General features: G+C 62.7%; 89 protein-coding genes. 45 read left to right on the top strand and 44 right to left on the bottom strand.

What is annotated here, in order from left to right:
* Nucleotides 1-189 precede the first annotated feature (189 nt).
* Complete coding sequence (locus IAE58_RS01985; RefSeq protein WP_199932200.1) at nucleotides 190-2,283, bottom strand: M13 family metallopeptidase; 2,094 nt, start codon at nucleotides 2,281-2,283, stop codon at nucleotides 190-192.
* A 104-nt stretch (nucleotides 2,284-2,387) separates the two neighbouring features.
* On the opposite strand from IAE58_RS01985, the gene IAE58_RS01980 reads away from it, so the two are divergent.
* Nucleotides 2,388-2,810 carry a hypothetical protein gene (locus tag IAE58_RS01980; protein WP_199932199.1) on the top strand — a complete coding sequence of 141 codons (423 nt, stop codon included), beginning with the start codon at nucleotides 2,388-2,390 and terminating at the stop codon, nucleotides 2,808-2,810.
* 126 nt (nucleotides 2,811-2,936) lie between these two features.
* Here IAE58_RS01980 and gpmA read toward each other — a convergent pair whose 3' ends face one another.
* Nucleotides 2,937-3,686 carry a 2,3-diphosphoglycerate-dependent phosphoglycerate mutase gene (gene gpmA, locus IAE58_RS01975; RefSeq protein ID WP_108749003.1) on the bottom strand — a complete coding sequence of 250 codons (750 nt, stop codon included), beginning with the start codon at nucleotides 3,684-3,686 and terminating at the stop codon, nucleotides 2,937-2,939.
* A 207-nt stretch (nucleotides 3,687-3,893) separates the two neighbouring features.
* Nucleotides 3,894-4,859 carry a cation diffusion facilitator family transporter gene (locus IAE58_RS01970; RefSeq protein WP_199932198.1) on the bottom strand — a complete coding sequence of 322 codons (966 nt, stop codon included), beginning with the start codon at nucleotides 4,857-4,859 and terminating at the stop codon, nucleotides 3,894-3,896.
* Nucleotides 4,860-5,060: 201 nt separating this feature from the next.
* Here IAE58_RS01970 and IAE58_RS01965 point away from each other — a divergent pair, with 201 nt between their 5' ends.
* Entirely contained in the window at nucleotides 5,061-6,476 is a 1,416-nt protein-coding gene (locus IAE58_RS01965; protein WP_199932197.1) for a GGDEF domain-containing protein, read from the top strand.
* 24 nt (nucleotides 6,477-6,500) lie between these two features.
* Here IAE58_RS01965 and IAE58_RS01960 read toward each other — a convergent pair whose 3' ends face one another.
* A complete protein-coding gene (locus IAE58_RS01960; protein ID WP_199932196.1) occupies nucleotides 6,501-7,688 on the bottom strand; it encodes an MFS transporter in 1,188 nt (395 codons plus the stop codon).
* 77 nt (nucleotides 7,689-7,765) lie between these two features.
* Between IAE58_RS01960 and IAE58_RS01955 the strand changes: the two genes are divergently transcribed.
* From IAE58_RS01955 to IAE58_RS01930, 6 genes are all read left to right on the top strand, one after another.
* Nucleotides 7,766-8,194: a helix-turn-helix domain-containing protein gene (locus tag IAE58_RS01955; RefSeq protein WP_199932195.1), complete on the top strand. Its 429-nt coding sequence runs from the start codon at nucleotides 7,766-7,768 to the stop codon at nucleotides 8,192-8,194.
* 93 nt (nucleotides 8,195-8,287) lie between these two features.
* A complete protein-coding gene (locus IAE58_RS01950) occupies nucleotides 8,288-8,623 on the top strand; it encodes a DUF3649 domain-containing protein (protein ID WP_199932194.1) in 336 nt (111 codons plus the stop codon).
* On the top strand, nucleotides 8,620-10,209 hold the full coding sequence (locus IAE58_RS01945; protein ID WP_199932193.1) for a PepSY-associated TM helix domain-containing protein: 1,590 nt from the start codon (nucleotides 8,620-8,622) through the stop codon (nucleotides 10,207-10,209). The genes IAE58_RS01950 and IAE58_RS01945 overlap by 4 nt, the downstream gene beginning before the upstream one ends.
* Nucleotides 10,206-10,505: a DUF3325 domain-containing protein gene (locus tag IAE58_RS01940; protein WP_199932192.1), complete on the top strand. Its 300-nt coding sequence runs from the start codon at nucleotides 10,206-10,208 to the stop codon at nucleotides 10,503-10,505. The genes IAE58_RS01945 and IAE58_RS01940 overlap by 4 nt, the downstream gene beginning before the upstream one ends.
* A gap of 17 nt (nucleotides 10,506-10,522) precedes the next feature.
* A complete protein-coding gene (locus IAE58_RS01935) occupies nucleotides 10,523-12,730 on the top strand; it encodes a TonB-dependent siderophore receptor (RefSeq protein ID WP_199932191.1) in 2,208 nt (735 codons plus the stop codon).
* A 67-nt stretch (nucleotides 12,731-12,797) separates the two neighbouring features.
* Nucleotides 12,798-13,928: a metallophosphoesterase gene (locus IAE58_RS01930; RefSeq protein WP_199932190.1), complete on the top strand. Its 1,131-nt coding sequence runs from the start codon at nucleotides 12,798-12,800 to the stop codon at nucleotides 13,926-13,928.
* Between the two features lie 94 nt (nucleotides 13,929-14,022).
* Here IAE58_RS01930 and IAE58_RS01925 read toward each other — a convergent pair whose 3' ends face one another.
* Nucleotides 14,023-14,691 (bottom strand): hypothetical protein, encoded by a 669-nt coding sequence (locus tag IAE58_RS01925; protein WP_199932189.1) that lies wholly within the window; start codon nucleotides 14,689-14,691, stop codon nucleotides 14,023-14,025.
* A 176-nt stretch (nucleotides 14,692-14,867) separates the two neighbouring features.
* Nucleotides 14,868-15,488, bottom strand: coding sequence for a LysE/ArgO family amino acid transporter (locus IAE58_RS01920; protein WP_199932188.1), 621 nt, complete (start codon nucleotides 15,486-15,488; stop codon nucleotides 14,868-14,870).
* 105 nt (nucleotides 15,489-15,593) lie between these two features.
* Here IAE58_RS01920 and IAE58_RS01915 point away from each other — a divergent pair, with 105 nt between their 5' ends.
* The gene (locus IAE58_RS01915; RefSeq protein ID WP_199932187.1) at nucleotides 15,594-16,487 is read left to right on the top strand and encodes a LysR family transcriptional regulator ArgP; all 894 of its coding nucleotides are present in this window, start codon (nucleotides 15,594-15,596) and stop codon (nucleotides 16,485-16,487) included.
* Nucleotides 16,488-16,511: 24 nt separating this feature from the next.
* Here the strand turns inward: IAE58_RS01915 and IAE58_RS01910 are convergent, their stop codons facing one another.
* Nucleotides 16,512-17,063: a hypothetical protein gene (locus IAE58_RS01910; RefSeq protein WP_199932186.1), complete on the bottom strand. Its 552-nt coding sequence runs from the start codon at nucleotides 17,061-17,063 to the stop codon at nucleotides 16,512-16,514.
* A 170-nt stretch (nucleotides 17,064-17,233) separates the two neighbouring features.
* Here IAE58_RS01910 and IAE58_RS01905 point away from each other — a divergent pair, with 170 nt between their 5' ends.
* From IAE58_RS01905 to IAE58_RS01890, 4 genes are read left to right on the top strand one after another with little or no spacing between them, the layout of a single operon-like run.
* Nucleotides 17,234-18,583: a TolC family protein gene (locus tag IAE58_RS01905; protein WP_233614482.1), complete on the top strand. Its 1,350-nt coding sequence runs from the start codon at nucleotides 17,234-17,236 to the stop codon at nucleotides 18,581-18,583.
* A complete protein-coding gene (locus tag IAE58_RS01900; protein ID WP_108771342.1) occupies nucleotides 18,576-19,589 on the top strand; it encodes an efflux RND transporter periplasmic adaptor subunit in 1,014 nt (337 codons plus the stop codon). The genes IAE58_RS01905 and IAE58_RS01900 overlap by 8 nt, the downstream gene beginning before the upstream one ends.
* Entirely contained in the window at nucleotides 19,574-20,761 is a 1,188-nt protein-coding gene (locus IAE58_RS01895) for an ABC transporter permease (protein ID WP_199932185.1), read from the top strand. Before IAE58_RS01900 ends, IAE58_RS01895 begins: the two co-directional genes overlap by 16 nt.
* Nucleotides 20,758-21,879 (top strand): ABC transporter permease, encoded by a 1,122-nt coding sequence (locus tag IAE58_RS01890; RefSeq protein WP_199932184.1) that lies wholly within the window; start codon nucleotides 20,758-20,760, stop codon nucleotides 21,877-21,879. Before IAE58_RS01895 ends, IAE58_RS01890 begins: the two co-directional genes overlap by 4 nt.
* Here IAE58_RS01890 and IAE58_RS01885 read toward each other — a convergent pair.
* Nucleotides 21,876-23,261: a hypothetical protein gene (locus tag IAE58_RS01885; RefSeq protein WP_199932183.1), complete on the bottom strand. Its 1,386-nt coding sequence runs from the start codon at nucleotides 23,259-23,261 to the stop codon at nucleotides 21,876-21,878. The genes IAE58_RS01890 and IAE58_RS01885 overlap by 4 nt on opposite strands.
* Nucleotides 23,262-23,390: 129 nt before the next feature.
* Complete coding sequence (locus tag IAE58_RS01880; RefSeq protein ID WP_108752523.1) at nucleotides 23,391-23,753, bottom strand: glycine zipper 2TM domain-containing protein; 363 nt, start codon at nucleotides 23,751-23,753, stop codon at nucleotides 23,391-23,393.
* Nucleotides 23,754-23,889: 136 nt separating this feature from the next.
* Here IAE58_RS01880 and IAE58_RS01875 point away from each other — a divergent pair, with 136 nt between their 5' ends.
* A complete protein-coding gene (locus tag IAE58_RS01875; RefSeq protein ID WP_233614476.1) occupies nucleotides 23,890-24,312 on the top strand; it encodes a barstar family protein in 423 nt (140 codons plus the stop codon).
* A 735-nt stretch (nucleotides 24,313-25,047) separates the two neighbouring features.
* Nucleotides 25,048-25,839, top strand: a complete 792-nt coding sequence (locus tag IAE58_RS01870) for an NYN domain-containing protein (protein WP_199932182.1) — start codon at nucleotides 25,048-25,050, stop codon at nucleotides 25,837-25,839.
* Nucleotides 25,840-26,168: 329 nt separating this feature from the next.
* On the opposite strand, the gene IAE58_RS01865 is transcribed toward IAE58_RS01870, so the two are convergent.
* The gene (locus IAE58_RS01865; protein WP_199932180.1) at nucleotides 26,169-26,876 is read right to left on the bottom strand and encodes a hypothetical protein; all 708 of its coding nucleotides are present in this window, start codon (nucleotides 26,874-26,876) and stop codon (nucleotides 26,169-26,171) included.
* A 743-nt stretch (nucleotides 26,877-27,619) separates the two neighbouring features.
* Nucleotides 27,620-29,143: a MobQ family relaxase gene (gene mobQ, locus IAE58_RS01860; RefSeq protein WP_199932179.1), complete on the bottom strand. Its 1,524-nt coding sequence runs from the start codon at nucleotides 29,141-29,143 to the stop codon at nucleotides 27,620-27,622.
* Between the two features lie 259 nt (nucleotides 29,144-29,402).
* On the opposite strand from mobQ, the gene IAE58_RS01855 reads away from it, so the two are divergent.
* From IAE58_RS01855 to IAE58_RS01840, 4 genes are all read left to right on the top strand, one after another.
* A complete protein-coding gene (locus IAE58_RS01855; protein ID WP_199932178.1) occupies nucleotides 29,403-29,669 on the top strand; it encodes a hypothetical protein in 267 nt (88 codons plus the stop codon).
* A gap of 184 nt (nucleotides 29,670-29,853) precedes the next feature.
* Entirely contained in the window at nucleotides 29,854-32,823 is a 2,970-nt protein-coding gene (locus IAE58_RS01850) for a TerB N-terminal domain-containing protein (RefSeq protein ID WP_199932177.1), read from the top strand.
* Nucleotides 32,820-34,118 (top strand): ATP-binding protein, encoded by a 1,299-nt coding sequence (locus IAE58_RS01845; RefSeq protein ID WP_199932176.1) that lies wholly within the window; start codon nucleotides 32,820-32,822, stop codon nucleotides 34,116-34,118. The genes IAE58_RS01850 and IAE58_RS01845 overlap by 4 nt, the downstream gene beginning before the upstream one ends.
* A gap of 2 nt (nucleotides 34,119-34,120) precedes the next feature.
* A complete protein-coding gene (locus IAE58_RS01840) occupies nucleotides 34,121-36,298 on the top strand; it encodes a DEAD/DEAH box helicase (protein WP_199932175.1) in 2,178 nt (725 codons plus the stop codon).
* A 19-nt stretch (nucleotides 36,299-36,317) separates the two neighbouring features.
* Here IAE58_RS01840 and IAE58_RS01835 read toward each other — a convergent pair whose 3' ends face one another.
* The 7 genes from IAE58_RS01835 to IAE58_RS01805 all read right to left on the bottom strand — a co-directional run bounded on the left by IAE58_RS01835 (nucleotide 36,318) and on the right by IAE58_RS01805 (nucleotide 45,038).
* Entirely contained in the window at nucleotides 36,318-36,830 is a 513-nt protein-coding gene (locus tag IAE58_RS01835; protein ID WP_125899048.1) for a hypothetical protein, read from the bottom strand.
* Nucleotides 36,831-36,857: 27 nt separating this feature from the next.
* Nucleotides 36,858-37,172 carry a hypothetical protein gene (locus IAE58_RS01830; protein WP_199932174.1) on the bottom strand — a complete coding sequence of 105 codons (315 nt, stop codon included), beginning with the start codon at nucleotides 37,170-37,172 and terminating at the stop codon, nucleotides 36,858-36,860.
* Nucleotides 37,173-37,966: 794 nt separating this feature from the next.
* Nucleotides 37,967-38,701 (bottom strand): hypothetical protein, encoded by a 735-nt coding sequence (locus IAE58_RS01825; protein ID WP_199932173.1) that lies wholly within the window; start codon nucleotides 38,699-38,701, stop codon nucleotides 37,967-37,969.
* 65 nt (nucleotides 38,702-38,766) lie between these two features.
* Complete coding sequence (locus tag IAE58_RS01820) at nucleotides 38,767-40,410, bottom strand: DUF6119 family protein (protein WP_199932172.1); 1,644 nt, start codon at nucleotides 40,408-40,410, stop codon at nucleotides 38,767-38,769.
* Between the two features lie 170 nt (nucleotides 40,411-40,580).
* Complete coding sequence (locus IAE58_RS01815; RefSeq protein WP_199932171.1) at nucleotides 40,581-43,463, bottom strand: pitrilysin family protein; 2,883 nt, start codon at nucleotides 43,461-43,463, stop codon at nucleotides 40,581-40,583.
* Nucleotides 43,464-43,615: 152 nt separating this feature from the next.
* On the bottom strand, nucleotides 43,616-44,116 hold the full coding sequence (locus IAE58_RS01810; RefSeq protein WP_199932170.1) for a DUF6624 domain-containing protein: 501 nt from the start codon (nucleotides 44,114-44,116) through the stop codon (nucleotides 43,616-43,618).
* A gap of 640 nt (nucleotides 44,117-44,756) precedes the next feature.
* Complete coding sequence (locus IAE58_RS01805) at nucleotides 44,757-45,038, bottom strand: hypothetical protein (protein ID WP_199932169.1); 282 nt, start codon at nucleotides 45,036-45,038, stop codon at nucleotides 44,757-44,759.
* A gap of 436 nt (nucleotides 45,039-45,474) precedes the next feature.
* Here IAE58_RS01805 and IAE58_RS01800 point away from each other — a divergent pair, with 436 nt between their 5' ends.
* Together IAE58_RS01800 and IAE58_RS01795 are read left to right on the top strand one after the other, a co-directional pair.
* Nucleotides 45,475-46,872: a tyrosine-type recombinase/integrase gene (locus tag IAE58_RS01800; protein ID WP_199932168.1), complete on the top strand. Its 1,398-nt coding sequence runs from the start codon at nucleotides 45,475-45,477 to the stop codon at nucleotides 46,870-46,872.
* 129 nt (nucleotides 46,873-47,001) lie between these two features.
* Nucleotides 47,002-47,280 carry a hypothetical protein gene (locus IAE58_RS01795; RefSeq protein ID WP_233614473.1) on the top strand — a complete coding sequence of 93 codons (279 nt, stop codon included), beginning with the start codon at nucleotides 47,002-47,004 and terminating at the stop codon, nucleotides 47,278-47,280.
* 682 nt (nucleotides 47,281-47,962) lie between these two features.
* On the opposite strand, the gene IAE58_RS01785 is transcribed toward IAE58_RS01795, so the two are convergent.
* The gene (locus IAE58_RS01785) at nucleotides 47,963-48,316 is read right to left on the bottom strand and encodes a hypothetical protein (protein WP_199932165.1); all 354 of its coding nucleotides are present in this window, start codon (nucleotides 48,314-48,316) and stop codon (nucleotides 47,963-47,965) included.
* A 330-nt stretch (nucleotides 48,317-48,646) separates the two neighbouring features.
* Here IAE58_RS01785 and IAE58_RS01780 point away from each other — a divergent pair, with 330 nt between their 5' ends.
* The 3 genes from IAE58_RS01780 (at nucleotide 48,647) to IAE58_RS01770 (ending at nucleotide 52,165) form a co-directional block, all read left to right on the top strand.
* Nucleotides 48,647-49,042, top strand: a complete 396-nt coding sequence (locus tag IAE58_RS01780; protein ID WP_199932164.1) for a hypothetical protein — start codon at nucleotides 48,647-48,649, stop codon at nucleotides 49,040-49,042.
* Nucleotides 49,043-49,476: 434 nt separating this feature from the next.
* Nucleotides 49,477-50,922, top strand: coding sequence for an EAL domain-containing protein (locus tag IAE58_RS01775; RefSeq protein WP_199932163.1), 1,446 nt, complete (start codon nucleotides 49,477-49,479; stop codon nucleotides 50,920-50,922).
* A gap of 955 nt (nucleotides 50,923-51,877) precedes the next feature.
* Nucleotides 51,878-52,165, top strand: coding sequence for a hypothetical protein (locus IAE58_RS01770; RefSeq protein WP_199932162.1), 288 nt, complete (start codon nucleotides 51,878-51,880; stop codon nucleotides 52,163-52,165).
* A gap of 3 nt (nucleotides 52,166-52,168) precedes the next feature.
* On the opposite strand, the gene IAE58_RS01765 is transcribed toward IAE58_RS01770, so the two are convergent.
* Nucleotides 52,169-52,783, bottom strand: a complete 615-nt coding sequence (locus tag IAE58_RS01765; protein ID WP_199932161.1) for a hypothetical protein — start codon at nucleotides 52,781-52,783, stop codon at nucleotides 52,169-52,171.
* Nucleotides 52,784-54,150: 1,367 nt separating this feature from the next.
* Between IAE58_RS01765 and IAE58_RS01760 the strand changes: the two genes are divergently transcribed.
* A complete protein-coding gene (locus tag IAE58_RS01760) occupies nucleotides 54,151-54,522 on the top strand; it encodes a response regulator (RefSeq protein WP_325166817.1) in 372 nt (123 codons plus the stop codon).
* Here IAE58_RS01760 and IAE58_RS01755 read toward each other — a convergent pair.
* Nucleotides 54,479-57,241, bottom strand: coding sequence for a PAS domain S-box protein (locus IAE58_RS01755; RefSeq protein ID WP_199932209.1), 2,763 nt, complete (start codon nucleotides 57,239-57,241; stop codon nucleotides 54,479-54,481). The two genes, IAE58_RS01760 and IAE58_RS01755, sit on opposite strands and share 44 nt — an antisense overlap.
* A 452-nt stretch (nucleotides 57,242-57,693) precedes the next feature.
* Here IAE58_RS01755 and IAE58_RS01750 point away from each other — a divergent pair, with 452 nt between their 5' ends.
* From IAE58_RS01750 to IAE58_RS01735, 4 genes are all read left to right on the top strand, one after another.
* A complete protein-coding gene (locus IAE58_RS01750; protein ID WP_199932160.1) occupies nucleotides 57,694-58,122 on the top strand; it encodes a BLUF domain-containing protein in 429 nt (142 codons plus the stop codon).
* Between the two features lie 101 nt (nucleotides 58,123-58,223).
* On the top strand, nucleotides 58,224-58,601 hold the full coding sequence (locus IAE58_RS01745) for a hypothetical protein (protein WP_199932159.1): 378 nt from the start codon (nucleotides 58,224-58,226) through the stop codon (nucleotides 58,599-58,601).
* 199 nt (nucleotides 58,602-58,800) lie between these two features.
* Entirely contained in the window at nucleotides 58,801-60,348 is a 1,548-nt protein-coding gene (locus IAE58_RS01740) for a sensor domain-containing diguanylate cyclase (protein ID WP_233614471.1), read from the top strand.
* Nucleotides 60,349-60,408: 60 nt separating this feature from the next.
* On the top strand, nucleotides 60,409-61,089 hold the full coding sequence (locus IAE58_RS01735; protein WP_325166816.1) for a YoaK family protein: 681 nt from the start codon (nucleotides 60,409-60,411) through the stop codon (nucleotides 61,087-61,089).
* A gap of 27 nt (nucleotides 61,090-61,116) precedes the next feature.
* Here IAE58_RS01735 and IAE58_RS01730 read toward each other — a convergent pair whose 3' ends face one another.
* Both IAE58_RS01730 and IAE58_RS01725 read right to left on the bottom strand, forming a co-directional pair.
* The gene (locus tag IAE58_RS01730) at nucleotides 61,117-61,386 is read right to left on the bottom strand and encodes a hypothetical protein (RefSeq protein ID WP_199932208.1); all 270 of its coding nucleotides are present in this window, start codon (nucleotides 61,384-61,386) and stop codon (nucleotides 61,117-61,119) included.
* Between the two features lie 179 nt (nucleotides 61,387-61,565).
* Nucleotides 61,566-61,754 carry a hypothetical protein gene (locus tag IAE58_RS01725; RefSeq protein ID WP_199932156.1) on the bottom strand — a complete coding sequence of 63 codons (189 nt, stop codon included), beginning with the start codon at nucleotides 61,752-61,754 and terminating at the stop codon, nucleotides 61,566-61,568.
* Nucleotides 61,755-61,980: 226 nt separating this feature from the next.
* Between IAE58_RS01725 and IAE58_RS01720 the strand changes: the two genes are divergently transcribed.
* A complete protein-coding gene (locus IAE58_RS01720) occupies nucleotides 61,981-62,625 on the top strand; it encodes a response regulator transcription factor (RefSeq protein WP_199932155.1) in 645 nt (214 codons plus the stop codon).
* On the opposite strand, the gene IAE58_RS01715 is transcribed toward IAE58_RS01720, so the two are convergent.
* The 3 genes from IAE58_RS01715 to IAE58_RS01705 all read right to left on the bottom strand — a co-directional run bounded on the left by IAE58_RS01715 (nucleotide 62,565) and on the right by IAE58_RS01705 (nucleotide 65,323).
* Nucleotides 62,565-63,146, bottom strand: a complete 582-nt coding sequence (locus tag IAE58_RS01715) for a hypothetical protein (protein WP_199932154.1) — start codon at nucleotides 63,144-63,146, stop codon at nucleotides 62,565-62,567. The two genes, IAE58_RS01720 and IAE58_RS01715, sit on opposite strands and share 61 nt — an antisense overlap.
* Nucleotides 63,147-63,756: 610 nt before the next feature.
* On the bottom strand, nucleotides 63,757-64,368 hold the full coding sequence (locus tag IAE58_RS01710; RefSeq protein ID WP_199932153.1) for a hypothetical protein: 612 nt from the start codon (nucleotides 64,366-64,368) through the stop codon (nucleotides 63,757-63,759).
* Between the two features lie 502 nt (nucleotides 64,369-64,870).
* Entirely contained in the window at nucleotides 64,871-65,323 is a 453-nt protein-coding gene (locus IAE58_RS01705; RefSeq protein ID WP_199932152.1) for a BLUF domain-containing protein, read from the bottom strand.
* Between the two features lie 271 nt (nucleotides 65,324-65,594).
* Here IAE58_RS01705 and IAE58_RS01700 point away from each other — a divergent pair, with 271 nt between their 5' ends.
* The 4 genes from IAE58_RS01700 to IAE58_RS01685 all read left to right on the top strand — a co-directional run bounded on the left by IAE58_RS01700 (nucleotide 65,595) and on the right by IAE58_RS01685 (nucleotide 69,066).
* Nucleotides 65,595-67,346 carry a sensor domain-containing phosphodiesterase gene (locus tag IAE58_RS01700; protein ID WP_233614470.1) on the top strand — a complete coding sequence of 584 codons (1,752 nt, stop codon included), beginning with the start codon at nucleotides 65,595-65,597 and terminating at the stop codon, nucleotides 67,344-67,346.
* A gap of 574 nt (nucleotides 67,347-67,920) precedes the next feature.
* Nucleotides 67,921-68,397, top strand: coding sequence for a chemotaxis protein CheW (locus IAE58_RS01695; RefSeq protein WP_199932151.1), 477 nt, complete (start codon nucleotides 67,921-67,923; stop codon nucleotides 68,395-68,397).
* A 117-nt stretch (nucleotides 68,398-68,514) separates the two neighbouring features.
* Nucleotides 68,515-68,748, top strand: a complete 234-nt coding sequence (locus IAE58_RS01690; protein ID WP_199932150.1) for a hypothetical protein — start codon at nucleotides 68,515-68,517, stop codon at nucleotides 68,746-68,748.
* Between the two features lie 39 nt (nucleotides 68,749-68,787).
* The gene (locus IAE58_RS01685; RefSeq protein ID WP_125892001.1) at nucleotides 68,788-69,066 is read left to right on the top strand and encodes a hypothetical protein; all 279 of its coding nucleotides are present in this window, start codon (nucleotides 68,788-68,790) and stop codon (nucleotides 69,064-69,066) included.
* A gap of 212 nt (nucleotides 69,067-69,278) precedes the next feature.
* Here IAE58_RS01685 and IAE58_RS01680 read toward each other — a convergent pair whose 3' ends face one another.
* The 6 genes from IAE58_RS01680 to IAE58_RS01655 all read right to left on the bottom strand — a co-directional run bounded on the left by IAE58_RS01680 (nucleotide 69,279) and on the right by IAE58_RS01655 (nucleotide 74,628).
* The gene (locus IAE58_RS01680; protein WP_325166815.1) at nucleotides 69,279-71,645 is read right to left on the bottom strand and encodes a methyl-accepting chemotaxis protein; all 2,367 of its coding nucleotides are present in this window, start codon (nucleotides 71,643-71,645) and stop codon (nucleotides 69,279-69,281) included.
* A gap of 609 nt (nucleotides 71,646-72,254) precedes the next feature.
* Entirely contained in the window at nucleotides 72,255-72,608 is a 354-nt protein-coding gene (locus IAE58_RS01675) for a hypothetical protein (RefSeq protein WP_199932149.1), read from the bottom strand.
* 114 nt (nucleotides 72,609-72,722) lie between these two features.
* A complete protein-coding gene (locus IAE58_RS01670) occupies nucleotides 72,723-73,106 on the bottom strand; it encodes a hypothetical protein (RefSeq protein WP_199932148.1) in 384 nt (127 codons plus the stop codon).
* A 183-nt stretch (nucleotides 73,107-73,289) separates the two neighbouring features.
* Nucleotides 73,290-73,763, bottom strand: a complete 474-nt coding sequence (locus IAE58_RS01665) for a BLUF domain-containing protein (RefSeq protein WP_199932147.1) — start codon at nucleotides 73,761-73,763, stop codon at nucleotides 73,290-73,292.
* A 61-nt stretch (nucleotides 73,764-73,824) separates the two neighbouring features.
* Entirely contained in the window at nucleotides 73,825-74,100 is a 276-nt protein-coding gene (locus tag IAE58_RS01660) for a hypothetical protein (protein WP_199932146.1), read from the bottom strand.
* A gap of 93 nt (nucleotides 74,101-74,193) precedes the next feature.
* Entirely contained in the window at nucleotides 74,194-74,628 is a 435-nt protein-coding gene (locus IAE58_RS01655) for a BLUF domain-containing protein (protein ID WP_199932145.1), read from the bottom strand.
* Nucleotides 74,629-76,794: 2,166 nt separating this feature from the next.
* Here IAE58_RS01655 and IAE58_RS01650 point away from each other — a divergent pair.
* Nucleotides 76,795-77,202: a BLUF domain-containing protein gene (locus IAE58_RS01650; protein ID WP_199932144.1), complete on the top strand. Its 408-nt coding sequence runs from the start codon at nucleotides 76,795-76,797 to the stop codon at nucleotides 77,200-77,202.
* Between the two features lie 113 nt (nucleotides 77,203-77,315).
* On the opposite strand, the gene IAE58_RS01645 is transcribed toward IAE58_RS01650, so the two are convergent.
* A complete protein-coding gene (locus IAE58_RS01645) occupies nucleotides 77,316-77,567 on the bottom strand; it encodes a hypothetical protein (RefSeq protein WP_199932143.1) in 252 nt (83 codons plus the stop codon).
* Between the two features lie 131 nt (nucleotides 77,568-77,698).
* Nucleotides 77,699-77,914 carry a hypothetical protein gene (locus IAE58_RS01640; protein WP_199932142.1) on the bottom strand — a complete coding sequence of 72 codons (216 nt, stop codon included), beginning with the start codon at nucleotides 77,912-77,914 and terminating at the stop codon, nucleotides 77,699-77,701.
* A gap of 294 nt (nucleotides 77,915-78,208) precedes the next feature.
* Here IAE58_RS01640 and IAE58_RS01635 point away from each other — a divergent pair, with 294 nt between their 5' ends.
* From IAE58_RS01635 to IAE58_RS01625, 3 genes are all read left to right on the top strand, one after another.
* Entirely contained in the window at nucleotides 78,209-78,577 is a 369-nt protein-coding gene (locus IAE58_RS01635; protein WP_199932141.1) for an H-NS histone family protein, read from the top strand.
* A 158-nt stretch (nucleotides 78,578-78,735) separates the two neighbouring features.
* Nucleotides 78,736-79,692, top strand: a complete 957-nt coding sequence (locus tag IAE58_RS01630) for a hypothetical protein (RefSeq protein ID WP_199932140.1) — start codon at nucleotides 78,736-78,738, stop codon at nucleotides 79,690-79,692.
* A gap of 85 nt (nucleotides 79,693-79,777) precedes the next feature.
* Nucleotides 79,778-80,551 (top strand): hypothetical protein, encoded by a 774-nt coding sequence (locus tag IAE58_RS01625; RefSeq protein WP_199932139.1) that lies wholly within the window; start codon nucleotides 79,778-79,780, stop codon nucleotides 80,549-80,551.
* 139 nt (nucleotides 80,552-80,690) lie between these two features.
* Here the strand turns inward: IAE58_RS01625 and IAE58_RS01620 are convergent, their stop codons facing one another.
* Nucleotides 80,691-81,305: a hypothetical protein gene (locus tag IAE58_RS01620; protein ID WP_199932138.1), complete on the bottom strand. Its 615-nt coding sequence runs from the start codon at nucleotides 81,303-81,305 to the stop codon at nucleotides 80,691-80,693.
* 64 nt (nucleotides 81,306-81,369) lie between these two features.
* Here IAE58_RS01620 and IAE58_RS01615 point away from each other — a divergent pair, with 64 nt between their 5' ends.
* Nucleotides 81,370-81,633 (top strand): hypothetical protein, encoded by a 264-nt coding sequence (locus IAE58_RS01615; protein WP_199932137.1) that lies wholly within the window; start codon nucleotides 81,370-81,372, stop codon nucleotides 81,631-81,633.
* 298 nt (nucleotides 81,634-81,931) lie between these two features.
* Here IAE58_RS01615 and IAE58_RS01610 read toward each other — a convergent pair whose 3' ends face one another.
* Complete coding sequence (locus IAE58_RS01610) at nucleotides 81,932-82,942, bottom strand: hypothetical protein (protein WP_199932136.1); 1,011 nt, start codon at nucleotides 82,940-82,942, stop codon at nucleotides 81,932-81,934.
* A gap of 69 nt (nucleotides 82,943-83,011) precedes the next feature.
* Entirely contained in the window at nucleotides 83,012-83,617 is a 606-nt protein-coding gene (locus tag IAE58_RS01605; RefSeq protein WP_199932135.1) for a hypothetical protein, read from the bottom strand.
* A 521-nt stretch (nucleotides 83,618-84,138) separates the two neighbouring features.
* Between IAE58_RS01605 and IAE58_RS01600 the strand changes: the two genes are divergently transcribed.
* Nucleotides 84,139-84,282, top strand: coding sequence for a hypothetical protein (locus tag IAE58_RS01600; RefSeq protein ID WP_199932213.1), 144 nt, complete (start codon nucleotides 84,139-84,141; stop codon nucleotides 84,280-84,282).
* Nucleotides 84,283-84,368: 86 nt separating this feature from the next.
* Here the strand turns inward: IAE58_RS01600 and IAE58_RS01595 are convergent, their stop codons facing one another.
* From IAE58_RS01595 to IAE58_RS01585, 3 genes are read right to left on the bottom strand one after another with little or no spacing between them, the layout of a single operon-like run.
* The gene (locus IAE58_RS01595; protein WP_233614468.1) at nucleotides 84,369-84,863 is read right to left on the bottom strand and encodes an ABC transporter permease; all 495 of its coding nucleotides are present in this window, start codon (nucleotides 84,861-84,863) and stop codon (nucleotides 84,369-84,371) included.
* 45 nt (nucleotides 84,864-84,908) lie between these two features.
* Nucleotides 84,909-85,271 (bottom strand): hypothetical protein, encoded by a 363-nt coding sequence (locus tag IAE58_RS01590; RefSeq protein WP_182068190.1) that lies wholly within the window; start codon nucleotides 85,269-85,271, stop codon nucleotides 84,909-84,911.
* Complete coding sequence (locus IAE58_RS01585) at nucleotides 85,268-86,131, bottom strand: hypothetical protein (protein WP_199932134.1); 864 nt, start codon at nucleotides 86,129-86,131, stop codon at nucleotides 85,268-85,270. The genes IAE58_RS01590 and IAE58_RS01585 overlap by 4 nt, the downstream gene beginning before the upstream one ends.
* Nucleotides 86,132-86,218: 87 nt before the next feature.
* On the opposite strand from IAE58_RS01585, the gene IAE58_RS01580 reads away from it, so the two are divergent.
* Both IAE58_RS01580 and IAE58_RS01575 read left to right on the top strand, forming a co-directional pair.
* Entirely contained in the window at nucleotides 86,219-86,626 is a 408-nt protein-coding gene (locus IAE58_RS01580) for a helix-turn-helix transcriptional regulator (RefSeq protein WP_325166814.1), read from the top strand.
* Between the two features lie 88 nt (nucleotides 86,627-86,714).
* Nucleotides 86,715-87,482 (top strand): hypothetical protein, encoded by a 768-nt coding sequence (locus IAE58_RS01575; protein WP_199932132.1) that lies wholly within the window; start codon nucleotides 86,715-86,717, stop codon nucleotides 87,480-87,482.
* Nucleotides 87,483-87,598: 116 nt separating this feature from the next.
* Here the strand turns inward: IAE58_RS01575 and IAE58_RS01570 are convergent, their stop codons facing one another.
* The 4 genes from IAE58_RS01570 to IAE58_RS01555 all read right to left on the bottom strand — a co-directional run bounded on the left by IAE58_RS01570 (nucleotide 87,599) and on the right by IAE58_RS01555 (nucleotide 93,332).
* Nucleotides 87,599-89,950, bottom strand: a complete 2,352-nt coding sequence (locus IAE58_RS01570) for a KAP family NTPase (protein WP_199932131.1) — start codon at nucleotides 89,948-89,950, stop codon at nucleotides 87,599-87,601.
* A 119-nt stretch (nucleotides 89,951-90,069) separates the two neighbouring features.
* Nucleotides 90,070-90,501, bottom strand: coding sequence for a hypothetical protein (locus IAE58_RS01565; RefSeq protein ID WP_199932130.1), 432 nt, complete (start codon nucleotides 90,499-90,501; stop codon nucleotides 90,070-90,072).
* A 156-nt stretch (nucleotides 90,502-90,657) separates the two neighbouring features.
* Nucleotides 90,658-91,425, bottom strand: a complete 768-nt coding sequence (locus IAE58_RS01560; protein ID WP_199932129.1) for a nucleotide-binding protein — start codon at nucleotides 91,423-91,425, stop codon at nucleotides 90,658-90,660.
* An 11-nt stretch (nucleotides 91,426-91,436) separates the two neighbouring features.
* Nucleotides 91,437-93,332: an integrase gene (locus IAE58_RS01555; protein ID WP_233614466.1), complete on the bottom strand. Its 1,896-nt coding sequence runs from the start codon at nucleotides 93,330-93,332 to the stop codon at nucleotides 91,437-91,439.
* Between the two features lie 202 nt (nucleotides 93,333-93,534).
* On the opposite strand from IAE58_RS01555, the gene mutS reads away from it, so the two are divergent.
* The 3 genes from mutS to katG all read left to right on the top strand — a co-directional run bounded on the left by mutS (nucleotide 93,535) and on the right by katG (nucleotide 99,206).
* The gene (gene mutS / locus IAE58_RS01550; RefSeq protein WP_233614462.1) at nucleotides 93,535-96,090 is read left to right on the top strand and encodes a DNA mismatch repair protein MutS; all 2,556 of its coding nucleotides are present in this window, start codon (nucleotides 93,535-93,537) and stop codon (nucleotides 96,088-96,090) included.
* Nucleotides 96,091-96,222: 132 nt separating this feature from the next.
* Complete coding sequence (locus tag IAE58_RS01545; protein ID WP_199932126.1) at nucleotides 96,223-96,822, top strand: DUF937 domain-containing protein; 600 nt, start codon at nucleotides 96,223-96,225, stop codon at nucleotides 96,820-96,822.
* A gap of 143 nt (nucleotides 96,823-96,965) precedes the next feature.
* Nucleotides 96,966-99,206 carry a catalase/peroxidase HPI gene (katG, locus tag IAE58_RS01540; protein WP_199932125.1) on the top strand — a complete coding sequence of 747 codons (2,241 nt, stop codon included), beginning with the start codon at nucleotides 96,966-96,968 and terminating at the stop codon, nucleotides 99,204-99,206.
* Nucleotides 99,207-99,287: the final 81 nt, after the last annotated feature.

Below are 99,287 nucleotides of genomic sequence, written 5' to 3'. Positions count from 1 at the left end.
CCCGCGCTGCGCGCGATAGCCGACTGGGTAGAGTCGACTGTCAGTCGACTGCTCTTCCCACAGGCCGCGAAAAAACCCGCGCTGCGCGCGATAGTCGACTGACAGTCGACTCTACCGGGTCTGCGCCCTGCCAAACAAAAGGCCCGGCGTTCGCCGGGCCTTTCTGCAACTACGCCACTGCGGTGGGAATTACCAGATCACCACGCGCTTGTCGTCGGCGCGCACCATCGCATCGCCGGCCTTGCACTGGAACGCCGCGGCGAACGAAGGCATGTTCGACGGCGCGCCGTTGGCACGGAAGTTGGCCGGTGCGTGCGGATCGGTGTTCAGGCGCACGCGCAGCTCGCCATCGGTGAAGTTGCGGCGCCACACCGTGGCCCAGTTCATGAAGAAGCGCTGGTCCTGGCTGTGGCCATCGACTTCGACATTCGCCTTCGGGTCTTCCTTCAGCGCCATCTGCAGCGCGTCGTAAGCCACGGTCAGGCCGCCCAGGTCGCCGATGTTCTCGCCCAGGGTCAGCTTGCCCTTCACGAACACGCCCGGCACCGACTCGTAGCCGTCGAACTGCGCCACCAGCTGGTCGGTGCGTTCGGTGAAGGCCTTGCGGTCAGCGTCGGTCCACCAGTTGTCGAAGTTGCCGTTGGCGGCAAACTGGCTGCCCGAGTCGTCGTAGCCGTGCATCATTTCGTGGCCGATGACCGCACCGATGCCGCCGTAGTTCAGCGCCGGGTCGGCCTTGGCGTCGAAGAACGGCGCCTGCAGGATCGCCGCCGGGAACACGATCTCGTTCTTGGTGGCGTTGTAGTAGGCGTTCACCGTCTGCGGGGTCATGCCCCACTCGGTCTTGTCCACCGGCTTGCCGATCTTGTCCAGCATGTAGCGGTAGTTGAACGCGCGTGCCGCCTGCATGTTGCCCAGGTAGCTGTCGCCGTTGGTCTGCAGGCCCGCCCAGTCACGCCACTTGTCCGGGTAACCGATCTTCGGGGTGAAGCTGGCCCACTTCTCCAGCGCCTTCTTCTTGGTTTCCTCGCCCATCCACGGCAGCTGCTCCAGGCGTGCCTTCAGCGCCTGCGACAGGTTTTCCACCAGGTGCTGCATGGCCACCTTCGATTCGGCCGGGAACACCGCATCGACGTACAGCTGGCCCAGGGCTTCACCCATGCCACCGTTGACCGATTCCAGCACGCGCTTCCAGCGCGGCTGCATTTCCTTCTGGCCACGCAGGGTGGTGCCGTAGAAATCGAAGTTGGCCTTCTCGAAGGTGCTGCTCAGGTACGGCGAGGCATCGTCGATGGTGTGGAAGCGCAGGTAGGCCTGCCAGGTGCTGGCCGGCACATCGGCCAGCATCTTGTCCATTTCACCGAAGAAGCCCGGCTGGGCCAGCGAGAACTTCTGCGCAGCCGGCACCTTCAGGGTGTCAAACAGCGCGGTCCAGCTGAAGTTCGGGGTCAGCTTGTCGGCGTCGGCGGCGCTGAGCGGGTTGTAGCGCTTGGCCGGGTCACGCATTTCGATGCGCGACATTGACGCCTTGGCCAGGCGGGTTTCGAAGGCCATCACGGCCTTGGCCTGCTCGGCAGCCTGCGCAGCGTCCACGCCGGACAGGGTCAGCACCTGGGCGATGTAGGCCACGTAGGCATCACGGATTTTGGCCTGCGCCTCGTCGAAGTAGTAGCCCTTTTCCGGCAGGCCCAGACCGCCCTGGCCGACGTAGGCGATCACGTTGGCCGAATCCTTGTAATCGGCATTGGCGAACAGCGAGAACAGTACGCCCTTGCCCTCGCCCTGGCTGTCGCGCAGGTACTGGGTGATGGCGGCGGTGTCGTTCAGCGCGGCGATCTTGTCCAACTGCGGCTGCAGCGGCGCCAGGCCGGCGGCTTCGATCTTGGCTTCGTCGTTGCCGGTCTTCCAGATATCACCGATCTTGGCTTCCACCGAACCGGCCTTGGCCTGGCTGGCCGCGGCCTGCTGCACCAGCGCGTGCTGCACTTCCAGCGAACGCTCGCGCAGGATCTCGAAGCTGCCCCAGGTGGTCTGGTCGCCCGGCACCGGGTTTGCGGTCAGCCACTTGCTGTTGACGAAGCCGTTGAGGTCGGTACAGGCGGCGATCGACGGGTCCAGGTCGGCGCTGTTGAGCGAGATCAGCGGGGTCTTGATCTGCGACAGATCGAAGGCCGGCTTGGCATCGGCGGTGGCCGCCGGAGCGGTTTCATGCTTGCCACAGGCGGCCAGCGAGGCAGCGATGGCGATGGTCAGGCCCAGCGGGACCAGGTTGCGGACGTTCATGGAGTCTCTCTCCGACGGCGAATCCTCAAGCCTAGCCGGGCCGCGTGTGCGGGGGACCGGCCAAAGGTCACAGAGCGTATGCCGGGCCGTTACCATCGTCGGCCATGAAGACCCTGACCCTAGCCACACGCCTGGACGCGCCGCTGCGACTCCATCCCAACAATCCCCAGCTGGTGGGTGTTGAACACCTGCCAGGCGCCATTGCCGCGCAGATGGCCGAAGCGCCACGCGGGCACCTGTTGGCATGGTCCGCGGTGGAAGCCGGGATCGCAGGGTTCAGCCAGGACGGTCGCCATCTGCTGCTGCCGCTGCCGATACTCGGCGCCGGCATTGGCAGCATGCGGCCGGCCAAGGGGGGTGGCTTCATCACCCTGTTCGTGCGCACCGACAACGCCCAGATGCTCGATGTGCTGGGGAGCGATACGTTCGATCAGGCGGCGCTGGATGGATTGCTTGGACAGCGCGCGCCGTTGGGGGAGCTGCTGGGGTGTGCGCTGGATGTGGAAGACTGGGGGTATGACTGCTGAGGGCGCAGCCATCCAGGAGCAGTCGAGCAAGCTCGACTCTACGGATCGCACGGTAGAGTCGAGCTTGCTCGACTACTCCTTCCCAATCGCAAAAGGAAAGGCCGGCTTGCGCCGGCCTTCTGTTTCTTATTTCGCCTTGCCCTGGTTGGCCACGGCTTCGGCGGCCTTGCGCGCCGCTTCCGGGTCGCCCAGGTAGCGGAACGACTTCACGGTCAGATCGTCGTTCAGTTCAAACAGCAGCGGGATGCCGGTCGGGATGTTCAGCTCGAGGATTTCCTCGCGCGACACGTTGTTGAGGTACTTGTACAGCGCGCGCAGCGAGTTGCCGTGGGCGGTGACCAGCACGGTCTTGCCGTCCTTCAGCTGCGGCGCGATGGCGTCGTGCCAGTACGGCAGCACACGGTCCAGGGTGGTGGCCAGCGATTCGGTGCCCGGCAGGGCGTTGCGGTCCAGGCCGGCGTAGCGGCGGTCGTGGATCGGGTGGCCCGGGTCGTCCAGCTCCATCGGCGGCGGCGGGATGTCGTAGGAACGGCGCCACACCTTGACCTGGTCTTCGCCGTGCTTGGCGGCGGTCTCAGCCTTGTCCAGGCCCTGCAGGCCGCCGTAGTGGCGCTCGTTCAGGCGCCAGGACTTGTTCACCGGCAGCCAGTCCTGGCCCAGTTCGGCCAGCGCACCCTGCAGGGTGTGAATGGCGCGCTTCAGCACCGACGTGTGGGCGACGTCGAACTGCAGGCCTTCCTCGCGCATCAGGCGGCCCGCGTTGGCGGCTTCGCTGCGGCCCTGGTCGGTCAGGTCGACATCGACCCAGCCGGTGAAGCGGTTGTCCAGGTTCCACTGGCTCTGGCCATGGCGCAACAGTACGAGTTTACGGGTCACTGCAGGGTCTCCAACGCGAGGAAAGGCAGGCGGGCATTGTAGCCCCGCCGGGCGCAGCAGGGTCAGTTGGCCGGCTAGGTCGCGAGGAAGGCAACGCCGACCGGTAGAGTCGACTGTCAGTCGACTGCTCTTCCCTCGGCCATCGAAAACCCCGCGCTGCGCGCGATAGTCGACTGACAGTCGACTCTACCGCCGGTATCCCGGTCGCTAGCGGTGTACGTGGCCATGATGGCCCTGCGCATCATGGTCATGGCCATCGTCATGGTCGTGCGGGTGCTTCGCCGGCTGCCCGCAGGCTTCGCCGCAATGGTCGGCCTCGATCTGCAGGGTCACGTGATCGATACCGAACTCCTCGTGCAAGCGAGTACTCAGCGTGCGGCGCAGGGCGTCGGCATCGCTGCCTTCGCGCATCACCACATGCGCGGTGAGCGCCGGCGTGCTCGAGGCCAGCGCCCAGATGTGCAGGTCGTGTACATCCAGCACCGCTTCGTGGTCGCCCAGCCGTTCGCGTACCCGCGCCACATCGGTACCCTTGGGCACGCCTTCCAGCAGCACATTGATCGCCTCGCGCATCAGCACCCAGGTGCGCGGCAGCACCCATAGGCCGATCAGCACGGCCAGGATCGGGTCGATCGGCTTCCAGCCGGTCCAGCGGATCAGCAGCGCGCCCACGATCACCGCCACCGAACCGAGCATGTCGGCCCACACTTCCAGGTAGGCGCCCTTCACGTTCAGGCTTTCGCCGCTGCCGGCCTGCAGCAGGCGCATGGAAATCAGGTTGATCACCAACCCGATCGCGGCGATCACCAGCATGCCGGTCGAGGCGATCTCCTGCGGCTGGCGGAAGCGCTCGATCGCTTCCCACAGAATGTAGGCGGCCACCACGAACAGCATGGCGCCGTTGATCATCGCGCCCAACGCTTCCAGCCGCGCATAGCCATAGGTGCGCCGCGCATCGGGTGGCCGCCGGCTCAAGCGCACCGCCACCAGCGCGATCATCAGCGCCAGCGTATCGGTGGCCATGTGCGCCGCGTCGGACAGCAGCGCCAGGCTGTTGGTCCAGAACGCGCCCACCACTTCCACCAGCAGGAAGGTGGTGGTCAGCCCCAGCGCCCACCACAGCGGCTTTTCATGGCGGATTTCGGACGGCAGGTGATCGTGGTCGTGGCCCATGGCGAAGTTCCCGTGCAATGCGGTCAGGCTACGCCGCGCAGGCGCGGGAGACTATTACGCTGTTTATAACATTGCAGTGCGGGTCAGCCCTCACGCGCGCCGCGCAGGCTGCACCGCACGTAAACTGGCTGCGCAAATGCGCTCAACCGCGCACGCCCGCAGCCGATACCGCTACGCCGCCTTACACCGCACGAGAACACCGTGGACACACCCCATCTGGACGATGCCAGCCAACCGCTGGCCGAGGCCTGGCAGCACAGCCTGCAGCAGGCCGGCCCGGCTGCCACCGCACTGCTGCATCGCGTGGCCAGCGATGCCCCGCCGCTGCTGGCGCAGCGCTTCTATGAAGTCTTGCTGGACGATGCGCGCGCCCGTCGCTTCCTGTCCCACGAACAGGTGAAGCATCGCCTGCAGCCGGCCATGCAGCGCTGGCTGGTGCAACTGCTCACCACGGACATCGGCGCGGTCGCCAGCGGCGTTGCGGCGCAGCGGGTGATCGGCGATGTGCACGCGCGCGTGGGTATTCCGGTGGACCTGGTCACCCGCGGCGCACGGGTACTGAAACACGATCTGTTCGCACGGCTGCAAGCGCAGGCCAGCGACAGTGCCAGCGCATTTGCTGCCATCACCTGCCTGAGCACGGTGATGGACATTGCCATGGAAGGCATGACCCTGGCCTACACCCATGCCCGCGAGCGTTCATCGCGTACCGATGCGGCCTATCGCCTGTTCTCGCTGGTGCAGAACGTGAGCACCGAACGCGAGCGCCAGCGCGCCCTGCTGCTGGATTGGGAAAACGCTCTGCTGTACACGCTGGCCGGCCATGCCAGCAGCAGCGGCAGCGCCAGCCTGGCCACCTCCGAATTCGGCCTGTGGTTCACCCACAAGGGCATTCCCAGCTTTGGTGAAAGCAGCGAAACCCAGCAGGTGGGGAAGCTGATCGCCCGCATCGACAGCGGGCTGCAGCACGCCATCGCAGACACTCCCGCACAGCGCCTTGCGCAGCTGCCGGCCATCCGCGAGGACCTGGCCAGCATCCGCACGCTGATGACCCTGTTGTTCGAGCGCATCGGTGAACTGGACGCCGGCAGTGACACGCTGACCAACCTGCTCAACCGCCGCTTCCTGCCCACCGTGCTGCGCCGCGAGATCGAACTGGCCACCCGCCACCAGACCCCGTTCTCGCTCCTGCTGCTGGACCTGGACCACTTCAAGGCCATCAACGATGGCCACGGCCACGATGCCGGTGACCGCGCCCTGCAGCACGTGGCAACGCTGCTCAGCCAATCCACCCGGGGCAGCGACTACCTGTTCCGCTACGGCGGCGAAGAGTTCGTGGTGGTGCTGGTGGCCGCCAGCCAGTCGCAGGCGGCGGTCATTGCCGAGGGCCTGCGCCGGCAGATTGCGCAATCGCCGGTCGCGCTGGCCGATGGCACGGTGCTGTCTTTGAGCGCCAGCATCGGCGTGGCCGGCCACGATGGACACCCCGATTACGAACGCCTGATGGAACGTGCGGACGCGGCGATGTATGCGGCCAAACGGGGCGGCCGCAACCGGGTGGTGGTGGCCGATGCCGCGCTGCCCGAACCACCGGGACGGCGCGCACAACCGCGCTGAATCAGGCGCGGCGGCGAACGCGCGTCACTGCGCGATGCTTCGACCTTCGGCGCGCCGCCAGAACGCCCACCAGCCCAGCGCCAGCAGGGCAATGGCCGCGCCGGCCGCGCACACCGCGGCCCAGCCCCAGCGCATCTGCAACCAGGGGCCCAGCGCCCCGCCCACGCCGCTGCCCAGCGCATAGAACAGCATGTACAGCGCCACCAGGCGCCCATGCTGCTGTGGCGGCGCGCGCAGCAGCAGGGACTGGTTGGATACGTGCAGCGCCTGCCCGCCAAGATCCAGCACCACCACGCCCAGCAGCAGCACTGCCACCGACTGCGGCAGGCCCAGCAGCGGCCACCACGCCAACAGCATCAGCGCCAACGCCGCCAGGCTGACGCGGTGGGCGAACCCGCGGTCCATCCACTGCCCCACGCGTGCGGCCAGCGCGGCACCGAATGCGCCGGCCAGACCCAGCGCACCGATGGCGGCGGTGGACCAGCCCAGCGCCGGGGCCGACAACGGGAGCGGCACCGCGGCCCAGAACACGTTCAGCCCCGCGAACAGCAGCAGCGCCAACGGACCGCGTTCGCGCAGCGCCGGGTTGCCGCGCAGCATGGCGAACATGCCGGCATACAACGCACGTACGGACGGCAGCACCGCCGGTGCGGGCATGGCCGGCAGCCGTCGCCACAGCAGCAGTCCCACCGTCGCCACCATCACGGCAGACAGCAGGTACACCGCGCGCCAGCCGGCCAGCGCGGCCACGCTGCCCGACACCACGCGCGCCAGCAGCAGGCCGATGAACACTCCGCCCTGCACCATGCCCACAGCGCGCCCCCGTTCGTGCTCGGCGGCCAGGCCGGCCGTGCAGGCAATCAGCCCCTGGGTGAGCGCGGTACCGAGCAGCCCCACCAGCACCATGCCCAGCAGCAGCCCTGCAGGGCTCTTCGCCGCTGCCAGGCCCAGCAGCGCCAGCACCAGCGCGACCATCTGTAGTCGCAGCAATCGCCGGCGATCCAGCCGATCGGCCAGCGGCAGCAGCCCCAGCAAGGCCATCACGCTGCCGGCCTGGGTGGCCGCCACCACCCACCCAGCCAGCGCAGGCGCCAGCGCGAACGCATGGGCCAGCTCGGCCAGCAAGGGCTGCGCGTAATAGACATTGGCCACGCTGGCGCCCGCGGCAATGGCCAACAGCCCCCGCAGCGGTGAAGAAAGAGACGAAGGCATGATTGTGGTTTCATTTTGCAACCAGATGCACGGTAGCGATTCCGGTTTTAAACTGCAACCAGAATCCGGAGTCGCCCATGCACGCTGACAGCCCCTGCCCCGTTGCCCGCACCGTCGATCTGCTCGGCGACCGCTGGGCCCTGCTGATCCTGCGCGATGCCTTCGACGGCGTGGCCCGCTTCAGCGATTTCCAGCGCAGCCTGGGCGCGGCCCGCAACATCCTCAGCGACCGCCTGCGGCGCCTGCTCGACGCCGGGCTGCTGCAGCAGCAGCCCGCCGCCGATGGCAGCGCCTACCACGAGTACGTGCTGACGGCCGCCGGCCAGGACCTGTTTCCGGTGCTGGTGGCGCTGCGCCAGTGGGGCGAACGCCACTGCTTCGCGGCCGGCGAAGCACATTCGCTGCTGACCGAGCGCAGCAGCGGCCACGCCCTGCCCTACATGCAGCCGCGGGATCACACCGGCCAGCCGCTGCCCGCGCATGCCACCATGGTGCGCAAGCTGTAGGCGGTGGCATCCCCCGAATGGGGGACTCGACAGGGTCACCGGTGTCAAATAGCATTCAATTGCAATTGCATACGGTTCTCATTGACATCGGCGATGGCCGCTCCTACCTCTCCTTCTGCTGCCGGCACTGCGCCGGCCAAGCGCGTGGCGCGCGGTAACGGTCATACCCTGCTGTGGGCACGCGGGCTACTGGCGCTGCTGGGCGGTTACGCCGTGGCCGCCTGCTGGGCCGCCGCGCTGGCACGTCTGCTGCCCGGCGCGAAGGCCGATGCCACCCTGGTGGCCACCATGGCCGCATTCGTGGTCTACGCACTGGCCGCCATCTGGGCCTACGCCGCGCGCAGCACCCTGCGTGCCGCCGTGGGTCTGCTGGCCGGGGGCATAGTCGCTGTGCTGATCGCCTGGCTGCTGCGCGGGAACATCGCATGAGCAGCGCCGACAACCTGGGCGGCATCCGCCAATCGCAATCGGTGCTGCACACCTGGTCGGGCCTGGTGGTCGGCTGGGTGCTGTTCCTGATCTTCATTGCCGGCACCGCCTCGTACTGGAAGGAAGAACTGACCCGCTGGATGCAGCCGGAAATCGGCCTGCCCGCTGATGCCAGCACCGCCGTGAACCAGGCCCAGCAGTTCCTGGCGCGCACCGCACCGGACGCGCAGCGCTGGAGCATCGAACTGCCCGATTCGCGCAGCAGCGCCACCGCGGTCAGTTGGCAACCCAAGGGCGAGAAGGAACGCCGGCGCGGCCAGCGCAATCCCAACCAGGCCACCCTGGATGCCAACGGCACGCCCGTGCAGGTGCGCGAGACACGCGGCGGCAACTTCTTCTACCGCCTGCATTTCGATCTGCACTATGTGCCGGTGCTGTGGGCGCGGTGGTTCATCAGTGCCTGTTCCATGCTGATGCTGGTGGCGATCATCAGTGGGGTCATCACCCACAAGAAGATCTTCACCGACTTCTTCACCTTCCGCCGTGGCAAGGGCCAACGCACCTGGCTGGATGGCCACAACGCGCTGGCGGTGCTGTCGCTGCCGTTCCATCTGATGATCACCTACACCGGTCTGATCACCCTGATGACCCTGTACATGCCGTGGGCGGTGGATGCGAACTACCCCGGTGGCCGCGATGCGTTCTTCGCCGAACTGTTCCCGCGTGCGGAAAAGGTCGAGCCCAGTGGCGTGGCCGCTGTGCCGCCCGCGCTGGACCAGGTGCTGCGCCGTGCGGAACTGCAGTGGGGTGGTGGCCACGCGGCGTCGCTGCAGATCGACCAGCCAGGTGATGCGTCCATGCGCATTGCCGTGCGCCGCCAGCAGGCCGACCAGATTGCCGGGGCCAACGACACGCTCACCTTCGACGCGCGCGGCGAACTGCTGGATGCCGCGCCAGCACGCTCGGCCGCCGTGGTCACCCGCGACGGCATGATCGGGCTGCACGCGGCACGTTTCGCGCCCACCACGATGCGCTGGCTGTTTTTCCTGTCCGGCGTGGCCGGCACGTTGATGGTCGCCACCGGGCTGGTGCTGTGGACGGTGAAACGCCGCACCCAGCTGCCCGATCCTGCGCGTCCGCACCTGGGTTTCCGCATTGTGGAACGCCTGAACATCGGATTCGTCAGTGGCCTGCCGGTGGCCATGCTGGCCTTCCTGTGGGGCAACCGCCTGCTGCCGGTGGAACTGGCCAACCGCAGCGATGCCGAAGTGAAGGTGTTCTTCTACGCCTGGGCGGCCTGCCTGCTGCACGCGCTGCTGCGCCCGGCCCGTCGCGGCTGGGTGGAACAGCTGGCAGTGGCCGGCGTATTGGCGCTGGGCCTGCCGCTGTACAACCTGGTGGTCTGGCACGGTGGCGCGGTCAGTGCGCTGGCCAACAGTGACGGCGCCCGGGCCGGCATCGACATCGGCCTGCTGCTGATCGGTGCAAGCCTGTTGTGGGCCGCGCGCAAGGTGCATCGTTTCGTGCCGGCACAACGCAAGCCGCGTGCCGCACGCGCCGCCCCGGCGGCCGAGGCCAGCGCATGAGCGCGCTCGCCCTGCTGCTGGCGGCCTTCGGCTTCGTCTGCCTGGCGCTGGCAATGGAACGCCACCATCGCGACGTCACCGGTCATGCACCGGCCGCGCCGCGCCGCCGCGTGCTGCGCCTGCTGGGCGCGGCCGCGCTGGCGGCCAGCCTGGCACCCAGCATCGCCGCCTGGGGCGTTGCCCAAGGGTTCGTGGGCTGGTGTGGCGTGCTCGCCGCCGGCGCGGGCGCCATGGTGCTCTGGCTCAGTTTCCGCAGCCCGGCCAAGCCGGCGCCACGCCCGTCTTCCCGTTCCTGAACTAGAAAGGTCATTGCATGAAGCACACCCACTCTGGCGCCCTGCGCCGGAACGCCCTCGCCTTGTCGCTCGCCTGCGCCGCCGCGCCGGCGTTCGCCCAGGACGCCGCGCCGACCACCACCGAGTTGGACCGGGTGATGGTGACCCAGCGCACCGAGGGCTACCAGGTCTATGGCACCAACACCGCCACCAAGTTGCCGCTGACCCTGCGCGAAACGCCGCAGTCGCTGACCGTGTTCACCCGCCAGCGCATCGAGGATTTCAACCTCATCACGATTTCCGAAGTGCTGCAGCAGACGCCGGGCGTCACCATCCAGTCGTATGACAGCAACCGCACGCTGTTCAACGCGCGTGGCTTTGCCATCAACAACTTCATGTTCGATGGCATTCCCACCAACTACACCACCGGCGCCGGCGGCAACTCGATCCTCAGCGACACCTCCATCTACGAGCGCATTGAAGTGGTGCGCGGTGCCAGCGGCCTGGTTACGGGCTCGGGCAACCCGTCGGCCACGGTGAACATGGTGCGCAAGCGCCCGACTGAAACCTTCCAGGCCAGCACCAGCCTCAGCGCCGGTTCGTGGGATTACAAGCGCGCCGAAGTGGATGTGTCCGGCCCGCTCAGCAAGAGTGGCCGCGTGCGCGGGCGCTTCGTCGGCGCCTACACCGACAAGGAAAGCTGGGTGCGCTTCCAGCATGACAAGTCGCCCAGCCTGTACGGGGTGATCGAAGCCGACCTGACCGACAGCACCCGCCTGCGCGCGGGCATCGATTACCTGAAGACCGGCTCCGACGGCGGCGCCTGGAGCGCCTCGCCGCTGTATTTCCGCGATGGCAGCCGCGCACAGATGCCGCGTTCCTACAGCGCCGCCGCACGCTGGAACGAATGGAACCGCGAAAGCACCAACTACTTCGCCACCCTGGAACAGCAGTTCGGCGTCGGCTGGAGTGGCCGCCTGGCTTACAACCACCGCGCCACCGACACCGACTCGCTGCTGCTGGCCGGTTCCAACACCGGCAACTGGGCCGACCCGGTCACCGGCCTGGGCCTGCGCATTGCCGATACCTACTCGGTGTCGGAAACCCGCGAAGATGCCTTCGACCTGTACGCGTCCGGTCCGTTCCAGCTGTTCGGCCGTTCGCACGAACTGGTGGTGGGCATCAACCACTACGACCGTGACCTGGACACCATCCGCGCCGGCATCACCTCGCGCCCGTACAACGTGGCCGCCTTCCCCAGCATCTTCAGCTGGGACGGCAACATCGGCAAGCCGACCACCTACAACTACGGCATTCCGTCCAGCACGGTGAACACCACCGAGACCGGCTACTACGCCGCCGTGCGCCTGAACCCGATCGACCCGCTGAAGATCATCGCCGGCGCGCGCTATTCCGATTACCGCACCACCACCGACAACTACAACACCGACGGTGTGTTCACCGGCCGCAGCGCGCGCACCACCGCCCATGAGCTGACCCCGTACGTAGGTGTGCTGTACGACCTGAGCAGCAACATCACCGCCTTTGCCAGCTATTCGGACGTGTTCCAGGCCACCGCCCGGCGCGATATCAACAACCAGCTGCTGGACCCCACCACCGGTGGCAACTACGAGTACGGCCTGAAGGCCGACTTCTTCGGCGGCCGCCTGTACGCGGCGTTGAACGGCTTCTACATGAAGCAGGACAACGTGGCCGAACTGGACCCGAACGGCGGCGAGATCAAGCTGCCCGATGGCAGTTCGCCGTACATCGCCAGCCGCGGCATCACCACCCAGGGCGGTGAGTTCGAAGTCTCCGGTTCGATCAACGACCACTGGAGCATGACCGGCGGCTACACCTACAGCTACAGCAGCAACCCCGATGGCAGCCGCTTCGCCAGCACCAGCCCGATGCACCTGGCCCGCTTCAACACCACCTGGACCCATGGCCAATGGACGCTGGGCGGCGGTGTCAGCGTGCAGAGCGATATCTACCAGATGCAGCCCATCCCCACCGGGCGCTTCAATGCCAACGGCACCCCGGTTACCGCCACCGGCAAGATGAGCCAGGGCGGCTACGTGCTGTTCGACCTGATGGGCCGCTACCGCATCAACGACAACCTGAGCGTGGGCGTGACCGTCACCAACCTGTTCGACAAGGTCTACTACCGCAACGTCGGCTTCTTCAACTCCGGCTACTGGGGTGAACCGCGCCGCGTGCTGTTCAACCTGCGCGCGAAGTTCTGAGCAACGGCGTAGCATCAGGGGCGGGCCTTCGGGTCCGCCTTTTTTTTGCCCGCCAAGGAAACACCCCATGCTGTACCGTGCCCTGTCCCGCCCTGCCCGCCTGCTGCTGCCACTGGCCCTGCTGCTGGGCACGCCGCTGCTGCAGGCCCGCGAGGTGGCCACACCGGCCGAGCACGTGGATGCCGATGGCCCCTATGTGTTCCGCGTGGGCGAGCAGCTGCGCGCGCAGTGGATCTGTGGTGACCAGGTGCAGATGCGCACCCTGCCCGCCACTGCCAGCGGCACCGATTTCAGCCCGCAGTGCGGCTACACCCACAGCGTGCACGTAACGCCGCCGGCGGCACCCTCGGTTTCGGTACTGCCGGCCGCACCGCGCATCGTTGCCCTGTCCGATATCCATGGCCAGTACGGCCTGCTGGTGCGCCTGCTGCGTGCCAACAAGGTGATCGATGCGCAGGACCGCTGGGCGCTGGGCACCGACACTCTGGTCATTGCCGGCGATGTGTTTGACCGCGGCCCGCAGGTGACCGAGGCGTTCTGGCTGCTGTACGGCCTGCAGCAACAGGCTGCTGCCGCCGGTGGCGCGGTGCACTTCGTGCTGGGCAACCATGAAACCATGGTGCTGTACGACGACCTGCGCTACGTCAACGCCAAGTACCTGCGCAGTGCGCAACTGCTCGGCCGCAGCTACCCGCAGCTGTACGGCGCCGATTCGGTGATCGGGCAGTGGCTGCGCACGCGGCCGGTGCTGCTGAAGATCGGCGACACCCTGTTCCTGCACGGCGGCATTTCCCCGGACGCGGTGGAAATGGCGCTGGACCCGGCCGCCACCAACCGCGCCTACCAGGCTTCGCTGGGCACGCCGAAGGCAGAGGTAAAGGCCAACCCGGCCACCGCCCCGCTGTACGACGGCAAGACCAGCCCGATCTGGTACCGCGGCTATTTCGACGGGCGCCTGGATGCGCTGGGCGTGCAGGCCGTGCTGGACCGCCTGCAGCTGAAGCGCATCGTGGTCGGCCACACCTCCATGCCGCACGTGAGCACCTTCCACGGCGGCCGGGTGATCGCCATCGACAGCAGCATCAAGAACGGCGAGAACGGCGAACTGCTGTTCATTGAAAACGGCACGCTGAGCCGTGGCCTGCTGGATGGCCGCCGCGTACCGCTGGCCGAAGGCGTGCCCGGCGCGGATGGCTGACCGTTGGTAGAGTCGAGCTTGCTCGACTGCTTTGGCTCTGGCATTTCGCGCGGCTGTGCAGTCGAGCAAGCTCGACTCTACCGCGTCGCGCGCCTTAGAGCGGGCGCTGCTGCATCGGCGCTGCGGTGCTTTCACTGCGCGCGCGCGAGGCCAGCGGCTCACGCACGCGCTGCGCCAGGTAGCCCAGGCTGGCGGCCAGGATGAAGGTGTAGCCCAGCAGCTCGGTGGTTTCTTCGATGGTGTTCTTGAACACGCGGATGTACTGGTCACCCAGCAGGCCCGTCCACAACGAGGTCATGCCGATCAGGCGCGAGTAGAACAGCAGCAGCACCAAACCAATGGTCATCACCGTGCCGGCGCGCGAGGTAAGAAAGCGCACCAGACCGGCCACGGCACCGCGCCAGTCACGGCTGGCCCAGGCCAGCGAACCCACGATCAGCAGGGTCACCGGGTACTTCCAGAACCCGTGCGCGATCAGGTCCAGCGCCTCGTCCATCTCGCGCAGGAACATGCAGGCGAACAGGGCGGCGGCCAGCACCGCGAAACCCCGGTCCTCGGCGCGGCGCCACGCCAGCCGCGCGAACGCCAGCACGCTGGCCGCCAGGAAGCCTTCCTGGGTCAATTCCACCAGTGACCACTCGCCCACTGCGTCGCCCAACCAATGGATGTCCAGCCAGGCCAGCAAGGGCGGCAGGGTCACCATGAAGCCGAAAAGGAAGGTGCGCCCGAGATGGGCCAGGAGCAGTTGAAGATTGTCTTTCATGGAACACCGATGCCGCCGGACAGGCGGACTTGCTGCGAAAACAAAGGCGACCAGGGGGCTACCGGACGACGGCATGCGCGGCGCGGTCGCGGCGTGGCGCGCATTATCGACCCTTGCGCGGCATGCGAGAACCGCATCGGTGGAACAAAGAAACACCATCGGCGATGTACAAGCACCTACGCGCGGATCGGGCTGACCAGCAACAGCAGCGCCAGGCACATCATGAACACGGCAATGCCCGCATCGAGCACGCGCCACGCGTCCGGGTTGCGGAACAAGGGTTGCAGCAGCCGCGCGCCGTAGCCCAGCGCGCAGAACCAGGCCACGCTGGCTACGCAGGCTCCGGCGGCAAACACCCAGCGCAGCGCACCTGGGTAGCGCGTGGACAGGCTGCCCAGCAGCACCACGGTATCCAGGTAGACATGCGGGTTGAGCAGGGTGAATGCCAGGCACGCCAGCAGCACCTGCCGCCGGTTGCCGCCCTCGCTGCCCGCCGCTGCCAGCGCACTGCCACCCCGCCACGCCCGCAGGCCAGCCTGCAGTCCATACCAGAGCAGGAAGGCCGCGCCGCCCAGGCGCAGCACCTGCAGCAGCAGCGGCCATTGCTGGACCAGCGCGCCCATGCCGCCGACACCGGCCAGTATCAGCACCATGTCAGCGCCCATGCAGGCCAGCACCACGGTACCCACGTACCGACGCTGCAAGCCCTGGCGCAGCACGAATGCATTCTGCGCGCCGATGGCAATGATCAGGCCGGCGCCTGCAAACAGGCCAGCCAAGGCCACGGTGATCCACATGGGTAGTGCCAGGCGCGTTGATGGGACGCGCAGGGTGCGCCCGCCACCCCATTAAGGCCAGCTGGTTTTTCTTTATCCTGTGCAGAAAAACTGAAGGGGCCCGGCATGGACCTGGTACATCCGCAACTGACTGCCTTCATGGCGGTACTCGAAGAAGGCAGCTTCGAGGCTGCCGCGCGACGACTGGCGATCAGTCCATCAGCGCTGTCGCAGCGGATCAAGGCACTGGAAGACCGCATCGGCCAGGTGCTGGTGGTGCGACACACCCCCTGCCGGCCCACCGCTGCCGGGCAGATCCTGTTGCGCAGCGTGCGGCCCATGCAGGCTCTGCAGAGCGAAGCGCTGGCCGAACTGCTTCCCGAGCGCGGCAACGATGCCACCCGCACACCCATTCCACTGGCGGTCAACGACGATTCGCTGGATACCTGGTTCGTCGTCGCCATCGCTGATCTCTACCAGCGCCACGGCTACCTGTTCGACCTGCGCATGGACGACCAGGACCACACGCTGGAACTTCTGCGCGATGGCAGCGTGCTGGGTGCCGTTACCGCCGAGGGCCGTGCACTGAAGGGCTGCAACGTCCATCCATTGGGCGCCATGCGCTACCAGGCCATCGCCTCGCCAGCATTTGCACGCCGCTACTTCGGCAAGGGCATGCAGGCCGATGCGCTGGCCGTGGCACCGATGATCGTCTTCAACCGCAAGGACGAACTGCAGGCGCGCTTCATCAAGAAGTTGACCCGGGCGCGGCTGCAACCGCCGGTCCACTACCTGCCCTCCTCCACTGGCTTTGTCGAAGCCGCCGCACGCGGACTGGGCTGGTGTCTGGCCCCGGAATCGCTGATCGCGCCCGCGCTGGCGGCCGCACAGGTGGTGGTGCTGGAACCACGCCGCTGGCTGGATGTGCCGCTTTACTGGCAGCACGCGGCAGTACGTTCCAGCACGCTGCAGCACATCACCCAGGCGCTGCGCAGCGCGGCGGGCGATTGCCTGCGCTGAAGCAGGGGCGCATCCGCACGGGTATCAGCAGGCAATCCAGTAATCGATCTGGAACAACCGCCCCTGCGCATCGAAGCGCAGGTCATAGCGCTCCTCGAAGCGTCCGCGCGGATCGGCGGTCACATGCACGGTGCCAGCGCTGGCGCGTGCGCGTGGCAACCGCTGCCTGACACTGGCCCCGGTGCTGCGCAGATCGATCCGCTGCCCGTTGGACAGCAGCAGCGCGCCCTCGCGCCCCGGTTCGAAGCGGCGCAGCACCGCGCTCTGGCCATCGCTTTCCCAGGCCTGCCCGGCCCAGCTCAGCAGCTGGATATCGCCGTGGTCGAACGCACTGCCGCATTCGTACGGCGACGGCTCGCGCTGCAGCGGCGCCCCCATCGCCTGCAGCACGCGCGGCAGCGGCACCTGTTCGCCGTGCGCGAACCGGCCCACGCCCTGCACCTGCACGCCTGCGATGGCCGGCTGCGCGTCTTCGCCGGAGGGCTCGGCCTGGGCCAGCGCAACGGGCCGCACCACCAGCAGCAGGGCCGCGGCAATCAGGCAGGCACGTCGACGGTGGCGGGGCCGTGGTTCCATGGCCGCGACTGTACTGCAGTTTCCGCCGCACTCACGCCCTGCACCTACAACGGCTTCACGGCATACCGACTAATTTTTGCCGGACACTTTACGGATGACGGACTCACGTGCATCGGCATCGCCCCACCCCGTGGCTGCAACGCGCAGGCGCGCCCCTGCTGATCTGTGCGCTGTGGCTGCCCACATCCGGCGGAGCGCAGTCCCTGCCTGACAGCGCGGCACCACCGGCACTGGACTGGGAACAGGCGCGGCAACGGCTGGAACAGGTGTCCGACGCGCTGGCCGCTGCTGATGCCGGTGTGCGCAACAAGCAGGAACTGCAGGAAGCCACCCGCCTGCTGCGCCTGCCTGAGATCACCGGCGAAGTACGCCGCCTGCAGTTCCAGAAGACCCTTACCCTGCCGCTGGGCTCGCTGGCACCGGTGGCCGAGGCCTACGGCATCGACTCGCCGTTGACCTTCACCGAACGCGACTGGCGCACCCGCCCGGTGGTGACCGCGGTACTGCCGCTGTACACCGGCGGGGTGATTCCCGCGGCACAGCGCGCAGCCAGCGCCGCCAGCGAACAGGCCAGTGCCGAGCGCGAAGCGCAGCGCCAATCAATCACCGTGCAACTGGCGCAGGCCTACTTCGGCCAGCGCCTGGCCGAACAGGCGGTGGACGTGCGCCGCGATGTGCGCGACGGCCTGGAACGCCATCTGTCCGATGCACAGAAACTGGAACGCGAAGGCTTCGCCACGCGGGCCCAGCGCCTGCAGGCCACCGTGGCCCGCGACAAGGCCGAGCGCGAGTACCAGAAAAGCGTGAACGATCTGGCCACGCTGCAGGCCGCGCTGGCCACCCTGCTGCGCAGTGGCGGCCAGGTCCGCCCCACCTCGCCGCTGTTCGTGCAGCGCGCGCCGCTGGAACCGGTCGCCAGCTTCGAACGTACCGCGCAGGCGCGGCAACCGCAGATTGCACGCCTGCGGGCGCTGGTGGCGCAGGCCGAACAGGGCGTGCGCGTGCAGCAGGCCAAGCTGAAACCGCAGATCTTTGCCTTCGGCCAGTACGACTTCCGCCGCCGCGATGAAATGCTGACCGACCCGGACTGGGCGTTCGGCATCGGGCTGAAGTACACCTTCCTGTCGCCCAACTCGCGACCGGCGCAGATCGGTGCGGCACGTGCGCAGCAGGAGCAGGCCGAGGCCGGCCTGCGCGAAGCCGAGAACCAGGTCGCGCTGGGCGTGCGCAAGGCCTGGAACGAACTGGAAACCGCCCGCCAGCAGTTCGTGCTGCTGGACAGCAGCATTGCCCAGGCACAGGAAAACCTGCGCCTGCAGGAACTGGCGTTCCGCGAGGGCCAGGCCACATCGCTGGACGTGATCGATGCACGGCTGGGCCTGGGCGGCGCCCGCGTGGAGCGCTCGCAGGCGGCCTACCAGTACGACGTAGCCCTGGCGCAGTTGCTGGAGATCAGTGGCCAGATGGACCGTTTCGAAGACTACCGGCGGCGCGCGGACGAGGTGATCGACCATGAGTGATGTATTGCACGATGACGCAGCAACGCCGCCGGGCAAGCGCCGTACCGGCCTGATCCTGGTGGTGGTGTTGCTGCTGGTGGTGGTGCTGGGCCTGTGGCTGGCTTGGCGCAGCCCCGCCGACCAGATCCAGGGCATGGCCGACGCGGACACGCTGAACGTGGCCGCCAAGATCACCGCCCGCGTGGCCGAACTGAAGGTACGCGAAGGCGACCGCGTGCAGGCTGGGCAGATCGTGTTCCTGCTGGACAGCCCGGAAGTGGCGGCCAAGGAACAGCAGGCCCACGGTGCGCTGGCCGCCGCCCAGGCGGTGGCCGACAAGGCCGACGAAGGGGCGCGCCGCGAAGACATCCGTGCCGCCGAAGCCAACTGGAAGCGCGCCGAGGCCGGTGCCACCCTGGCCGAGGCCACCGCCGGCCGCGTGCAGAACCTGTTCAACGAAGGCGTGATGACCCGGCAGAAACGCGACGAAGCCCACGCCCAGGCCACCAGCTCGCGCGAACTGGCCCGCGCCGCGCGCGCGCAGTACGACATGGCCCTGGCCGGCGCACGCGAACAGGACAAGCGTGCCGCACAGGGCCAGGTGCAACAGGCGCAGGGCGCGGTTGCCGAAGTCAACGCCGCCCGCGCCGAAGTGGAAGGCCGCGCCCCCGTGGCCGGCGAGATCAACAAACGCATGGCCGACCCGGGCGAACTGGTGCCGGCCGGCTTCCCGGTGTTCACCCTGGTCGACATTGATCGCATGTGGGTGTCAATGAACCTGCGCGAATCGCAGATGCAGGGCCTGAAGGTCGGCAGCCGCCTGCAGGGCCGGATTCCCGCGCTGGAAAAAGATGCCGCCTTCGAGGTGTACTTCATCAATCCGGCCGGCGACTACGCCACCTGGCGCAGCACGCGCCAATCGTCGGGCTACGACGTGCGCAGCTTCGAAGTGCGGGTACGCCCGGTGCAGCGTGTCGAAGGCTTCCGGCCCGGCATGAGCGTGCTGTTCGCATGGCCGCAGGACTGAACCCGGACAGCACCGGCATCGGCGCTGCATTGCGGCGCGAACTGCGTGCGCTGCGCAGCAACCGTGCCGACCTGGCCCTGGTCACCTTGCTGCCACTGCTGATGCTGGCGGTGATGGCCTGGATGTTTTCCGCATCGGTCATGCGCGATGTGCCCATTGCCGTGGTCAACCTGGACCACAGCAGCGACAGCCGCCTGCTGCTGCGCATGCTCGATGCCAGCCCCGGCGTACGCGTGGCCACGCAACCGGTCAGCCTGGACGAAGCACAGGCGCAGCTGCGCAGTCTGCAGGTGTTCGCGGTTGTGCTGGTGCCACGCGATGTCACCCGCCAGGCCCTGCGCGGCCGCCAGGGCACGGTGTTCGCCTATTACAACGCCACCTACATGACCACCGGGCAGTCGGCCGCGCGCGATATCGGCGATGCGGTATCGGCCTGGGGCGCGCGCCTGCTGCGCGAACGCATCGGCCTGCAGGTCGGCCCCGGCAAGCTGCGCGCCGCGCCCATCGCCGTGCAGTCGGACATCCTCTACAACCCGGCGCGCAGCTACGAGCTGTTCCTGCTGCCGCTGATCTTCCCGGCAGTGTTGTCACTGGTGCTGGCCTTGACCGTGGCCGGCAGCCTGGGCCGCGAGATCCGCGATGGCACGCTGCGCGGTTGGCTGGGGCGCACACCGTGGTCGGCGCTGCTGGGCAAGATCGCGCCCTACGTGCTGCTGTTTTCCATATACGGCGCCGCAGGTATCGCCTACCTGGCGTGGCTGCGCGGCGATGGCATTGCCGGCAGCGTGCTGTTGCTGCTGCTGGCACAACCGCTGTTCTACCTGGCCACCGCCAGCTACGCGCTGTTCTTCGTCGGCGTTACCCGTGACATGGGCACCGCATTGTCGGCGGTGGGCCTGAGCATCGGCACCGCACTGGCCTTTTCCAGCGCCACGTTTCCGGTCATCGATGCACCGCTGTTCACCCGCATCTGGCACCTGCTGCTGCCGCTGAGCGCCTACATCAAACTGCAGACCCAGCAGCAGTTTGTCGGCGCGCCGCTGGCGGTATCGCTGTGGCCTCTGGCCACGCTGCTGCTGATGATCGTGGTGGCCGGCGGCATCGGCGGCGCGCGGCTGATCGCCTTCGCCCGCAGCGCACCGGCCACGCAAGCGGCCAGGGCCAACGCATGAACGCGATGTGGCGCAGCCTGCGGCAGACCCTGATGGCCGTGCTGCTGGACCGCTACGCCATCGTGGTGATGGTCGGCGCGGTCATCCTGTACTCGTTCTTCTACCCGGCCGCGTATCGCCACCAGGTGGCCGGCGACCTGCCCGTGCTGGTGGTGGACGAAGACCACAGCGCCACCAGCCGCGAACTGATGCGCACGCTGGATGCGCTGCGCGTAGCGCGGGTGGTCGGGCAACCGGCCGATATCGAAAGCGCACGCCAGCAGCTGGAAGCCGGCCACGCCGAAGGCATCGTGCTGATTCCGGCGAACCTGGAGCGCGACATCCTGCGCGGCCACCCCGCCAAGCTGGTACTGCTCGGTAATGGCGCCTATCTGGGCCGCGCCAGCTGGGTGCTGGGCAGCGTGGCCGATGCGCTGGGCGCGTTCGGTCGGGATGCGGCCGTCACCCAGGCCGCCTTCATGGGCGCGCCGCAGGCACCGCCGATCACCCTGGTGCAGCGGCCGCTGTACAACACCCAGGAAGGCTACGGCAGCGCCATCGTGCCGGGCGTGGCCGAACTGATCGTGCACCAGACCCTGCTGATGGGCATCGGCGTGCTGCTGGGCGGCCGCCGCCTGGCACTGGGCCGGCGGCTGCGCTTCGACCGCCCCACCCTGCTGGGCATGGCGCTGGGCTTTGGCCTCATCGGCCTGTTCGGGTTGTTCTACTACGCCGGTTTCACCGCCTGGGTGCAGGACTACCCGCGCGGCGGCAACCCGCTGGGGCAACTGCTGGGCGGCACGTTGTTCATCGCCGCCACCGTGGCCTTCGGCCTGTTCGTCGGCAGCTTCTTCCGCACCCGCGAACGCGCGTTCCAGTACGTCATCGCCACCTCCATCCCGCTGTTCTTCCTGGCCAACCTGTCATGGCCGGCGGTGATGACCCCAACCCCGCTGGTCTGGCTGTCGCAGCTGCTGCCCACCACCGCCGGCATCAACCTGATGGTGCGCCTGACCCAGATGGACGCCCGCCTGGCCGACGTCCGCCACGAACTGATGACTTTGGGAGCCTTGCTGCTGCTGTACGGCACGCTGGCCTATCGGCGCCTGCACGGCGCAGCGGCGCGCGGCTCCGACTAATCCTTGCTGTCGTCCGGCGTGTACCAGAACGGAATGCGGTACTCGCGGCGGCGGTCCGGTCCGGTGCTCTCGCCCTGCGCATGCCAGACCAGATGCAGGTCATGCCGGCCCGGCGCCAGGCCCTGCAGCGGCAGGTAGCCCACCAGCCCGCGCATTTCCAGATCGCGGCGCTCGAACGGCACGAAGTCGGCCAGCGCCACCGGCTTGCCGTCCAGGGTAATGGTCCAGATCAACGCCAGGCAGTCCACTGCCGCCCGTGCCGCCGGCGCACCTTCGGCGCTGTTCTCGCCCTCGGGCAAGGCAGTGCAGTAGCGCCGAGCCAGCGGATTGTCGCGCTGCGGGCGATGCGGAATGAACAGCCGCAGGCGCGAACTGCTGATCGTATCGGCCGGAATCATCGGGTAGGCCAGCAACTGGTCGTGCGTCGAGCGCAGTGACTCGTAGTGCGCGCTCAGCATGCCGTTGTCCACCGCGTCCTCGGTCAGCACCTGGTAGCGGTTGAACAGCGAGAACTTCACCGAACCGGCCACCTGCACCGCCGCCAGTACCATCGCCACGCCGATGGCCAGCAGGTAGCCGACCATGAACGAGCGCGAGCGCAGGTTGCTCTGGATGGTCAGCTGCATGGTCTGCATCAAGCGCAGCAGCGGCACCCGCTGCATGCCGGCCAGGAAGTGCTGCAGCGCGCGCTCCAGCCCCTCGCTCGGGCGGCCACGTGCGTGGCGCCGTGCAATGGCTTTCTCCAGCGCGTACGGCACGAACGCCAGCGCCAGCAGGCTCACCAGGCACGCGCCCACCACCGCCATCGCCACCTGGTCCGAACCACCGGCCAGGAAGGCGATCAGCATCGCGATGGCCAAGGTCACCATTGCCAGCACCAGGGTGCCGGCCAGGGTCTGCACGCAGATCAGCGTGGTGGAAAACAGCAGCGTGGCCAACCGATCGGCACGCTGGATGCTGCTGTCCAGGCCGCCATCGCGCGCGCGCAGGAACGCACGCGACACCGGCCCCATCTTCTGCAGCGCAGCCCAGTCGATGCCCTCGGGGAAATGCGATTTCAGCCCGACCAGGCCGATCCAGTAACCGCGCACGGTCAGGTGCGCGATCAGCGCCACCGCCAGCACGTAGCACATGCCCACCACCGTGCTGAAGGCAAACCACAGCAGCTGGAAGTACATGCCTTCGGTATGCAGGCTGCTGCGCGCCCAGGCATCGAACAGATAACCGGGCACGGCCAGCAGGGCGAACGCCAGCAGGCCGGAAATGAACAGCTCCAGCTCGTCCGCACGCTCGCGCAGCCGGCTGAAACGGGTGTTCGCTTCCGGCTCGGCGTGGCTGGGTGTGTGCACGGCTTGCGGCGCAGCAACGGGTGATTCGTTCACAGCGCGTTCATCCTTGGAAGTTGGCGCAGTATAGGGCGCCGCCCGGCCCCGTGGTACGCCGGCGCAAACGAAGAACGCCGGCACGAGGCCGGCGTTCGGGTACTGCAGGTGGAAGGGACTACAAAGGGTTTATCGGTACACGCGTTCGCAGCGGCGCTCGACCACACGGTCGCCGGTCTTGCTCTGGTGGTTGCCCTGGATCTGGCGGCCCGCGGCGCCGCCGGCCACGGCACCGGCTACGGTAGCCAGCTTCTTGCCGTTGCCGCCGCCCACCTGGTTACCCAGCAGGCCACCCACCACCGCACCGGTGGCGGTACCGGTAATGCGGTTCGGGTCACGCGAATTGCGCTGCACTTCCACGTTCTTGCACACCACGCGACTGCCGTCGTTGAACTTGCGGCCTTCATCGCGCGGGCCATAGGTCTGTGCACCGGCAACCGACGACGCTGCCAGAAGGCTGCCCAGCAGCAGTACGCGGATAGAAGTATTCATGGCGGTCTCCTGTGTTGCGGTATGGCGCAAGTGTCTCGTGGGCGGTGGCAACCACAGGTGAAATCCAGATCACTGCGCGCTGAACGGCAATGTGCGGTTCATCTACGCCGCGCCGCATTGCTACAGTGATGGAACCATGGTTCGAGGCTCCTGCATGCACAACGATGCGCCGCTGGAACTGGTGCTGGAAGGCAGTGCCGTGCATGACATCGCCAGCTTCTACGCCGAGATCAACCGTGTCTTCATGGTGGGCGAAGACTGGCAGCTGGGGCCAAGCCTGGATGCGCTGGACGACCTGCTGTACGGCGGCTACGGGGTGCTGGCCGGGCACGCCACGGCAACGCTGGTCTGGAAGGACATCGCCCACACGCGCCACGCGCTGGGTGAAGCCACCACCCGGGCATGGCTGCAGGACAAGCTCGACAACACGGCTACGTTCAACACCGCGGCCATCACGCGACAACTTCGGGCACTGCAGCGCGGCGAAGGCGAAACCTACTTCGAGATCGTGATGGAGATCTTCGTCGGGCATCCGAACATCAGCCTGCGGATGCAATAAGGACACCAGGCGGGGGCGCGCCGAGCCGCCCCTAGCCGTTACCATGGGCAGCCCTGTACCCGTCTCCGCCCTGCGGCCTTCCCGCAGCGGACACCCCTGATCCACGAGCCCCATGTCCAAAGACAAGTCCGCCGAGCACACCCCGCTGATGAAGCAAAACGACTAAAAGAGATCTTAGCCATCAAAAGCCTTGCGCAGCAAGGATCTTCAACATCATCTACGGGACGTGCGCCCCGACGCAACATCTCCGCAACACGGTTTGTATAGGCGTTCCTGAATGCCCACGGCACGCTCCAACTGACCCAATGCTCGCCCGAAACTGGTTCCCGCACTGAATGCGCCCCTCGTGCCTTGGTCAAGGCTCAAGTGGTCCGCCGCGGCCCGAGCGATGCTTGCCAGCATCAAAGCCGAACAGTTGCTCGAACCGGCAGATCGGCCCTAGCCCGCACAGATGCGTCAAGGCGTCAACGCCCACCTTTTCATCAGCATTAGCTTCGGCAAAGGCCTTGATTGGATTGCCCGGCAAGAAGGATCCACTTGCCGTCGGACGTCCCAGACCCAAACGGCTCTGTGGATACGATCGATTGGCCGATCCCCTCTCTGAAATCACGGAAGGGGGAGGTCCTAACCCGACGGAAGCTGAGTGTAGTATCCCCTTTGGACAGGCCCAGCCCCACCGCAGCCAAGGCCAGTGAGGCGAAAGCGGATGGCAAAGACCAAAACCAAGGACTTCGTATGGCAAACGGAAGTGCCCCACAAGACTGCAAAGTGGCTGTCTTGGTGGACTGCGACAACGTCAGCCCTGACATCGTTGACCATGCGCTCTTGATGGGTGCGCAGTTCGGTAGAGTGGTGCTGCGCCGAGGCTACGGAAACCACGCCACCCTCGCCAACCGCTGGCAGGAGGTGATGGTCCAACAGGCGTTCACACCCTGCCTGCAGTATCAGTACGCTGCGGGGAAGAACACTTCTGACATCGCTCTGGCGTTGGACGCACAAGAGGCCATGTTCGATGGTAGGGCGGATACGTTCTGCCTGGTCACCAGCGACTCCGACTTTGCCTACCTCTGCCGAAAACTCCGCGAGCGCGGCGCAACCGTTTGCATTGTTGGCGAGGCCAAGACACCGCTCGCCCTGCGCAACGCATGTGACCAATTCTTTCTCTGGGAGAGCGTTTCGACCGCTGTGTCGCGTGAGACTACTGGTCTTAGCGAATCAGTGAGCACAGGCGCGGGGAAGGTAGAGCAAATTTCCACCGATGTCCGCCCCCTCCCAAAACGCCGGCCTCGCTTCCTGGTGGATGCGGTCGCCCTGCTTGCAGGTGAGACCTCCGAAGGGAAGGTCGGGTTGGGCGCGTTGGGACAGTACTTGCGGCGAACCAACCCATCGTTCACTCCAAATGCCTACGGTCACTCAGGACTACTGAACATGGTCAAGACCTACGACTTGCTCTCGCCGCAGCAAGAGCCTGGCGGAAATTGGTCGGTTGGCCTAGCGCCCGGCCCTGTCGCCGGGGATTCCAAGTAGGCCTTCAAAGAGGTTTAGAATGCCCGCCTCCTCGCTACGCGCCTCTTGCCTGCTCCGAGCGTTCGGCGCCCTTGAGTTCGCACTGAAACGAGCCCCCGGATTCACGGGCGCTTCCTCAAACGGATCCGCCAAGGTGAATTGGCAAGCCGTCGAGGCTGCACTCGAAGCGACGCAACCAGATCTGCTCACGTTGGCGGTTTCTGACTCGACCAAGCAGAAAATGCTGGGCGGGATCCGGGATCGTCCCATGGTTCAGGTGGTGACTGTCCGCGGCGGGCACGACACCACCTCTCCTTCCAAGCCAAAGCGACGACATCCTCGTAATCAGTTCAACTCGGCCAATCGCACTTGATAAGCCTGCTCGATACAGGCTTCGTCGGCACAGATGTCCCGCACCGTCCGGCGCCACCGTCCTTGACTCGCCGTAACTCGCCCGGGTCCATCGAGCGGGCCCGGACGACACCAAACGCGTCTGCAGTTTGCTTGTCCAACCGGGCCAGATCCGGATCGGCACAAATCATTTGCTCTACGGCCGACGACGCATTCCCACAGTCAAAGCTGGGCCCAGTCGACGCGGCATCCGCCAGCGGCTCGTCCGAGTTGGGCTCTTGGTAATCGTCCGCCTTCGTCGACATCGCTGAATCATAAGCAGGATCAACGTCCACTGCCTGTGACTCTTCCACTGGGGCCGCAGCTGCGGGAGCCATGGCTTGTGTTTGGCTCCGGACATTGGAGCTGATAGCCGCTCCGATGCCAATAAGATCTCCAGAAAGCACCTGGACCTCGGCCAAGTGTTGTCCATTGACCGCCTGAGAGGTGTATTCAAGGCGTAGCTTGTAAACGTCCTGCCCAGGGTTGTTGAATGGCGCGGCCAGGTCAGCTTCGCAACTGTAGCGGCTGATCTTCTCATCAAAGCTCGTCGGATGAGCCAAAGAGATGGGAGGAACACTGCGAAGCTGCTCTGCGCTCAAGTTGGCAGCAGCACTTGCCGCCCCCAGCTCCCGCTGGATGATGCTGCGAACCAGGTCCAGGGTCATCTCATCGCCGCACTCCGGCGCTCCGGCCTTCCCGCATCCTACGAGCGCAGGAAGCAAGAACACACTGCTTAGAACCATTTTTTCATTGACATCCTGTCCTCGTCGCAAAGGTTGGGCAACTCCCTCTTATGCGGCTATCGACCCCGTTGCGAATTTCTTTAGAGAGCTAACTTGGGGCCATCGTCATCCAACGCCGGCGGAGTCAGCCCCGCTTGTGGGGCCGACTGCGCGACTGCGGGTGACTTTCCAGGGGCCGCTTCCCCGCCAGGAAATTCTTTCCGACTAACTAGCAATTCTGTGCGCGATTCCCTGCTACGTGCCCTTGCTAATTTTCACTTAACTGGTTGGCTACGGGCACACACCAACGAAGGAGGCCCCATGACTGATCCACAAACCCGAATCGCCGCGCTCGTTTTAAGCGGCACCATCGAACGAGCGGCTCAGCGTTCTCAGCGAGAGCGCTCAGAAGATGTTCGAGTGGCCTTGGAGGTCGCCGCCGAGGTTCTGCGCCAGCGCGCAGGCGGAAACCCAGGCGACCTCATTCACGACGGGCCTCGCCTTCAGCCACGGCCCGCCCCTACAACCAAGGAACGCGTGGAGGTAAAAGAGGATCTGGCTCCCTTGGACCAACTGCTCGCTGATCGGCGGGGACTCAGGCCCCCTGCCAAGCCGACGACGACCAGGCAACAAACACTTCATTGAACGTCCAATGCCCCCGCCTCGGCGGGGGCTTCTCGTTCCTATCAGTGAAGCCTTGGCCGAGGCGTGGACTGCGGCACGGATGTAGGAGGTCCCACGGACTCTCCGGTTTCTTGGGATGGATCGTCAAAGCGATCCAGGGCGGCCTTGCTGGCAGCTTCTAGCTCTGCGACCGCGGCCTTCAGTTGATTCTCACAAGCCTCCTCCTGACCACCCGCGATCTTCAGGCGGGCTGCCCTCAGGGCATCCAAGCGCTGCTCAACTGCGGCCAAGCGCCGTCCTCGACGCCGGGTCCAGGCCACCACTGCGGCCCCTGTCGGCCGGGGCTGGCGTTCGACAAAATCCTCCAGCGAACGCTCCGCACGGGTCAGCAAAGATGCTGCCCGCCGCTCAGCCTCCACTCGACGATTCCATTCTGAAGCTCGCCGCCTTACCGCAGCTAACCCCCTTAGCGTCCGCTGGACATCCCTGCGCATCCTTGCCCCTACATTCCCATTGAGAACGGCCGAATCCAAGCGACGCAGAAGCATGCGGGTGGTTCGAAGCGCGCCCTCAAAGCCAGCCGCGACTAAGTGCCGCCACAACTCCAGTGCTTTCTCCATCAGGGTTTGGAGCGGTGGTTCGGACGCATCCGGCAGAGCACGAATGGCCATGATTCCTCGCCGAGTGAATCCCTTAGCATCCTCGATGTAGCTTTCGCCTGATTCTGGCCCGAGTCGAATACGGTTTGGCGGCAGTGATGGACGCCCAAGAGTTGGGTCCCCGTCCGTGACCGCCTTCTCAAACCGTATGCTTGTTTGATGCATTGTTCTCTGATTGTCCGCAACGATTTTCGCCAGGACCATCCCCACATCGGTTTCCATGCCCCGCCGTTCCAATGCCGAGGCCTGCTGGCCCAAGTGGATCGTTGGGCGCCGGCCCAGTATCGCTGCCGCGACCAGATCACCGCGCTCAAGCGCTTCTTCCGCTTGCGCTTCCAAGCTTCGATGGTCGACCGTCACTGCAATCTCGGCAGCTTCAAGGTGCTGGTTGGTCAATTGAGCCACCATCGCTCGGAGCCACTCCACTTCGCTGCGCCCTGAAGGCCCACCGTCGAGCTCGCGCGTTTTATCCGCAAGCCCGTCGGCGTCCAAGCGTCGCGTGGTGGCGAGGATATGCACGTGCCAATTGAGCCCGTCTTTGCTGCCCGGCGCGTGGATGCTCGCTTGGACTGCGAAGCCATAGCGATCAACCAGTGCGCGTGCAATGTCCGCTGTCAGGGCCGAGCGCTGGTGCGCATCGAGCTCATGCGGAAGCGCGATCTCGAACTCGCGGGCGACGGTCGCGTCCTTTCGCCTCTCGGCAGCCTCGGCGGCTTGCCAGAGTTTGGCAGCGTCGAGCGACCAGTCGGGCGCTTCCAAGGGCACAACCCAGCGGCTCTCGACCACGCCGCCCCTGCGGGAGTAGTCGTGACGCGCTCCCGTGCGCTCATCGACGAGCGACAAGCCCGCACGGTAGGCTGCGGCCGCAATGGCCGAATGGCCTTTTGCGCGGGAGAAGGTTTTGACACGGGTGTGGTAGATGGCCATGCAGAGAGCTCCAGTTCTTTGAGCTCTTTATGCCTTTGAATTTGCCGTTGGCAAGTCGCAAAGCGGCTTGGGGTTCAAGGGGCGAAGCCCTTTGCGCACGCATCACTTGTGATGCCTAAGTGCGCTTTTCGCCTTTCTCTTTTGCATCTTTTTTTTGATGTTTTGAATTGCTTCCAGCGCGAAAAACCATGCCACCGTCCATAGGTTGACGGACGAGAAATCACTGCTTCACTGAAGGAGACTTCATCAGGAGAAGAGCATGCCCTCCACCAATCACTACCGAGATCAGATCCAACGGGCCACCCATCGGTTGGCGCAGCTTCAAGCCAGGGAGCTCCTGGCGCATCAAAGGCAGGAAGCGCGCGAGAAGGCCACTAAGCGGCGCAACGATGCCAAGCGCAGGCGACAAGTGGCCGAGCTCGTCTTTCTAGCCGGCGCCCAAGATCTGCCAGACGATGAGATCGTAGCCGCCTTGCAGCGCTATATGCTTGCGGCGGACGAGCCACGGTTCTCGCCGCCGCACTGAACTCTGCCCTGGAAGCCCGCTGCCGGCCAAAAACTGGGCCCTGCCCGCCCGTACTCCGGTCGCGAAAAGCTGAATGGGCAAAACCCGTTCATCGGTGCCAAGCCCCTTTCCCCTTGGAACCACGCCTCACTTAAAGCGAGCGAGCTACAATAGCTCGAGGGAAGCGCCAAAGGCAGGGGGCCACATGGCGAGAAGGAAGCAAACTGCAGGCGGCTGGATTGTCGCAATTCTGGTCGTCATCGCATTGGTACCAAAGGAAGTCTGGATCAGCTTGGGTATCGTGTTGGCAGTGGCCACGACCGTGTGGCTCTGGGCCAAGTGGCGGGCGATGCGTCCGAAGAGATCATCGCCCCCTGTCAAACCTGTTCTCCGCCCTGAGCCCACCCTGGCCGAGTTGATGGAGGCCTCCCCTCTTCCCTCTGAGCAGTCGGCGGGAACGCCCCGCCCGGTAGCCGCCCAAGCGGCGGCCCCGGTCAGGGTTAAAGTGGCTTCCCCCGCGAGCTCGACGGGCACTGCCGCCTCAAAAGCCGCTCAACCCATCCAGGCCGTGGATCACCCGGCAAAGGCGTTGGTGGAGGAATCTAGCGGGCCTTCGACCGAAACCGTCTCACCGGCTCGTCCTGGCAACCTGGAAGAGGCCAAGGCCGCAGTGAGCATGCGCAATGCCATCGAATCCGCCGCGCGGGTATTGACCGCCGTGGGTTCCGGAAACCCATCTACCCCCTATCCCCCACAACCCAACGTGGACGACATTGAGCGCGCGCGCCCCGGCAACCTCGCTGCGGCGAAACATGCGGTGACCCAGCGCCTTGCCCAATCTCAGGATGGCGGGCCGGGCGAAACTCCGTCACAGCCCATGGCGAGCGCCGGCGAGCCCTGGGACGAAACCTCGACCAGCGTCATAGATGAACAAACGTCTCCAAACCCGATCTCAAGCACGACGGAGTGCTCTCCGCCCCCTCTCACTGGCAGTGGCGTCAGCGACGCAATTGCGGTGACGTCGCCGCCCCCCCGTCCGTCGCGAGCCTCTCCTCCCTCCCTGCCCAACGAGCTCCGGCAGGTGGCCATGGATTCCGGGACGCCAGCCAAACAATACGTAGTGCCCCGCCCCCCCGAGGGCTGGGACAAAACCCGCTGGCTAGGCCCTCAGGATGAGATCGAGATCGCGGGCATCGTCATCCGCGGAGGCCTGTTCTACACGGGCCCGAGGATGACCACCCCTGGCACGCGTGAGCAAGAACCCAGCTTGGTCAATGGCGTTCTTGCGGTCGGGCGATATGGGGACTACCAGTACACGACGCGCTACTGGGGAGGCTACGCAGATTTTGAACCGGCGGAGCGGCACGCCTACCTGAAGTGGCTCGCTTCGGATCGGACCGATCCCCGCTGCGCAATCCAGTATGTTCGATTGTTCTTGTTTGGGTTGGAACGTCGCATCTTGCTGGATTCGGTGAACGATCCAGCTTCTAAGCAAGACTGGCCCGCTATCGAGGCGGTGCTCCGCCGTCTGTCGTCTGCCTATGCGGCAGTGCATCCGAACCTCCTCATCCATGTCAACAGCCTCCTCGACTGGATGGCTGTGACCGAGGCAGGCGATCAGCTTTACAACGCGCCGCTGCCCGCCTTCGAACGAAGTTACGAACTGCCCTTCTACATTCGCTTGGCCCTTGGACAGTGCTCCTTGGATCGCGCCCCCGTGCCTGCCGCGCTGGCCACGGCTTGGGTGCGCCTCAATCCAGAGATTCCGCTGCGAACCGCCGCGACGCGTTGCGCAGAAGAGTTCGATCGGCTTTTCGCGGCGCGGTACCAAGAGACGTTCGGCCCAGGCCTAGTGCTGCCAAAGAACCGCACCAAGCTAAAGTTTACGCGCCGTCCCTTTAACCCAGCCCTGGACCGAACCGACGCCGGCACCAAGACCTTCGGTGACATTCCCGACGTCACCGCGTTGCGAGCCCCCCTAAAGGGACTTCAGGAACTTGTTTCTCAGTGCACGGAGGACCTCGGAGCCTTCAGCCGGCTTGTGGGTAAGAACCCCGAGGCCCGCCAATCCATTGAGGGCACCTTGCTGCTTCCGCCAGAGATCTGGCCGCTGGCCACGCGGACAGCATTGGCCGAAGTCGCTTCGGATGTTCAAACCGCCAATTTGTCGATCAAGCTGACTGACCTAACGGGAAGGCTTGGGGCAGTCGGAACCACCTTGGGCAAGGACAAAATTCGGGAACTCGCACGAGCACTGGAGCAGTCTAAGGTCGGCATGGAACCCAATGTGCTCGAAGGCGCGCGGGTGCCCGGCGAGAATGACCCGATCGTTCTCTTCCCCCTGCTTCCCGACCAAACCCATCGAACCGACGCTCAGGCCTATCAAACAGCCCAGTTGACCCTGCAACTCGCCTCGACGGTCGCTCAGTCTGATGGCACGTTCAGCGCCCACGAACTTGAGCACCTTTCACGCGAAATCGAAAGCTGGACGCATCTGAGCGAAGGTGACCGACGGCGTCTGCGCGCGCAGCTTGATCTCTTGGCGATGGCACCGCTTTCCTTGCCTACGTTGCGCAAGAAGCTGGATCCGCTCAGCGAGGACATCAAGGACGCCATCGCCGGGTCCATGGCCACGCTCGCCCAAGTCGACGGGATGGTCTCCCCAGAGGAGGTCCGGTTCTTGGAGCGCGTCTACAAAGCGCTGGGCGTGGATCCCGCTCGTGTGTTCAGCGACGTCCATGCCCCACGCCCGTCCAAAGCCCCCAGCGCATTGCTCAAGGCTGCGTCTGGCGCATTCCAGCTCGATCACGACCGGATCGCTGCTCTCCAGCGGGACACAGCCCAAGTCTCCGCATTGCTCGCCAACATTTTCATCGACGAGGAAGCGACTCCCCCTGATCTTCCTCCGGCGGAAGCGGTGAGTGTCGAGGTGGAGAGTGCTGGTCAGTTGCTCGGGCTTGATCAGGCACACAGCGCGTTGCTGAGGCTAATGCTGTCGCGCCCCGTCTGGACCCGTGCGGAACTGGAAGATGGCGCAGCAGACATGGAGCTGATGCTGGACGGCGCGCTTGAACAAATCAACGATGCGTCGTTCGACGCTTACGACATTCCATTTTCCGACGGCAACGACCCGTTGGAGATCAACCCCGAATTCATTGAGAAGATCGAGCAATGAGCAGCCCAATCCGTTCCAAGGACCGCGACGCGGTGATCCAGTCGCTGCGCGCCGGCGTCGTTCCACGCGCCGGTCAGCATTTGATCCAGGTCGGGCGCGCCCGTGAAGTGCAAACCCTTGTCAGTGACATCGATCGGCTCGCCGATGGCGGCTCGTCCTTCCGCTTAGTGGTCGGTCAGTACGGCGCAGGCAAGACCTTTTTCTTGAACCTCGTTCGCGCCATTGCAATGGAGCGGAAGCTCGTCGTGGCCAGCGCGGATCTGAATCCCGACAGGCGGTTGCATGCTTCAGGGGGGCAGGCCCGGTCGCTCTACGCGGAGCTCATGCGGAACTTGGCCACTCGGACTAAGCCCGACGGAGGCGCCCTGCCCGGGGTGGTCGAGAAGTTCATTTCGACCGCAGTGGCCGAGTCCAAGTCGCAAGGCGTATCCACCGAGCAGGTCATTCGCGCGAAGCTCGAGCAGCTGAGCGAACTGGTGAACGGCTATGACTTTGCCGACGTGATCGCCGCTTATTGGAGAGGCTTCGAGCAAGGCAACGAGCAGCTCAAGTCCGATGCCATTCGTTGGTTGCGTGGCGAATTTGCCACCCGGACGGATGCGCGTGCAGCGCTGGGCGTTCGAACCATAGTGGACGACGCATCGGTCTACGACCAGCTCAAGCTCATGGGCCGCTTTGTTCGGCTGGCGGGCTATAGCGGCCTGCTGGTGTGCCTGGACGAACTGGTCAACCTCTACAAGTTGGCCAACGCCCAGGCCCGGAATGCAAACTACGAGCAGCTCCTGCGCATGCTCAACGACTCCCTGCAAGGGACTGCGGTTGGCCTTGGTTTTGTTCTGGGCGGCACCCCGGATTTCCTGATGGATACCCGCCGCGGCGTCTACAGCTATGAAGCTCTTCAGAGCCGCCTGGCCCAGAATACCTTTGCCACCAACGGACTGGTGGATTTCAGCGGCCCTGTGGTTCGACTGTCGAGCCTGACAGCCGAAGATTTCTACGTCCTGCTCGCCAAGATTCGCCATGTCTACGCTGCCGGCGACGCGGGCAAGTATCTCTTGCGCGACGATGCCATTCACCAGTTCATGACCCACTGCGCCAATCGAATCGGTGATAGCTTCTTCCGCACCCCGCGCACGACGATCACCGCCTTCATCAACCTCTTGGCCGTCTTGGAGCAGAACCCAGGCGTGGACTGGCAGGACCTAATTGGATCGGTCGAGGTGGCAGCTGACCACGGGGGCGACGGCGAACTGATCGTGCAAGAGGACGACGAGCTGGCGTCGTTCAGGCTCTAACGATGACTGCCTCCAGCGCGTTCCAATCGCTGCACCCTCGAATCCAGCGCTACCTATGGACCGAACAATGGGAGGCGCTGCGTGAGGTCCAGGAATTGGCGATCCCCCTCGTCCTGTGTGCGGACCGGGACGTGATCATCGCCGCCAGCACCGCCTCAGGAAAAACCGAGGCCGCTTTTCTTCCTGCGCTCACGCACCTTCTGAACACCGACGAGCAGGGCCTGATTGTCTACATCAGCCCTCTAAAAGCGCTCATCAACGACCAGTTTGAACGGCTGCAGCGGCTTTGCGAGGACCTTGAAGTCCCCGTGTGGCCTTGGCACGGGGACGTATCGGGCTCCACCAAGCAGCGATTCTTTAAGCACCCCCGTGGCGTGCTCCTGATCACGCCGGAGTCCTTGGAGGCGATGCTCTGCAACCGCGGAACCGCCGTAGCCGCCGCGTTCTCCAAGCTCCTCTACATTGTCGTGGACGAACTCCATGCGTTCATTGGAAGCGAGCGCGGAAAGCAGCTTCAATCGTTGATGCACCGGATCGACGTGCTATTACGGCGGCGAACTCCCCGCCTGGGCCTGTCGGCGACCTTGGGCGACTTTTCGAGCGCCGGGACCTTCCTACGCCCGGGTGTTGGGGCTGCCCCCGCGCTAGTCAACGCCTCATCAGCCGGAAATGATCTCCAACTGATCATCAAGGGTTACGAACAACCCACACCTGACGGCGGATCCGACGAGAATCCGGCGGCTCCCACGGCGGTGGCCGAGCACCTCTACCGAGTGCTTTCAGGGACGAACAATCTGATCTTCCCCAACAGTCGAAGGGAAGTCGAACGCTACACCCACCTCCTCAACCTGCTGAGCGAACAGGACGGCCGGCCGAGAGAGTTCTGGCCACACCATGGGAGCCTGTCCAAGGAAATACGCACGGACACAGAAGCGGCGCTGAAGCAAAAGGGTTGTCCAGCAAGCGCAATTTGCACGAACACCCTGGAACTGGGCATCGATATCGGAGCGGTGAAAAGCATCGCGCAAATTGGCCCACCACCTTCCGTGGCCAGCCTTCGCCAACGCCTTGGTCGCTCCGGGCGCCGTCCCGGAGAGCCAGCTGTGTTGCGCTGCTACGTTATCGAGGATGCAATCGACGCTGAGTCGACGTTGAAAACAAGGCTTCGACTGGACACAGTTCAGTCCACTGCTTGCGTGCTGCTACTGCTGGAGAGGTGGTTTGAACCGCCTTCGGTCAACGGGCTACACCTCTCGACGCTGGTTCAGCAGTTGCTCTCCTCCATTGCCCAGTACGGCGGACTCAAGGCAGCCCAAGCCTACCAGTTGCTCTGCGCAGATCAGGCACCGTTCCACGGGCTGTCCCAAGACGCGTTCTCAGAGTTGCTTCGCCACCTTGGACAAGAACAAGTTCTGATTCAGGACGGCTCCGGCTTGCTGCTCCACGGCCCGGTCGGCGACAAGTTGGTCAACCACTACACCTTCTACGCCGCTTTCAGCGTCGAAGAAGAGTTCCGGATCGTGGCCGCAGGCAAGGCGCTAGGCACGCTCCCGGTGTCCCAACTGCTGACCGTCGGTCAGCGTATCTTGTTTGGCGGTCGCACCTGGCTCGTGGAGCAGGTCGATGATGCCCAAAAGACCATCTACGTGGGGGCAGCGAAAGGCGGCACCCCGCCTCCTTTCAATGGAACGGGGGGACAGGTCCACACGCGGGTTCGCCAAAAGATGCGTGAGTTGTATCAGCAGCAGATCAAGCCCGACTTCCTGGACCCAACTGCCTCTCATTTCCTGCAGGAGGCGCAGAGCGCCTACCGTCAATTGAGCCTCGACGGGAAGATTCTCTCAGACCAAGGCAGCGACGCCTTGCTGCTGACGTGGCTGGGAGACTCTGCAAATGAAGCCATCGCTTGCCTCTTGAACGCTCAGGGATTCACTTCTCAGGCAGGCAGGCTGGGTGTGGAGATCTCCAAGGGAGCCAGAAGTAACGATGACGTGATCAAGATGCTCGGGCGGGTATCGCAGATGCCATTGCCATCGCCAGAACGCCTTCTCCACTCTGCGAACAATCTGGTCACGCAGAAGTGGGACTGCCTCCTTCCTCCACGTCTTTTGAGGCGCTCCTACGCGTCCTTGAAGCTGGATTTGGAAGAAGCCATCACGTGGCTCGCTCGCGCGTTCTAGCCGCGAGTAAAAGTGATAACTAGCGACCGCTAAGTGGCTTCCAAAGAAAAAATGCCATCAGAAGTGCGTTAGCGTGAGGGCTCATTCGAACAGCGGCCCACTTATTGAATGCATCCTCGACGTCTTTGACTTGAGTTAGGACTTGAGACTTCAGAAAAGTCTTTGAAACATCGTAGTCGGCAGAGTGGCGCTGCTCCTGCAGCGTGACAAAGGTACGGGCCACGTAGGCCAGGTCGGCCGGGACTGGCCCTGCCGCTCCGAGTAGCATTAGATAGGGGCGCGCCGGAGGGTTAAGAACGATACCTTTCGCGGCGTTTTTCATGTCACCATGGGTCAGAGCCCGTTGCACAACTTTAGCCATTCCCGCCGGTTGAAGCGGAGTGATACGAGAAGCGGCTTCCGACGACAAAAGATGAAAAAGCGCGTAGTAAGCAGACGATACGGCCCGCCTTAGATTGGCCTGCTGCGGCCGCTTCTTCTCCTTAGTGGCAAGATGTCTAGCCTGCTTGAGCAAATCTTGCGGCAGTCCCATCGCTCCCTCGACTCTGCCTATAAGCCACTAGCGCCTTTTAAGGAACTCAACATACGGCCAACGCGATACGCCGTCATGCAAAGCTGATTCCTGCATCGCTGAAATAAAACTACGAAGCTCATTCAGCTTCTTCGTGTTAGAAGCAACGGTCTTGTCATCAACGGTTAAATAGACCCATAACGCCGACTCACCCGAAGAATCCTCATCGACTCGGACGTCATAAGAAAGCACAGAAGCGGGCATGGCCAGCCGCCGCAGGACGGACTTCATCGCCTGCTCGTCTTCCATCTCAGTGTGGAGCGCCATGTCTGTCATAGGTACACCTGTAGCATTCAATGCCATTCTACTCAAGTGCCCAGCCGTCTGTCGTAGCTCGTTCAGGTTGCTCAAAGAACACAAGCAGACCAACTAAAATTTCACATTGATGAACAAATAGACATTGGAGCGCGCGGACTCACCAGTCGCGCGACATTAAAAAGTAAGTAGCGGCGACGCCAGCTCAATGCCTGGCAACGCTACGCCACCGAGTGCCAAGCTGCAGAGCCTCTCCTGCGCTCAACCTGCTTCAGGCAAAGGCACATCAGTCTCATAACGCACCCGACCCACCGGCGCGGCGGGATTGACTAGACTGCCTTCCGAGGGTCACCCGACCTGGCTTGTCCGCGCTCTCTGCCGGCCTGCTCCCTCTGCGAAGGCGCGTTGTGAATCGATCACGGCCACCTCTTCTAACCCAGCGCGCGCAGCGGTTAAACGGTACGGACAAGCCACAACAACAAAGGCCGACGCCAGTGCGGCGTCGGCCGATTGCCAACCTTCTGCTTCTTTGCCTTGGCACCCCAAGACCAATTCGCTTTAGTTCACTTGCCAGTCTTATGCTTGTGAGGTTTCAAGTCCGGCGTATTCCCGGGAGTTTCCTTGTTGTCCCGTCGACGCTTATCCGGCTGGCCAGTGGAGGGAGCTATCGGCTTCGGGCCAGGCTTAATCGACATAACTTGACTCCTTCATTGAGAGGGAACAGCCACACAAAGCTGCAACATCCCGTCACGACTGTCAATACACCCTAACGAGATAAACTAATTCGTTCTTTATTGCCACTGCCTGCCCTCCCCCATTCTGCCCAGGGCGGCCCGACAGTCTCAGTGCTGTTCCGCAAGTGAGATGAGGTGGCGCAGCGCTCCCGCCCGATCCTGCCACGTATCTACGTTCCACGATGGATGGTAGACCCACGTCATCAGGGCGGATCCTCCCGCGTAGTCTAGGGACCAGACTTCTCGGGATTCGATGTAACGTCGCTTGCTCTCTACTCGATTCACCTGTTTGGCGGTGAAGGGCTTTAGCCCCTCTGCCACCTCACCATGCCTGAAGAGCCGCCAAGCGGTGCGGCCAAGCACCAGCACCACGTCCGGCCGAAGCAGCGGCAAAATGTCTCGAACCAATACGTCCCCGCCGTCGCGCAGCGCCTGATTTCGCGGCCTGTGATTTGCCTGGGAACCTGCGAACGCCTGGGATATGTTCAGGAATGCCACGCGCCTCCAAGCCTCGGCGGCGTCTTGGAGTTTGAAGTCCTGCCGCCCGGTGAGGATCAGATCGAGCGCCTTGAAGAAGGGTCCGTCACGGCCGTTCCGAACCGGCAAGGCCATCTCTCGGAAATGGTCTTGAGTGAAGGGACGGGTCACTCCGAGGGCATCGCTCACCCCCTCCCTCCGGTAATGCGACTCGCCCAGCAAGAGCACTCGCTGGCCGTCTATCCCCTCCCAGTAATGGTCACCCATATACGGGATAAAACGGACTGCCTCGGGCCATTGATGGCCCTCCAGATCCGTTTCAGGTGGGATGGCAGACTTCTGCACAGCTTGATTTTCCCTGGTCATACTCACTCCTCGAACAATGCACTCCGAATAGGCCCGAATAGGGCAACACTGGCAGCTGAAGCGACTCAGTGGCCGCCCCGTGCCATCCTTTGCCCGCGCTTCGCTGGCTTCTTACCAGGCGGCAGTTTCTTCACCTTAACTTTGTCTTGATCGACAGAGATCTTGGCAAGCATGACCTCTCCAAAGCCACGCTCGAGGATGCGCGTGCATACAGACTTGAGCACAACCTTGGCGAAAAATGGCAGATGCAGTCCTGGCGCTTCAGACTGGCTTATTACACCGAACACCACTTTGTAATCTGTGACGTCACGCGGGACGTCAACCGGAAGGTCCAGCGCATGAGCCGGATCGATCTTCTCGTTGGCGAGTTGCACGAAGCTCTTTTCTGACTTAAGCAACTCGGCTGACACCAATCCCTGATTGAACAGGTGACCTAGCACGCTGGAGCTGCCGTAGTGCTTTATGTGCAAGAGAGTCTTAGCCCCATAGACATCGCAGAACTCAACTTTGTCGTGCACTCCGCCCACGTTGAGAAGTTTGCGGTCCATCAAACACCACGCCCCATTGCTCTCGTCCACAAGGGCCTGGTTGTAAGCCGCCTCATCGTCGTGGTTGTAGATCGGCAGCTCTAAAGGAAACTTGGTGATGTTCGCATAGAATTCTTCGATGCTTGCGGCAAAATCATCATGGACCTCAAACCAGTTCCCTGCCGAGAGCACGTAAGATTTCCCACCATCCTCCAGCTCACAGTGGATGCAGCGGTAGATTTGCCAGTCCTCTACGGTCCATTGCTCCTCATCCACCGCGAATGCCTGCCGGGATCGCAAGAACTCAATGTTCGGCTCTGCATCCGCATATGCTTGCACGAGGCCAGGCAGGTGGAGATCCGAAGACATGCCTTCGCTCTTCTTGCGGGTGAACTTGAAGCCTGCGATGCGGGTCCAGTCCACCACATCAGGAATAGCAAGCCAACAACCCTCTACCCGCCCACCTTGCTGCCAAGCGATCTTTAGCTTCTCCACCAGCAGGGCGTCTAGCTCGACTGCACGTTGACCCTTGGGCCTTAGCTGGCGAACCTGGTCAACCCAAGGAAACTTCTCCTTGTAATCGGTGGAAGAGTAGGCCCGAAGATAGCGGCGCAGCTGCCTTCTCAGCTCCGGGATATCCACTTTGCTGGTGAAATTGAGGGCATCCGATCCGGACAGCCGGCGCCCCATCTCAGGCGCATCGGGATAGCCAACGATGCCCCGAATAAGGTCGCGCTCGATATCGATACCGAATTCCAAGGCAGCAGATGCTTGGCTGGTTTGCACACGGCTGTTTTGGTCATCCACGAAGGCGCGCTTATCCACACTACGTAGAGCGTCCTGCCGCACGGAGTTCAGTGTTACGAGCAGCCCAAACCGCTCTTCAAAAGCCTCGGGCTTTAGTAGATGCCTTCCCTGGCCAAACGTAACGGCGAAAAGTCGCTTGCCCACAGGGACGATGAGGACGGCCGCGGAGGACTGGACATGTCCAAGCTTTTTCTTGTCCACAAAGGGCGTGAACAAGGGAGACCACTTCGGCTCCCGTGGTGCCGTCGGCTTCACGAACAGTGTCCCGTAGTGGGAGGCACCATCGACTACGGGAATGCCGGCAACTTGGACGGCGATTGCGTCGTAGTCCGTCTTGATGTCCTCACGCAGCAAGTAGACCGTGTAATTGTTCATACCCCTCCCTTGGGCAAACAATTCAACTGTGGTGCTACCACCCCGGCCGGGCGACCTATGCCACTAATTCCTCAGAGCGGCCCATTTGCCCGCCGGAACGCCTAAGACGCATTGCACACAAATCTTCTTATCTGAGATCTTTGCAAGCAATCTAGACCCGATTGCCGCGCCTAGTTCACTCCACTCCCGCCCGACCGGGCTTTCCCGTTTTGCAGCGGCGCGCCTTGCAAATCGATCACGATCACCTCGCCCAGTCCCATGGCACGCACGGGCGCCTCGACCCGGGACAAGTCCCCCACCACGACCCACGTCAACCTGCCGGCATCCAGCGCGGCGGCAGCGGCCCGGACCTCGTTGAGGCCGAGTTGACGGAGGGCGCTGCTGCGCTGTCTGGTCCAATCGTCTGGCCGGCCGAACCGCACGATGTCTGCGATCTCCGAGGCGACGGCCTCCCGAGTCTCGAAACCGCCAGCCAGACGCCGCACTTGGCTGTCCCGGAAGCGTGCAACCTCGTCCTGCTTGGCAGGCGCCGGTCCGGACGCGTACTCCACGATCTCGCGCTGAATCTCCGCCATGGCCTCCGCTACGCGGTCGGACTGCACCGGCGCCACCACTCGCCAAGGTCGCGCTATCGGGGCATTGGCAGCACTGGAGATCACGCCGTAGGACCAGCCCTTGGCCTCTCGCAGATTCATGTTGAGGCGCGCACTTGGCGATCCGCCCAGGACGGAATTGGCGACCTCGAAGGCCAACGTCTGGGGGGCTGAACTTGGCGCGACCAGCTGCCCAGCCACCAGGGTGGCCTGCAGAGCGCCAGGGCTGTCGACCAGAAACACCCGTGGCCTCGGCTGCGCGGGCAGGCGGTCGTCGATGCGCACCTCAGGGATCCCCCCCGACCCGCGCCAGTCCCCCAGATGCCTCTCAAGGACTGGGACCAGCTCCTGGAGCGTCGTATCCCCGACCACGACCAGCGTGCCCCGCTCCGGCCGGATCCTGGCGCGGTGGAACTCCACGAGGTCATCGCGGCGCAAAGCCCCAACGGAGGCCACGGTGCCCTGTGCATTGAAGGCTTGGGCGTAAGGATGATCCAGCCCGAACAGCAACGCAGGGAACAGGCTCGTGGCCAGGCGCTGTGGGTTGGCCGCCTCCTCTCGAAGCGCCCCCACCTTGGCGGCACGCATGCGATCCATCGCTGCCGGCCCAAAGTGCGGCCGGCGCAGCATGTGCGCGTACAGCGCGACCGAATCGTCAAGCGTGTCTCTGAGACCGACCAGGGTCACCGCGCCGCTGCCCACGTCGACACTGGAACCCAGCTCCGCCCCCAGCGATTCAGCGCGCGCCGCGAACGCCAAGGCATCGTAATCCCCGGCCCCCTCCGCCAGCATGCTGAACGCCATGTCTGCCAGACCCGCAGTCGCCCCGGGATCCACCGGGAACTGATAGGACATGCGAACAAGCGGGACGTCCTCCCGTCGAGCCAGGATCACGTGGGTGCCGTTCGACAGCGCCGCCCGCTCGATCGCAGGGAATCTCAACTCCGGATAGCTTTCAGGAAACGGCGGCCCTGCACTGCGATCCACGCCCGGTGCTGCAGCGCGATGGGTTTCGCTTGGGCTTCGCGCGTGGGACACCGCGTCAGCCGGTTCCGCCTCTTCAGCAAACGCAGCGCGGGCTCCCGGAATAACCGTCAGGACGTGATCGCCCGGCCCCAGCCAGCGGCGAGCGACGCGAACCAGCTGGTCGGGCGTGGCCGATGCCACCACGTCGCCGGATCGCCGGTAACAGCCTGCATCGCCTTCAAACACCTCACAGGCGGCGAGCACTTCTGCCTTTCCGTCCATCCCTCCGTTGCGCTCGATACTCTTCACGAACTCGGCCCGCATCGCGGTCCGCGCACGTTGCACCTCATCGAGGGTGGGACCTTCCTTCAGCAGACGCTGAAGCTCCACCTCGATGGCGGTTTCCACGGCCGACGGGTCGACACCATCGCGCACGTTGGCGACGATCATGAAGCGCGATCCAAGCTGCCCCCCTGCCTCAGCCGTGACGTCAGTGGCAAGCTGATCGGAGTGCACCAGGCGCTTGCCCAGCCGCGAGGCATTGCCTCCTCCCAGAATGTGAGCCAAGACCCGAAGCTGATCAAAGTCCGACGTCCCACGAGCTGCAATGTTCCATGTCCGGTGAACACGCGCTTGCGCGACCTGATCGGACAGCGTTTCCCGGGTGGTAGAAGCCCGCTTGGCAACGTCCACAGAAGCCCTTTTTACCTCAGGTCCCGGCGGGATATGCCCGAAATAGGACTCAACCTTCTTCTTGGCCTCTTCAACGGCTACATCACCTGACAGCACCAGCACCGCGTTGTTGGGACCGTACCAAGACTGGAACCAGTCCTGGACGTCGGCAAGAGTAGCCGCTTGCAGATCGCGTGCAGATCCGAAGGTCGAATGATGGTACGGGTGCCCCGGCGGGTAACTTGACCGAGAAAGCTGCTCCCATACGAGCCCGTAAGGCACGCCGCGCCGCTGCAGTTTCTCGTTATCGACAATGCCCCGTTCGGTATCCAGCGCCTTCTGGTCGATGGCACCCAGCAGATGCCCCATGCGATCGGATTCCATCCAGAGCGCCAGGTCCAGCGCAGTGGATGGAACCACCTGCATGTAGTTGGTGCGCTCCGGCGTGACCGTGGCATTGACGTCGGTGCCGCCCACGCGCTGCAACGGCCCGTAGTAGGCGTCGCGGTAGTGCTCGGTGCCTCGGAACATCAAGTGCTCGAAGAGGTGCGCAAAACCGGTCCGACCGGCAGGCTCATCTCCGGAGCCCACCTGGTACCACAGGTGGACCGCCACGATGGGCGCCTTCCGGTCGGTGTGCACGATGACACGCAGCCCATTGGGCAGCGTGAAACGCTCGAAGGGGATGTCCACCGGGTTCGAGACTGCAGCCGGGGTGAGCGATGCCGCCTCCAAGTTGCTCGCAGCCACTGGCGCGGCGAGAACGCCCACCGCCAGCGCCGTCCAAAGCAGCCTCTTCGCACCACCTACGACAACGCTCATGGGTCCATCCCCCGCAAAGTAGTTGCCCACCAGCAAGCCCTGCGACACCACGCTGGCCTACCGCAGTTGTCTGGGGCTCTCAACGTCTATTTCAGAAAAGCAGGCCTCACCCATGCCTCTCCGCGCGCAGTGCCCCAACTGCTGGTTCGATCTTAACGCCCAAACTGCTCGCAGTGCTTGGAGACCATCGCTTGATAGTCCGCCATGGGTGTCAGGCCCATTTGAGCGCGACGCTCCTCAAGCTTCTCAGGCGCCTCGACGGTGCGGGGCTCCCAACGCCCCCTGGCCGCACAACGTCCCTGCGTTCCAAAGCGCTGCGGATCGTGGGTGCGGTCCCAGAGGTAGGCGTAATTGGACGCTTTGACTTGCCCCGTCGCTACCAAGGGCTCCATGGCTTCCGCAACGGAGCGCTGGAACGCCGGATCCTTGTCGGCATGCTGGGCCAGCAGCCAGGCCGCGTCCGCCCCGTCTTGGCCCACCTGCGCCACGATCGGCCAGCCATGGGCCGCGACGATCGCCTTCAGTCGAGCGGTGTGCACCGCATCAACGGCACTGAGCACCCTTTCCTCGCCCTCGGTGGTCAGGGGAAGGGCTCGGACCGCCTGATCGGCATCCTTCATCCGCAGAAGCTCAGCGCGCAGCTCTTGTGCCACCGGCGAAGCGACTCCGGCGGTGGAGGCCCAAATGAGGGCCGCAGCCCATGGCCAACATGGCCGTTTGCAACTCCTGGACACCAATTTAAACCTGATCATGCGATTCGCTCCCAACTGCCTCTCTGGCTGTGCTCAGCGAGCTGGAGACGCCAATATGCACCGCATTCCGAACAGCAAAAGAACTGCTCCCCCACCAACACCGGGGAGTCCTCTTCATACCAACAAGGCTGCTCGGTCCCGTACAACACCCCCGCCAGTTCGGCGGCCTCCACGGCTTGGCTAACTTCAGTGAAGACTAGATAAGTGGAATGCTCGCCTTGCGGTGCGATGGCCGTACACCGTGAGCATGCGACCAACAGCCTTAAAAACGCGAGCTGAGGTCGTCCCTGCCTCACCCGAAAGGCCCGGGTCGGGCCCAACCGAGAAGCAAAGGTGAACCGTGCCTTCTGCGCCAACTGCGCCAAGTGCTCTGGAGACATTTCTCCGCGCCGACAGGCGCGAAGAGTCTGGGAGAAGGCGTCGAAAGGCTCCATCGCATCGTTCATAGAACTCCCAGGGACTGCTCGCCCTCCATGCGAAATTAGTAAGTTCCACCAGCTTACCGAGGGGCTCCGCGGTCGGTTGAGATAGCGTTGCGGTCCTAAAGATACGCTTCATTGGATGCTTTGACCTGTCCTGTGGCCACCAATGCCTTCATGGCCCCTGCAAAAGAGCGCTGCGACGCCTGCCCCGTGTCCGCATGCTGGACCAGCAGCCGGGCCGCATCCGCCCCGTCCTGGGCCACTGACGCCACTCTCGACCAGCCATGGACCGAGACGATCCCCAACCGAGCGGGCTGCACCGTATCAACGGCACCCAGTACGCTCTCCCCGCCCTCCGTGATCATCGAAAGGTCCCGGATCAACTGATCGGTGTCCTTCATACGCACGTGCTCGTCGCGCAGCTCTGGCTCAGTAGATGTTCCACCTCTGACTCCCGGCGGGCGAAGAGGATCGCAATCACTAACAACGAACCTGGTTGTTGCCCTACAGCTCCTCCTCCTAAGGGATTTCTCAGCCATCCATTCCCGTGTCGTTTATCAGCCGTACAGAACTAAACTAGCACCTCAGAGCGAGTTGTTAGCTTAAAGAAATTAAACAGTACGGTAATAACTACGATTGCAAACTGCGCTTTTCTACGCAACCGCTTGATTTACAAGAACTGAAGCCCTCCATTGCCCGCGTAATTTTCTTTCCCTGAAGAACCAATAATCGGCGCCCGCAGTAGATGCCTACGGGTGGTACACGGCTGACCCAATTCTATTGACGATTTCTCAGCCTAGTTTATCCGTACTTCCATCGAAACGATGGAAGCCCGCAATGCCCCTGACTCAACCCGCAATTCCCCTCCAACCTTACTTGGACGATCCTAACGGCTCGCTGGAGATATCCGATATCCGGATCGGCAGGTTCCGCATCGGAAAGCTGGTGATCAACAGCCGAGAGGCCGCGATCCAGGCCCAAGAGATCCTCAATGCCGCCTATGAGCGCACCCGGCGCGCACGCTCCACAAAGAATGGCACTCGGTATCCCGAGCCGCTGCCTGTGTGCACACCCGGGCGATCGCTTTCAGTGGAGATCGACGACTACATCCGCAATCGCAGCGACTACAGCTGCCTCGCCAAAGAGACAGTCGAGGCCACCGCCCGCACCCTACGGCTGCTTCTAATGACCTGTGGGGACATACCAGTCACCCGTATCGACCACGCTCACATCTACAACTTGTGGGATCTCATTCGCTGGGCGCCAGACCGTCTGCTGTCCGATCCTGAGTACCGCGGCTTCACCTATGACCAAGCGGTCGCGCGTGGAAAGCAACTCAACGTGGCCCCACCGGCGCCTGCCACTCTTGAGAGGCACCGGCGCTTCCTGTCGACCTTCTTCACAAAGCTCAAGAAATCCAATGCCATCGGCGCCTCGCCAATGGTCGCCTTCGACGAGATCAAGAAAGACTTGGTCGTGGATCCAAACAAGCCAGAGCGCCTGTTCGACGATGCAGATCTCCAGCGCATCTTCGACGCGGAGACATACGTTCCATGGGCTAGTAAATACCCTCACCGCTGGTGGCTTCCCGTGCTTGGACTTTACACGGGAGCACGCATCAACGAGATCGCTCAGCTCAAGCTGGCAGATGTCGTACAAGAGGCCGGCGTCTGGTGCATCCGTATCCGGAAGACCGTCGATCCCGACCTCGCGCACAAGAGCCGCGATCGGAGCCGGCAACGCCTCAAAGGAAAATCAGCCATTCGGACCCTCCCCATCCCTTCCCCAGTGCTCGAGGCGGGCTTCCTGGATTTTGTGGAGGATATCCGGGCGTGCGGCCATCCCCGGCTGTTTCCCCATCTCACGGCCGGCGTGAATCGCAAGACGGGTGAGTCGAACCAGCGCTACAGCCAAGGGGCGCTCAACCAGTTCAGCACCTACCTGAAGAGCTTGGGCTTTGGGAAGGGAATCGGCCTGCATGCGTTTCGCCATACCATCGCCACGGAGCTCCACCACAAAGGCGCGCCCGACGAGGACATTGCCTTGTTGACCGGCCACAGCATCAGCAAGAAGGTTCCGGTGCTGCACGACGCGTACTTCCACAAGAAGCCCGCGTTCGCTCGAAAGAAGCAGATCGACCTGTTGGCCTGCTACGCGCCACCGGTGGAATTGCCGGTCTACCAGAGGGGGCAATTTGCAAAGCAGCTGAGCGACCCGGCGAAATTCTACCCGTGATGCGCGCGTCGCTCGTGTACACCAGGGCTGGGCAGGCCGGCATCACACGTTTTGAATCGCTCTTTCACCCCGCCAAGTTGCCGACGTTGGCAACTTGGACAGGTCTTGAGAAGCGATCATGGCAAATCTATGAACCCGGATTTTCTTGGATGGACCGCGACGATAGTGCTTATCGCTACGCTGATCCGGCAGATGGTCAAGCAGTGGCGGTCACCCAACCCGGAATCCGTCTCGAAGTGGCTTTTTATCGGGCAAATGACCGCGTCTATTTTGTTCACCATCTACAGTGCTCTGCTTGGTTCGACAGTCTTTGTCGTGACCAATGCCTTGTTGCTGGCTACAGCCGTCACAGGTCAAATTCTGGCGTGGCGTCGACGTCGGAGAGCGACCCCACCGCCACCGTGTTAAGCCGTGCTGACTGATTAGTGGAAGCGCCATAGACGGTGTCGACGCCCGAAGGCTTCGACTCTGCTCCGACGAGAGGCACTTTAACTCCCGGCTGCCAGCAGCGTGCGGCTTAATGGACGGGAAGGCCACCGGCCGTTTCACTAACCATCGAGCGAACAGAAGAGAGATGCAAAGCTAGCGGCTGTTGGGAATCAAGCGCCCGACGTCCCCATCGTCGAACCAGTCTGCACCCTCGCGGCGCAGCACGCGCCCCGCTTCAGCGTCTACGACATGGCACCTGTTCGACTGAAGCAAGGTGATCATGCCCAAGCATCCCGATCGGTCGTCGAACGTTTCACGGGATTGCATCAGGGTCGTGCCATCGATCGACTTCAGGCGCCAACGCCACTTTTTCCCCAACGGCACACAGCCCATCCACCCGCTTGTGCGGTAGACCTCAAAGTACATTCGTCCCCCCAAGGAAAATGACTTTGGCGATCATACGAAAGCGCCAGGTAGCGCTGTCAAGTTTGCATATCGGGCCGGGCGTGACCTTACAGACTGCTCCCGGTAGACAGACTGAGCCACGACCGCCCGGTGCCTGCGTTGGGTCCGCCGCTAGATCCACGTCCGGTGGGCACGATGTGATCACTAAACCAAGACGTCCCCAGCGATCTGCAAGCGTTGGGGTTAAGGCGATGCGTTACGACCCCACAACCTTCAAAAATGCAATGAGCTCTTGCTCAACCGCCGGATCAGCGCACAGGAAAAACACGGCCTCGTGGTGGTAGGCCTCCGTGAGCGTGGAATGGATGCTGATTCCTGCGGCGTAGGGGGTTCTCACAAACACATCGTGCTGGTGCTGCATGCCCGCTTGGTCAGCCTGATCCTGAAGCGCACGCTTAGCCACCGCCGTCCGCTCAGAGACATGCTCCATTGCAGGGGTTCCTACCCCCCACGCGGTGTAGAAGACCTTGCCCTTGAACGTGGTACGCCAGGTACAAACGCTCGCACCATCGCTCAAGGGGAGCTTCTTAAGAACAACGCTGCTGATCATTGGAATTCATGGAGAAGGGAGGCCGCAGTTCTTCAGGCGAGGCCATGGGTTCGATCAGCTGAGACGCATACGAAGGTGGCGAACCGTAGCAGCCCCCTCATGAACCCTGGGCGACCTGCCGGTCTGAGCATGGTGGTCATCGATCCATGGGCATCCCCACCCCGCTCGGTGCTCGCTGGCCGGGGCGCTAGCTAGGGAGTGCTCGAGCTGTCGGGAAGCCGCTACCGCCTTTACTGGCTTTCAGGCCTCAGCCAACGCTGAACGTGGCGAGGCTTGCGCTCTCGGTCTGAGGGCATCACAGTGGCGCACGGCCTCGTATGAGCGAAGACAATGACTGCTATGACCGCTCATCTGGAACACTTCGCCGACCTGTGCATGGCAGCCCAAGGTTTCCGTCCCTCGCAGACGCGGCTGGCCGCTTTGAGCGACCAAGACCTGGTTTGGTTCCAGCCAGGCAAGCCAGCCCAGTTTGGACTCACCAAGCTGGGTAAGTCGCAGCTGATGGAGATGTTGAAGGCGTGTTGTAGCGGTGCCGTCGATGAGCCGCTTGCCAGGGCCAAGTCGATGCGACCAAACAATGCCGAGTTCACGGCTGGAATGGCTTACTTCGACGAATTCGAATGCAATTTGCGCTTGGGCGTTCGACCTGAAATTCTCCCAAATAGGTTGGCTTTTCTCGCTTGGCTGATCAAAGAACAGCCCAGCGCTCCCGCTGCAGCAAAGTAGGCGCCGCTGACCACTTCCCGTCCGTCTGCCTCTTGCGCCACAGCAGCGGGGCATGGCGTGGCCCGGCGGAGAAGGCATGCCTGCTTCGCATGCTTGGCCAGGACCAAGCCTCCGCACCAGACGGTGCATGTATCAGTGATCATCTGTGATTAAAAGCGGCGCAGATGTCACCGCTGACGGACCCCTGGCTCGCGTCCGTCAGCTGTACAGTTCAGGCGCAGGTGTATGGTTATTCGATCAGGGCTTGCATGCCAGTGGGGTTAGGGCTGAAGTTCATGGGCAGCTTGCCGATATGCCTCTTACCAGGTAATTGAGGCGCAAAGCCCAGCGAAGCGATGGCGCGTGTCAGATCGGGGGTTGCTTTGAGCGTTCGAAAAGATCGGCTTCGCTACGTCTTAACCGTCGTAGGAGCCACGGCGGTGTGCCTTCTGGCGATGCTCGCCGTCGCCCAAGCCATCCTCTACGTGCGTGACAAGGAAGGGGCGGAGGCCGTGGCGGAAGCCGCGGTCGCGCGCTCGGAGTCCATATCCCTTGCAAGGCGCGTCGCGGCCGAACAAGCCTCTCGCATTGGACAACCGCCTTGCTCGACTATCGACATTGACTCACTGAAAGAGATCGCGTTCCGCTCCAGCTACATGAGCGACATCGGCCGCATCCGAGACGGACGCCTTGTCTGCAGCGCTCTCTGGGGGCGCTCGCGCCCCTACACCCTCCCCGCCCCACGCTTCTCCAGCGGCGCTGTCCGGCTTTGGCACGCATCGGATCTCGTTGGCTCCCCCTACACCGGGTCCAATCTGATCGCCCAAGGCGACACGTTCACCGTGTCCTCCCCGTCTGCCTTCGAGAGCTTGGACCCTGCGCGCAGCAGTTCCATTAGCATCGAAACGAAGGACCGATCGTTTACATTCCGCACGTTGTCCCCGACCAGCCGCGTCGGCACCCCGTCTCTCGTCCAAGCTCAACATTGCAGCCGGGTGGCCGACGTTTGCGCGTTCGTTACCAGCCCTAGGCACGTGGTGTCCGAACTGCCCTCGGCTTTGCTCACCACCATCCTGGCAGCGGGTGCCTCGGTAGGGCTTTTGCTCGCGTTCTTGCTGATCAAACACCAAATCACGGCTCGGCAAACCATCCAGCAACGGTTGGTGCTTGCACTGAAGCGCAGCGAGATCGAACTGGCCTACCAGCCACTGCGTCGAATTGGCACGCGGGAGCTCGTGGGATTTGAAGCTCTCAGTCGCTGGCGTCCGCCGGGAGACGATGAAATCCCGCCGGCCGTCTTCGTGCCCATCGCCCACCGGCTCGGCCTGAGTCCGGATCTTTTTCGATACGTGTTGGCTCGTGCCATGAATGACCTCGCCCCCGCGCTGCGGGAGCATAGGAACCTCTACGTGAGCATCAATGCCGAGCCCGTGGACATGGCCCAAGAGTGCATCGTTCGCTACATCAGCAGCATTGCCAACGATTTTGGGGTGTTGCCCGAGCAAATCCGCATCGAGATCACCGAGCGGGAAGAACTCGTGTCGGCAACTGCCAAGAGCAACATGCAGGCCCTTTCGGTTCTGGGATACCGATTCTTGATCGACGACTTCGGAACAGGCAGCGCGAATTTCTCTCACCTCGCCCAGTCGCCGTTTCGAGGAATCAAGATCGATCGCATGTTCGTGGCCGCTGTCAACGAGGACTCACCCCTGCGGCCAGTGTTGCCAGGGATGTATCGCATCGCGCGTGAGCTTGGGCTGGATGTCATTGCAGAAGGCGTCGAAACAGAAGAGCAAGACCTACTTCTCTACCGGATCGCGCCCGAGGCCATCGGGCAGGGATGGCATTACGGCCGCCCTCTCTCAACCAAAGACGCTCTGGCCGCCATCCAGGTTGGGTAGGCCTCTCGCGCGGTTTAACACAAGCGCGTTCACTGGCGCTTGACCTTCGCCGTAGAAAGATGTCCATGCGTCCGATGGGCGCGACAATCGTGAAACTCTCCGCCATGGCGCTGACCCCAGTTGGCGCCGCCGAACCAACGGGGTGACTCCCCCTCGCCCTAGGTGACGCCCCGGCAGTTCAGGGCATCGTCGTGATCGGCACCCCTAGCAACTGGCCTCTCTAGGCCAACGTGTGACGCACACCCTCAGCAGTGGTCGCAACTGACTAACCGCCGGTCTGGCTTTTTGCTGGCGAACGTATTTGCTCAGCGCTTTCCAAGAACGCCGCTCGGCCCCTTTCGCTGTGCCGAGGACTGTCAGGCACAGCGCGCCTTTTGGTCCTGTTCCTTCTCCGTCAATAGTCGGGCCTGCTCATGTATCGAGAGAGCCGCCTGCGGGGACGAGGCGGCAGCTGAATTCTTCAGAATTCAAATTTCATCCTAGATTCCTTTCGGGATGGCGCGGTGCATCATCGGGTTCCGTCCGGTTCAGCCTTTTGTTCATCTTCATGCCCAACATTGGACGTTTTTTCATCGATCAGGTTGAAGGAGTGCTGCGGGCCGACGGCTTACTCTTGCAGGTCACGCGGGTCAGCTGCGCTTGCTTGGAGTGCGGCCGACAACTGCGGTTGGTGCCAGGGCACGGCCTTCTGGACTTGAACGGCGCCGCTGTGCTCACGTGCCCGCTCTGTGACAATCGCCAAGCGGTGGCCCGAGCGAGGCTGGAGGAGCTCTGCCACCCAGCTCCACCGCCCGCGGGGGGCGAGCGTTGATCGAAGCGCTGCCCGCTATGAGCGGGCCTTAAGAGGTCGAGTGCCGGGGCAGTAAGACTGAACGCTCAGCGGTTTCCTACGCTCGAGCACAGGGCCACACTGCTGCAGGGCCGCGATTCGGTGGCCGGTCAAAGGAAACCGGGTATGCACGAGGGTGAGACGGATGCGTTGGTGAAATTGGAGCGCCGGTTGAGCGAGTGCGAGAAGCGCCTTTCCAATGCAGAGGGCAAGTCCAGCGCGCTGGAGTATGCGGTCCGGGCTCTGGTGGCCAGTTCCGCCAATCCCACCGCCGTGCGCCTGGCATGGGCCCACCTGATGCCCATGATCGTCGACAACCATGTGCCTCCGCAGCCAGGCTCCAACGCAGACTATTTGCTTGGCTTGCGTCATGGATTGAGGTTTGTGGCCGAGCAAATCGACGCTTTGCCCTGATCGCTAGAGACTTCCCAGATCCAAAACGGTTGCTTGGCCTTTTGAGAGAATTGCCGCCAACAGCCGTCCGCCCGCCAATGGCCGCTCGCTGTCACCGTTGAGGTAAGCGGCTTGCAAACGTCCTGCGGCCATCAACTCGGCCCGTCCCATGCCCGCTGGGTGATTCCGCAGGGGCTCGCCTGGTGACGCCAAGCCTCCGACCAGCGGTTGCACCACAGCGGGATGGCGATCTTCGGACTTGGCATAAGCAGTGGCAACCATGCGCTGGGCTTGCGCCGACCAGCCGCCCAGGACCAGCTCTGTGTGCATAGCGCTGGGGGGTATGCCGGCGGCGGCAGCCGCGCTCACGTAGTTCGGCCAGAGGCGATCAATCACGCCGCCGAGCTCGCCGGACAGCCGCTCCAGGGTGAAGTCCGCTCGAAAACTGGCCTGGAGACAGAGCTCGTAGATTCTTAGAAAGAACTGCGCCGAACCACGCGTGGCCAAGACTGCGTTGTGCTGGGGGATCAGAAGCAACTTCGCGCCCTCTGAGTGCGCCCCGGTTTGCGCGTCTTGCGCCAAGGTATCGACGGTCACAGCCAAGTGGTCAGCACTCAGCAAAACGTTCAAAATGCTCATCTGCCGTCCTTGGGACCCATACAGTCGATTGAACCCTCCAGCGCCCGATCAGTCAGAGGGGTGGTCGAGAATCTCAGACGCGATTCGCTCCCCCGCTTCCAAGACTTGGAGGCAAGAAGGTGCCTTGATTCCCAAACCCGAGCGCCCGCCCACGCCGTGCACCTCAACCGCAAGGAGGACCCAGCGGCTTTCACTGAGCCGCCAGATCTCGGAGGTGTAAACGCGCTCTCCCAACGACAAGGTGACCCGTCTCAAATCTTTGGCCGGCTTGGAAGTGCCCATGGCCCTCGAACCCTGACTGCTCAAAAGCAGTGTGCACGCGAACGCCCCCGGCCTCAACTGATCCCTTCTATCCCGCCCCTGCTCGTCCTGCGACTCAGGAAGTCACACTCAAACGATGCCCCCGATGGCTCAGACCCAGTGCTCATTCGATGCCGGCGGTGTGAGCGTGACCTGCACCACCTGGGGTGGCCGTCATCGCGTTGAAAGGGCGAGACCCGGTGAGGGGGCCGCGCCCAGAGCCTTCAAGGGATCTCCGGTCGAATCGACCGTTGAAGTGAGCCCGATCTGCAGCAGCGCCAAGGCCGCCAAGCACGCCTGCCGACTGGCGAACGTCTCCCTCGGAGCCATCAAGACATGCCCGCGTGGCGCCACCAGCCGCCAGCGCCAACCTTCCGCCCCTGTGATCCGGGCCCAAAATCCGGCCCGATGGTATACCTCAACGTACATAGCTGCCTTGCGTGATCAATCGGGGATGCTAGCTTCATCGAACCTAAACCGGCTTTTTCCCCATCCGGGCGTTTAACTCGTTTTTTGGAAAAAAACGCTCATGCGTGCGTCGCTACAGCCTGCTCCGCCCCCTGGACGCCCCGGCCCACAGGCTGGTCCAACAGGTTCGAGTGTCCAGGATGTCCGGGAAGATACCGCAGCAATTGACTCACCCTGTGGACGCTGCCACCCCGTCCCCCCTCCGCCCCCAGCACGTAGAGAACCCGCCCCTCAAACTGAGCGGATGCCAGCTCAAGTCCTTCCACGTCTGTCAATTTCTTCGTCAGAAGAGCTCGCCACGACGCGGGCGGTTCGGATTCAAATTCGACGATCACCGCGGTGTCACCGCACTCCAACGGCATGATTTCGACGCGGAGAGCGTGGGGCGACGCTGCCGGCAGCTCGGGGGCGGATCGGGCCATAGCGGAAGTGTCCAGGCTGGAAGGGGTCGGGATGGAGTATCCAGCGCTCGCGCCAAGACCGCGTCAAGGCTCGACGGCACCCTCGCCTTCCAGTGATTGCTGTCATCACGGGGATGCACCAGCGCTTTACTCCCCGTCCTGCATGATCCCCCGAATTTTTGATCAAGCGGGTTTGCCGTGACTGCCTCTCGTACCCCTCGCATCCTTCTTGTAGAGGACGACGTCGCCATCCGCGAATTGACGCAGGACGCTCTCAAAGACAGCGGCTATGACATCACCGCGGTGGGCGACGCCGAATCGGCTGTGGAGCGCCTGGCGCAGCAGCCCGCCTTCGATCTGCTCATCTCGGACGTGGGCCTGCCGGGGATGAACGGGCGCGATCTCGCCGAGCACGCCATGGCACGCCACCCTTCTTTGAGGGTCCTGCTGGTCACCGGTTACGCGGGCGCGTCGGGCGCAGACCCGCACTTCCTACAAAACGACGTCATGCTGCTCAAGAAGCCGTTCACGCTGCGGGAGTTGCTGGGAACGGTTCGTTCGACGCTTTGACGGCTTCCAGCAACAACTCGGTCACTCTTCTTTTCAACTCCCCCGCCGCGAAGGGCTTGGTAAGTATCTCCATGCCAGACTCGAGCTGGCCCGCCCCCACCGCAACGCTCGCTGCATAGCCGGTGATGAACAATACCGGCAGGGTCGGGCGCCGCTGCCGGCCTGCGTCCGCCACCTGCCGCCCATTGAGCGAGCCCGTCAGGCCCACGTCCGTGATCAGCAGATCAAAGTGCCTTTCGCTGGCAAGCACGGTGAGGGCGTCGCTGCCGTTTGCAGCTTCCGTCACGCGGTGGCCCAAACTGCTCAGCACCTCTTTCACCAGTGTGCGTATGGCGGTCTCGTCTTCTACCAGAAGGACCGAGCGACCAGGCGACGTGGCTGGGGGAAGTGCGGACATTTCCTGGATTCGGTCATCGGTATCAGCCGTGCTTTGCGGTAAATAAAGGTGCATCGTGGTCCCCACCCCAGGGATGGAGTCAACCGCCACCTGACCGCCGGATTGGCGCGTGAACCCGTAGATCATCGACAAGCCCAAGCCCGTGCCCTGCCCGATCGGCTTAGTGGTGAAGAAGGGCTCGAACACCTTTTCAACAACGCTCGCGTCCATGCCAGTTCCCGTGTCTCGGACCGACAAGCGAACATACGGGCCAGGCGTGAGCGCCAAACGCTCCGCCTGCCCGCCATCGACCTGTGAGAGCTCGGTCTCAATCGAGATGCGCCCTCCTTCCGGCATGGCATCTCGCGCGTTGATGCACAGGTTGAGAAGGGCGTTTTCCAGCTGCGGAGCATCCACCCGCACGACGTCCTCCACTGCATCCAACCGTGTCTCAATTTCAATGGAGGGCCCGATGGAGCGGGACAGGATGTCGAGCATCCCGTTCACCATGGCCGACACGTGGATGGCCGACGGTGCCAGTGTCTGTCGGCGAGAGAACGCCAGAAGCCGCTGTGTCAGCGCTGCAGCCCGGTCTGCTCCGGTTCGAGCCATCTCCACGTAGCGACCCAAGTCCTCCAGACGGCCCTGGCCGACGCGCATCTCCAACAGCTCCAGGCCCATGGAGACCGCGGTGAGCATGTTGTTGAAATCGTGGGCAATGCCACCGGTCAGTTGACCGAGGGACTCCATCTTCTGGCCCTGTCTCAGCCGCTCCTCCATTGCCATCAGTTCTTCAGTGCGGGCCTGCACCCGCTCTTCAAGCGTTGCGGTCAACTGCTGCAAACGCTCTTGAGCCACGCGGCGATCGGTGATGTCGGAGGCTGCACCGAACCACTCGCTGACGTTCCCTTCGCTGTCCGTCAATGGGACTGCCCGCATTTGGACCCAGCGGACCGAGCCATCCGCAAGCAAGGCGCGGTGTTCTACCTCCAACGGCGAAGCCAACTCTCGGGCATGAGCGATGGCCAATTCCACCTCTGGCCTGTCCTCGGGATGGATCAGCTGTTCACGCCAGTTGCCCCCAGTGGCCACGAGCTCGGCCATGTCCCCTTGGCGATAAATCTGCTCCACGTGCTGCCAATCGGGGGAAACTGAGTAGAGCGACTGGGTGGCCGCAGCCACCAGTGCCCCCAGACGCCGCTCGCTTTGCGCCAAGGCTTCGGTAGCGTCGCGCTCCGACGTGCGATCCCGAAAAACGACCACGTAGCCTACGGCTTGGTTTTCTTCGCCGCGCAACACGGTCATGGCGCCGTGCGCCCAAATTTTCTTCCCGTCGCGAGACCGCAACCAACGCTCACCGCTCAGTCCACCGCTGAGCAGGGCTTCTTTCATGTTGTGCTCGAACCGGCGGGATGACCGATCCTCGTCCAGGTAAAAGAGGTCAGCGTGTTTTCCCAGCACTTCCCCCTCGCTCCACCCCAGCGTCTCTGCCGCGCCGCTGTTCCAGAGCGTGATGTTCCCCTCTAGGTCCGTGGCCACGATGGCGTAGTCGCGTGCGCTGTCCAAGATCTGACGGTGCCTAGCCTCGGTGAGCGACAGGTGTCGCTCAAGGGCCACTTGGGGAGTGATGTCCAAGCCTTGGACGAAAATGCCGCAAACGTTGCCATCGTCGCCCCTCACCGGCTGGAAGACGACATCGACGATGTGGAGAGGACTCCCTTCGGATTCAGCGATTCCACTGTCGTAGGCTACTTTGCTCCCGATGTATGGCTCTCCGGTGCGGTAGACCTCATCCAGCAGCCGCAAATACCCCTGATCCAAGACCTCGGGGAGGGCCTCCACGATGGGCCGGCCCGTGACCTCACGTCGCCCGATGAGGTCGCTGTAGCCGGGGTTGACCAGTTCCACACAGTGGTCAGGACCTCGCAAGAAGGCGATGAACAACGGGGACTTTTCGAAGAGCGCGACCAAGCGCTCGTTCTCGCGGGCCAGCCGCTGCTGGGCCGTGATAAGGCCGGTCACTTCCTTGGTCACGCAAAAGGCGCCGGCGACGCCGTCCTCCTCGCCATAGAGGGGAGAGAACGAGAAAGTCCACCAAGTGTCTTCGTGCTGGCCATAGCGGTTCATCGCGATGGGCAGGTTTTCAAACCGAGACCCTTCGCCGCTAAATGCCTTCTCGATCGGCTCTTTGACTGCCGGCCACGCGTCGGCCCACAGCTCGCGCAGGGGTGCTCCCATGGCTCGATCCAGGCGCGGGCCCAAGATCGGTGTGTAAGCGTCGTTGAACAAAAAGATGAGCTCCGAGCCCCACACGAGATACATGCTTTCTGGCGAATTCAACATCAGCTCCACCGCGCTCCTGAGCGCGGATGGCCACTGTTCCGAAGCTCCCAGAGGCGTATTCGCCCAGTCGTGGTTCCTGATCCGCTCGGCAGCGGCCCCTTTGGCGCGAGGAAAGACGGATCGGTTGGGAAGCACTTCAATTCCTGGAAACGGCGCGAAGGGAGTGAGCCGCCGCTCCGTTCGGGCCTCATGCCCTCAGTCAAACGCGACTCGCGCACTCAATTTAGGCTACGGCGTGAAGGGGAGCGTCAAAACGCCCAAAGCAGCCAGCGGTCGCTGCAACAAACTCCGGCGCTTTCGCACGAGCGGATGGCCAGATGAGACCCAGCTTGCGGCAAGGCCCGCTGACTGAGCCTGAACGCGAAAGCGCGCTGGAGAACCCTGAACGGGTGACCGCGACGCGCTACCCACGCCCGCCGTATAGTGATGCCCGTCACACCAGGACCCCTTCCATGCTCAAAGCGTTTGCGTATTCCAGTTTCGCCGCACCTGGCCTCGTTGATGAAAAGCTGCGCTCCATCGTGTCCCAATCGGCGACGTTCAACCGGATTGCGGGCGTTACCGGAGCCATGCTCGTTGATGGAACCCGGTTTTTCCAATACATCGAGGGGCCCTCCGATGGATTGGAAGCCGTGGTCCGGCGCATTGAGCAAAGCCGCTCGCACACCCTGATGAGGCCCCTTCTCGACGCTCCCATCGTCCAGCGCGCGGTGCCTTACTGGGCAATGACCCGATTGGACACCGGCCAAACGGTCGTGTCTGGATTGATCAACGCGGGGTGGGATGAGTTCGGTCAACGACCGGTGGCCCAAAGCCCGGGAATGGAACTGCTTTCCTCGGTATTGCGGCCCCACTTCCCGGCGGCCACGGCGTCCGATTAAGCGCGAACCTGTTCACAAGATGGCGACGGGGGAGCCAACATCATCGTCCCCCTTGTGCCGGCCGCCCCATCGCTTAGAGCAGGTCAGGTGACTTCCTTACGGTGATATGGCGCTTCGCCAAGTACGATTTTGAGAGGTTGTCCGTGCCCAACACCGGCATTTTCACGCTGAAAACAGTTGATGCTGAACAGTCCGAGGAGGGCCGTATCCTCCGATTGACGCGCGTGGAAGCTGAATGCTCCAGCTGCGGACGTGCGTCGGACCTTTCGCCCGGCGCGGGTTTGACCGACCTCAACGGTGCAGGCGTGCTCGCCTGCCCGCACTGTTCGACGCACCAGGCGATCAGCCGCGCGCGCTTTGAAGAGTTTTTGCGCCGCTTTCCGTCCGGGCTACACCAAACCTCCCCGAAAGCGGTAGGCACAGCGAGCAACTCGGTCCATTCGGGTCCCTTCGGAATCACCACTGGTCCCGCGCCCTGAGGGCCATTGGCAGTCCAGGCACAGTGGGGCTTTCTTGGCAGAAACAAGCACATCGGAATTGCGTGGGGCCGCTGCCCACGATCAAGCTTCAGTTCGGAACACTCCAGCCGATAACAAACGGTGATCTACGCGCCGGCGCGGGGGGCGCCCAGTGATTCCATCCAGTCGACAACTCAACCTGCAGCGTTTGATCCTTGCATTGGCGACGCTGTCTGCGTTGGTGATGCTCGGCAACGCCGTGTGGGCCAGTTATCAGGTGCAGCGTAAGCAGCTGATAGACAGCACGCTGGAAGCGAATCGCGTCTACGCCAACAAGCTGGCGCAAACCACTCAGCATTTCGTGCTCAGTGCACAGCAGCAGCTGGCCTCCAGCGCCGCACACATCGGCCGTCACCTGGACCAACCCTCCACACCCGACGAAGAAGCCGAACGGCTTAAGCAGCAGACGGATTCTTTCAACTCCGTGGCGGTGGTGGACGCTGCAGGCGTGGTCAAGGCCGCCTCCCCAGCAATGCCCGAGGTTCAGGGCAAGGCCCTCACCAGCGCGGCAAACAAGCAAGCCCTAGAGAGTCGCTCCCCGCTGGTCAGCGACCCGTTCATCGCGCCCACCGGCAACCTGGTGGTCACCATCTCCCACCCCGTGTTCGACGCGAAAGGCGTTTATGCGGGCTATGTCACTGCGTCCATTCACCTGAAAGAAAAGAACGTCCTGCACACCCTGCTGGGAACACACTTCTACCGGGACGGTTCCTACCTCTACGTGGTGGGTCGGGATGGAAAGCTCCTGTATCACCCCGAACCAAACCGCGTCGGCGAGTCGGCTATCCGCAACGAGGTGGTACGCGCGGTGAGCCAGGGGCGCTCGGGCGCTCTCCACACGGTCAACAGCCATGGCGTCCATATGCTGGCCGGATTTGCACCGGTGCCGGCCGTGGGTTGGGGCGTGGTCGCTCAGCGCCCCTTAAAGGCGACGGTGGCCCCCTTGGGTGGTCTGATGTCGACCGTGCTGCGCAATGCCGCCCCCTTGGGGATTCTCTCGCTGGTTTTGATCTGGTTCTTCTCACGGAGCATCTCCGCGCCCCTGTGGCAGCTGGCCAGGAACGCGCAGGCAAAAGACGTAGGCGAGGCGATTTCCAAGGTCCGCTTAGTGAACTCGTGGTATTTCGAGGCGGCGCAACTGAAACGGGCCGTGCTGGTGAGCTTCAGAAGTTTCAGTGAGCGCATCGGAAAGCTGGACGTCGCCGCGCTCACCGACCCCCTGACCCAGCTCTACAACCGCCGTGGCCTTGAGCGAGCGCTGAGCGAGTTCAGCCGCTCCGGCGCGCACTTTGGGGTCATTGCGTTCGACGTCGACCATTTCAAGGCGGTGAATGATCGTTACGGTCACAGCGTGGGCGACGACGTGATCGCCGGTCTAGCGCACTGCATGCGCGCCAACGCGCGGCCGCAAGACGTCCTGTGCCGCTTCGGTGGGGAAGAGTTCTTGATGCTTTTGCCCGGGGTCGATGCCCGGGGGGCAGTGCTTGTGGCAGAGCGGCTGCGCAAAGCGATCGAGGAGCATGCCTTCCCTGCGGTGGGCCAGGTCACGATTTCCGCCGGTGTCAGCCACTTCCCCGATACCGAGGGCGATGCGGATTTGGCCATCCGGCAGGCGGACAAAGCCCTCTACCGCGCCAAGGATGCTGGACGGAACCAGGTGGTGCTCTACCAAAAGCGAAGCCGGTCGGACCACCCTTCCGCTTCTTGACGACCCGAACGCTCTCTCCGGCTGGCAAACTGGGCACTGTGACAATGCCAGGAGCAAGGCGTGGGTCTGCACGTGCCAAGAGGTGTTTGGGTGGGAACGACCGTTCTAGCGTATAGCGCTGGGATGGTGAACGCTGCCGGCTACCTGGGGTTTGAGCACCAAGCACTCAGCCACCTCACTGGCACGACCTCGCTTGGTGCGATTGCCGTCGGGAATGGTCGGTGGGGCCTTGCTCTGCAGCTCGGTGCGGTGGTCGCCAGCTTCGTGGCCGGTGGTTACGTCGCTGGTCTAACGTTGCGCAGACGCGATCTGTCATGGCACTACGTGGGCCTTCTTGCTGGCCAGTCCCTTCTGCTGATGGCCTCAGCGTGGGCGCTCGTCCAGGGCGACACCTGGGGTGCTTGCATGGCAGCGGCGGCTTGTGGCCTTCAAAACGCCATGACCACTTACTACAGCGGCTCCGCAATTCGCAGCACCCACCTGACAGGCTTTTTCACCGACATGGGGCTGCTGCTGGGCCAATCGACCCGCGGGGCGCCGTTGCCTTGGCGGCGGCTTGCCTTGGGGACGTTGGTGCTCTTCGCCTTTGTGGGCGGAGGAATCAGCGCAGCCTGGGCATTCCCGAGGTTTGGGTTCCAGCTGTTGAACGCTCCAGCTTTCTGCGCGGCCGCCATGGCCGCCGCGCTCTCATGCCACCTTGCCAGCAAGCCGACGACCCACCCATCGGACGGCACTCCCTAGTCAAGGCATCGACGCCTCACGGCGTGCTCAGTGCGCTGCCGCTTCCCGCCTGCCAAGGCTGCCCATGGTGAAGATGTATCCTGCATCCAGCAAATACTCACGCATTCGCTGTTCGGCCAATTTCGGCGATGCAAGTGATTCGGGACCATACAGCGCGTAAACGCAATGCCCTTCGTTCATCGACTCTCGGCGGACCGCGCACCGTGGGTGTTCGCAGGCCCATGACCAAGCCTGCAGCAGCCGATCGGGGCCAATCGACTGCCCGTTGCGAAGACGAAAACTAAGCCAGCGGACCATGCCAGCGGTTGAGGGATTCACGGCCAACTCCTGCACGTTTTAATCCAGTGTCCTTAGCTTACACCCCAAGCTCTTCGGCCATAGGTGAGGAAATCACAAGGCGATGGGTAATAATCTTTTGCCCAAACAAAAGGCCCGGCAAAAAACCGGGCCCAGGAAACGGCGATCGGGGGCGATTGTTATTCTTCTTCGTCCTGGCTGCCCTGCTGACCACCGCGCTCACGCTGCTGGCTGGGATCTTGCTGCTGCTGGCGCTGGTCGTCGTTATCGCGCTGACCGGGCGTGCGCTGACCCTGCTGGTTCTGCTGGCCCTGTTGGTCCTTCTGGTTCTGCTGATCCTGGCCCGGCTGATTCTGGTTGGTGCCCATGCTACTTCTCCGCGGATGGCATCGGAGCGATGCCGTGAGCAAACCATAGGCTCGGGGTAGTTACCGCCCCGTTGCCGCCGACCAGGAGAGCCTGCACACCAGCGGCACCTTGCTAAATGGTTTAGCTTTCCCGGCCAACAGTTCCAACAGCTTTGGTTGGGGGACGGGGGTGTAGTCTCTACCCGCGCCCGGACATCCTGCGCCCTACACCTTGAAGGACCCCTCATTGTCTTCCGCCAGTGCCACCGCCCTCCCCTACCGCCGCTTGGTTGTGGTCGACAGCTACAGCATTGTCGCAGAAGGGATTGCATCCTTGGTTGGCGAGCATTTTGAGCAAGTCAGCGTTGCTACGACCGCTCAGTCATTGAGGGCCTCCCTCAGCCTGGGAGCGGAAGCGCTTGTCTTGGCTGATCTTTACGTTGCCGGCACCAGCTGCGTGTCCCTGATGCGAGAGATGCTGAAAAAGGGCACGAACGCGGCATTCGTTTTTTTGCCTGCTGAAGCCACTGCCGCCGTAGCAGCCCAGGCGATGGAGGCAGGAGCCAAGGCATTTCTGCATCGCCGGTGCCCCGTGCAAGAGCTTGAGCGGGCCATTGCAGCGGTCCAAACGGGATGCACCTACGTGGCTGCATCGCTGATCGCGACACGGGAAGACTTGGCTCGCCAACGACCGTCCCTGACCACCAAGCAACAACTGGTCTTGAAGCTCGTCGCTGGCGGTCGCTCCGCACCAGACATCGCTGAGGCGCTTCACCTGTCCCTGCGCACGGTCGAATCCCACAAGCGGGCCATCATGCGCCAGCTCGGAGTTCATTCTGTCGCCGCGATGTTGGACGTGGCGAAGAACGAAGGGCTGCTGGGTTCCTCCTGAGATTGGCCCACGGCCACGGTCTGCAGGAAGACTTTCACGGTGCTCGCTGGAGACACCCCAGCCCCTTCGTTACTCTCGACCAAGGCCGCCAGGTGCCGGAGCGTGCACGGGTCCATCAGAACCTTCATGGCCGCGGTTGCCACTGTCCCGTCTGCGATGGAGTAAGTGGCCTCGGCCAGGGCAACGCAGAGATCGCGCTCCAGCTTGTCTTGGAGGTTGGGCGGCAGGAGCAGTCCCCGCCCGAGTTCGCTTGTAAGCAGAGCACGGCGAAGTGCGTGGCGAGCATTGCTGGTCTTCGGGGAACTGAGATCGCCAACGCGCCCCAAAAGAACCAGCCGCTCCATGACCTCGGCCATCGGGTGCACCCGCGCAGCTGATGTTCCACTGAAGCGATCATCGTCTGGGGCGATGGGCCGGTGGTCAAACAAGCCTCTCATGCTTCGGGCCATCATCTCCATGCGGAACAGCAACTCCCAGTCGGAGAAACCATCAGCCCCAGCGTTTGGCTGGACGTTATTCATCGGATTACAAACCTCCATGTTGAGGTGCATCGGCCAGCAGCACATGTTCTGAAGATCGTTTAAGGGCAGGCTCCGCAATCATTTTTGAGGCACTGAACGCCGCTCCCGCCGCGTGCGTTGCCACCGATAAGGCTGCGGCCAACGCTCAGTCCATTCACAGTTTTTCCACTAGGGGTCTTTGATGATCACTGTGCGGCGACGCCCCCGGCTCGCTGCTGTGTGTGGAAAACGCCATTGATCGGTTTTACCGGCGAAAGGCCAGCATTGCTGCCCTGGAAAGGCTGCCATTTGGCGACGCCGATGCCGGTTTTACACGCCGTCAGCTAGCACTTCTCCAAATTGTTCTAACCTATTGCTCCGCGGGCCTGTTCTTCTGTCATGGGCTGCCCCGGTGTGTCATGGGCAGCCCAGGTGACGCCCCTTTCTTCTGAACCGGGCTGAGGATGCCGAGAGCAGGACTACGCGTATCGATCACGGATTGAGACATCACGCGGCCACAAATACGTCCGATATTTTCAGGGAGGCAGGTAAAAGGTCGCCTATTCATGCTGGCATGTGCATCAGAATGCGCAAACGCCGCCGCGATACGACCCGGTAAACCGGGCGTGGTTCAAGGTTGACCTCCACCCTGCACCTCGGTCACCGTCCATTGGGCGGCCTCCAGCACGTTCAGAGCCAGTTCGTCACCTCCTGCCGCGTCCCATAGGTGGAGCAACCCTCGGTTTACTTCACCCGCCACCCGTTCCAGATCAGCGATCCCATGAAGCGTTCGGTGCTGGGCTTGCACGGCCATGTGGGCATCGAATCTGGCGTCAGCGTCCTCGTCCACGCTCAACGCCTCGTCCACGCCGAGTCCCGGCTTGGGCACCAGCAGGTCTGAGCGAGCCTCCAGCAGCTGGCGCACCGACGTCCAAGGCTCTTGGTCGAAGTCTATGAAGACCCCTACCCCTGCTCCGATGAGCTCCAGCTGACGGGCCAACGGCTTCCGGACGACTGGAGCTCGTCCATGGTGCCAAGCTTCGGGAAGCGCTTTCGGCCCCACGGTGGCGCAGAAGGCTTCGACGGCCATGGCAGTCAGCACCAAGGACCCGGTCATCAGGTGAAGTCGGAAGCCCGCCTCTTCCCTGGCCATCCGGCGTAGCGACCGGGCAGCATGGTTCAATTCTGGCCAAGGCCTGTAATCAGCCGACCCGCTCACACGCACGTTGCGTTTGGTATTCATGGTCCCCCCCTCTCAAACGAGTATGGGCTTCGGGGAGCGGCTGTCACCGGGCACCGCCGTTGCTCCGCCTCCAGAAATGAGACGTCGGTCGGGCGAAAGCATCGCGCGGAGAGAGGATCGCGCCAACCACAGCTTGACCAAGTGCCGCCAACCTCTGCCTCACCGAGCCATTTTGGGTGTGCCTGGCCTGCTTTGACGACCCAGTCCCCTGTCCTGCACACCGAGCATGGCCAGCTGGTGCCACTCTGACAGAAGAGCCTTTGGATGTTCGCCCGGCGCCCTGCCCGGGCGCCGCAGGGGCCCGCATATGCCATCGAGAGGAATCGGTCAGGCCGGTGAGACTGTTTGAGGCGGCGCTTGCTGTTGGAGACGCGGTGACGTGGCGCTTGCCCACGGCCGTGCAAGCCGCGGCCGTTTGGGCGGGATCATGGGGCGCGGTCCGAGCAGTTGCTGCACTGGTTGGTCGGTGCGCGCGACCACAGCAAAAAGGGTGCTGAACCAACTATCCCTGACGCCAAAGCGCTATCGGATCAGTCGACGGAAGATCCTGGGCAACGGCGGCCTTGAGCCGCACCAAGGCACCGTCGGATGCATCCCATCGGGTTACACCGGAAGCACCAGACCAATCGCCACCGGCGACGGCTTTGAGCTCACTGTGTCGCACAGTCACGCAATGCATGGACCAGAATGGGAAATGGCGCTTGTCCGCACGCCCGCGAAACAACTCCACTATCTCTCGGTGGCTGGACGATTGGTACACCCGATCATAGGCAACCCGAACCCCGTCCTCGGGGCCTTCCAGGTATTGGAGGAAACTCTCCCCGTCGTAGAGCAGGACTCCAGTCACCCCGGCTTGCAAATTGAAAGCTGCGGCATCGCTGACGAGTTTCGCCAAGCGATCAGTTGCCAAGTCTTTAATTGCACTGCTGGAATAGGCAATGGCGCGAATGGGCATGATCCCCTTCCTCACGGTCACCCCAGGACACCAAAGTCTAATGGCGGGTAGCCGACTCAGTCGTGACGCAGATCCACCTTTACGAAACGGATAAACGCTTCAGAATGTCGCCGGCCCATATCAAGAAAACGGTGAGGCTTTTGATCAGCCCCGCGGTGAGACATGACCATTTGCTGCAGGAGGCAATACCCTCGTAGTTTCCCACTTGGCTGCGCGTCGGATCTCGGCGTATGGTTGATACACCAGTTCATCTACTGATCGGTTGCATCGCATGTCCCCCACCCGCTCCGAAGAACGCATGTCTACATTGGGCAGCCTTAACGCGTTGAACGACGTGACCGGGGCTTCTTTGGATCGCCTGACCGAGTTGGCGACGCACACCTTCCGCGCCCCCGTGGCCTTTGTGTCCCTTGTAGAGGTCGATCGCCAACGGCTGATTGCCCGAAAGGGCCTGCCGATGAGCGAGATGAACATCCGCGATTCGATCTGCGCGCACACGATTGGCTCAGCGGAAGTCATGGTCGTGCCTGACCTGCGACTTGACCCGCGATTCGCATCCAATCCTCTTGTCACCGGCGACCCGCATTTGAAGTTCTACGCAGGGGCTCCGCTCATCGCGCAGAACGGGACCGCCATCGGCGCGCTGTGCGTGATGGACAAACAGGCCCGGGAGTTTTCGGAAGTCGAGCGGCGTCAGCTGGAGACACTCGGCATGGCGGTGATGAATGAGCTGGAGCTGCGTGCACTGACGGGGCGGCGAGAGCCGGTCAGCGGCCTCCCCAACCGGCACCAGTTTTCAATCGACTTCAACGCTTGGTCAGCAAGGTCGCCGGGCCGAACATGCTTTGCAGTGCTCGTGGACGTCCTTGATCTTCCGCGTGCAAACGAGGCGGGCCAAGTGCTGGGCATGGCTCCCCTGGAAGCCCTCATCAAGCGCGCTGGCGTCCGGGTGAAAGTCGCCTTGGATGGGTTGGCGGAGGTCTACCACGTTGGCGTGACCCGCTTTGCTTTCGTGGTGGAACTCCCAAGCCGCGAGGCCATCGAGCGCCTGGTCGAGGAACTTCGCGTGCGCCTGACTCGACCCATGATGGCCGCAGAGGTTCCGATGTCGCCGCTTTTCCACGCGGGAATTTGCGAGGCGGACCTCGGCCGAGACAACGCAGATGACGTCATCCGCAAGATGCTGATCGGCCTCCACTCTGCCATCGCGGCCCACGAGAGCTTCAACTGGTACTCCGCCCAGCGCGATGCAGGCCTGCGACGGGGCTACCGTCTGGCGGCCGACGCCAGGCACGGGCTGCTCCAGGACGAGTTCCATTTGGTTTACCAGCCGCGCTTCCGATCCAGCAACCTTCAACCGGTGTCTGCGGAAGTGCTCATTCGCTGGAATCATCCGCAGCTTGGCCCGGTCAGTCCCGCCGAATTCATCCCGGTCTTTGAGCGCACGGCGCTGATGGAGGGGGTCACCGAGTGGGTCATTGACCATGCGTTGGCACAGTTGGCGCAATGGAAGCGTGCCGGCCTTGCGTTGAGTCTTTCCATCAACCTCTCCGCTCGGGATGTCGCGCGGCAAGGAATGGCCGATGAACTCGTCGCCAAAATCCACGCGCACGGGTTGGATTGCCAGGACGTGGAGGTCGAGATCACCGAGGGAGAATGGCTGCGGGTCAACTCGCTGCCGGGCGAGCAACTCAAACGGATGGCCTCCTCAGGCATTCGACTCGCAGTGGATGACTTCGGCAGCGGCTACAGCAATTTCGGATACCTGACCGAGTTGCCCATTCACACGCTCAAGCTCGACAAGTCGCTGATAGACGACATTTCTGAAGACCAACGCGCGTTGCTCAAGGTGCAAGCGATTGTTGGTTTGGCCCATGATCTGGGCTACTCGACCGTCGCAGAAGGGGCGGAAACGAGCGACCAGGTCGCTAAGCTCCAAGCCCTCGGGTGTGACGAAATTCAAGGTTTCGCGCTGTCCAAGCCCATCAGCGCCATTGAGTTGGCCGAGCTCCTTGCGCCCTGACCCGAGGCAGTTTGATACTCGGACTTCCAGCGGACGAACCGTCCCGGATGGAGGCACGCGGAAGGAGCCTGCAGCGTGCGTAGTGCTTTGAGGAAGTCTCCGAGATCGCTGAGGCCGCTGACTGCCTCTGGCCTATTTCAGGACCCTACCCGTGGCTAATACCGGCTTTTTTCTTCTTCGCTTTGTCAACGGAGAACTCACCTCCGACGGCGCTCTGGCGCGTCTGCATGCTGTTGAGGCCACTTGTAGCAGCTGTGGTCTGACCTCGCTGCTAGCACCGGGCGAGGGCCTGACGGACTTGGAAGGCGCCGGTGTGATGGTGTGCCCGCAATGCCAAAACCATCAAGCGGTGAGCCGGATGAGGTTCGAAGAGTTTATGAAGCGAATGGCCGGCACGGACGCTACAGCCACCGCTAACCCATCGTCTTCGGACGAGGGGCAGGTCTTGTCAGAGTGAGGCCCCTAGCCTGCCAATCTGAACGCTTCGGATTTCCAAGGGCATGAATCGCAACGGCGGCCGCATATTGCGGGCATGATGCGACCGCCCTCTCGTCTTTTGCTGCCCACGGAAATCTTGACCGTCCCCTTGCCTTTCGATTCATTTCTACAGGCCTCGCCAGATCCGTTGCTGGAGCTGGTGATCGTGCGTGTCGGCTGCGAATTGTTCGGTGTGGATGTCGAGTCGGCCGTCGAAATACGCGGGCCAGAGTCGCTGACCCGAACGCGGGACCGCGAGTTTAAAGTCTCCATCAGAGGGCAAGACGTTCCTGTGGTTGATTTGGGCTTGATCACCAGGGGCAATGCAGCCGGGGCGGATTGTCGAGCGATGCTCTTGGTTCAATCAGGGGTTCAGCTGGTCGCCCTTGCAGTGGACGAAGTCTTGGTCATCGAGAGCCTGTCTGCTTGGCGTGCCGAGCCTGCCGCTCACGGCGACCGGTTCGCTGAGCTTTGCCCGCAGGGCGTCCAGCTGGGAAACGGCAAACGCGTCGCCGTCATTGATCCGGGCCGTGCCCTATCCATTCAGCAACGGCTGGAGATCGATTCAGGTTGACTGCCGAATGCCGCACAGTGCTGCCGCTTTCAGTTGCAACCGTTGCGCGCGCGTCCCAAGTTCCACGCTTTGCGGTAATCTCTAGCTGACAACGCGATTCCGTGCATGAGGCGCTCGATGGAGAAATTCGACGGAGCAACGTGGTTCCCATTGGACGGGTTTGAAGTCGGCATTGACGCCGAAACGGCAGTGATTGCACTCGGGCTTTACCAAGTTCGCAATGCGGCGGGTGACTCAACTATGTGCGGCTCGACGATGACTCCGACGCAAGCGGAGCGAATTGGCAATGCCCTTTTGATCGCCGCCAACCGCGCTCGTCTGACGATCCCAGGCTCAAGCAGCAGCCACTGATCCTCTTCTGTGTTGATGTGCCTGCTCGCGGAGGGCTTGGTGAACGACGAGGTCAGGGACGCATTTTTGCGTCTTCAAGAAGCAATGAATCGCATGCATATCCGTGTTGCGGCGCTGGAAGCGGCCACAGTGCTCCTGCTTCGCACGAACGCCGGCAACGCCAACGTCGCAGACGAGTTTGAGCGCAGCATTCGGCACTACCTCCAGGGGATGGACCAGCACCGGGACCATGTCTTCGCGTTCGAGGAGATCGTCGAGCCATGGCTGGGCATCCTGAGGGAACCATTGGCTGGCATTCCCCCGTCTCCGAGCCGCTGAACTGCCAAAGCGGAGCGGCCATCGGGCGGCCGTAACCTCGGCCAATGCCATTCCCGCCTTGCCGCCTCACGGCGCAAGGCGCCGAGCTTTCGGCGCGCTTGCGGGTCTGAGGCCGCCATCCAGGCGGCCTCACCCACGGTGACTTCAGCGGCAACTTCGGTCAACCATGCCCTGCGAGCGACCATGCGTTCGCACTGGCCTTGGAAGGGCGGTTAGAACTCCTGCCAGTGCGCTGCGTCCGCAGAAATCTGTCGTGCGGGACGAGCTGGCAATGCCTTCGGCGGGGTTGGCTTGCCTGAATAGGTGGCTTGAGAATGGCGGGAGCCGTCCACAGCACCCGGCCTGGCCGCGCCTGCACTGGCCGCTGATGACGTCTTTCCCTGCGCGCCGTCATTCACCTTGAAGACCGCGACGGCTGCAGCCAGCTGTACCGACTGGTCTTCCATGGAACGGGCAGCGGCGGTCGCTTCCTCCACCAACGCGGCGTTCTGCTGGGTCGTCTCGTCCATCTGAGAAACAGCCTGGTTCACTTGCTCGATGCCCGACGCCTGCTCCTGAGAGGCGGCAGATATCTCACCAATGATGTTGGACACGCGCTCAACCGAGCTGACAATCTCAGTCATCGTCTGGCCAGCCTGGTCAGCCAGCGCCGATCCTTGGGCGACCTTGGACACAGAATCCTCGATAAGCCCCTTGATCTCCTTGGCTGCAGAGGCAGAGCGCTGCGCCAACGTGCGCACCTCAGAGGCCACCACGGCGAACCCTCGACCTTGGTCCCCGGCTCGAGCCGCCTCAACGGCCGCATTGAGTGCGAGGATGTTGGTCTGGAAAGCAATGCCATCGATCACGGAGATGATGTCCCCGATGCGTCGCGACGAGGCTTCGATGTCCCCCATCGTCTCCACCACTTTCCCGACCACTCCACCGCCCTGCCCGGCCACGCGCGAGGCCCCACTGGCCAACTCGCTGGCCTGGCGTGCATGCTCGGCGTTTTGGCGCACCGTGGAGGTGAGCTCCTCCATGGACGCCGCCGTCTCTTCCAAGTTAGCCGCTTGTTGTTCGGTGCGTCGCGACAGGTCGCCGTTGCCAGCGGCAATTTCCGTCGACGCGGTGTTGATTGCCGTGGATGCCTGCTGGATGCGGGAGACGATATCTGTCAGCTGAGCCACGGTCGCGTTGGCGTCTTGGCTCATCGTCGCAAAGACGCCGCGGAAGTCGCCTTCCATGCGGTGGGTCAAGTCGCCAGAAGCAATGGCCTGAAGCAGGGTGGAGACGGCGCTGAGACTGTGGTCGGCTGTTTCCATCAAACGGTTGAGGTCTGAAACCATCACTGCAAAATCGTGCTGGAACGCAGACGTGTCACCGCGGGCCGAGAAGTCACCGTCGGCAGCCGACACTGCCAACCGCTTGATCTCCGTGTTGATCGCCAGGAGGCTTGCCTTGGCAGCGTCCATTGATTCGTGGAGCACCGCGCGGGAGCCTGGCAGGCGTCGCGCATCCCGCCGCAGGTCCCCGGCCGCATACTCGTTGAGCACTTGGATGGCATCCAGGATGGCCTCGAGGTGCTCGAACACCATCGTGTTCATGCCCTTGGCCAGCTCGCCGTAAACACCGGGCAGGTCCTCCGGAATCCGGTGCGAGATGTCTTCGGCCTCGTGAAGCTTGACCATGACCTTGGTGTCGTTCGAAAAACGCTCCAAGGTGGCAACCATTTGACGGAGGGAGAGCAGCATCTGGCCTGCCTCGTCGCGGCTCTGGTAGTCGGTCCGCACGTTGAGGTCGCCATTGGCCACGCTGCGGATAGCGGCCAACGCCTCACCAATGGGGCGGGTGACCGAACGGCTGATCGCCCAACCCAACACGCTTGCGACCAAGCAGAGCACCACCACAACCAAACCCGTGATCGACATCAGGTTGTTGAGGCTTGCCGCGTTGGTGGCGAGTTCAGCCTTCATGCCGCGAAGGTTGTATTCGCTGACTTTTTCCATGGCGTCGAACAGCGCCACTCGCTTTGCCCTGGATTCTGTCACCGAGATCGTCTGCGCGGCCTCGGCGTCGCCAGCGAGGAGCGCAGCGTGAAGCCGATCGTGGATGACAAAGTAATCGCTCAACGCAGCGCTGACCGGCTTGAACAACGCGGCATCTTCGCCATCGGCGAAGGACCGCTCGTATTGCTTCACCAGCTCGTTGATCTTGGCCTTGCCCGCCACGATCCGCTGTTCGTATTGCTTGACGGCCTCAGGGGAAGTGGCCTCGCTGACCTGGGAGGTTTCGTAGATGCGGAGATCGCCGAACTGCGCACGCATCTCTCCGATGGCATAGCTGCCAGGCGCCCAGACGGACTCAATCCTGGACAACTCCTGCTTCGAATGTGACGCGCGGACAATAGTGAAGATGCCCAACGCCAAGGTCATGCTGGTCGTTATGGCGAATGCCAGCATCAGTTTTTTGGAGATGTTTAAATTTCTAAACCAATTCATCAGGCTTGATCCTGCTCGTAATGGTGCGCCATGGAATACCGAATGCTCTTTTTGGTTTTCGGTAAAGTCGCATCCATCGCATACCAAAACCTGTTTCAACGACTTCCTTAGAGCCCGCAAGTTGGTGCGAGCGCCACCAGCAATCAGCTGCCGGCAAGCAGCCTTGCGCCCTCCGCTGGGACGACGTAAATCCTGGGGGTTTGAACAAACCGTCCAGACATCAGCCAGCGGGGCCGATTGCAAAGTAACGGCGCTGCTCGCCGCAACTGAAGCCAAATGGGAGGCAGGCCAAAGACGCTTTCACTCCCCCCAAACTGCGGACGGGAGGTCACGTGAAGGATGCGTGAAATGCTGGAACTATTTCTAGATTTTGTGCTCTCGGTAGAGGCTTCAGAGCGAGGTAGCCGTGGGACCCGGTCCCGCCGCGTGAAGACAGAGTGAAAAAAGGAAGAGACACTGGCAAAAGCGCGCTTACATCTCGCGCACCACGAGCACGCATTGTTCCATTTGAGCGCACGGCGTCATCCGGAAGCGGCAGGCGCTGGGACGCCAATTAGCCCCGGGGCTCGCGGCGGCTAGGAGGCAGAAAGGGCCTGGATGCCGGCATCCAACCGAAGGGACGCCGCCAGCCCCACCCCGTCATGGGCGGCATAAATGGCCATCACCAGAGGCTGACAAGGCAAGCAGGCAGGAGATGGCGGCTGACCCTCAATCGATCTTTAGGGCGTTGGCTACCGCTTCCAACGTGGCTTCGTCGGCGCACAGGAAGAACACTGCGTCGCCGTGGCTTGAAGCACTCAACGCGCTGTGAATGGAAATAAGCGCGGCGAAAGGAGACCTGACGAAGGCTTCCTGGTAACTGTGGCCTTTGATCTCGTTCGCCGTGGCCAACAGCGCGCGCCTGGCCTGCTCCGCTCGATCAGAAAGCGGCCGATTGCTGGCATCGGGAAAACCAATGGCGAAGGAGGTATACAGGCGCCAGTCTTTGAACGCGGTGTGCAGGACAACGATCTGGCCGCCGTCTTGAAAGTGACGGCGCTGAACGACAGTGCTTCTGATCATGCAAGTGGCGGGCATTAAGGGGCAGCAGCGACGTTCGCTTCCTGCGAACCCACTGTAAAGAGTAGAGCCTGCGGTCCAATGCACTCCAGAGGGCGGATGCATCTTACCAGTCAGCTAACGCACGCGCGCGCCGGCCGATTCGCCTCTGCCATCTTTGCCAAGCGCCTCGATCCAGGCAGCGATCTGTTTGACGCCGTAGGGCTTGGACAAAACACCCCGATCCCGGTGCCGGCTGATCACATCGTTCGGATGAAGCGTGGAGGTAAAGAAGAAAGCGATGCCATCGCGCCGAAGTTCGTCTGCCAACTTGTACGCACTGCGTCGGGCGGCAGCGCTGGCGGGCACATCCAGAACGACGACGTCGACGTGCCTCGCTTGCGCTGCGCGCAAGGCTCCTGAGGTGGATTCGAAGCATTCGACGTCATAGCCGAGCTCTTTTAGTCCAACTCCAACCACCTCACAGATGGAGGTTTCAATGTCCACGAAGAGAATGTTCATGTGGGTTGCCGTTCCACAAGGTCGGGTCAAATTTTCCACACGGTCAGCAGCTGGTTCAAGCCAGTTGGGACGACTTCTGCTTTCGGCAGACGGAATCTGCTCAGCTTTGCCAACGCTTCATCGGGAGCGCGAAAGGAGCCCCCAGCATCCTTCCGCCGGGTGACAGACCAGTCGCCACGATGCTCATTTCGCCTTTCCTTCGCTGAGTGGCTTCGAGAGGGCCCCCACGTAGACGGAGGCAGACGGCCCTCCCGTGAAGCGCACAAGCAGATCCATCGCCGTTGCATTCATTGCGTCCGCATCGCCCCGCTGAGCGAAGCTGGCCCAGTCTGCCATTGCGATGCTCTGCAGCTGGCCCTCCTTGGCCTCAAACAGCCGCATCGGCCACCGCGGCAGCCGACGTTGCGAGACACGCCCGCGTGCCAACTCGATCAAGTTCAGGTGGCTGCGCGCTTCGGATGCCCTGGCGTAGGCAACGCGAAGGCCATCCGGTGGACCCTCCATGTAGGACAGGAACCGGGCCCCGTCGTACAAGGTCACCCCGGTCACGCCGGCCTGCCTGTTGAACCGCTCCGCGTCGGCCATCAACTCAACCAGCCGCCCAAGGGCAAGGTAGGGGCTGGCTTCACTCACAAAAACCACCGCACGGTTTGGCATGACACGCTCCAATGACTGCTTCAGACCAAAACAGCTGCCGGGTCGGGAAGTGCAACAACTGCTACACAGCCACCTTTGATTTTGCCTTCCAGGCGCCTGTTTCCAGATCCTTCCTCAGCACCCAGTCCTTTGCCGGAATCTTTGCCCCACGGGCGGTCAGGTAGTCCGGCATGGAGAGAATGATCTCACCCCCGTGAATCAGACAGCTGGTCGAGAGAACCACGCCATCGCTGAGCTCGACCAAGCAGGTGGTTCTCTCATCCGCTTCAGCCTGCTCGCCTGTCAGGGACGCAGTGGCCCCTGGGTAGATGTGGCTGTGAGTAAATTCCAACCGCATGGCATGCCCCTGTCGAGTGCCTCAAGTTGATGACTCCCCTGCTTCCGCTGATCCGAACTGGATTGGGTCGCCTAAAAAGGAGACCCCTGCCCCTTACTGCGGGATGTCATCGGGCCGATTACCGACCAACACGGCAAGCCGTTCCATCCCTGTGTCGGGGATGAATCTCCCACCCAAGCGCTGGGAGAAGTTTACCCAGTCCGACCTCATCAGCGCTTTCAGCTCGGCCTCTGAGACCATCAGGAAGAGCAAGGCATGCGCTGGAAACCGCAACTGCTGGATGGCCCCCCGAGCTAGCTCGACGATCTCAGTGTGCAGCGTGACGGATTCGGTATAGACGCAGCTGGCAGCCACCGCACTCGCTGCGCCTTCCAGATACGTTAAAAACCTGCTGCCGTCGAAGCAAACAACTGCATGGGAGCCACACTTGGCATTGAACTGTCGGCCTGCAAGCATGACTTCGGCCAAGCGCTCATCACCGATGCCCTCCACCGCCGCGCTCACGAACACCACCGCACACTTGGGCATTGAGGGTCACCTTCAACTCGGCGCCAGTGTAGGCCGGTCGAGAGTGGATCAGTTGTGTAGAAAACGCAGGCGGGCGCGCCTCGACGTTGCGGTATTTCTGAACCTTTAAGCGTGCGCTACGGGTAGGACCATCCCGAATCAAGCTGGCTGCAAGAGAGTTGACCTGGTTGGCAGCGTCGCCCCAAGGTGCGCGAGGACCGCGGCCTCAACGACCGAAGTGCTGCAGAGGAAAAAGATCCCGTCTCGCGGTCCAGCCGACGTCAAAGACCGATGGACACTGATCACTGAGGCGGATTCATCGCTCACGAACACCTCATGAAACTTCGATCCCGCAAAGCGCACTTGGAGGGCTCTCCGACTTGCTTTCGTGTCCTGCCGTAGCTCCACCCCGTATTGTCCAGGGATCCCGATGCCACTGGCGGTGAAGACGTACTTTTTTTTAAAGGAGGTCACCCAGACCAGGACCGGTCCGCCCTGGGCGAGAACGCGTTTGTGCGCAAGCTTGCTGCGTATCATCGGGCTTCTTGTTGTTGTCCGGGTTGATCAATTCGTCCCGCTTGCCCCCGTGGAATGCCGACTTGGGAGCTTCGATCGGCGGGCGGGATAAGTATCAGACAGCGGCAGCGGTGGGAGCAACGCCTACGCGCGGTTGGCCATTCGGCCGCCCAGGCAGGTCGGCACACAGCACCACAAATTGCCCCCCTCGCTAGGCGAAACAAACCAAGCGGGCGTAGGGCCTAACCCTTTGGCGATTTGGCCAAGCTCAGCCGACGCGCCCAGGCGTCGAGCGACTCATTGCTCCGCCGATTCAGATGCTCGGTGCACGCGAGACAGACGCCATCCGCCGTGCGACTTGAAGTAGCCGGTGTCGCCCGTCAGCGAATAGCGGAACCCGGCCCAAATCGATGTCGGCACAGAGCTGTGCCAAGTGCGAGCCTTTTGGTAGGCGTAGCGAAACGAACGCATCATTTCGCTCCTCCGCGGCGCAGCCATTGCCGACAGGACGGCGCTTTGAAAAGCGCGATTGTGAGTTGGAGCAACCCCAACGCAGCTGCGGCGGCCAAGATCACAAGAGCAAGAGACAAAAGGAGGTCCATGGCGGGGGTCCTGCAGGCCCGTGGGGTGGCAGCACCTCTGAGCGCCCGGGCCATTGGCGCTCAGCAGTCCCCTGTCCGCTAGAAGTGAAGATCGCCACAATCGCGTGATATTGGCGTGAAAGCCAGCCGCGTCATTTGTTGCCGTTGAAACCGCCCACTTCTGACCTCCTATCGGTGCTTGGAGACCGGGAAATCGAGTTGATTGAACAGTTCAGGAAATGCGCCCGTCTTCATCATCGACCCTGTTCATCTTTGGTCAGAAACACCCCACACTGCTCGCACCGCTTCCGACAGCGCTCTCTCTCTTCGCGTTGACCGTTCAATGCAATCTTCGACCGTCTTTGTAATCCACCAAGTCGATCCCACACTGCTGAGCAAGGGGCCGAGGGCTGGATCTGCAGCTATCTTGGTGACCTGCCAAGCGTGCCGAGCTAGGTCCACCGTCACCACTGGTGACGGACTTAAGCCGGATAAAGCTGGTGTCTCGGTCACCTGTCCAAGGTGCAATGCGAACGCCATGCTGGCTCTGGAGGAAATTTGGCACCTTTGGATGAGGCAGTGCCGCCGGGATCGCCTTTGCAGCAGCATTTGAGGCGTCGACCAGAACGCCAAGTCAGCGTGACGCTGAAGGGAGGTCGTCGAAGAGGCCCTGACCTATCGCTTGGCGGTTGCTGCAATGACTGCAGCTGAGCACGGCGCCACCGGAGATCGATGTCAGCCCAATGGGCTCGCTTGCAACGAAATCACTGTCGCACATGTGGCAATGGGCGTGGACCTTCAGCACTTTGGAAACCGCCTGCGGACCCGCGCTCTCGCGCTCGACCCAGACCAAGCGAAACCGTCCAGTGTCACCAGCCGCACCACAGCTTTGATTCGCGTCCCGCTCGCACATTCAAGTTACCAACCGTGGCGTATGGCTTAGCATCAGGCGGCGAGGGAGAAGGCAGCGTGCTGCGCTGCTGAGCATCACGTGAAGCCGATTTTGTCGGGTGGGCGATGGACTGGATCGGCCAAGCGCGACGAACCACCAGGGAGTATCGTGTTCAATCCACTTCAAACGAGCCCATCCATGCTGCGAGCCGTCGCCTACCGAAGCGTTGCCGCCCCGGGAATTGATTCCACCCGCCTCGATCAGATCGTGCGCGGTGCACAACGCTTCAACCGGCTAGCCGGGGTGACAGGAGCGATGCTCTTCGATGGAACCCGCTTTCTCCAATACGTGGAAGGACCAAACGATGGCATCGAAGGCGCCATTGGACGCATCAGGGCCAGCGATGACCACACCAACCTCCATGTGCTTGGGGAATCGCTGATTGAAACCCGGCGCTTCCCGGCTTGGGACATGAGCTGCCTTATGCAGCCCAACACTGTGCTGGATCGGCTGTTCGTCGCCCCATGGGGAAGTTTGGACCGCTCGCTGGATCACGCCGGCAACCCAGTCGGTGGCTTGTTGCTTCTGCGCCAGGTCTTGGCGTAAGGCCGCGGCCCAGGCGAGGCAGCCCCTGCTTTCCACGGGCGCCAGAGATCCACTCACAGCGGTTAGCCGCACGCGGTTGCGAGAACCGGAGCTCGAGAACAACGCTGGTGCTATCAACTTGCCGTGGTGGAATCGCGGGCAATCTTGTGAGACAGGTCTGCGATGTGCCGTTCGACGGCGGCAAGGGCCAGCTGCATGGCGTCGCCCTTGTTGCGTATGACACTCCTCTCCCGTACCTCAACGTCCACACCATCTACGGTCGCCGAGTAGTGGAAGACTTCATCGGTCGGACTGGTGATGGTGACAACGTAGGTATGTCCACCCATCGTGTCTCGCATGGTGTGGCGGAAGCCCTCTGTCTTCATGAATGGTTTGCAATGGGAGGCTGGGAACATCTTACGCGGATGAGCCAGGCAAGAGCGGCCTTAGACGGCTCCAATGGCCGGATCTGCGTGGGCTGCGGAGGCCGCCGCTACGCAGGAGTTGGCTTCCTTCGTCAATACCACCCCTCGCCCATCAGTTTTGATAGCAGCGCTTCGGTTTTGACCATTGCGTCCTGATGCGACTCGACGGGAATCGCCAGACCGGCTTGGCTGGGCCCATACATCACATGGAAGCTGGTCATTGTGCCGCGGCCTACCCCAGCAAGCACCACGCGGACGGTCACGTCCCGCGCCCTGATCTTCAGATACCAATCTTCCTGTGCTTGCATTCCGTCCCTTTCGCTCTGCCCTATTCTCAAGCGACACGAAACCACTAAAGCAGCTTATAGCACGTCATTCAAACATCCGTTTGACGCTTTACCACTGCCAGTGGTGTCGGATGAGTGGATCCAATGAAAAATGCAGGCTTCTCGACCCTTCCCGGGCAAGTTCCATCGGTGATACCAGCAGCTGTTTCCCAAGTCCAACCAACTCATGAAGAGGGGCCAGGGCTCGTCAAGGGAGCCTTCGCATCGAATTCCATTTGGAATTACGCTAAAGCCCTCGACGCTTGGATCAAACAGATGACCATCGATGTCAGCGGCCTCTCGGCCGGAGAACTCAAGACCCTGATTACTCAGGCAGAGAAGCAACAAACCAAGGTGCTGACCCGGCCCAAGGCTGCCGCCATGCGAGCCAAGATCAACCAATACGTCAAAGACCACGGTTACACGATTGAGGAGCTTTACGGATCGGTTTCAACGGCCTCTTCCGAGTCATCCAAGAAGCGCACCAGCCGCAAACCCGCGAAGTCCACCGGCAGCAAGGTCGCCCCTAAGTGCCGCAATCCGGCCAACCCCAGCGAAACGTGGTCCGGACGTGGCCGCCAACCAAGGTGGCTTGCTGCTCTGGTCCAGAAAGGGAAGGATTCCAGCGAGTTCTTGATCAAGTAGTCCAAAGCGCAGGTCGAAGATCGAAGGCGAATCAACGCCCAGGACCTCTGTCGGCACGCACGCGGGCGCATGGGAAGGTCTGAGACCGGTTGCCATGAGCGGCGGATACACTCGAGCGAAGGCACCGATCGGTTCCACCCAACATTTCAGGACAGAACATGCGCCCACTCGCAGGCGTGCTCAAGGTAGAGTTCCTCGATAGGGTGGGCCAACGGTGGACCAAGCCTCCGCTGCGGCGACGCTTGGAGGTGCTTCAGACGCTGTCAACACTGTTTGACCAGTTTCACCAGATGGGGTTGGCCGACCCTCATTTCTCCAGACTTCTGGCTCGGGGTTCTCACGCGGAACACCACCAAAGGCTCGCGGAGATGCTCTTGGCAAAGTACCTTTGGGATGATGGCTTCTCGTTGACCAGCGCCCCTGCTGGACCGGACTTCAACGCAGCGAAGAACGGTCATTCGGTGTGGATCGAGCTGGTTACTCCCGAGCCCAAGGGGATCGACCCTCATTGGCTGAACGTGTCCCACCAAGAAGGCGTGTGGACCTATCCCCACGAAGCGATCGCACTGCGCTACACCAGCGCGCTGAAGGAAAAGTACCAGAAACTTGTGGGAGATCCAGGGAAGAGCGCCGGCTATTTGGCCAAAGGCATCGTGTTGCCAGGCGAGAGCTACGTTGTCGCAATTAACCAGCATCTCCTGCAGGGCGCCTTTCGTTCGCTAAGCGGCATCAGCCAAGCACCTGTGGCTGGTGAAGTGGTCTATGCGATTGGACCGCAGCAGTTGCATCTAAGCCGCTCCACCGGACAGGCGCTCCATTCAGACCATGCCCACCGACCTTCGCTGAGCAAAGCCGGCCAAGCCGGCGGGACGGTGGGGGTGCCTGCGGACAGCTTTCTCAATCCTGCATATGATCCCGTTTCAGCAGTTTGGGCTCTTGACCTTCAAGAGGCAGCACTGCTCTCCAGCAGCGCGCCGCACTTTCCCGCTGTTCATTTGTCCGCAATGATCCACAACGAAAGGGCCACCTCGAGAGTGCCGCCCCACTTGCTGCCTGCTCAGGGGGACTGGATCGGAAGGACGACGGCCTCTTCCATAGAGTTGTGTCGACTCTAGCAATCGAGAACCGGCTTGTTGTGCTCGAAAATGAAAAGAATGGATTGGCGAAACGAATCACTTCCTGCTTGCTGAAGGAACCAGGATGTTCGACATCCCGCGCAATATGAAACTGCTTCATCAAGGCGAAGAGGAGCTTCATGAGCGCTCTATTGCTCTGATCGCATCCCATCGAGATCTCTCAGATCACTTGGCCTTGGTAGAGCGGGCTATGGACGTTCTGGACGTGCTCCGCCAGCACCACCAATCCAATGATGACGAGCGCACCGTGAGCCACCTCGCGATACGCTGTTTCAATCACTTTGCTGGGTCATGGAAGTTGACGGCTTCGGGCTACTACCAAGCGGCTGCGCTCCTCCTCCGAGACGTTGTTGAAACCACCTACTTGATCAACGCCTTCTGCCTTGACCCTACCCACATTGCCATTTGGTGTACGGCTGACCGCAAGACGAAGAAGGCACTCTTCTCTCCTGCAGCGGTTAGGAAGCGCTTGGACGCGGATATGGGAGCCGCACGCAGTCGGCGCGAACAGATCTATGCCACGTTTTCCAGCCTGGCTGGACACCCCTCGTTCGAAGGATTTGCGATGCTTCGGCCAATGGGGATGGACGCGCACAACGGGCCATTTCTTGACCCGACGGCGCTGCGCGCACTTTTGGAAGAGCTAGGCAAGCTGGCGGTCCAAACCGGACATGCGTTTTGTGCCTTCCTTGACTTGTCTAATCCGGCTGCCGCGCAGGTTGCACACCGATTCATCGCGTTTGCCATGGACTATTCAGGACTCTATCTAGGCCACCCTTACACCAACGAAGATCGCGCAGAGGTCGATCGACTGTACTCAGAAATCGCTCAGACCTGACAACGCCCGCTCAAACCTGCGCGGACACGAAGTTCCCGCCCATCGGGGCCATCGTGCCCCGGCGCCTCCTCCAGCGGACTGGTCCGTCCGACCTACGGATCCTTGGCATTTCCAGCCAAGGGAAGCGATGGTCCAGTTTTTAAAGAGCGCCCAGGTCTTTCACGACCGTCTGGCCCGGCTGAAGGAACCCCAATAACAACCGGCCTCCGGCCACTTGCCTGCCCGCCCTTTCGTTGAGCCACTGCGCCTGCCGCCGGCCCGTCTCAAACAGGCCCGGCGCTGCCATTGAGGGCGGCCAATCCTGCAAGGGCTCACCAGGCGACGAGAGCTGCCCCGTGATCGGCTGGACCACCGCAGGCACCGCAGCGTCGTGTTTGGCATAGGCCGTGGCCAACATGCGGCCGCTTTTGGCGGACCACCCGCCCAGCACCAGCTCCGTGGTGCAGTATTCTGCCGGCAAGCCCGCTGCAGCCACGGCTTTGGCGTAGTTCGGCCAAAGCTGGTCAATGACCCGCCCCAACTCCGCCGTCAGCTGCTCCAGGGTGAAGTCCGCTCGAAAGCTGGCTTCCAACGAGAGCTGGTAGATGCGCAGGAAGAACTGGGCCGACCCTCGGGTCGCCAGCAAGATCTGGTGCTGAGGAATGAGCAGCAGCTTCGCACCTGCCGAAGCTTGCCCGCTCAGGGCGTCCTCCGCCCAGGTATCCACCGTCACGACCAACTGGTCAGCACTCAGCAAAACGTTGAGGATGCTCATGGGTAAAGTCTGGCGACCTGTCACCCACTATCCAATTTTCACTCCACACCTGTCGAGCCCTCCTATGGAACTTTCCCTAGAACAGTTGGCCGCGCGCCTTGAGGCATGCGAGGTCGACCTAGAAGCCCACCGCGGCTACATCAAGGCACTGGAATACGGGATGCGGGCGGTCATTGCCAGCCATCCGAACCCCCAGGTGTTTTCACTGGCATGGGGAATGGCACTAGCCGGAGCGTCGGACGCCCACGCAGGAGAAGAAGGGTTTCCGTTCACTGGGGCGATTCAGCAGGCAATGCGCGACTTGACCAGTGAGTTGGGCGCCCTCTAGCTCCTTCAAACCACTTCCCCGGCCCGGATCTGCCCTTTCCTATGCCATTGCTCTAACTAGGAATCCTTGGGGCCTTGTGAAGGGCATCCGGGCCGGAGGCAATCTAGGACTCTCTACTCCCTGCCGTTGATGTGAAGCAAAAGAAAGGAGGTTCGACCCAGCAACGCAATCAAGCCGGTCGGTGATTCCTTCAACCTCAATCCCCTTACCACTTCCGCGCGCCAATCTCCTCAATCAGGTTCGCGCGCGCAATCGAAACAGCGACGAGAGCGAACTGGTCGGGACGATGAGCTTAGGCTCATCCCAGTGACGCAGCGCGATGTGGAGATGTCAAGCTATCAATCAGAGAATTCCAGTTATTCAATTTCTCTTCCGAACTCTCGGATGCCTGCCACTTCTCGACGAAATTGGAGACACCATCTTCCGAAAAATCTTCATAGGCAAGCCTACGCTCCCCATTCTCGTCAACGACATAGACAGCACCCAGATCAACAAGAGTTGGAAGCAACTTAATCAAATCATCCCAATCCAACTTCAACCAACCCTGACCACTTCCCGTCAAACCTTCCTTGATCAGATCGAAAAAGTCTTGCTCATCACCAGCCAATACATGATTGACTTTAGGAGCAGCGGCAAATTCAGAATCAATAACCTTCTCGCCCATCTTACTGAGGGGTACACATACAAACTTTTGCAACTTGTACGCCAAATAATGAACCCATTTCAATGATCGATATCCAATGGGTGACTTGGCATCCCAAAGTTTTCTCAGGTTGAAGGCATACTCCAACGTCGCACCGGACCCGCACTCAGACGTAGGTCGTTTCTTTGCGGCGACTTCCGCGATCATCAAACCATAGGCCATCAGCATCACAAGCTGTGTATTTCCCTTCGCACTCTCCGCCGGGTCGCGCCTTACATCAAGCCTCTCCTCACCCGACCGCTTGAGCAAACTTGCCTTCTTGGCTTGAAAGATCGCCAACCGCACCGAGCCATCGGGCTTGCCAACCACCAATGCGAAGTCTGCACCCGTGGCAGTTTCACTGAAAGGGCTCTTGGCACCACTGCTTTTTTTAAAGGAACCCCAGTAACATTCTTTAGCGATATCCTTGTCACCGGACCCCACCAGTTTGACAACGAGCGGCGCACAGACTGACACGCCACTCATAATGAATGAAGTCACCGACTCTTCATCAAGCTCGGTCATTTCGGTCACCTGGCGCGCTCGCTCTAGAGTCCACAGGAATGCACGCACTACTGGGCCAATCTCATCGTGCTTTTCGCGCTGGCCCTCAACCTGATCAGTCATCCGCCTGGTTCCATCCTGGTTTAAAAGCATCCTATCGGACGGAGGCTCAGGTGACCAGCATCAACCTCCTTAGGGATGGCGCCATAACGTCTCAAACAATGGATCGACCTGTCTGAGCCTACTTGCGATGATTGCGCCGAAAGGAGACTGCCCATCGGGCCGTTGCAGAATTTGAGTCAGCCTCTCGGCCCAGCCATCCATTCGGCAACCTGTAGTGGGAATCATCTCATCGAAGAACGACTCCAAGCCAGTGTCGTCCACGCCCCATAGGTAATCGCGCAACACCGCAATCAGCCTGAGCCGACCGGCAGCGGACTCCTCCGCATAGGCCTTTGTAAACGCGTCAATCTTTTCAACTTCTTCCGTCACAGTCCAAACATAGCGGAACCAGCTGTGCCAAAATTTCGAAATGCTATCGAAGGTCAGACTTGCCGGCTCCTCCAACGATATGTAACGACCATCCCAACCTTCGGCTTCGAACCCGTCCTCAACCTCACGCAGGCTAACGCCGTAAGGCTCCAAGATCACGTTGATCTTGGTCAGGGGCAGACGCGAAAACTCCCTCAGCCTGCCGCAGCAGCACAATCCGGGCACGCTAACAGCACTTCCCGCCTGAAGTGACGTAAAAGCACTCCCACTATTGCCCCCTAGATCGCTAACATTCATATCAGCCACATCAGCCTTTTTAATCCGCGCTCAAACTACCCTCACTCAGTGCGTTGTCAATGCCGGCGAAACTTTACGGGCCCGGTGAATTCTTGAGCGATGTTCTATGCGAGGTGACTAGCTGGATGGTGAAGGCAGTGGGCTTGAAAACGGATATCCGTTCCGGCATACCCAGCCCAGATTGGCACGACAGCGTCACGGCGTTGACAGGAAGCTTGGTCCGCGAAGGATGGGAGGGCCACGCTCTCTGCAATCGTGCCTACTCAATTGCACGCCCAAGTAACGTCGATGCAGCCATCCATTCCTGAGGCTATGAATTGACCACGTAGCAGCTCAACGGAGTGAGACATCCGTGGCAATTGAGCCCCGAATCTCCAACGACTCGACATATCTGAACATCTGCTCCTCTGTATACCTTGCGAAGCTTTGCGCGCATGGTTAGATGCTTCCATCTTCAAGGGGGCAGAGACGACGGACCACAATTGCAACAACAAGGACTACTGTGGCTTGGGGCGCGACTGGCAACAGGCATGGACGCCCTTCCGATCCTGATCATCGAACGGAACGAAGCTTCCGTCCTGGGCACCGACGCGTTGATCGCTGCGGCCAAAACGGGGCTCAGGGACGCCTGTGAGAACTACCGGATGGCTTTGATCGAGCATCGAATGGCGTAGGCGACCATCATCGCTGGCATCTTTCGCGAACCGCTGAAAGGGGGCATTTGCCCCCTTTGATGGTTGTCAGAAGTCCCCGACCCACCCTACAGACTGGTTGCGCGCCACACGCGCCCGATCAACCCGCCCAACAGTGGCGCAATCGGGAAGACGGTGTAGAGGGCGGCCAACGCCAAGGGCGGGACGGAAACAAAGAAATTGCGCTCCGATTCAATCAGACCGGGGTAGAAGATCCCCACCCCGATGCTCGCCAGTTGGATCGCCACCACGACCAGCGTCCCCATCAGTGCCCCCTTCCAAAAGCCCCCGTGCCTCAGTTCCAGAAAGGGATTGACTGCCCTGGCTGCCCGAACACGCGCCGCCCGCCAGTTCAGCACGTAAAGCAGTAGGAGGAGCGCCAGCACGCCAACGCCAGCCGAGAACGCCGCCACAGCCTCCCAGGCAAGCCCCAGCTCTCCAGAAATTTCTGCACCGCCTGCGAAGGCGAGCAGGCCAGCACCGCCCAGGAGGACCGTTGCGGGTGCGAGCAGGCCCCACTGCATATGGGATGCGGTCGAGTGAGAGCGGACATGGGCATTCATGGAACCTCCAAATGAGCGAAAACAAGGGCGGGTTGCAAAGACTGATCAGGGCTTCTTCTGTGCGTCGATGAGCACCCACTGCGCTGCCCGCTTTTCAAACACCAGATCTGCCCGGGCAGGCACAGGTGTAGGAGCCTCCTTCAGTTGGCGACCGCCTTGGAAACCGATCACATCGAGGGTGCCGCCGGTGACGCACGTCGTTCGCTCGGGCCCGCTCTGATTGCAATCGACGTTCAGGTCATCCCAGCCACGCACTTCCACGCGCTGCCCCAGCTCGGCCACCAAGTTCGCGTTCAAATACTGCTCATAACCCTTCGCCACCTGCTCCACCGACGGCCCCTGGTCGGCCTTGCTGCATGCAGCTAAGACGACAGCGGCTACTGCAGCGGCCACGATTCCACGCTTCATGCACCTTCTCCTTGGTTCTTGGTGACGTCCACTTCGATCGTTTCGTTCCGGTAGCCCAAGCTCACCCTCTCAACGGTCACGTCCATCTTGGGCTCCGTGCCGTCGACCCAAACCCGATTGACCGAGAACACCACGCGGTCGTCCTGGAAAGAGCGCCCTTGCCGCGCGAGGTTGGCTGCTTCAGCGGGGTCCATCCGGATCAGCAACCGGTAGCGCCCCGCGTTCGGAGGGCTGGACACGCCGGTGGGCGTCTTATGGATCCAGGGGACGAAGTTCTTTCCGGTGACACTCAAGCCAGCAACCGAGATCTGCGGCATCGGCACGAACACTTCCATGACGCCCCGATCCGGGTTGTAACTGACCCCACCCAGCGCTTTGAAGTTCGGGCGGACGGCATACCGCCGAATCCCTTTGAACCGCTCCAGCCGGGCGTCGAAAGCAGGCCCGAAGCGCTGCTCGATCACCGCCGCAGAGGGCTCCGGCTCTTTGCTACCCGTCGTCCTCTTTGCGGCCACCCACGCTTGCCGCAAGCACCACTGCCGTTTGTCAGGCCGCAACTGGTAGGCGGAATGGGCCATGGCCAGCAGGCCCATATCGCACATGTCGATCCCTTGCGCGCCCGTGGAGGACAGCCCTTCGCGCAGGTGCTGAGCACCCTCAAGGGTGTCCCCGTCCAGGTCCCAGTAGATGCCGGCCGGCTCGGCGTACAGGGGGTGGGACACCTTGGCCTGTGACCCGGACTTTCCTGAAAGGGCCCCTCCAATCTGCCGAAGCAGGCCCGATGCGGTCGTGGATTGGGCGCTGACACCCGTCGATACGGCCAGCGCGATCACGCTAGCCAGAACTGCCCCGTTCTTCATACAGCCCCTCGTTCCTTTGGATGGACTTGCCACAAACTTACGTGACACGTAGAGTCTACCCGTGGCGTAGGGGTTGGGTCATCATCGGTGCATGCCTGCACTGCATCCGTTCAGCCTGTGACTACGCCGACAACCCCGCGAGCGATCGTGGCCGCGCGCTTGCGTCAAGCCCGCGAATGGCGGGGCCTGAGCCAACGGGAAGTGGGGATGCAAATGGGGCTGGACAAAGACACAGCGTCGGCACGAATCTCGCGCTACGAGTCGGGGGCGATGTCTATCAGCCTCGAAGCGCTCTTCGAGCTGGCGCAGGCACTGGACGTGCCGCCTGCCTACCTGCTCGCGACCACGCCGGCGATGGCAGACGCCATCCTGGCGCTGGGTGTTCAAAGCGAGGCCCAGCAGGTCAGGCTGTCTCAAGCACTAGAAGAGCTGACCGCCCTTCCCCCAGGAAAGCGAAAGCAAGCCATTGACCGCCTATTGGCGGACTCTGAATAGGCCCGCCCACCGCCCTGATGCACCGTTAGTCTCATCCTCTGCGACGGAAGCACGAGACGATCCTCTCTCATTAGAGAGGGGGATATGGATGGCCGGTGCTGTGGAAGACCCAAACTGGTACCAACGCTTTTCTGCTTGGTGGGAAGGCCAGTCGTTGGCAATCAAGGTCTACTTCGGAGGTTCAGCGCTTCTGCTGATGGCCATCGCCTGCTTTCACGCCTCCCCTCGCGGACTGCTGACCGGGTGTCTGACTTATGCTTCAAGCGGGCTTCTAGCCTTTGGTTTTCTGCGCGAGACATACTTGTGGATCACACCCAAGCTCCAGCTTCCGCTTGTGAAGCTGTTGATGACCGGCGCGAGCGTGATGGTACTGGCGGCAGCCACGGGGATCAGCAGAATGGCGGTGAACGAGGCGACCGGCCAAGACCCTTCGCACTTCCCGACGACAATTGCGTTGCTGCTGCCGCTGTCTGTGCTACGGGTCGTGTCAGTGGTGGCAATTGTCGTCAGCACGCTTTCCACCGTGGCGCTAATCCTCTGGGCGGGAGCAAAAGTACTTCTTACTTGGGGGCCACTGGGCGACAAAGACTTTTGGCTTCTTCTGGCACGAGTACTTGCAGGTTTTTCGATCGCAATCATCATCTCCAGTACGAGCAGCGCCGCTATCGTGCCGACGTGGATGGAAACCGTGGCCCGGAAGTCAGCAATGTTCCTAGACTTCTACGATGACCCGGCGTGCACCACACAGCCTGGTGATAGGGCGCGTCGCATCAACGACAACGTGGTCATCGTCGGCGCCGCGTCGGGCGCCTATCCCACGTATGTTCGTCGCCTGTGCGCCATCGCACCCGAATGAGCGCGGTGGAATCCGCGAGCAACCTCAGCACGATGGGCAAATCAATCTTCTAACCTGGATCGAATACTGCGGGGCTGCCGTCCGTGGCCATGTGCCCCGAACATGACTCAAACAAACTACTCCATGGATTCTTCGCTTGTATGAGTTACGTCGCTGCCGCTCGACGAGCTTTTTTCCTGAGTCACGAAGATATGTACGTTCATGAACTGATGCGCGACTCGGCGGGGTTGATCCATCCCCTCAGCAAGGTATTCCTCAGGACTGTCCAATTCAGCCCCATACCGCCCCCTGAGCTTGGCAGCAATGTAGTCCGCGCCAACAAGCTTGGAAACAGAGTCGTATTGGCGCCTATCAAAGTCCCCCGGCCTGGGGATCCCACTCTCAACTCCCCAAGACTCTCCCACGAAACATGCCAAAAATGCATCCACTCGGTCCGTCGACGTGTCCAGCTGGGCACGTAGCGCCTGTTGCACATGTGCATCCGATGTCTCTTGGCACCATAGCCAATAGAGCGTGGGGGCGTCCTTGGGTTCGGTGAGGAAGAATGGCGCTTCGGCGCTTTCAGCCTCGATTCGTTCTACAGCCAATTTTGCGAGAGCCTTATCACCCTCGTCTGAAAGCACACGGCGGTCTGCGGGCTTGTCGTCGTAGTGATGAATCCAACGCAAGCATTCGGAGACAAACCCAACCGACGATGCCTCCCGAATGACCTGTTCAGCCACTCCTTGCCTTTCGCTCCCCGTGGGCAGCCTTCTAAGCAGGTCCGCGATGAGAATGGCTGCCGAACCGCGCGTATCCAGTGGCATTAGCATGCCCCGCTCCCGCGGCAAGAGATCCCCGTTTCTTGCAAAGGCGAGTGCTATCGCCCTAGCTTCCGTAGCGTTGATAGTGTCTTTTCTCTGGCGAAGCCTTGTAACCAAGCGTGGCATGCCCTGCCTCTCTGCAAACCGTTCCAGCGCTTCCCTTGCGTCGGGGGCAGACAAGGCCGGCGCGCTTCCTATGAACTCTGCAATCAGGCGATCAGGCACGTCGCCCAATGGCACTCCGTAGGCAAAGTACCGCTGGAAGTACTCCCCCGCGCAGATCTTTTGCTCCGCAGCCCAAGTCGAATCCCACTCCCCGCCATACATCGAATTTCCCAGCCTGGGGAACAGCGGCTCCAGCAGCCGACGACGGATCCAGCCGCGCTCTTCGACCGAGATGTGAGGAAGCGATTTCTCCAGCAAAGCGGAGATATCCTCTTCTTTCTTCTGATTATCGTCGCGCCCGCCTGCACGCCCGCCCTTAAGAAAAAGGTCGCGATTGGATCGGATTGCAGCGTACAGACCTGGATAAATCACCCGAACCCCCTCGATGAGCATCAGATCGACGGTGTTTACCTCGCCCTTCAGAATCGGCAAGGCAAATAGGAGAGCGTTTGATAGAAGCTTTGCTTTTCGCGGCGTGCCGAGCGCCGGCGCAATAACGTCATCAAAGTGCCGAATGAACGCGTCCACCTGACTCTGAGTGAGCACAATCCCTGTTTGATCAACCGCCCTCTGAACCCCCTCCAAAGCGATCAATCGCAAGCTGTTGGTATCTGCCGGGGGAAGGTTGAGCGGCACTTGGACGATCTTCTCAAGAAACGCCCGGCCTCCCTTGGCCCCGCCCTCTCCGTAGCGTTCACCCAACGCCGCCGCGACCACGTCATCGTCGAAGGCCAGAACGTACGACGTGTGCTTGAAGCTGGCGGACAGCTTTACCAGCTTGAAGATGGCATGGGTTTCCTCGCGATCCAGCCTGTCGATGTCGTCGACGAGAACCACCAACCGGCGGTTGGATTGGCCCAGCATTCGATCTATTCGCGAGCGCAACTCTTCCAGACTAACAGTGGACAACGACTCGCCCACACTCCTTGCGGCCTCCCCAGGGGAAATCTGAACCGCACCGGCGAAGGTCACGTTCGCGAGAGACAAAAGCCCTCCGTACTGCTTCAGAAGCTCGCCCACCTTCTCCTTTTTATTGGGCAAGGATTCGTCCATCGCCTCAGCAAGCGTCGCGAAGAACCCTCGCAGCAGGGCGTCTTGGCTTTGAAAGTGCCATGGGTTGAAGCGCACAAGAATGACCCGCGGATAGTCCTTTAATGCCTCCCCCATCATTTCAAGAACAGATGTTTTCCCATCCCCCCACGGGCCATAAAGACCAACGACGATGCTGGACGGATCAGCGCGCTGGGCTAGGGTCTGAGCCAATCGGGACGCGAACGGCGCCCGATTAAACCGGTCAGACAATCGACCGGTGATCGGCTGATCATCCAGGAACTGATCACTGGGAGGTGCTCCCGCTTGCTCCGCGTCCGAACCGGTGCCCAGGTATGCATGAATCGGCTCCTCAGCTCTGGTCTTCGATTCTGCGGAACCAGCTTTGATTTGACCCCACCACTTCCTTAGCCATGCCAGCATTTCTTGATCCCCTGTAACCGTGGTCAACTGCAATAGTGAACTGGGCCAATCGGGTGCCCAACTGATCGATTCCCATGTGCGCTGCTCGCCCGCCCCGCCGCTCGATGGCCGCACCAGCACACCTGCGAGTGTTCCTGACGAAAGACCTACAACGCCGCCTTTGAAGCCAAATAGGCAGCGAACTGGTGATCACCAGCGTCTTCTGCTTCCTGATATGGCTCCCCCTCTTCAACCGACGCGCCTGACACGATCAATGCTTCAGCGATCAGAATCTTTATCGCATGATCGAGACCAACGGCACGAGCGACCCAAATCAGCGGCGGCTGATCATCGTCGCCATCTGTGTAGGTGTAAGCATCCGGATCAAGGCCTGTGGCCAAGAGTGCCTTCACCAAATCCAGCTCACCCAAGATGCATGCATTGTGCAACTGGGGATAACCAAGCGCCTTGCCTCGCTCCTTCAATTCTGGAGGCAGTGCATCCACAGCGGCGCACATTTCATCAAACCGCTCACTGAACACCCTATCCAAGCGATAGAGGTCCGAGTACCCCATGGCCTGTGCAGTTGATGAATACATAAATCAATCCTCCTTGATTAGAACTTATTCAAGTGACAGCCGTAGATTGAGCGCATCCTGCAATCAAAAGCCTCCGAAGTCCTGACCTAGCCCCGCGGCTTGCAACGTCCACAGGCAGGTCGGGTGAGGTAGCCGATGCCTGCAGCACGAAAGGGATCAACTTCCATCTTCGGCGAAGGGACGTTTGTAGTGATGAGCCACCGTCGCTGTCGTCCAACGCACCTCCAGATCAGTGGCTCGCTGGGCGGCTTGCGCTTCGCAGAGTTGATGCATCGCCACCTGCAACACCTTTGCGTAAGCGGCGTGGTAGGGCTCACGCGTCTCCCCGTCGACCCAAGGCGCCTGCAAGGCCACCTCGACCGTGTCATCCCACACGTCGCCGCGTTCCAGCGCACCGCTGAGCACTTGGTCGCTCACCACCAAGACATGCCCAGCCACCCGGCCATCCACCAGTGCCCACTCATGGGGAACCACGGCAATGTCATCGAGCGTGGCCAGCGTTGCGATACGCCCCAACTTCCTCTGCAGCCGGCTTGCATCGTCCCGCGCCTGCCGCAAGGCCAATTCGATTTCCAGCTCACGGACCCGTTGCTGGGCCGCGTCCAGTTCGTCGATCAAGCGACGCTCTTTGACACTGCGCCCCACGCGTGAGGCCTGCCAAGCGACAAGTTCCGTGTAGGGGTAACGAACGTGCTCGTTCGCCCCTCCTCCAGCGCGGCCGGCGCCTTTCACAAAGGGCGGCCCTGCAGGAGGCGTTCGACGGCGCCACTCGCCAAGCGTGTCGAAGTGCACCCCGAGGTAACGCGCCGCTGCCTTGGAGCTGATCGTCGGAGGCGGCAAGCCTGCGGCAGCTTTGTTCAGTTCAGCATCCAGTGCCGCAGAGCGCTGCTCCAGGTAGTCCTCTTCTTTACGCTGGCATTCCATTGGGTCGCTCCTTACTTATCGTCGCGCCGGTTTCTTGCTGAGAAAATCGACACTGGGGCATCGCCGGCCTCGTCGAGTCGAGGCTTGTCCGTCCCTTTCAAGCGGTTCCAAACACGGGGACTGGTCGCGACCATGTGCTCTTCAACCCGGCCCATGGCCTCGCGGAGCCTGGACCACTCCTGCTCGGTGTAGCGTTCGGAGACAGCGGCCATTCGATCCTCACCACGCCCCAACGTTCTGTGGTGGAGCAATTGGGACACGATTCGACTTTCGCCGAACAGGAGGGCGGCGTAGCGGCCGAGCGTCCGGCGCAGGTCGTGGAGGGTCAGACCAATGTCCACCTCTGCCCGCAGATCGAGCAACCCCGCGTCCCGGCGCACGTTTGCCACGATGCTCTTGCTGTCCGAGTAGTGCCCCGTCGTGCTTCGGTCCGATCGGGCGGGGAAAACGAACATGGTTTTGGCCAGCGCGCGGCGTGCCCTCTCCACCTCTTTTTCCAGCCGGTCCAGCAGATCCCGGCGTGCACGCCTGGCTCGAGCGGCGTCCAACACTTCTTGCGCGTCCGCCAAGTCTTGCTTGAGCTTGGTTTCGTCCGCGCGCTCGTCGTAACGCCGCTGCAAAATCTTTTCAGCAAAGTAGGCCACCGGCAGGTAGCGCTCCTCGCCATTCTTCGTGTCAAACAAGTAGACCTGAGAGCCCGCCCGCCGCGTGTACGGGTTGACTTCCTCCGGACCGGCCAACCAGACCCAGGACACTTCGGATTGGCGCAGCTCGCCCGGGGAGCACCGGTCAAACCAACGCAACGGAGCAGCCTCGCCGCGGCGGGTGCCCCAGAGCAGGGTAAGCAGCAAGTAGTCCGCGCCGGTGGCGTTCAAGCCGCCCTGCTCGTCCCGCCTGGCCAAGATCACCTTCAGGACCGTGGGAAGCGTCTCGTCCCCCAACGGATTGCGCACTTCCGCGCGCTCGTAGTGCCGGCGAAGTGCTTGCGAGTCCCGCAGCATGTCGTCGTCATGGATGACTTGGAACGGGTTGTAACGCAGCACCGGCTCCCGTTGCTGCTGAGCCGCCGCTTTGCGTTCCCGCTTCAGCACCAGGTCGACCGCCCTCTTCGCGTCTGTGAACGCGTGTTCGGTCGACGCTAGACCAGCCGCTTTGACTCGTTGGATGTACTTCCCGGTCACACCCAACGCTTCGAGCTGTTGCGTGGAAAGCTCGGCCCAATCCGGCTGATCAGCCAGCGCTTGGCGCATGGGGGTGGGGATCCGGTTGGAGCGCACCATAGACGACCGCCGCAGACCGTCGAACGCACGGTGGATGTCCTTGTCCAAAAGCTGAAGAATCGGCTTGTCCGCCAGCCCGACTTCCAGGCGGGCAAACCGCGCCAAGCTGTCTTGGATCGCTCGGATGCTGGCGGGCTTGGCCTTCTTGTTGCGCACGCGCTTCTGCAGGTCCTCAACGTAGGCCGCAAAGCAATCCGCCAGCGTGAGCCCCTTCAGCTCCACCAGCTGCTCGGCTCGGGCCTCTTCCTTCGAAGGATGCTCGCCCGTTTCTCGAACGACCGCCAACTTCCGTCGCGCCAGCTCGTAGGCTTGCTCCGGTCCGATGTCGGTGACGCTGCCCAGGGAGAACCGACGAACCCCGGCCGGGCCTCGGACCACGACTTCGTAAGTGGTGCGAGTGGTGCCCACGTAGAAGCCAAAGCCCGTTGGCGCGCCCTGATTGCCGTCCAGGACGCGGTAAGGCTTCCCGGCGTATTCGGGCAGTCGAGGGGCAATGACCACCCTGCCCTGCTTGCCTTCGACCGGGCCCTTGGCCACGCTCAGTTCGCAGATTTGGCGGTAGGTCAGCTTAAACTTGGTGCCTCGGCGGCGCGGGGCCTCTGCCTGCGCCGCAACAACCGTATCCATGGTCGATCCGCCGTCTGTCCGTCGCAACATCGATTTGATCCTCTTTGAGTGACCAGCGCAACTGCGGCGCAACGAAGAACCCCGTTACTTGCCGCTAGTGACCCGGATTGATCGCTACAACCCGTAGGAAGTTCTCTTGCAAACCACTGATTCAAAAGCGAAACCGTCTGCATCGAAGTCCAGTGCAGAGCACACGCCCCTCATGAAGCAGTTCTTCGCAGCCAAGTCCGACTACCCGGACCTGCTGCTGTTCTTCCGCATGGGCGACTTCTACGAACTGTTCTACGACGACGCCCGCAAGGCGGCGCGGCTGCTGGACATCACCCTGACCCAGCGCGGCAGCTCCGGCGGCGCGCCCATCCCCATGGCCGGCGTGCCGGTACACGCCTACGAAGGCTACCTGGCGCGGCTGGTTGCGCTGGGCGAATCGGTGGCGATCTGCGAACAGATCGGCGACCCGGCCCTGGCCAAGGGCCTGGTCGAGCGCAAGGTCGTGCGCATCGTCACCCCCGGCACGGTCACCGACGAGGCGCTGCTGGACGAGCGCCGCGACACCCTGCTGATGGCGCTGTCGCGCAGCAAGCAGGGCTATGGCCTGGCCTGGGCCGACCTGGCCGGCGGTCGCTTCCTGGTCAACGAAGTGGAAACCGACGACGCGCTGGAAGCCGAGCTGGCCCGCCTGGAGCCGGCCGAACTGCTGGTGCCCGACGAAGAGAACTGGCCGGAGTTCCTGCGCCAGCGCACTGGCGTGCGCCGCCGTGCGCCGTGGCTGTTCGATGCGGACAGCGGCCGCCGCCAGCTGCTGGCCTTCTTCAAGCTGCACGACCTCAGCGGTTTCGGCATCGACGACAAGCCGCGCGCCACCGCCGCCGCCGGTGCACTGCTGGGCTACGTGGAAGAAACCCAGAAGCAGCGCCTGCCGCACCTGACCTCGATCGCGATGGAAACCGCCGGTGAGGCGATCGCGATGAACGCTGCCACCCGCCGCCATCTGGAACTGGACACGCGGGTCGATGGCGATACCCGAAACACCCTGCTGGGCGTGCTCGACAGCACGGTCACGCCAATGGGCGGCCGCCTGCTGCGGCGCTGGCTGCACCGCCCGCTGCGCCTGCGCGAGGTGCTGGTACTGCGCCACCATGCGGTGGAAACGCTGATCGACCGCGGCAGCGATGCAGACATCCGCGAACAGTTCCGCCGCCTGGGCGATCTGGAACGCATCCTTACCCGCGTGGCGCTGCGTTCGGCGCGCCCGCGTGATTTTTCCACCCTGCGCGATGGCCTGGGCCTGCTGCCGGCCGTGCGCGATGTGCTGGCACCGCTGGATTCGCCGCGCCTGCAGACCCTGCACGCCGCGCTGGGCGAGCACGACGAATGCGCGCACCTGCTGGCCAGCGCCATTGCCGAAATGCCGCCGCTGAAGCTGAGCGATGGCGGCGTGCTGGCCGATGGCTTCGATGCCGAACTGGACGAGCTGCGCCGCCTGTCCACCCACGCCGACCAGTTCCTGGTTGACCTGGAACTGCGCGAGCGCGAGAGCAGCGGCATTCCCACCCTGAAGGTGGGCTACAACCGCGTGCACGGCTACTACATCGAAATCAGCAAGGGCCAGTCCGACCGCGCGCCGGTGCACTACACCCGCCGGCAGACGCTCACCAATGCCGAGCGCTACATCACCGAAGAACTGAAGGCGTTCGAGGACAAGGTGCTGTCCGCGCGCGATCGTTCGCTGTCGCGCGAAAAGTACCTCTACGAACAACTGCTCGACACCCTGGGCAGCCAGCTGGAACCGCTGAAGCAGTGCGCCGCCGCGCTGAGCGAACTGGACGTACTGGCCGCCTTCGCCGAACGCGCACAGGCGCTGGACTGGGCGCGCCCGGAACTGCAGGCCGAGCCCTGCCTGAAGATCGAACGCGGCCGCCACCCGGTGGTCGAAGCGGTGCGCGAACAGGCCTTCGAACCCAACGATCTGGACCTGCACCCGGACCGTCGCATGCTGGTCATCACCGGCCCGAACATGGGCGGTAAGTCCACCTACATGCGGCAGAACGCGCTGATTGTGCTGCTGGCCCATATCGGCAGCTTCGTGCCGGCCAGCCGCGCCCTGATAGGCCCGATCGACCGCATCCTCACCCGCATCGGCGCCGGCGACGACCTGGCCCGCGGGCAGTCCACCTTCATGGTGGAAATGGCCGAAACCAGCTACATCCTGCACCATGCCACCGCGCATTCGCTGGTGCTGATGGACGAGATCGGCCGTGGCACGTCCACCTACGACGGCTTGGCCCTGGCCGATGCAGTCGCGCGCCACCTGGCCTACCAGAACCGCTGCTACACGCTGTTTGCCACCCACTACTTCGAACTGACCGCACTGGCCGACGAGCAGCACGAAGGCGGCACCAGTGGCATTGCCAACGTGCACCTGGATGCGGTCGAGCATGGCGAGGCACTGGTGTTCATGCATGCCGTGAAGGACGGCCCGGCGAACCGCAGCTTCGGCCTGCAGGTGGCCGCGCTGGCCGGCCTGCCGCGCGCCACCGTGGCGCAGGCACGGCGCCGCCTGGCCGAGCTGGAACAGCGCGGTGGCGAAAGCCATGCGGCCGCCGTAGCCCCGCAGGCGCTGGATGCACCGCAGCAGTTCGGCCTGTTCGCTGCGCCATCGAACAAGGCGCAGGAAGCGCTGGCAGCGATCGATCCGGACGAGCTGACCCCGAAGCAGGCGCTGGAAGCGCTGTACCGGTTGAAGGCGTTGTTGTAACGGCACCCGCCGGGCATGGCCCGGCGCTACCAGGTCATGTGCCGCTGGGCATGGCCCGGCGCTACTTCGCACTGCCGTCGTGTACCCGGCGTTATGCTCGGGCGGTCCTTCCTTCACCGAACGGAGACCGCCATGAATACGCAATCCCTCGCCGCAACCCTGTTCCAGCAACTGCAGCAGGGCCAGGGCCTGCAGCAGGTATCGCAGCAGCTTGGCCTGGACAGCGCGCAGACCAGCCAGGCCGTGGGCAGCGCCCTGCCCCTGCTGCTGGGCGCCATGGGCCAGAACGCCAGTGAACCGCAGGGCGCGCAGTCCCTGCTCAATGCCCTGCAGCGCGACCACAGCGGCGGCGGCGGCTTCGACCTGGGCGGCATCCTCGGCGCGGTGATGGGCGGCGGCGGCAGCGGTGCCACCGACGGCGCCGGCATCCTCGGCCACGTGTTCGGCGGCCAGCAGCCGCAGGCGGCCGCGGCCCTGGGCCAGAAGACCGGGCTGGACAGTGGCACCTCCGGCAAGCTGCTGGCGATCCTCGCCCCCATCGTCATGTCGTTTTTGGCCCAGCGGTTTGCCCAGCAGGGCAATGCCTCTGAACTCAGCAGTGCGCTGGGGCAGGAAGCGCAGAGCGGCGGCGGTCTGGGCAGCCTGCTGGGCGGCGTCCTGGACCAGGACGGCGATGGCCAGTTCGGCGCCAGCGACCTGATGAAACTGGGCGCCGGCCTGTTGAAGCGCTGATCGGCCACGACCGTCCTATGCAGACGGCCCCATAGGTAACCACTATCGCATTGGTTGAATCAATCGAATTTACCGATCGCCAGGCCCTGCCTATCGTGGGCTTGAACCCGATTCCCATTTCGCCAGCCCACAGGTAGCTACCCATGAAAAGCGAAGCCAAGTGCCCCTTCAACCATGCCGTGGTCGGTGACGCCACGACCAACCGCGACTGGTGGCCGAACCAGTTGCGCGTGGACCTGCTGAACCAGCACTCCGCGCGCTCCAACCCGCTCGATGCCGGCTTCGATTACGCCAAGGCGTTCCAGGGCCTGGACTACGCCGCCCTGAAGGCCGACCTGAAGGCACTGATGACCGATTCGCAGGACTGGTGGCCGGCCGACTTCGGCCACTACGGCGGCCTGTTCATCCGCATGGCCTGGCACAGCGCCGGCACCTACCGCATCGGCGATGGCCGCGGCGGCGGCGGTCGCGGCCAGCAGCGCTTCGCTCCGCTCAACAGCTGGCCGGACAACGTCAGCCTGGACAAGGCCCGCCGCCTGCTGTGGCCGATCAAGCAGAAGTACGGCCAGGCCATTTCCTGGGCCGACCTGCTCATCCTTACCGGCAACGTCGCGCTGGAATCGATGGGCTTCAAAACGCTGGGCTTCGCCGGCGGCCGCCCCGATACCTGGGAACCGGACCAGGACGTTTACTGGGGCCGCGAAACCACCTGGCTGGGCGGCGACGTGCGCTACAAGCACGGCTCCGAAGGCGTGCAGGAAGACCACGGCGTGCTGGTGTCCGACGATGATGCCGACGGCGATGTGCATTCGCGCAAGCTGGAAAACCCGCTGGCTGCGGTGCAGATGGGCCTGATCTACGTGAACCCGGAAGGCCCGGACGGCAACCCCGACCCGGTCCTGGCCGCACATGACATCCGCGATACCTTCGGCCGCATGGCCATGGACGATGAGGAAACCGTCGCCCTGATCGCCGGTGGCCACAGCTTCGGCAAGACCCACGGCGCCGGCCCGGCCGACAACGTGGGCAAGGAACCGGAAGCGGCCGATCTGGAAAACCAGGGCCTGGGCTGGGTCAGCAGCTTCCGCAGTGGCAAGGGCGGCGACACCATCACCAGCGGCCTGGAAGTCACCTGGACCCGCACCCCGGCGCAGTGGAGCCACGACTTCTTCGAAATCCTGTTCGGCAACGAATGGGAACTGACAAAGAGCCCGGCCGGTGCCCACCAGTGGGTGGCCAAGAACGCCGACGCGGTAATTCCCGACGCGCACGATCCGTCGAAGAAGCACCGCCCCACCATGCTCACCACCGATCTTTCGCTGCGCATGGACCCGGCCTACGAAAAGGTCTCGCGCCGTTTCCTGGAAAACCCGCAGGCCTTCGCCGATGCCTTCGCCCGCGCCTGGTTCAAGCTGACCCACCGTGACATGGGCCCGCGCGCGCGTTACCTCGGCCCGGAAGTTCCGGCCGAGCAGTTCATCTGGCAGGACCCGCTGCCGGAAGCGCAGCACCCGCTGATCGACGCCAAGGACATCGCCGCGCTGAAGCAGCAGATCGCCGCCAGCGGCCTGAGCGTGGCCGAGCTGGTGTCCACCGCCTGGGCGTCGGCCTCCACCTTCCGCGGCTCGGACAAGCGCGGTGGTGCCAACGGTGCACGCGTGCGCCTGGCCCCCCAGAAGGACTGGGCGGTGAACCAGCCGCAGCAGCTGGCCAAGGTGCTGGCCGCGCTGGAAAAGGTGCAGGCCGCGTTCAATGCCGGCAGCAGCAAGCAGGTGTCGCTGGCCGATCTGATCGTGCTGGCCGGTGGCGTGGGCGTCGAACAGGCGGCCAAGGCCGGTGGCCATGAGGTCAGCGTGCCATTCACCCCGGGCCGCACCGATGCCAGCCAGGAACAGACCGATGTGGAATCGTTCGCGGTACTGGAACCGGCCGCCGATGGCTTCCGCAATTACCTGAAGGGCGCCTACGCGGTGCCGGGCGAAGCGCTGCTGATCGACAAGGCACAGCTGCTGACCCTGACCGCGCCGGAGATGACCGCGCTGGTCGGCGGCCTGCGCGTGCTCGGTGCCAATGCCGATGGCGGCAAGCACGGCGTGTTCACCGCGCGCCCGGGCACGCTCAGCAACGACTTCTTCGTGAACCTGCTGGACATGGGCACGCAGTGGAAGGCCACCGGCCGCGAAAGCTACGAAGGGCGTGGCCGCAACGACGGCGCCGCCCGCTGGACCGGCACCCGCGCCGACCTGGTGTTCGGTTCCAATGCCGTGCTGCGCGCCCTGGCCGAGGTGTATGCCAGTGCCGATGGCGAGAAGAAGTTCGTGCAGGATTTCATTGCCGCCTGGACGCGGGTGATGGAACTGGATCGCTACGACCTGCACGGCTGATGTGATGCGGAGGGGAGGCCCGGGCGGGCCCCGCCCGCCCCCCCGGGGGTGGGGGGGGGGGGGCCGGGGGGGGGGGGGGGG

The organism is Stenotrophomonas sp. S49 (assembly GCF_016624905.1).
GTDB lineage: Bacteria > Pseudomonadota > Gammaproteobacteria > Xanthomonadales > Xanthomonadaceae > Stenotrophomonas.
Note: the sequence above shows the minus strand (reverse complement) of the source record. Positions and strands in the feature narration are given on the sequence as shown.

Excerpts from the sequence above, each read along its gene's own strand:
- IAE58_RS01970 (WP_199932198.1), bottom strand. The coding sequence starts at position 4,859 with ATGGGCCACGACCACGATCACCTGCCGTCCGAAATCCGCCATGAAAAG.
- IAE58_RS01755 (WP_199932209.1), bottom strand. The coding sequence starts at position 57,241 with ATGTTGAATTCGCCAGAAAGCATGTATCTCGTGTGGGGCTCGGAGCTC.
- IAE58_RS01850 (WP_199932177.1), top strand. The coding sequence starts at position 29,854 with ATGGCGAGAAGGAAGCAAACTGCAGGCGGCTGGATTGTCGCAATTCTG.
- IAE58_RS01940 (WP_199932192.1), top strand. The coding sequence starts at position 10,206 with ATGAGCGCGCTCGCCCTGCTGCTGGCGGCCTTCGGCTTCGTCTGCCTG.
- mutS (WP_233614462.1), top strand. The coding sequence starts at position 93,535 with ATGAAGCAGTTCTTCGCAGCCAAGTCCGACTACCCGGACCTGCTGCTG.
- IAE58_RS01625 (WP_199932139.1), top strand. The coding sequence starts at position 79,778 with ATGTTCGACATCCCGCGCAATATGAAACTGCTTCATCAAGGCGAAGAG.
- IAE58_RS01705 (WP_199932152.1), bottom strand. The coding sequence starts at position 65,323 with ATGCCCATTCGCGCCATTGCCTATTCCAGCAGTGCAATTAAAGACTTG.
- IAE58_RS01635 (WP_199932141.1), top strand. The coding sequence starts at position 78,209 with ATGACCATCGATGTCAGCGGCCTCTCGGCCGGAGAACTCAAGACCCTG.
- IAE58_RS01645 (WP_199932143.1), bottom strand. The coding sequence starts at position 77,567 with ATGAAGACAGAGGGCTTCCGCCACACCATGCGAGACACGATGGGTGGA.
- IAE58_RS01670 (WP_199932148.1), bottom strand. The coding sequence starts at position 73,106 with ATGAACATTCTCTTCGTGGACATTGAAACCTCCATCTGTGAGGTGGTT.
- IAE58_RS01610 (WP_199932136.1), bottom strand. The coding sequence starts at position 82,942 with ATGACTGATCAGGTTGAGGGCCAGCGCGAAAAGCACGATGAGATTGGC.
- mobQ (WP_199932179.1), bottom strand. The coding sequence starts at position 29,143 with ATGGCCATCTACCACACCCGTGTCAAAACCTTCTCCCGCGCAAAAGGC.
- IAE58_RS01960 (WP_199932196.1), bottom strand. The coding sequence starts at position 7,688 with ATGCCTTCGTCTCTTTCTTCACCGCTGCGGGGGCTGTTGGCCATTGCC.
- IAE58_RS01935 (WP_199932191.1), top strand. The coding sequence starts at position 10,523 with ATGAAGCACACCCACTCTGGCGCCCTGCGCCGGAACGCCCTCGCCTTG.
- IAE58_RS01600 (WP_199932213.1), top strand. The coding sequence starts at position 84,139 with ATGGACGCCCTTCCGATCCTGATCATCGAACGGAACGAAGCTTCCGTC.
- IAE58_RS01945 (WP_199932193.1), top strand. The coding sequence starts at position 8,620 with ATGAGCAGCGCCGACAACCTGGGCGGCATCCGCCAATCGCAATCGGTG.
- IAE58_RS01785 (WP_199932165.1), bottom strand. The coding sequence starts at position 48,316 with ATGATCAGCAGCGTTGTTCTTAAGAAGCTCCCCTTGAGCGATGGTGCG.
- IAE58_RS01890 (WP_199932184.1), top strand. The coding sequence starts at position 20,758 with ATGAACGCGATGTGGCGCAGCCTGCGGCAGACCCTGATGGCCGTGCTG.
- IAE58_RS01675 (WP_199932149.1), bottom strand. The coding sequence starts at position 72,608 with ATGATCAGAAGCACTGTCGTTCAGCGCCGTCACTTTCAAGACGGCGGC.
- IAE58_RS01700 (WP_233614470.1), top strand. The coding sequence starts at position 65,595 with ATGTCCCCCACCCGCTCCGAAGAACGCATGTCTACATTGGGCAGCCTT.
- IAE58_RS01895 (WP_199932185.1), top strand. The coding sequence starts at position 19,574 with ATGGCCGCAGGACTGAACCCGGACAGCACCGGCATCGGCGCTGCATTG.
- IAE58_RS01690 (WP_199932150.1), top strand. The coding sequence starts at position 68,515 with ATGGAGAAATTCGACGGAGCAACGTGGTTCCCATTGGACGGGTTTGAA.
- IAE58_RS01980 (WP_199932199.1), top strand. The coding sequence starts at position 2,388 with ATGAAGACCCTGACCCTAGCCACACGCCTGGACGCGCCGCTGCGACTC.
- IAE58_RS01710 (WP_199932153.1), bottom strand. The coding sequence starts at position 64,368 with ATGAATACCAAACGCAACGTGCGTGTGAGCGGGTCGGCTGATTACAGG.
- IAE58_RS01665 (WP_199932147.1), bottom strand. The coding sequence starts at position 73,763 with ATGCCAAACCGTGCGGTGGTTTTTGTGAGTGAAGCCAGCCCCTACCTT.
- IAE58_RS01845 (WP_199932176.1), top strand. The coding sequence starts at position 32,820 with ATGAGCAGCCCAATCCGTTCCAAGGACCGCGACGCGGTGATCCAGTCG.
- IAE58_RS01775 (WP_199932163.1), top strand. The coding sequence starts at position 49,477 with ATGCTCGCCGTCGCCCAAGCCATCCTCTACGTGCGTGACAAGGAAGGG.
- IAE58_RS01930 (WP_199932190.1), top strand. The coding sequence starts at position 12,798 with ATGCTGTACCGTGCCCTGTCCCGCCCTGCCCGCCTGCTGCTGCCACTG.
- IAE58_RS01615 (WP_199932137.1), top strand. The coding sequence starts at position 81,370 with ATGGAACTTTCCCTAGAACAGTTGGCCGCGCGCCTTGAGGCATGCGAG.
- IAE58_RS01820 (WP_199932172.1), bottom strand. The coding sequence starts at position 40,410 with ATGAACAATTACACGGTCTACTTGCTGCGTGAGGACATCAAGACGGAC.
- IAE58_RS01555 (WP_233614466.1), bottom strand. The coding sequence starts at position 93,332 with ATGGATACGGTTGTTGCGGCGCAGGCAGAGGCCCCGCGCCGCCGAGGC.
- IAE58_RS01915 (WP_199932187.1), top strand. The coding sequence starts at position 15,594 with ATGGACCTGGTACATCCGCAACTGACTGCCTTCATGGCGGTACTCGAA.
- IAE58_RS01770 (WP_199932162.1), top strand. The coding sequence starts at position 51,878 with ATGCACGAGGGTGAGACGGATGCGTTGGTGAAATTGGAGCGCCGGTTG.
- IAE58_RS01805 (WP_199932169.1), bottom strand. The coding sequence starts at position 45,038 with ATGAAGGACACCGATCAGTTGATCCGGGACCTTTCGATGATCACGGAG.
- IAE58_RS01650 (WP_199932144.1), top strand. The coding sequence starts at position 76,795 with ATGCTGCGAGCCGTCGCCTACCGAAGCGTTGCCGCCCCGGGAATTGAT.
- IAE58_RS01880 (WP_108752523.1), bottom strand. The coding sequence starts at position 23,753 with ATGAATACTTCTATCCGCGTACTGCTGCTGGGCAGCCTTCTGGCAGCG.
- IAE58_RS01900 (WP_108771342.1), top strand. The coding sequence starts at position 18,576 with ATGAGTGATGTATTGCACGATGACGCAGCAACGCCGCCGGGCAAGCGC.
- IAE58_RS01985 (WP_199932200.1), bottom strand. The coding sequence starts at position 2,283 with ATGAACGTCCGCAACCTGGTCCCGCTGGGCCTGACCATCGCCATCGCT.
- IAE58_RS01950 (WP_199932194.1), top strand. The coding sequence starts at position 8,288 with ATGGCCGCTCCTACCTCTCCTTCTGCTGCCGGCACTGCGCCGGCCAAG.
- IAE58_RS01575 (WP_199932132.1), top strand. The coding sequence starts at position 86,715 with ATGGCCGGTGCTGTGGAAGACCCAAACTGGTACCAACGCTTTTCTGCT.
- IAE58_RS01590 (WP_182068190.1), bottom strand. The coding sequence starts at position 85,271 with ATGAAGCGTGGAATCGTGGCCGCTGCAGTAGCCGCTGTCGTCTTAGCT.
- IAE58_RS01660 (WP_199932146.1), bottom strand. The coding sequence starts at position 74,100 with ATGCGGTTGGAATTTACTCACAGCCACATCTACCCAGGGGCCACTGCG.
- IAE58_RS01920 (WP_199932188.1), bottom strand. The coding sequence starts at position 15,488 with ATGTGGATCACCGTGGCCTTGGCTGGCCTGTTTGCAGGCGCCGGCCTG.
- IAE58_RS01780 (WP_199932164.1), top strand. The coding sequence starts at position 48,647 with ATGACTGCTATGACCGCTCATCTGGAACACTTCGCCGACCTGTGCATG.
- IAE58_RS01640 (WP_199932142.1), bottom strand. The coding sequence starts at position 77,914 with ATGCAAGCACAGGAAGATTGGTATCTGAAGATCAGGGCGCGGGACGTG.
- IAE58_RS01870 (WP_199932182.1), top strand. The coding sequence starts at position 25,048 with ATGGCAAACGGAAGTGCCCCACAAGACTGCAAAGTGGCTGTCTTGGTG.
- IAE58_RS01765 (WP_199932161.1), bottom strand. The coding sequence starts at position 52,783 with ATGAGCATTTTGAACGTTTTGCTGAGTGCTGACCACTTGGCTGTGACC.
- IAE58_RS01855 (WP_199932178.1), top strand. The coding sequence starts at position 29,403 with ATGCCCTCCACCAATCACTACCGAGATCAGATCCAACGGGCCACCCAT.
- katG (WP_199932125.1), top strand. The coding sequence starts at position 96,966 with ATGAAAAGCGAAGCCAAGTGCCCCTTCAACCATGCCGTGGTCGGTGAC.
- IAE58_RS01655 (WP_199932145.1), bottom strand. The coding sequence starts at position 74,628 with ATGCCCAAGTGTGCGGTGGTGTTCGTGAGCGCGGCGGTGGAGGGCATC.
- IAE58_RS01730 (WP_199932208.1), bottom strand. The coding sequence starts at position 61,386 with ATGGTCCGCTGGCTTAGTTTTCGTCTTCGCAACGGGCAGTCGATTGGC.
- IAE58_RS01815 (WP_199932171.1), bottom strand. The coding sequence starts at position 43,463 with ATGAGCGTTGTCGTAGGTGGTGCGAAGAGGCTGCTTTGGACGGCGCTG.
- IAE58_RS01840 (WP_199932175.1), top strand. The coding sequence starts at position 34,121 with ATGACTGCCTCCAGCGCGTTCCAATCGCTGCACCCTCGAATCCAGCGC.
- IAE58_RS01560 (WP_199932129.1), bottom strand. The coding sequence starts at position 91,425 with ATGGAATGCCAGCGTAAAGAAGAGGACTACCTGGAGCAGCGCTCTGCG.
- IAE58_RS01795 (WP_233614473.1), top strand. The coding sequence starts at position 47,002 with ATGAACCCGGATTTTCTTGGATGGACCGCGACGATAGTGCTTATCGCT.
- IAE58_RS01955 (WP_199932195.1), top strand. The coding sequence starts at position 7,766 with ATGCACGCTGACAGCCCCTGCCCCGTTGCCCGCACCGTCGATCTGCTC.
- IAE58_RS01925 (WP_199932189.1), bottom strand. The coding sequence starts at position 14,691 with ATGAAAGACAATCTTCAACTGCTCCTGGCCCATCTCGGGCGCACCTTC.
- IAE58_RS01825 (WP_199932173.1), bottom strand. The coding sequence starts at position 38,701 with ATGACCAGGGAAAATCAAGCTGTGCAGAAGTCTGCCATCCCACCTGAA.
- IAE58_RS01725 (WP_199932156.1), bottom strand. The coding sequence starts at position 61,754 with ATGGGCACCAACCAGAATCAGCCGGGCCAGGATCAGCAGAACCAGAAG.
- IAE58_RS01800 (WP_199932168.1), top strand. The coding sequence starts at position 45,475 with ATGCCCCTGACTCAACCCGCAATTCCCCTCCAACCTTACTTGGACGAT.
- IAE58_RS01545 (WP_199932126.1), top strand. The coding sequence starts at position 96,223 with ATGAATACGCAATCCCTCGCCGCAACCCTGTTCCAGCAACTGCAGCAG.
- IAE58_RS01595 (WP_233614468.1), bottom strand. The coding sequence starts at position 84,863 with ATGAATGCCCATGTCCGCTCTCACTCGACCGCATCCCATATGCAGTGG.
- IAE58_RS01630 (WP_199932140.1), top strand. The coding sequence starts at position 78,736 with ATGCGCCCACTCGCAGGCGTGCTCAAGGTAGAGTTCCTCGATAGGGTG.
- IAE58_RS01865 (WP_199932180.1), bottom strand. The coding sequence starts at position 26,876 with ATGACCCTGGACCTGGTTCGCAGCATCATCCAGCGGGAGCTGGGGGCG.
- IAE58_RS01750 (WP_199932160.1), top strand. The coding sequence starts at position 57,694 with ATGCTCAAAGCGTTTGCGTATTCCAGTTTCGCCGCACCTGGCCTCGTT.
- IAE58_RS01875 (WP_233614476.1), top strand. The coding sequence starts at position 23,890 with ATGGTTCGAGGCTCCTGCATGCACAACGATGCGCCGCTGGAACTGGTG.
- IAE58_RS01565 (WP_199932130.1), bottom strand. The coding sequence starts at position 90,501 with ATGTATTCATCAACTGCACAGGCCATGGGGTACTCGGACCTCTATCGC.
- IAE58_RS01830 (WP_199932174.1), bottom strand. The coding sequence starts at position 37,172 with ATGGCATTGAATGCTACAGGTGTACCTATGACAGACATGGCGCTCCAC.
- IAE58_RS01620 (WP_199932138.1), bottom strand. The coding sequence starts at position 81,305 with ATGAGCATCCTCAACGTTTTGCTGAGTGCTGACCAGTTGGTCGTGACG.
- IAE58_RS01835 (WP_125899048.1), bottom strand. The coding sequence starts at position 36,830 with ATGGGACTGCCGCAAGATTTGCTCAAGCAGGCTAGACATCTTGCCACT.
- IAE58_RS01715 (WP_199932154.1), bottom strand. The coding sequence starts at position 63,146 with ATGAATAACGTCCAGCCAAACGCTGGGGCTGATGGTTTCTCCGACTGG.
- IAE58_RS01585 (WP_199932134.1), bottom strand. The coding sequence starts at position 86,131 with ATGAAGAACGGGGCAGTTCTGGCTAGCGTGATCGCGCTGGCCGTATCG.
- IAE58_RS01910 (WP_199932186.1), bottom strand. The coding sequence starts at position 17,063 with ATGGAACCACGGCCCCGCCACCGTCGACGTGCCTGCCTGATTGCCGCG.